The 113,351-nt window shown below is 59.0% G+C and carries 110 protein-coding genes, 6 tRNA genes, 1 other RNA gene and 1 pseudogene (2 of these 118 only partly in view); 76 read left to right on the top strand and 42 right to left on the bottom strand.

Annotation, left to right across the window (positions count from 1 at the left end; genetic code table 11):
- The 6 genes from aspS to GRI43_RS05685 form a co-directional block, all read left to right on the top strand.
- A protein-coding gene (gene aspS / locus GRI43_RS05710) for an aspartate--tRNA ligase (RefSeq protein WP_160730071.1) crosses the window boundary here: on the top strand, positions 1 to 114 show its 3' portion. The gene continues 1,677 nt to the left of window position 1, outside the view; the window shows 114 of its 1,791 coding nt (coding positions 1,678-1,791); the start codon falls outside the window, past its left edge; the stop codon is at positions 112 to 114.
- 144 nt (positions 115 to 258) lie between these two features.
- A complete protein-coding gene (locus GRI43_RS05705) occupies positions 259 to 495 on the top strand; it encodes an acyl carrier protein (protein WP_160601236.1) in 237 nt (78 codons plus the stop codon).
- A 109-nt stretch (positions 496 to 604) separates the two neighbouring features.
- Positions 605 to 1,864: a beta-ketoacyl-ACP synthase II gene (gene fabF / locus GRI43_RS05700; protein ID WP_160730070.1), complete on the top strand. Its 1,260-nt coding sequence runs from the start codon at positions 605 to 607 to the stop codon at positions 1,862 to 1,864.
- 1 nt (position 1,865) lies between these two features.
- Complete coding sequence (gene mltG, locus GRI43_RS05695) at positions 1,866 to 2,840, top strand: endolytic transglycosylase MltG (RefSeq protein WP_160730069.1); 975 nt, start codon at positions 1,866 to 1,868, stop codon at positions 2,838 to 2,840.
- Positions 2,837 to 3,358, top strand: a complete 522-nt coding sequence (locus GRI43_RS05690; protein ID WP_338090012.1) for a 2'-5' RNA ligase family protein — start codon at positions 2,837 to 2,839, stop codon at positions 3,356 to 3,358. Before mltG ends, GRI43_RS05690 begins: the two co-directional genes overlap by 4 nt.
- Before the next feature lie 68 nt (positions 3,359 to 3,426).
- Positions 3,427 to 3,503 (top strand) — tRNA-Met (locus GRI43_RS05685).
- A 16-nt stretch (positions 3,504 to 3,519) separates the two neighbouring features.
- Here the strand turns inward: GRI43_RS05685 and GRI43_RS05680 are convergent.
- From GRI43_RS05680 to GRI43_RS05670, 3 genes are all read right to left on the bottom strand, one after another.
- Positions 3,520 to 3,987: an MBOAT family protein gene (locus GRI43_RS05680; RefSeq protein WP_202391597.1), complete on the bottom strand. Its 468-nt coding sequence runs from the start codon at positions 3,985 to 3,987 to the stop codon at positions 3,520 to 3,522.
- A 177-nt stretch (positions 3,988 to 4,164) separates the two neighbouring features.
- Positions 4,165 to 4,764 (bottom strand): SDR family oxidoreductase, encoded by a 600-nt coding sequence (locus tag GRI43_RS05675; protein WP_160730068.1) that lies wholly within the window; start codon positions 4,762 to 4,764, stop codon positions 4,165 to 4,167.
- A gap of 138 nt (positions 4,765 to 4,902) precedes the next feature.
- The gene (locus GRI43_RS05670) at positions 4,903 to 5,364 is read right to left on the bottom strand and encodes a response regulator (protein ID WP_160730067.1); all 462 of its coding nucleotides are present in this window, start codon (positions 5,362 to 5,364) and stop codon (positions 4,903 to 4,905) included.
- 143 nt (positions 5,365 to 5,507) lie between these two features.
- On the opposite strand from GRI43_RS05670, the gene GRI43_RS05665 reads away from it, so the two are divergent.
- A complete protein-coding gene (locus GRI43_RS05665; RefSeq protein ID WP_160730066.1) occupies positions 5,508 to 6,287 on the top strand; it encodes a tyrosine-protein phosphatase in 780 nt (259 codons plus the stop codon).
- Positions 6,288 to 6,360: 73 nt separating this feature from the next.
- The gene (trxB, locus tag GRI43_RS05660; RefSeq protein ID WP_160730065.1) at positions 6,361 to 7,338 is read left to right on the top strand and encodes a thioredoxin-disulfide reductase; all 978 of its coding nucleotides are present in this window, start codon (positions 6,361 to 6,363) and stop codon (positions 7,336 to 7,338) included.
- A 70-nt stretch (positions 7,339 to 7,408) separates the two neighbouring features.
- On the opposite strand, the gene GRI43_RS05655 is transcribed toward trxB, so the two are convergent.
- From GRI43_RS05655 to GRI43_RS05645, 3 genes are read right to left on the bottom strand one after another with little or no spacing between them, the layout of a single operon-like run.
- Entirely contained in the window at positions 7,409 to 7,858 is a 450-nt protein-coding gene (locus GRI43_RS05655; protein ID WP_202391596.1) for an MAPEG family protein, read from the bottom strand.
- On the bottom strand, positions 7,858 to 8,304 hold the full coding sequence (locus GRI43_RS05650) for an MAPEG family protein (RefSeq protein ID WP_160730064.1): 447 nt from the start codon (positions 8,302 to 8,304) through the stop codon (positions 7,858 to 7,860). Before GRI43_RS05650 ends, GRI43_RS05655 begins: the two co-directional genes overlap by 1 nt.
- A 60-nt stretch (positions 8,305 to 8,364) precedes the next feature.
- The gene (locus GRI43_RS05645; protein ID WP_160730063.1) at positions 8,365 to 9,324 is read right to left on the bottom strand and encodes a threonine ammonia-lyase; all 960 of its coding nucleotides are present in this window, start codon (positions 9,322 to 9,324) and stop codon (positions 8,365 to 8,367) included.
- 219 nt (positions 9,325 to 9,543) lie between these two features.
- On the opposite strand from GRI43_RS05645, the gene GRI43_RS05640 reads away from it, so the two are divergent.
- From GRI43_RS05640 to GRI43_RS05625, 4 genes are all read left to right on the top strand, one after another.
- Positions 9,544 to 10,755 carry a saccharopine dehydrogenase family protein gene (locus GRI43_RS05640; RefSeq protein ID WP_160730062.1) on the top strand — a complete coding sequence of 404 codons (1,212 nt, stop codon included), beginning with the start codon at positions 9,544 to 9,546 and terminating at the stop codon, positions 10,753 to 10,755.
- A gap of 4 nt (positions 10,756 to 10,759) precedes the next feature.
- Positions 10,760 to 11,284 (top strand): O-acetyl-ADP-ribose deacetylase, encoded by a 525-nt coding sequence (locus GRI43_RS05635; protein ID WP_160730061.1) that lies wholly within the window; start codon positions 10,760 to 10,762, stop codon positions 11,282 to 11,284.
- Complete coding sequence (locus GRI43_RS05630; protein WP_160730060.1) at positions 11,284 to 12,462, top strand: carboxynorspermidine decarboxylase; 1,179 nt, start codon at positions 11,284 to 11,286, stop codon at positions 12,460 to 12,462. The genes GRI43_RS05635 and GRI43_RS05630 overlap by 1 nt, the downstream gene beginning before the upstream one ends.
- Positions 12,463 to 12,694: 232 nt before the next feature.
- A complete protein-coding gene (locus GRI43_RS05625) occupies positions 12,695 to 13,900 on the top strand; it encodes a type III PLP-dependent enzyme (protein ID WP_160730059.1) in 1,206 nt (401 codons plus the stop codon).
- Between the two features lie 11 nt (positions 13,901 to 13,911).
- Here the strand turns inward: GRI43_RS05625 and GRI43_RS05620 are convergent, their stop codons facing one another.
- From GRI43_RS05620 to murI, 6 genes are all read right to left on the bottom strand, one after another.
- On the bottom strand, positions 13,912 to 14,781 hold the full coding sequence (locus GRI43_RS05620; RefSeq protein ID WP_160730058.1) for a TauD/TfdA dioxygenase family protein: 870 nt from the start codon (positions 14,779 to 14,781) through the stop codon (positions 13,912 to 13,914).
- Between the two features lie 163 nt (positions 14,782 to 14,944).
- Entirely contained in the window at positions 14,945 to 15,943 is a 999-nt protein-coding gene (locus tag GRI43_RS05615; protein WP_160730057.1) for a hypothetical protein, read from the bottom strand.
- 118 nt (positions 15,944 to 16,061) lie between these two features.
- Positions 16,062 to 16,739: a nitroreductase gene (locus GRI43_RS05610; protein ID WP_160730056.1), complete on the bottom strand. Its 678-nt coding sequence runs from the start codon at positions 16,737 to 16,739 to the stop codon at positions 16,062 to 16,064.
- Positions 16,740 to 16,835: 96 nt separating this feature from the next.
- Positions 16,836 to 19,025 (bottom strand): EAL domain-containing protein, encoded by a 2,190-nt coding sequence (locus tag GRI43_RS05605; protein WP_160730055.1) that lies wholly within the window; start codon positions 19,023 to 19,025, stop codon positions 16,836 to 16,838.
- Between the two features lie 128 nt (positions 19,026 to 19,153).
- A complete protein-coding gene (gene hemA / locus GRI43_RS05600; protein ID WP_160730054.1) occupies positions 19,154 to 20,374 on the bottom strand; it encodes a 5-aminolevulinate synthase in 1,221 nt (406 codons plus the stop codon).
- A 102-nt stretch (positions 20,375 to 20,476) separates the two neighbouring features.
- Positions 20,477 to 21,271 (bottom strand): glutamate racemase, encoded by a 795-nt coding sequence (murI, locus tag GRI43_RS05595; protein WP_160730656.1) that lies wholly within the window; start codon positions 21,269 to 21,271, stop codon positions 20,477 to 20,479.
- Positions 21,272 to 21,383: 112 nt separating this feature from the next.
- Here murI and plsY point away from each other — a divergent pair, with 112 nt between their 5' ends.
- The 5 genes from plsY to GRI43_RS05570 all read left to right on the top strand — a co-directional run bounded on the left by plsY (position 21,384) and on the right by GRI43_RS05570 (position 26,715).
- Positions 21,384 to 21,971 carry a glycerol-3-phosphate 1-O-acyltransferase PlsY gene (gene plsY / locus GRI43_RS05590; protein ID WP_160730053.1) on the top strand — a complete coding sequence of 196 codons (588 nt, stop codon included), beginning with the start codon at positions 21,384 to 21,386 and terminating at the stop codon, positions 21,969 to 21,971.
- A gap of 9 nt (positions 21,972 to 21,980) precedes the next feature.
- Positions 21,981 to 23,084: a DNA-processing protein DprA gene (gene dprA / locus GRI43_RS05585; RefSeq protein WP_160730052.1), complete on the top strand. Its 1,104-nt coding sequence runs from the start codon at positions 21,981 to 21,983 to the stop codon at positions 23,082 to 23,084.
- A 1-nt stretch (position 23,085) separates the two neighbouring features.
- A complete protein-coding gene (locus GRI43_RS05580) occupies positions 23,086 to 23,784 on the top strand; it encodes a hypothetical protein (RefSeq protein ID WP_160730051.1) in 699 nt (232 codons plus the stop codon).
- A gap of 129 nt (positions 23,785 to 23,913) precedes the next feature.
- Positions 23,914 to 26,505 (top strand): type I DNA topoisomerase, encoded by a 2,592-nt coding sequence (topA, locus tag GRI43_RS05575; protein WP_160730050.1) that lies wholly within the window; start codon positions 23,914 to 23,916, stop codon positions 26,503 to 26,505.
- Between the two features lie 27 nt (positions 26,506 to 26,532).
- Complete coding sequence (locus GRI43_RS05570) at positions 26,533 to 26,715, top strand: hypothetical protein (RefSeq protein ID WP_160730049.1); 183 nt, start codon at positions 26,533 to 26,535, stop codon at positions 26,713 to 26,715.
- Positions 26,716 to 26,755: 40 nt separating this feature from the next.
- Here GRI43_RS05570 and GRI43_RS05565 read toward each other — a convergent pair whose 3' ends face one another.
- From GRI43_RS05565 to lepB, 4 genes are read right to left on the bottom strand one after another with little or no spacing between them, the layout of a single operon-like run.
- Positions 26,756 to 28,003 carry an MgtC/SapB family protein gene (locus tag GRI43_RS05565; protein WP_160730048.1) on the bottom strand — a complete coding sequence of 416 codons (1,248 nt, stop codon included), beginning with the start codon at positions 28,001 to 28,003 and terminating at the stop codon, positions 26,756 to 26,758.
- Between the two features lie 32 nt (positions 28,004 to 28,035).
- On the bottom strand, positions 28,036 to 28,953 hold the full coding sequence (era, locus tag GRI43_RS05560; RefSeq protein ID WP_160730047.1) for a GTPase Era: 918 nt from the start codon (positions 28,951 to 28,953) through the stop codon (positions 28,036 to 28,038).
- Positions 28,950 to 29,621, bottom strand: coding sequence for a ribonuclease III (gene rnc, locus GRI43_RS05555; RefSeq protein ID WP_235903614.1), 672 nt, complete (start codon positions 29,619 to 29,621; stop codon positions 28,950 to 28,952). The genes era and rnc overlap by 4 nt, the downstream gene beginning before the upstream one ends.
- Positions 29,618 to 30,466, bottom strand: coding sequence for a signal peptidase I (lepB, locus tag GRI43_RS05550; RefSeq protein WP_160730045.1), 849 nt, complete (start codon positions 30,464 to 30,466; stop codon positions 29,618 to 29,620). Before lepB ends, rnc begins: the two co-directional genes overlap by 4 nt.
- Before the next feature lie 149 nt (positions 30,467 to 30,615).
- On the opposite strand from lepB, the gene pgi reads away from it, so the two are divergent.
- From pgi to GRI43_RS05455, 19 genes are all read left to right on the top strand, one after another.
- Positions 30,616 to 32,142, top strand: a complete 1,527-nt coding sequence (pgi, locus tag GRI43_RS05545) for a glucose-6-phosphate isomerase (protein ID WP_160730044.1) — start codon at positions 30,616 to 30,618, stop codon at positions 32,140 to 32,142.
- Positions 32,143 to 32,219: 77 nt separating this feature from the next.
- Entirely contained in the window at positions 32,220 to 33,533 is a 1,314-nt protein-coding gene (locus GRI43_RS05540) for an MFS transporter (RefSeq protein WP_160730043.1), read from the top strand.
- A 95-nt stretch (positions 33,534 to 33,628) separates the two neighbouring features.
- Positions 33,629 to 34,975: a glutathione-disulfide reductase gene (gene gor / locus GRI43_RS05535; RefSeq protein WP_160730042.1), complete on the top strand. Its 1,347-nt coding sequence runs from the start codon at positions 33,629 to 33,631 to the stop codon at positions 34,973 to 34,975.
- Positions 34,976 to 35,004: 29 nt separating this feature from the next.
- Positions 35,005 to 36,054: an NAD-dependent epimerase/dehydratase family protein gene (locus GRI43_RS05530; protein ID WP_235903613.1), complete on the top strand. Its 1,050-nt coding sequence runs from the start codon at positions 35,005 to 35,007 to the stop codon at positions 36,052 to 36,054.
- A gap of 98 nt (positions 36,055 to 36,152) precedes the next feature.
- The gene (locus tag GRI43_RS05525; RefSeq protein WP_160730041.1) at positions 36,153 to 37,685 is read left to right on the top strand and encodes an acyl-CoA carboxylase subunit beta; all 1,533 of its coding nucleotides are present in this window, start codon (positions 36,153 to 36,155) and stop codon (positions 37,683 to 37,685) included.
- On the top strand, positions 37,682 to 37,954 hold the full coding sequence (locus GRI43_RS05520; protein ID WP_160730040.1) for a hypothetical protein: 273 nt from the start codon (positions 37,682 to 37,684) through the stop codon (positions 37,952 to 37,954). Before GRI43_RS05525 ends, GRI43_RS05520 begins: the two co-directional genes overlap by 4 nt.
- Entirely contained in the window at positions 37,951 to 38,388 is a 438-nt protein-coding gene (gene mce, locus GRI43_RS05515; RefSeq protein ID WP_160730039.1) for a methylmalonyl-CoA epimerase, read from the top strand. Before GRI43_RS05520 ends, mce begins: the two co-directional genes overlap by 4 nt.
- Positions 38,385 to 38,828: a hypothetical protein gene (locus GRI43_RS05510; protein WP_160730038.1), complete on the top strand. Its 444-nt coding sequence runs from the start codon at positions 38,385 to 38,387 to the stop codon at positions 38,826 to 38,828. The genes mce and GRI43_RS05510 overlap by 4 nt, the downstream gene beginning before the upstream one ends.
- Positions 38,829 to 38,909: 81 nt before the next feature.
- A complete protein-coding gene (locus GRI43_RS05505) occupies positions 38,910 to 39,695 on the top strand; it encodes an enoyl-CoA hydratase-related protein (RefSeq protein WP_160730037.1) in 786 nt (261 codons plus the stop codon).
- Positions 39,695 to 40,306: a glutathione S-transferase family protein gene (locus tag GRI43_RS05500; RefSeq protein WP_160730036.1), complete on the top strand. Its 612-nt coding sequence runs from the start codon at positions 39,695 to 39,697 to the stop codon at positions 40,304 to 40,306. Before GRI43_RS05505 ends, GRI43_RS05500 begins: the two co-directional genes overlap by 1 nt.
- Before the next feature lie 10 nt (positions 40,307 to 40,316).
- Positions 40,317 to 42,476, top strand: a complete 2,160-nt coding sequence (gene scpA, locus GRI43_RS05495) for a methylmalonyl-CoA mutase (RefSeq protein ID WP_160730035.1) — start codon at positions 40,317 to 40,319, stop codon at positions 42,474 to 42,476.
- Positions 42,473 to 42,934 carry a DMT family transporter gene (locus GRI43_RS05490; RefSeq protein ID WP_338090011.1) on the top strand — a complete coding sequence of 154 codons (462 nt, stop codon included), beginning with the start codon at positions 42,473 to 42,475 and terminating at the stop codon, positions 42,932 to 42,934. Before scpA ends, GRI43_RS05490 begins: the two co-directional genes overlap by 4 nt.
- Entirely contained in the window at positions 42,931 to 43,074 is a 144-nt protein-coding gene (locus GRI43_RS05485) for a hypothetical protein (RefSeq protein ID WP_160730034.1), read from the top strand. Before GRI43_RS05490 ends, GRI43_RS05485 begins: the two co-directional genes overlap by 4 nt.
- The gene (locus tag GRI43_RS05480; RefSeq protein WP_160730033.1) at positions 43,068 to 43,478 is read left to right on the top strand and encodes a lysozyme inhibitor LprI family protein; all 411 of its coding nucleotides are present in this window, start codon (positions 43,068 to 43,070) and stop codon (positions 43,476 to 43,478) included. The genes GRI43_RS05485 and GRI43_RS05480 overlap by 7 nt, the downstream gene beginning before the upstream one ends.
- A complete protein-coding gene (gene bioB / locus GRI43_RS05475; RefSeq protein ID WP_160730032.1) occupies positions 43,475 to 44,485 on the top strand; it encodes a biotin synthase BioB in 1,011 nt (336 codons plus the stop codon). The genes GRI43_RS05480 and bioB overlap by 4 nt, the downstream gene beginning before the upstream one ends.
- A 211-nt stretch (positions 44,486 to 44,696) precedes the next feature.
- Entirely contained in the window at positions 44,697 to 45,497 is an 801-nt protein-coding gene (locus GRI43_RS05470) for a heme-dependent oxidative N-demethylase family protein (RefSeq protein ID WP_160730031.1), read from the top strand.
- On the top strand, positions 45,494 to 45,844 hold the full coding sequence (locus GRI43_RS05465; RefSeq protein WP_160730030.1) for a lysozyme inhibitor LprI family protein: 351 nt from the start codon (positions 45,494 to 45,496) through the stop codon (positions 45,842 to 45,844). Before GRI43_RS05470 ends, GRI43_RS05465 begins: the two co-directional genes overlap by 4 nt.
- A complete protein-coding gene (locus GRI43_RS05460) occupies positions 45,844 to 47,865 on the top strand; it encodes an acetyl-CoA carboxylase biotin carboxylase subunit (protein ID WP_160730029.1) in 2,022 nt (673 codons plus the stop codon). Before GRI43_RS05465 ends, GRI43_RS05460 begins: the two co-directional genes overlap by 1 nt.
- Positions 47,865 to 48,236, top strand: coding sequence for a tRNA-binding protein (locus GRI43_RS05455; RefSeq protein ID WP_160730028.1), 372 nt, complete (start codon positions 47,865 to 47,867; stop codon positions 48,234 to 48,236). Before GRI43_RS05460 ends, GRI43_RS05455 begins: the two co-directional genes overlap by 1 nt.
- A 9-nt stretch (positions 48,237 to 48,245) precedes the next feature.
- On the opposite strand, the gene GRI43_RS05450 is transcribed toward GRI43_RS05455, so the two are convergent.
- From GRI43_RS05450 to GRI43_RS05440, 3 genes are read right to left on the bottom strand one after another with little or no spacing between them, the layout of a single operon-like run.
- Positions 48,246 to 49,013, bottom strand: a complete 768-nt coding sequence (locus GRI43_RS05450; RefSeq protein ID WP_160730027.1) for a cyclase family protein — start codon at positions 49,011 to 49,013, stop codon at positions 48,246 to 48,248.
- A 32-nt stretch (positions 49,014 to 49,045) separates the two neighbouring features.
- Positions 49,046 to 50,155 (bottom strand): 3-dehydroquinate synthase, encoded by a 1,110-nt coding sequence (gene aroB, locus GRI43_RS05445; protein WP_160730026.1) that lies wholly within the window; start codon positions 50,153 to 50,155, stop codon positions 49,046 to 49,048.
- Positions 50,146 to 50,730 (bottom strand): shikimate kinase, encoded by a 585-nt coding sequence (locus tag GRI43_RS05440; RefSeq protein WP_160730025.1) that lies wholly within the window; start codon positions 50,728 to 50,730, stop codon positions 50,146 to 50,148. Before GRI43_RS05440 ends, aroB begins: the two co-directional genes overlap by 10 nt.
- 237 nt (positions 50,731 to 50,967) lie before the next feature.
- Between GRI43_RS05440 and GRI43_RS05435 the strand changes: the two genes are divergently transcribed.
- The 4 genes from GRI43_RS05435 (at position 50,968) to GRI43_RS05420 (ending at position 56,262) form a co-directional block, all read left to right on the top strand.
- Positions 50,968 to 52,803: a hypothetical protein gene (locus GRI43_RS05435; RefSeq protein WP_202391595.1), complete on the top strand. Its 1,836-nt coding sequence runs from the start codon at positions 50,968 to 50,970 to the stop codon at positions 52,801 to 52,803.
- A gap of 30 nt (positions 52,804 to 52,833) precedes the next feature.
- Positions 52,834 to 53,706, top strand: a complete 873-nt coding sequence (locus GRI43_RS05430; RefSeq protein WP_160730024.1) for a tyrosine recombinase — start codon at positions 52,834 to 52,836, stop codon at positions 53,704 to 53,706.
- Between the two features lie 51 nt (positions 53,707 to 53,757).
- The gene (locus GRI43_RS05425) at positions 53,758 to 54,705 is read left to right on the top strand and encodes an acetyl-CoA carboxylase carboxyltransferase subunit alpha (RefSeq protein ID WP_160730023.1); all 948 of its coding nucleotides are present in this window, start codon (positions 53,758 to 53,760) and stop codon (positions 54,703 to 54,705) included.
- Positions 54,706 to 54,792: 87 nt separating this feature from the next.
- A complete protein-coding gene (locus tag GRI43_RS05420) occupies positions 54,793 to 56,262 on the top strand; it encodes a M48 family metalloprotease (RefSeq protein ID WP_160730022.1) in 1,470 nt (489 codons plus the stop codon).
- 84 nt (positions 56,263 to 56,346) lie between these two features.
- On the opposite strand, the gene GRI43_RS05415 is transcribed toward GRI43_RS05420, so the two are convergent.
- Complete coding sequence (locus GRI43_RS05415; protein WP_160730021.1) at positions 56,347 to 56,523, bottom strand: Flp family type IVb pilin; 177 nt, start codon at positions 56,521 to 56,523, stop codon at positions 56,347 to 56,349.
- A 117-nt stretch (positions 56,524 to 56,640) separates the two neighbouring features.
- A complete protein-coding gene (locus GRI43_RS05410; RefSeq protein WP_235903612.1) occupies positions 56,641 to 56,874 on the bottom strand; it encodes a Flp family type IVb pilin in 234 nt (77 codons plus the stop codon).
- Between the two features lie 34 nt (positions 56,875 to 56,908).
- Here GRI43_RS05410 and GRI43_RS05405 point away from each other — a divergent pair, with 34 nt between their 5' ends.
- Entirely contained in the window at positions 56,909 to 57,316 is a 408-nt protein-coding gene (locus GRI43_RS05405; protein WP_338090010.1) for a (deoxy)nucleoside triphosphate pyrophosphohydrolase, read from the top strand.
- 61 nt (positions 57,317 to 57,377) lie between these two features.
- Positions 57,378 to 57,454: transfer RNA gene (locus GRI43_RS05400), tRNA-Arg, on the top strand.
- A gap of 89 nt (positions 57,455 to 57,543) precedes the next feature.
- On the opposite strand, the gene GRI43_RS05395 is transcribed toward GRI43_RS05400, so the two are convergent.
- A complete protein-coding gene (locus tag GRI43_RS05395) occupies positions 57,544 to 57,948 on the bottom strand; it encodes a metallopeptidase family protein (RefSeq protein ID WP_160730020.1) in 405 nt (134 codons plus the stop codon).
- A gap of 101 nt (positions 57,949 to 58,049) precedes the next feature.
- On the opposite strand from GRI43_RS05395, the gene GRI43_RS05390 reads away from it, so the two are divergent.
- A complete protein-coding gene (locus tag GRI43_RS05390; RefSeq protein ID WP_160730019.1) occupies positions 58,050 to 58,541 on the top strand; it encodes a hemerythrin domain-containing protein in 492 nt (163 codons plus the stop codon).
- A gap of 115 nt (positions 58,542 to 58,656) precedes the next feature.
- Positions 58,657 to 59,268, top strand: a complete 612-nt coding sequence (folE, locus tag GRI43_RS05385; RefSeq protein WP_160730018.1) for a GTP cyclohydrolase I FolE — start codon at positions 58,657 to 58,659, stop codon at positions 59,266 to 59,268.
- A gap of 63 nt (positions 59,269 to 59,331) precedes the next feature.
- Here the strand turns inward: folE and GRI43_RS05380 are convergent, their stop codons facing one another.
- The gene (locus GRI43_RS05380; protein ID WP_160730017.1) at positions 59,332 to 59,811 is read right to left on the bottom strand and encodes a peroxiredoxin; all 480 of its coding nucleotides are present in this window, start codon (positions 59,809 to 59,811) and stop codon (positions 59,332 to 59,334) included.
- A 195-nt stretch (positions 59,812 to 60,006) separates the two neighbouring features.
- Between GRI43_RS05380 and ahcY the strand changes: the two genes are divergently transcribed.
- The 8 genes from ahcY to trxA all read left to right on the top strand — a co-directional run bounded on the left by ahcY (position 60,007) and on the right by trxA (position 72,876).
- The gene (gene ahcY, locus GRI43_RS05375; RefSeq protein WP_160730016.1) at positions 60,007 to 61,416 is read left to right on the top strand and encodes an adenosylhomocysteinase; all 1,410 of its coding nucleotides are present in this window, start codon (positions 60,007 to 60,009) and stop codon (positions 61,414 to 61,416) included.
- Positions 61,417 to 61,554: 138 nt separating this feature from the next.
- The gene (locus GRI43_RS05370) at positions 61,555 to 63,879 is read left to right on the top strand and encodes a sensor histidine kinase (protein ID WP_160730015.1); all 2,325 of its coding nucleotides are present in this window, start codon (positions 61,555 to 61,557) and stop codon (positions 63,877 to 63,879) included.
- Positions 63,876 to 64,319 (top strand): tRNA (adenosine(37)-N6)-threonylcarbamoyltransferase complex ATPase subunit type 1 TsaE, encoded by a 444-nt coding sequence (gene tsaE / locus GRI43_RS05365; protein WP_160730014.1) that lies wholly within the window; start codon positions 63,876 to 63,878, stop codon positions 64,317 to 64,319. Before GRI43_RS05370 ends, tsaE begins: the two co-directional genes overlap by 4 nt.
- Positions 64,316 to 65,305: an aminoglycoside phosphotransferase family protein gene (locus GRI43_RS05360; RefSeq protein ID WP_160730013.1), complete on the top strand. Its 990-nt coding sequence runs from the start codon at positions 64,316 to 64,318 to the stop codon at positions 65,303 to 65,305. The genes tsaE and GRI43_RS05360 overlap by 4 nt, the downstream gene beginning before the upstream one ends.
- Positions 65,302 to 66,021 carry a nucleotidyltransferase family protein gene (locus GRI43_RS05355; RefSeq protein WP_160730012.1) on the top strand — a complete coding sequence of 240 codons (720 nt, stop codon included), beginning with the start codon at positions 65,302 to 65,304 and terminating at the stop codon, positions 66,019 to 66,021. The genes GRI43_RS05360 and GRI43_RS05355 overlap by 4 nt, the downstream gene beginning before the upstream one ends.
- Positions 66,022 to 66,030: 9 nt before the next feature.
- Positions 66,031 to 68,997 (top strand): double-strand break repair protein AddB, encoded by a 2,967-nt coding sequence (gene addB, locus GRI43_RS05350; RefSeq protein ID WP_160730011.1) that lies wholly within the window; start codon positions 66,031 to 66,033, stop codon positions 68,995 to 68,997.
- On the top strand, positions 68,994 to 72,509 hold the full coding sequence (gene addA / locus GRI43_RS05345; protein ID WP_160730010.1) for a double-strand break repair helicase AddA: 3,516 nt from the start codon (positions 68,994 to 68,996) through the stop codon (positions 72,507 to 72,509). Before addB ends, addA begins: the two co-directional genes overlap by 4 nt.
- Before the next feature lie 46 nt (positions 72,510 to 72,555).
- Entirely contained in the window at positions 72,556 to 72,876 is a 321-nt protein-coding gene (gene trxA, locus GRI43_RS05340; protein WP_160730009.1) for a thioredoxin, read from the top strand.
- Positions 72,877 to 72,885: 9 nt separating this feature from the next.
- Here the strand turns inward: trxA and GRI43_RS05335 are convergent, their stop codons facing one another.
- Together GRI43_RS05335 and argJ are read right to left on the bottom strand one after the other, a co-directional pair.
- Positions 72,886 to 73,689 carry an inositol monophosphatase family protein gene (locus tag GRI43_RS05335; protein ID WP_338090028.1) on the bottom strand — a complete coding sequence of 268 codons (804 nt, stop codon included), beginning with the start codon at positions 73,687 to 73,689 and terminating at the stop codon, positions 72,886 to 72,888.
- Positions 73,683 to 74,909 carry a bifunctional glutamate N-acetyltransferase/amino-acid acetyltransferase ArgJ gene (gene argJ / locus GRI43_RS05330; RefSeq protein WP_160730008.1) on the bottom strand — a complete coding sequence of 409 codons (1,227 nt, stop codon included), beginning with the start codon at positions 74,907 to 74,909 and terminating at the stop codon, positions 73,683 to 73,685. Before argJ ends, GRI43_RS05335 begins: the two co-directional genes overlap by 7 nt.
- Positions 74,910 to 75,007: 98 nt before the next feature.
- On the opposite strand from argJ, the gene GRI43_RS05325 reads away from it, so the two are divergent.
- From GRI43_RS05325 to GRI43_RS05315, 3 genes are all read left to right on the top strand, one after another.
- Positions 75,008 to 75,274, top strand: coding sequence for a hypothetical protein (locus GRI43_RS05325; protein ID WP_160730007.1), 267 nt, complete (start codon positions 75,008 to 75,010; stop codon positions 75,272 to 75,274).
- Between the two features lie 93 nt (positions 75,275 to 75,367).
- Positions 75,368 to 78,115: a preprotein translocase subunit SecA gene (secA, locus tag GRI43_RS05320; RefSeq protein WP_160730006.1), complete on the top strand. Its 2,748-nt coding sequence runs from the start codon at positions 75,368 to 75,370 to the stop codon at positions 78,113 to 78,115.
- 7 nt (positions 78,116 to 78,122) lie between these two features.
- Positions 78,123 to 78,731, top strand: a complete 609-nt coding sequence (locus GRI43_RS05315) for a hypothetical protein (RefSeq protein ID WP_160730005.1) — start codon at positions 78,123 to 78,125, stop codon at positions 78,729 to 78,731.
- Between the two features lie 39 nt (positions 78,732 to 78,770).
- On the opposite strand, the gene GRI43_RS05310 is transcribed toward GRI43_RS05315, so the two are convergent.
- Positions 78,771 to 78,845 (bottom strand) — tRNA-Asn (locus GRI43_RS05310).
- A gap of 84 nt (positions 78,846 to 78,929) precedes the next feature.
- Positions 78,930 to 79,718, bottom strand: a complete 789-nt coding sequence (locus tag GRI43_RS05305; protein ID WP_160730004.1) for an NAD kinase — start codon at positions 79,716 to 79,718, stop codon at positions 78,930 to 78,932.
- 116 nt (positions 79,719 to 79,834) lie between these two features.
- On the opposite strand from GRI43_RS05305, the gene GRI43_RS05300 reads away from it, so the two are divergent.
- Entirely contained in the window at positions 79,835 to 81,172 is a 1,338-nt protein-coding gene (locus GRI43_RS05300) for a bifunctional diguanylate cyclase/phosphodiesterase (protein WP_160730003.1), read from the top strand.
- Positions 81,173 to 81,197: 25 nt separating this feature from the next.
- Here GRI43_RS05300 and mfd read toward each other — a convergent pair whose 3' ends face one another.
- Together mfd and GRI43_RS05290 are read right to left on the bottom strand one after the other, a co-directional pair.
- Positions 81,198 to 84,671, bottom strand: a complete 3,474-nt coding sequence (gene mfd, locus GRI43_RS05295) for a transcription-repair coupling factor (protein ID WP_160730002.1) — start codon at positions 84,669 to 84,671, stop codon at positions 81,198 to 81,200.
- Between the two features lie 48 nt (positions 84,672 to 84,719).
- A complete protein-coding gene (locus tag GRI43_RS05290; RefSeq protein ID WP_160730001.1) occupies positions 84,720 to 84,998 on the bottom strand; it encodes an FAD assembly factor SdhE in 279 nt (92 codons plus the stop codon).
- Positions 84,999 to 85,051: 53 nt separating this feature from the next.
- Between GRI43_RS05290 and recG the strand changes: the two genes are divergently transcribed.
- Positions 85,052 to 87,109: an ATP-dependent DNA helicase RecG gene (recG, locus tag GRI43_RS05285; protein ID WP_160730000.1), complete on the top strand. Its 2,058-nt coding sequence runs from the start codon at positions 85,052 to 85,054 to the stop codon at positions 87,107 to 87,109.
- Here recG and GRI43_RS05280 read toward each other — a convergent pair.
- On the bottom strand, positions 87,106 to 87,585 hold the full coding sequence (locus GRI43_RS05280; RefSeq protein WP_160729999.1) for a low molecular weight protein-tyrosine-phosphatase: 480 nt from the start codon (positions 87,583 to 87,585) through the stop codon (positions 87,106 to 87,108). The two genes, recG and GRI43_RS05280, sit on opposite strands and share 4 nt — an antisense overlap.
- Before the next feature lie 67 nt (positions 87,586 to 87,652).
- On the opposite strand from GRI43_RS05280, the gene GRI43_RS05275 reads away from it, so the two are divergent.
- Positions 87,653 to 89,446, top strand: a complete 1,794-nt coding sequence (locus tag GRI43_RS05275; RefSeq protein ID WP_160729998.1) for a DUF885 domain-containing protein — start codon at positions 87,653 to 87,655, stop codon at positions 89,444 to 89,446.
- 14 nt (positions 89,447 to 89,460) lie between these two features.
- On the opposite strand, the gene GRI43_RS05270 is transcribed toward GRI43_RS05275, so the two are convergent.
- Positions 89,461 to 90,795 (bottom strand): ABC1 kinase family protein, encoded by a 1,335-nt coding sequence (locus GRI43_RS05270; protein ID WP_160729997.1) that lies wholly within the window; start codon positions 90,793 to 90,795, stop codon positions 89,461 to 89,463.
- An 81-nt stretch (positions 90,796 to 90,876) separates the two neighbouring features.
- Entirely contained in the window at positions 90,877 to 91,035 is a 159-nt protein-coding gene (locus GRI43_RS05265; RefSeq protein WP_160729996.1) for a YqaE/Pmp3 family membrane protein, read from the bottom strand.
- A gap of 193 nt (positions 91,036 to 91,228) precedes the next feature.
- On the opposite strand from GRI43_RS05265, the gene GRI43_RS05260 reads away from it, so the two are divergent.
- The gene (locus GRI43_RS05260; protein ID WP_160729995.1) at positions 91,229 to 91,693 is read left to right on the top strand and encodes a DUF3429 domain-containing protein; all 465 of its coding nucleotides are present in this window, start codon (positions 91,229 to 91,231) and stop codon (positions 91,691 to 91,693) included.
- Between the two features lie 17 nt (positions 91,694 to 91,710).
- Here GRI43_RS05260 and GRI43_RS05255 read toward each other — a convergent pair.
- Positions 91,711 to 91,787: transfer RNA gene (locus GRI43_RS05255), tRNA-Pro, on the bottom strand.
- 101 nt (positions 91,788 to 91,888) lie between these two features.
- Here GRI43_RS05255 and thyA point away from each other — a divergent pair.
- The 5 genes and pseudogenes from thyA to GRI43_RS05230 all read left to right on the top strand — a co-directional run bounded on the left by thyA (position 91,889) and on the right by GRI43_RS05230 (position 96,916).
- On the top strand, positions 91,889 to 92,845 hold the full coding sequence (gene thyA, locus GRI43_RS05250) for a thymidylate synthase (RefSeq protein ID WP_160729994.1): 957 nt from the start codon (positions 91,889 to 91,891) through the stop codon (positions 92,843 to 92,845).
- A 119-nt stretch (positions 92,846 to 92,964) separates the two neighbouring features.
- Positions 92,965 to 94,269, top strand: a pseudogene (locus tag GRI43_RS05245) (thiamine pyrophosphate-dependent enzyme).
- A gap of 56 nt (positions 94,270 to 94,325) precedes the next feature.
- Positions 94,326 to 95,324 carry an alpha-ketoacid dehydrogenase subunit beta gene (locus GRI43_RS05240; protein WP_160730649.1) on the top strand — a complete coding sequence of 333 codons (999 nt, stop codon included), beginning with the start codon at positions 94,326 to 94,328 and terminating at the stop codon, positions 95,322 to 95,324.
- Positions 95,325 to 95,597, top strand: a complete 273-nt coding sequence (locus tag GRI43_RS05235) for a lipoyl domain-containing protein (RefSeq protein ID WP_160729993.1) — start codon at positions 95,325 to 95,327, stop codon at positions 95,595 to 95,597.
- Positions 95,598 to 95,602: 5 nt separating this feature from the next.
- On the top strand, positions 95,603 to 96,916 hold the full coding sequence (locus GRI43_RS05230; protein ID WP_160729992.1) for a dihydrolipoamide acetyltransferase family protein: 1,314 nt from the start codon (positions 95,603 to 95,605) through the stop codon (positions 96,914 to 96,916).
- A gap of 6 nt (positions 96,917 to 96,922) precedes the next feature.
- Here the strand turns inward: GRI43_RS05230 and GRI43_RS05225 are convergent, their stop codons facing one another.
- Positions 96,923 to 97,381 (bottom strand): hypothetical protein, encoded by a 459-nt coding sequence (locus GRI43_RS05225; protein ID WP_235903611.1) that lies wholly within the window; start codon positions 97,379 to 97,381, stop codon positions 96,923 to 96,925.
- 189 nt (positions 97,382 to 97,570) lie between these two features.
- Here GRI43_RS05225 and GRI43_RS05220 point away from each other — a divergent pair.
- Positions 97,571 to 97,647, top strand: a tRNA-Asp gene (locus tag GRI43_RS05220).
- A 79-nt stretch (positions 97,648 to 97,726) separates the two neighbouring features.
- Here the strand turns inward: GRI43_RS05220 and GRI43_RS05215 are convergent.
- From GRI43_RS05215 to GRI43_RS05200, 5 genes are all read right to left on the bottom strand, one after another.
- Positions 97,727 to 97,942, bottom strand: coding sequence for a DUF2842 domain-containing protein (locus GRI43_RS05215; RefSeq protein ID WP_160729991.1), 216 nt, complete (start codon positions 97,940 to 97,942; stop codon positions 97,727 to 97,729).
- Positions 97,942 to 98,514 (bottom strand): 5-formyltetrahydrofolate cyclo-ligase, encoded by a 573-nt coding sequence (locus tag GRI43_RS05210; protein ID WP_160729990.1) that lies wholly within the window; start codon positions 98,512 to 98,514, stop codon positions 97,942 to 97,944. Before GRI43_RS05210 ends, GRI43_RS05215 begins: the two co-directional genes overlap by 1 nt.
- Positions 98,515 to 98,538: 24 nt before the next feature.
- Positions 98,539 to 98,707: non-coding RNA, 6S RNA (ssrS, locus tag GRI43_RS14110), on the bottom strand.
- A gap of 10 nt (positions 98,708 to 98,717) precedes the next feature.
- The gene (locus tag GRI43_RS05205; protein ID WP_160729989.1) at positions 98,718 to 99,425 is read right to left on the bottom strand and encodes a cell division protein ZapA; all 708 of its coding nucleotides are present in this window, start codon (positions 99,423 to 99,425) and stop codon (positions 98,718 to 98,720) included.
- Positions 99,422 to 99,616 (bottom strand): hypothetical protein, encoded by a 195-nt coding sequence (locus GRI43_RS05200; protein WP_160729988.1) that lies wholly within the window; start codon positions 99,614 to 99,616, stop codon positions 99,422 to 99,424. Before GRI43_RS05200 ends, GRI43_RS05205 begins: the two co-directional genes overlap by 4 nt.
- A 217-nt stretch (positions 99,617 to 99,833) precedes the next feature.
- Between GRI43_RS05200 and tkt the strand changes: the two genes are divergently transcribed.
- From tkt to GRI43_RS05170, 6 genes are all read left to right on the top strand, one after another.
- Positions 99,834 to 101,831 carry a transketolase gene (tkt, locus tag GRI43_RS05195; RefSeq protein ID WP_160729987.1) on the top strand — a complete coding sequence of 666 codons (1,998 nt, stop codon included), beginning with the start codon at positions 99,834 to 99,836 and terminating at the stop codon, positions 101,829 to 101,831.
- A gap of 15 nt (positions 101,832 to 101,846) precedes the next feature.
- Entirely contained in the window at positions 101,847 to 102,854 is a 1,008-nt protein-coding gene (gene gap, locus GRI43_RS05190) for a type I glyceraldehyde-3-phosphate dehydrogenase (RefSeq protein ID WP_160729986.1), read from the top strand.
- A gap of 10 nt (positions 102,855 to 102,864) precedes the next feature.
- Complete coding sequence (locus tag GRI43_RS05185) at positions 102,865 to 104,076, top strand: phosphoglycerate kinase (RefSeq protein ID WP_160729985.1); 1,212 nt, start codon at positions 102,865 to 102,867, stop codon at positions 104,074 to 104,076.
- Between the two features lie 266 nt (positions 104,077 to 104,342).
- Positions 104,343 to 105,236 (top strand): fructose bisphosphate aldolase, encoded by an 894-nt coding sequence (locus tag GRI43_RS05180; protein WP_160729984.1) that lies wholly within the window; start codon positions 104,343 to 104,345, stop codon positions 105,234 to 105,236.
- 43 nt (positions 105,237 to 105,279) lie between these two features.
- Positions 105,280 to 105,927 (top strand): thiamine phosphate synthase, encoded by a 648-nt coding sequence (gene thiE / locus GRI43_RS05175; RefSeq protein WP_160729983.1) that lies wholly within the window; start codon positions 105,280 to 105,282, stop codon positions 105,925 to 105,927.
- Between the two features lie 39 nt (positions 105,928 to 105,966).
- Complete coding sequence (locus GRI43_RS05170; protein WP_160729982.1) at positions 105,967 to 106,671, top strand: M23 family metallopeptidase; 705 nt, start codon at positions 105,967 to 105,969, stop codon at positions 106,669 to 106,671.
- 2 nt (positions 106,672 to 106,673) lie between these two features.
- Here GRI43_RS05170 and GRI43_RS05165 read toward each other — a convergent pair whose 3' ends face one another.
- Complete coding sequence (locus GRI43_RS05165) at positions 106,674 to 107,066, bottom strand: elongation factor P (RefSeq protein ID WP_160729981.1); 393 nt, start codon at positions 107,064 to 107,066, stop codon at positions 106,674 to 106,676.
- Positions 107,067 to 107,203: 137 nt separating this feature from the next.
- On the opposite strand from GRI43_RS05165, the gene efp reads away from it, so the two are divergent.
- From efp to GRI43_RS05150, 3 genes are all read left to right on the top strand, one after another.
- Positions 107,204 to 107,767, top strand: a complete 564-nt coding sequence (gene efp / locus GRI43_RS05160; RefSeq protein ID WP_160729980.1) for an elongation factor P — start codon at positions 107,204 to 107,206, stop codon at positions 107,765 to 107,767.
- A 6-nt stretch (positions 107,768 to 107,773) separates the two neighbouring features.
- A complete protein-coding gene (locus tag GRI43_RS05155; RefSeq protein ID WP_160729979.1) occupies positions 107,774 to 108,601 on the top strand; it encodes an inositol monophosphatase family protein in 828 nt (275 codons plus the stop codon).
- Between the two features lie 59 nt (positions 108,602 to 108,660).
- Positions 108,661 to 108,745: transfer RNA gene (locus tag GRI43_RS05150), tRNA-Leu, on the top strand.
- Positions 108,746 to 108,842: 97 nt separating this feature from the next.
- Here GRI43_RS05150 and GRI43_RS05145 read toward each other — a convergent pair.
- Complete coding sequence (locus tag GRI43_RS05145; protein WP_160729978.1) at positions 108,843 to 109,892, bottom strand: zinc-binding dehydrogenase; 1,050 nt, start codon at positions 109,890 to 109,892, stop codon at positions 108,843 to 108,845.
- 123 nt (positions 109,893 to 110,015) lie between these two features.
- Here GRI43_RS05145 and GRI43_RS05140 point away from each other — a divergent pair, with 123 nt between their 5' ends.
- Both GRI43_RS05140 and GRI43_RS05135 read left to right on the top strand, forming a co-directional pair.
- The gene (locus tag GRI43_RS05140; RefSeq protein WP_160729977.1) at positions 110,016 to 111,815 is read left to right on the top strand and encodes an SLC13 family permease; all 1,800 of its coding nucleotides are present in this window, start codon (positions 110,016 to 110,018) and stop codon (positions 111,813 to 111,815) included.
- A gap of 87 nt (positions 111,816 to 111,902) precedes the next feature.
- Positions 111,903 to 113,237 (top strand): amidohydrolase, encoded by a 1,335-nt coding sequence (locus GRI43_RS05135; protein ID WP_160730647.1) that lies wholly within the window; start codon positions 111,903 to 111,905, stop codon positions 113,235 to 113,237.
- 29 nt (positions 113,238 to 113,266) lie between these two features.
- Here GRI43_RS05135 and GRI43_RS05130 read toward each other — a convergent pair whose 3' ends face one another.
- Positions 113,267 to 113,351, bottom strand: the final stretch of a protein-coding gene (locus GRI43_RS05130; protein WP_160729976.1) for a hypothetical protein. It continues 404 nt past the right edge of the window; only the last 85 of its 489 coding nucleotides appear in the window; its start codon lies off the right edge, out of view; the stop codon is at positions 113,267 to 113,269.

Here is a 113,351-nt window from a genome sequence, read left to right as displayed (position 1 = left end):
AATCAGAAGGCACAGGACCTGATGATGGGCGCGCCGAACAAAGTTTCGAACCAGCAATTGCGCGATGTGCACATTCGCGTCGTAGAACCACCAAAGCCTGCCTCGCAGGGCTGATGGTGTAGGAGTTGGATAAGAAGCGCAGAAAATCTTGCATTTCGAAAAGCTCCGCACCATTTGCACGGCTAAGACTTGCCACAACGCCTGTCGTTCATTAGGGCGACAGGAAAGTTTCTAACCCCCAATTTCGAGAGGGAAAATATGTCCGATACCGCTGATCGCGTTTCCAAGATTGTTGTCGAGCACCTCGGTGTTGAAGCCGACAAGGTCACTCAGGAAGCAAGCTTCATTGACGACCTGGGCGCAGACAGCCTCGACATCGTCGAGCTGGTAATGGCGTTCGAAGAAGAATTCGGTGTTGAAATCCCTGACGACGCGGCTGAGAAAATCACCACCGTCGGCGATGCTACCAAGTACATCGAAGAGCATAAGGGCTAATTGCCTATCCCGCTGCGCTCGCTTGAGGGTTTGTCCGCAAGGGCAGCCGGCGGGAAATTGACAGGCTCGACCCTTTACTGGGCCGGGCCTGTTGTTTTTGGAGAATAGAATGCGCCGTGTCGTTGTAACCGGACTTGGTCTTGTCACCCCGCTGGGCGGTGATGTCGAAACATCCTGGGCAAACCTGATCGCCAGCAAAAGCGGCGCAGGTCAGATCACGAAGTTCGACACCTCTGATCATAAATGCACCATTGCGTGCGAGGTGAAACCAAAGGATCACGAATTCGGGTTCGACCCGGACAAACGCGTTGACCACAAGGTCCAGCGTCAAGTCGATCCGTTCATCGTCTTCGGCATCGATGCCGCAGGTCAGGCACTGGAAGATGCCGGGCTTGATCAGATGGATGATGATCTCAAGCTTCGCGCCGGCTGTTCGATCGGTTCGGGCATTGGCGGCTTGCCAGGGATCGAAAGCGAGTCGATCGTCCTGAAGGAACGCGGACCGAGCAGGGTTAGCCCGCACTTTGTACATGGTCGTCTGATCAACCTGATTTCAGGTCAGGTTTCGATCAAATACGGGCTGATGGGGCCGAACCACGCTGTGGTAACCGCGTGTTCCACAGGGGCGCATTCGATCGGCGATGCTGCCCGTATGATCAAGGACGGCGATGCCGACGTGATGCTGGCTGGCGGCGCTGAAAGCACCGTGAATCCGCTTGGCGTCGCAGGTTTCGCGCAGGCGCGCGCCCTGAACATGAGCATGAACGACCGCCCGACAGAGGCAAGCCGACCTTATGACAAGGGCCGCGACGGCTTTGTCATGGGTGAGGGAGCCGGTGTTGTTGTCCTCGAAGAATACGAGCACGCCAAGGCACGCGGCGCCAAGATCTATGCCGAGGTCGTCGGATATGGCCTTTCGGGTGATGCCTATCACGTCACCGCGCCGCATCCCGAAGGCAAGGGTGCAGAACTTGCGATGAATATGGCTCTGCGCAAGGCGGGCATGACCTCCGGCGACATCGACTACGTCAATGCGCACGGTACTTCCACCATGGCTGATACGATCGAACTCGCTGCGGTAAAACGCGTTTTGGGCGACGATCTGGGCGGCGCATCCATGAGCAGCACCAAATCTGCAATCGGGCATCTTCTCGGCGGGGCCGGGGCGGTAGAGGCGATTTTCTGTATCCTTGCGATGCGCGATCAAATCGTCCCTCCCACGCTGAACCTCGATGACCCTGATGAAGGGACCGAAGGCGTCGATCTTGTTCCTCACAAGGCGAAAAAGCGCGAAGTCAAAGCGGTCCTCAACAACAGCTTCGGCTTTGGCGGGACCAATGCCAGCCTTGTGCTGAAGAAGGTCGACTAAAATGATCCGCCGTGCCGGCTGCTTCCTTGCGATTGCTGGCTTGATCATCGCCGCAATATTAGGCATCGTTTTCGCGGGCGGCTGGTACGGTTCGGCTAAAGTCGAAGAAGATACGCCCTTCGTGATCCCGTCCGGTTCATCGCTCACATCGGTTGCGCGCAAGCTGGAGGATGAGGGCTATATCGGCTCCGCGGACGCTTTCCTGCTGCGGGCAAAGATTTTTGGCGGCAGCGACCCGATCCAGGCCGGTGAATTCGAGCTGGTGCCCGGGATCAGTCCCGCGCAGATGCTGGAAGCATTCCAGTCTGGCGATGTAATCCGGAGGTTCATTACCATTCCCGAAGGGCTTCCTTCGATTATGGTCCACGAGCGGCTGATGGCAGAACCCCTGCTGACCGGAGAAATTCCGGTTCCGGCAGAAGGCTCTGTGCTGCCTGACACCTATGACTTCGAGCGCGGTGAAGACCGGACCAAGGTTCTCGCCCGGATGCAGGTTGCCATGCGCAATTACATTGCAGAGGCTTGGCCGAAGCGGAAATCGGATATCGCAGTCGATACGCCTGAAGAGGCGGTGATTCTCGCTTCCATCGTTGAAAAAGAAACAGGCGTCGCGTCAGAGCGGCGAATGGTCGCCGGCTTGTATTCGAACCGCGTCAAGACCGGCATGTTGCTGCAAGCCGATCCGACGATCATTTATCCGATTACCAAAGGTAAGCCGCTTGGCCGGCGTATCAGGCAATCTGAGATTGCAGCAGTAAATGGCTACAATACCTACACAATGACAGGCTTGCCTGACGGTCCGATTACCAATCCGGGCCGCGAATCCATCGCAGCAGTGCTCGATCCGGCCACCACGAAAGCGCTCTATATGGTCGCTGACGGCAAGGGCGGTCACGAATTCAACGAGACACTGGCGGAGCATCAGGCAGCGGTGGATCGCTGGTTTGCGCTGCGCCGCGAGCGCGGCGAGATGTGAGCGGCGCGATTTCCGACGCTCCATTCATCATCACTGCCGAACTGCCGGATGGCTTGGGAAAATGGGCGACCGATCTGCGTACCCGGCATTTCCCTCCTGAGCGGAACTACCTTTCTGCCCACGTTACACTCTTTCACGCTCTGCCCCCATCGGCGGAAGGTGAAATAAAGCGGGCACTGGCCAGTATTTCAGCCGAAAATGCACCGGTCGAGGCTCGTCTCGACGGGATCATGCCGCTGGGCAAAGGGACCGCTCTGAAGCTCTCCAGCAGCGGTATATTGCACATTTGGGAGGAGTTGGCGGATCGGTTCCACGGGCTCCTGATACCTCAGGATCAGCAAAAGCCGCGCCTGCATGTCACCATCCAGAATAAAGTCGATCCGAGCGAGGCGAAAGCCCTTCAGCAGCAACTCGAACTGCAGGTCGAGCCGCGCGATTTCCGTTTCTCCGGCCTGTCTTTGCACATATATCGCGGGGGGCCGTGGGACTTTGTGAGAACTTACCCGTTTCGCGGTTGACCCGGAGGCAGCACGGCCCTAAATGCGCCGCCTGCGCAGGTGGAACACCCGCGCAATACCCTTCTCGGGGCGGAGTAGCTCAGGTGGTTAGAGCAGCGGAATCATAATCCGCGTGTCGGGGGTTCGAGTCCCTCCTCCGCTACCAAATTTTCGATCTAGCATCAGAAGCCGAGGTTTAGCCTTGCGGCGAACGCCAGCGCCAAGCCGGCAATGATGTAGGCTAAGTTCATTGCGGCCCTTGCCGGCCATGGCCAAGTGTCGAAACTCCATCCAAAATGACTGCTGATCACTACAGCTATGCCTTGGATCGAGAACCATGGCGTGAAGAGAAGCACAATTTCCTTGCGGATTGCCATCATGACCAGGTCATGCAGCACACCGCTCACCGCAAATGTGACAACGAGAGCAAGCCATTGTGGGGCAACACGTTGAAGCGGCGACAGAATATATCTGCCTAAACCATAGCTCCAAATCGGGTTCCAATGGCGCCAGAATCCAGCCAAAGAGCTTGCCCCCAGCGAGCGGCCAAGCATGTTCTGCAGCGATCGCTTATGTCCGAGAGGGACACCGTTTCGTCTGCGCACATATTGCGCCAAAGTCAGATGTCTGGCCAAGCCATCAGTTAACATGATGCTGGAGTAGATTCCAACACAAGCGGATGCGGGCTAGCCGCGCATTTTGACTAAGCAAGAATACCCGCAATTTCAACGGATGTGGAGATTGGTGCCACTTCTGCAGGAATTGAGTTTTCATCAGGCGTCGGAGCGGCGTGAGCTAGACCGAAACGTGAGGTTGGGTTGAAAGCCTCAGCCCATGCTTTCCATCAGGAAGGTCTTGTTGAGCATCGCATCATCGGTGGCAGCTCTCGCCAGAATGGCCGCAACGTCGCCGCGTGCGGCTTTGCCGCTTGGGTCGACATCGTCACCAAGCCGAACATTGCGCTGCCCGTCATCATCGGTCAGCGAAACTGGCCGCACGATCGTGTAGGAAAGACCCGATGCCTTCAGGTATTCATCGGCATCGTGCTTTGCCTGCAGGTAGTTGGCGAGTTCCGAATCCGGATCGGGATTGTCCGCCCCGACACTGCTGAGCATTACAAACCTGTTCGCTCCGGCCTTTGCGGCTTTGTCGATCAGGCTTTTTGCACCGTCCCGGTCGACTTTTTCTGTCATTTCTTCGCTGGTACCGCCGCCGGATCCTGCCGCGAATACGACTACGTCGGCACCTTCGCATACCTCGTCCGAAAGGTCGGTCAAATCCGCTTGGCGAAGCTGCGCATTTTCCGGCAGCTTGCTCGTGTCAGAGCTTTCGCGGTGGAGGGCAATGACGTTGTGGCCTGCGTCCGCCAGTTGGTTCGAAAGGCGAAGGCCGGTGTTTCCGGTCGATCCTGCGATAAGTACATTCATTGGTCTGACTTCCTCGAGATATTACGTCTGTCCGCGTTTGCGGCTGTGCCTTACCAATGGACGGGGTGGCTTTTCGTTTCGAGTTTTCGGCAGATCATTCAGCTCAGCCATGGGAGGATCGAGCCGGCAACGCTGCTTTCACAGAACTCTCCGGGCGGAAGTGAGGTTCTCCTCGCGCAGGCTTGCCTGACGGATCAGCAGGTCTTTCAGATCCAGATGCTTGGGCCGGTCCGCGCGGGTCCTCAAAACGTGGTCGACTTTCCAGGTGAGAAATTTCGCATCGAAGGGTTTGCGGACGTAATCCTGTGCCCCGGAATAAAGCGCCTGCTGCTCGTCTTCGGCGCCGGTGATCGCGGTGAACATGATCACGGGCAGGTCATAAAGCCTGGGCGATGTGCGTATGGTGCGGAGGACTTTCGCACCTGTCAGGCCGGGCATATCCTGATCCAGCAGCAAGAGATCGGGCCGCCTCCATTCGAGCAGTTTGAGTGCAGCCGATCCGTCCACCACCCATCCGCATGCGTGGCCTGCATCCATCAGGATCTCACACGCCATTTCTGCGACCATTTCATCGTCATCAACGATCAGAATATAGGCCATTTGTCAGGTCTCCTTGGGTTGTCCGAGCTTTGGGACCTAAGGCACGGAGGCAAAGACGTTCTGAAGCGGCGCGGGGGTGAAAATACCTAGGGCGGGCCGGGAAATGCTTGTGCAAGACCGGCAAGGCTGGCAACCGATCCGGCATGACCGATCAACGTGTAATTCCGCTCCAGGGTGTCCATAATTTCCGCGATTATGGCGGGTATGCCGTGCAAGGCGGCGGCAGGGTGAAAACCGGCCTACTGTTCCGTTCCGGTGAACACGGTAAAGCAACAGACGAGGATCTGGCTGCAATCGCCGACCTCCAATTGCAGCACGTTATCGACCTTCGCGGTAACAGTGAGCGAAACGCAAACCCATGCCGCCGGGCAGAGGGCTTCGATGCTCAGGTTCATTTCTTCGACGGTGAAACCGCCGGGCTGGCCCCGCATGTCGAAGCCGCAAAGGATTCGATCGATGCTGATGCAGCGCACGCCGCGATGGAACGTCTGTATTCGCAGCTGCCGTTCCGTGACAATCTGATCTGGATATTCAAACGCTACTTCTCGGCGCTGGCATCCGGTGAAGGCGCCAGCGTTGTGCACTGCCTTGCGGGTAAGGATCGCACGGGAATGGCGGTGGATTTGCTCCATCATATTCTGGGTGTCCATCCGGATGATGCGATGGAAGACTATCTGCTGACAAACACAGCCGGGAATTTGGATGCTCGCGTGGCTGCGGGGGCAAAGGCTGTCCGCGCAAAATACGGTAATGTCGATGATGCGACAATCCGTGTGCTGATGGGCGTCGATGCCCGTTATCTTATTGCGGCGCGTAAAGCTGTGGAGGAGCAGCACGGTTCTCTCGACGCATTTCTCGAAGACGTGTTGGAAGTCGACAATGCGCGGCGCGAGGCGTTACGCTTGCATCTGCTGGAAGCGTAACCAGATCGGCTCAACATCGAATTAATGGCGGCGGCCAATTTCAGTACCGGGCGCCGAAGAATGGAAATTTTCAATGGCAACTCATCATACCAAAATGCTCATCATCGGGTCCGGTCCGGCTGGATATTCCGCAGCGATTTACGGGGCGAGGGCAATGCTCGAACCGATCGTGGTGCAGGGGCTCCAGCCAGGCGGCCAGCTGACCATTACTACCGATGTCGAGAACTATCCCGGCTTCAAGGATGTGGTCCAGGGCCCGTGGCTGATGGAACAGATGCAGGCTCAGGCAGAGCACGTCGGAACCCGTATGATGTGGGACACGATTGTCGAGGTTGATCTGGCAAACGGTTCACCTTTCCGCGCGATCGGCGACAGCGGGGATGAATATATCGGCGATACGCTGGTGATTGCCACCGGGGCGCAGGCAAAATGGCTGGGCGTGCCGGGTGAACAGGAACTGGGCGGGAAGGGCGTGTCAGCCTGCGCCACCTGCGACGGATTTTTCTATCGCGGCAAGAAAGTCGTCGTGATCGGCGGAGGCAACACTGCGGTCGAGGAAGCTCTTTACCTCACCAACCATTCTGACGACGTGACGCTTATCCATCGGCGCGACGAATTGCGGTCTGAGAAAATTTTGCAGGAGCGGCTTTTTGCGTCCGACAAGATTACGCCGCTTTGGAACAAGACCGTTGAACGGTTTGTGGCTGGTGAAAACGGCGCTCTCGATCATCTGGTGCTGGTCGATACCGTGACCGGCGACAGGAGCACGCTGAAGGCTGACGGTGCATTTGTCGCGATTGGCCATGCGCCAGCAACTGAGCTGTTCAAGGACAAGCTGCCGATGGACGATAGCGGCTATCTGATGGTTGCGGCGGGAACTCCGAAGACGGAAATTCCCGGCGTTTTTGCTTGCGGTGACGTGATGGATCACACTTACAGGCAGGCGGTGACTGCGGCCGGTACCGGCTGCATGGCCGCGCTGGATGCGGAGCGTTTTCTAGCCACGCTGGATTTCGCGGAAACACTGCCCGAGCCGGAAGCGGCAGAGTAAATTCAGAGCATTGAATTTTTGGATGGAGGGACGCACGGCAGCGCCCCTCCATCGGTTTTCTGTGCGCGGGTCAGATGTGGATGTCGAACACCACGATCGCCGCATGGAATATCAGCACCATCAGCACCACGCTGGATAGTGCGAAGAGAACGAACCGCACCAGAACCCGGTTCGCGGTCACTTGCACCAGTGAGTGGATGATCCGCAGGCCAGCATAAATCCACGCCAGCAGCGCGTTCATCCCGTCACCGTGTCCGAGCAAAGCGAGGATGATCGCAACCGCATAGAACAGCGTCGGCGCCTCGTGCAGGTGGTTGTAATTGTCTGCCTTCCAGTTGACGCTGTCGGGCAATTTCTCGCGGAGGCTTGCACCGGTGGAACCGACCAGCGTTGAGGCATCGCCGATCTCGTCCGATTTCGACATTGCCGGAATGCGCGTGGCATACATCCACACCCACATGATCATCGTCCAGATCAGAAGGGCAACGACGGGTTTGAAAATCATCGCTTCGACAATCATCACAGCACTCCGGGATTGGCGAACAGGGTGACCATCACCGCGCGCAAGGCCAGGATGACCATTACGATGCTGGAAACGACGAAGATGAGAAAGCGGACCGGCACCTTGTTCACAGTTGCCTGATAGACCGAGTGAATAATCCGCAGGGCGACATAAATCCACGCGAGCGTCACATCCACTGCGCCGGCACCCATGATCGCAAGGATGATCACCGCCGGATAGAAAATGGTCGGCTGTTCCATGAGATGCGCGTAATTGTGCGCCTTCCACTGAACATTGTCGGGGATGACCCCTTCAAGGTCCTGCCCCCGGCCGCCTGGTTTTGCCTCGCCGAGGCCATTGCCAGCTTTCTTGATCGCTGGCAGCCGCGTGCCCGCCATCCAGAACAACATTACGAGCGACCACAAGACGAGCACCGCTGCCGGTGCGAGTATCTGAGCCTGCATTCAATCCTCCCTGATTTGGCCGCGGAACCTGCTTCGGGGGCGGTCCGTTGTCAATTGCAACTACTCTTTGCGGTGGATAGTCGCGGCAAAGTCAGCCGGATCGCAATTGCCGCCGGTGATCATGATAACGGTGCTTTCATCGACCGGGACCTTGCCTGCCAACGCTGCCGCCAGCGCCGCTGCACCGCCCGGTTCGGCCACCAGTTGCAGGTTGGAGAACGCAAACCTTTGCGCGGCGCGAACCTCCTCGTCAGTAACGGTTACCCCGGCGCAGGCACGGCCCGTCAGAACGTCAAGATTGATCGGCGCGGTGGCCACAGGCTGCAAGGCGTCGCAAATGGTTGCCGGCGCGTCATCCCCTGCGCGCACGATCTGTCCCTGCGCCATGGCTTGCCCAACCATGTCCCAGCCAGCAGGCTCCACCGGATAAATCTCTGAATCGGGGCAGGCGAGCGAGAGACCCGCAGCCAGACCTCCGCCGCCGCAGCACGCGATGATGCGTGACGGTTGATGGCCCAGCTGCTGCGCGATCTCGATACCGGCACTGCCTTGCCCCTCGATCACCCATGGATCGGCAAAGGCATGGACTAGTATCGCACCTGTCCTGGCGCGCACCGTTTCGGCAACCTCGTCACGGTCTTCTCCCGGGCGTTCATACAGCACGATTTCGGCCCCGAGCGCACGGGTTGCATCCAGTTTCACCTGCGGCGCATTTCGCGGCATCACAATCGTTGCCTTGACGCCCAGCTTGCGCGCTGCCCATGCGACACCTTGGGCATGGTTACCGCTGGAAACGGCAATAACGCCGCGGGCGCGTTCTTCCTCGGACAGATCGCTCAGCCGGTGCCAGCCGCCACGTATCTTGAATGCGCCGATCGGCTGCAGGTTTTCTGCCTTCACCCATGCCGACACGGGCCCGATGTTTACGGGCAGCAGCGGGGTAGGAGGAAGGATTTCGGCAATCTTGTGTGCAGCCCGCTGAACGCCTTCGGCAGTGGGGTGTCGGACGGCGTCTTTCATGGGGCAAATCCTACAGCTTGGAACACATGGAACACGGTTCTGATCGAAATCCTCGGCCTGCCCAACCGGTGGACGATCGGGTTTGCGTTGACGCGGGCGAGCATGATCATTTGCGGCCTATGCCGCAACTGCGCGGTGTAGGAAATTCCCGGATCGTTTTGCCTGCCACGCGCATTGCCCTAAAGAGCGCGCAAGATTCGAATTCGGAGAAACCAAATCATGTCGACAGTCCTCGTAATCGGTGCAGGCGGCGTCAGCTCGGTCTGCGTCCACAAGATGGCAATGAATGCCGATATCTTCAACAGCATCCACCTCGCCAGCCGAACCAAGAGCAAATGTGATGCCATCGCCGCATCGGTGAAGGAACGTACTGGCCAGGCGGTCAGCACTTATGAAATCGATGCCGAAGAAGTCCCGGCAATGATTAACCTGATCAAGAAGGTGCAGCCCAGTCTGGTGGTCAATTTGGCCCTGCCTTATCAGGATCTGCCGATCATGGACGCGTGTCTGGCTGCGGGCGTCGATTACCTCGACACCGCTAACTATGAGCCCAAGGACGAGGCGAAGTTCGAATACAAATGGCAATGGGCCTATCACGACCGGTTCAAGGAAGCGGGCCTGATGGCGCTCCTCGGCTCCGGTTTCGATCCCGGCGTGACCAGCGTCTTCACCATGTGGCTGAAGAAGCACAAGCTGAAGACCATCCGCCAGCTCGATATCCTCGATTGCAATGGCGGCGATCACGGGCAGGCCTTTGCGACCAATTTCAATCCCGAGATCAACATCCGCGAAGTGACCGCGCCCGCCCGCCACTGGGAAAACGGCGAGTGGGTGGAAACGCCCGCCATGCAGGTGAAGACCGAGTTCGACTTCGACCAGGTGGGCACGCGCAATGCCTACCTGATGTATCACGAGGAGCTGGAAAGCCTCTCCAAATTCATCCCCGAACTGGAGCGCGCGCGCTTCTGGATGACCTTTGGCGATGAGTACATCAAGCACCTGACTGTGCTGCAAAATGTCGGCATGACCGGGATCGAGCCGATCAAATATCAGGGCCGCGAAATCGTGCCGCTGCAATTCCTCGCCGCCGTATTGCCCAAGCCCGAAACGCTCGGCGAGACGACCACCGGCAACACAAATATCGGCTGCATCGCCACCGGAGAGGCGCTGGACGGGTCAGGCGAGAAAACGTTCTACATCAACAATATCTGCAGCCACGAGGCGGCCTACGAGGAAACCGGCAATCAGGGCGTAAGCTACACCACCGGCGTCCCCGCAATGATCGGCAGCGCGCTGATGGTGCAGGGCAAATGGGCCGGGGAGGGAGTATTCAACATGGAAGAATTCGATCCCGATCCTTTCATGGACCTGCTCAATGAGCACGGCTTGCCGTGGAATGTCGTGGAGATGGACGGGCCGGTCGGGTTTTAGGCGCATGATAATAGGGTCAACCGCGATCGAGGCTGTCGAGGGTAACATCGTCAAGATGGAGTTCGACGCGATTGTGAACGCGGCAAACTCGTCTCTGCTGGGAGGCGGCGGCGTGGATGGCGCGATTCACCGGGCCGCCGGCAAAGAGCTCGTCCACGAATGCAGACTTCTTGGGGGGTGCAAGACTGGGCAGGCCAAAGTGACGAAAGGCTATGATCTGCCGGCGAATTGGATAATTCACACGGTTGGTCCGGTTTGGCGAGGGGGCGAAAACGGTGAAGCGGGACAACTCGCTAGCTGTTATAGCGAGTCCCTTAGCCGCGCGGTCGAAATCGGCGCGCGAACAATTGGCATCCCGGCCATCTCAACCGGCATATTCAATTATCCGCTGGAGAGCGCGGCGCAGACTGCGGTTGCGACCCTCTCGGCATTTGTCGAACAGCATCCCGAAGCCTTTGACCGGATCGCGCTGGTTTGCTTCGACGAGCAGGCCACCGAAGCTTTTACAAAAGCGATGAAAGCTTTCTAATGGAAACTAAAGCTGGCGATCCGGGCGCGTTCGGCCAATTCGACTTGTCGCGCGTCGACAGTCCTGCCTTCGTGGTGGACGCGGCCAAGCTGCGTTCCAATTTGCAGATCCTTGCAGAAGTGCGTGACGCCGCGGACATAAAGGTGCTCGCGGCGCTCAAGGCGTTCTCGATGTGGTCGGTTGCACCGATTATCGGCGAATATCTCGACGGGGTATGTTCTTCGGGATTATGGGAAACGCGGCTCGCTTCCGAATTCTACGATGGTGAGATTGCGACTTATTGCGCGGCTTACAAACCGGACGAGCTGGAGGAAATCTGCCGGCTATCCGATCATGTGATTTTCAATTCGCCGGGCCAGATGCGGCGCGCATCCTTGATCATGGATCAGGGCAGGGCGGCTGGCGGCGATTTCGACATCGGTCTGCGGATCAATCCGCAGGTCCCCACCGGCGAAGTACCGCGTTACGATCCTTCCAGCCCGGGTAGCCGCCTCGGCTTCCCGCTCGACCAGCTTACCGATGAGCATATGGAAGGTGTAGACGGAATCCACTTCCACAATCTGTGCGAACAGGATTTCGAACCGCTCGCGCAGACGTGGGACAAGGTGTTTGACGCGATCGAGCCATATTTCGGTCAGCTCAAATGGATCAATATGGGCGGCGGTCACCACATCACCCGCGCCGATTACCAGCGCGACGAACTGATCGAATTCCTGAAGGATGCGAAGGAAGATACCGGCGCTGAAATCTATCTCGAACCGGGGGAGGCTGTCGCATTGGATGCAGGTATTCTCGTCGGTACGATTCTCGACAGCGGACAAAACGATGTGCCGCTGGCGATCACCGATATTTCCGCCACCTGCCACATGCCCGACGTGATCGAGGCGCCGTACCGCCCGGCCATGTTGCATGAAAAGGTTGCCGATGGTCAGCCGCCGGTACGGTTGGGCGGTCCGTCCTGTCTCGCAGGCGACGTGATCGGTGATTACTGCCTGCCTGTCCCAAACGAACCGGGGCAGCGGATCGCGTTCCTGGACCAGGCGCATTATTCCATGGTGAAAACCAACACTTTCAACGGCGTACAACTGCCAAGCATTTACTTGTGGGACAGTGAGACAGATGTTCTCGAGCTGGTGAAATCGTTCGGCTACGAAGATTTCCGCGGCCGGCTCAGCTAGGTCCCGCTTTCCTTCGGCCAGGCTGGCCTACCGGGCATCGGTTTTGGAACAGATCTGCCGCGCATCTATTGGTTGGGAAAGAAGGCTGAAATTCTGCGCAGGGAAGCCTGAGACTGCGCGATTTTTCTTGCGGTTTCGCGCACACGGATTATAGGCGCGCTCCACTGCCCCAAGGGACGAGATTACCGCAAGGCAGCCTTGACGTTTAACTACCTTCAGGGGGTCCCTTGAGTTGCACATTTATCCTGACGCCACTGCTGTAGTCCGCGACCTCGCTCCGGACGAACCGGTTATCCTCAATCGCCCGCAAGCCGCCGCGCGCGCTGCCCGCTTCTTTGTCGAGAAGTTTCCGGGCAAGTCGCTTTATGCGGTGAAGGCGAACCCGTCGCCGCAATTGCTGCGCATCCTGTACGATAACGGCATCACCCACTTCGATGTTGCATCGATTGCCGAAGTGCGGCTGGCGCGTTCTGCCGTTCCCGAAGCAACCCTGTGTTTCATGCACCCGGTCAAGACAACGCGGGCAATCCGCGAAGCCTATCATCAGCACGGGGTGAAGACTTTCAGCCTCGATACGGTTGAGGAACTGGAAAAAATCGTCGCCGCATGCAGCGATGAGCAAGGCAACCCTGCCAAGGATTTGCGCTTGCTGGTGCGCCTGCGCGTGTCGAGCGAATATTCCGAGTTGTCACTTGCGTCGAAGTTCGGCGTCGATCTGGCTGACGCAGGCGAATTGTTGCAGGTCACGCGCCAGCATTGCGACTGGCTGGGCATCTGTTTCCACGTAGGCAGTCAGGCGATGACGCCATTTGCCTATGTACAGGCCCTTGAACGCGTGCGTGCCGCGATTGCTGATGCCAGCGTCGTGATCGATATGATCGATGTCGGCGGCGGTTTCCCGAGCGTTTATCCGGGCATGGAACCGCCCCCGCTGGAGGATTACTTCTCCGTCATTCACCGGCATTTTTACGAGCTGCCGATCGCGTACAATGCTGAATTGTGGTGCGAACCGGGCCGGGCGCTGTGCGCGGAATATTCATCGCTTATTGTGCGCGTCGAAAAGCGCCGCGGCGAGGAACTGTACATCAATGATGGCGCTTACGGCGCGCTGTACGATGCTGCCCATGTTGAATGGCGGTTTCCGGTTGTGGCGCTGGAAGACGATCTGCGCGACCCGCTGGAGGAATTCAGTTTCTTCGGGCCGACCTGCGACGATGCGGATTTCATGCAGGGCCCGTTCCTGCTGCCCGGCGACATCAAGGCCGACGACTATATCGAGATTGGTATGCTGGGTGCATACGGCGCAGCCATGAAGACCGGTTTCAACGGTTTCGGTGATGCGCAGCAGGTTGATGTCGCTGACGAACCAATGGCGAGCCTGTACCGCGGCGACCGCGCGGACCCGCGCGAAAGCGACAATGTCGTCAGCTTGCGCTGATTACATACGGCTCAGGCTGACTTCCGATAAAATGGCTTGTCACCGGCAATCGTGACACGTTCCATCACGCGGCGGGCAGGGTAATAATCGCTCGCCGCGAAGTGCTGACACAGCCGGTTGTCCCAGAAAGCGACCGAACCCTTCTGCCAACGGAAGCGGCACTGGATCTCGGGATTGCTCGCAGCTGCAAACAGGTGGTCGAGCAACCAGCGGCTTTCCTTCGCGCTCAGTCCTTCGATGTGGCTGGTGAAGGCGGTGTTCACGTAAATAGTCTGCTTCCCCGTTTCCGGATGAGTGCGGATGACCGGGTGGGACATGGGCGGGTATTTCTCGTGCAGATCTTCCGGTGCCTTGCCGAGGCGCCCGGCAAACACGCGGGCGATGTCGTGCACGGCGGTAAGCCCTTCGCAGAATTCCCTCATTTTGGGGCTCAGGTTCTCGTATGCCAGGTGCATATTGGCAAACAGGGTATCGCCGCCAACCTCAGGTACTTCGACAGCGCGCAAGATCGACCCGAGCGAAGGTTTGTCGCGCCAGGTCACGTCAGAATGCCAGGAATTTTCCTGCCCCCTGCTTTTCGGGCCATGCGCAATGCGCAGGATTTCCGGGTTCTCCTGATCCTTCGGCGTGGCCGGATGAATTTCCAGATCGCCGAAATGGCGGGCCAGCGCGATATGCTGTTCTTCCGTTAGCGTCTGGTCTCTGAAAAAGATCACCCCATGCGCAAGAAGGGCTTGGCGCAAGGCGGGGATACTCTCCCCGATGTTCGCCGCAGAAAGATCGATGTCGAATATTTCTGCGCCAATCGCCGGTGTCATTGGCCTGATTGTCAGCGTATCCAGCAGCCCGTCTGCAGCGGTGCGTTCCAGTTTCGTTGCCATAAGTCTCTCCTGCCCTGCGGAGAAACATGCTTCAAAGTCTGCGAATTGGCAAGAAACGGGGGCCGCAACGCCGTAAGACGCGGTCTGGTGGTCACGGCCCCGATTGTCTTTCGGTCATCGTTCCTGATGGCTTCAGGACGGATTGGTGCACGGTTTCAGCGTGTCAGGGGTTTGACCCGACTGTGTTGGCCGCAAAGATGATCCTGCTTCCATCATCCCTGCGGATGTCCGCACCCCACGCAAAAGCCATTTCGGCCCCCTGCGGTCCGAAGAACCAACCGCCAAATGAACCGGTCGCGACATTGTTTCCATCTGCCAGAAGTCCGTCGAAGCTTTGGTTGGTACCATCGATGCTGGTCGATCCGCTGAACGTGGCGAGTTCTGATACAGTCGCGGTACCGGACTCTGTGCCTTTCACTGTCAGGGTGAAGTCGATCGCACCGTCCGTCGGATTGGCTGCAAAGCTCAATTCTGTCGACCGCAGGTTGAAGGCTCTCAGATTTCCGCCCACTTCCTCCAGAAATGCGGTGCCGGTGGTGAAATATTGCGAATATGAAACTGTCCCGGCTGGTAGTGAGTCCTCAAGTTCGGTGGGAACACCGAATACGCAGCGGTAATCTTCCTGCGAACCATCGGCAGCTGCCGTGATAACGCGGCTGACTCGCGCATAATCTGTCGGTTGGACGGTGATGCCGGGGTTGAACACGATAAAAGTATCGGGCTGGCCCCCGTTCGCGTTGGCCTTCTCATACCGGAATCCCTGCGCATCTTCGCTGGCCAGGTCGGCCGGCGCGAATGTCAGATTTAAATTTGACGCAGTGATCGAATAAGTGTCGGCGGATTCGTCAAAAATGTAGGTGAGGCCATTGCCGAAAGCGGTTGCTGCCGGGGCACTGGTCGATGCACCGGAACGGACGATCAGCGTGCAAGCAGTGTTGAAGCTTCGATCGCCGGTCAGTTCGGCGAACTTGGTGTAGCTGATGGTTGGGGTGGGCGTGCCGCCGCTACTACCTCCGCCGCCGCCGCTGCTTCCACCGCCCGTGCTCCCTCCGCCAGTGCCGCCGCCGGTGCTGCCGCCAGATCCGCTTGAGGAGTCGCCGCCACCGCACGAAGCCAACGCCAACGCCAATGCCGCTGCGCTCAAGAACCTGATCCGACCCATTTTATCTCTCCCTGAAGACGATCAGGGGAGGCTAGGGCATGGCAGAGATATGTCCTTGCATCACAGCGGCATACTGCACTGTGGCTGTATGAATTTGGTCGCAGGGCCGGTTGCGGCCTTAGTCCTCGAAACCCACGAACCGCGCTGCTTCGTCGACGGTCTTGCGATTGCTGATCACAGCGTTTGCAGGGAAATCTTCGTCCGGCCAGCCCATGGCGACGGCTTTCATGATTACCTGATCATCGGGGATACCGGCGTGCTCGCGAACGACCGGGCTTTGCATGATCCCTTGCGAATTGATGACGCAGCCAAGACCTCTGCTCCATGCAGCATTAACCAGAGCGGTGGTGACCGCGCCGCAATCGAAGGCGGTGTCGTCGCTGCCCGATAGTTCGCGGTCATAGGCGACGATCACACAAACCGGTGCATCGAACTGACGGAAACCGCGCAGCACCCAATCCTGGCGTTTTTCCTTGTCGTCGCGTTCGATGCCCATGGCCCCGAACAATTGCTTGGCAACGTCGACCTGCCGTTCGCGGTGCACGCCGGCGAACGGTTCGCCGCGGCGGAATTCCCGGCTGTCGGGTTCACCAGCCAGAATACGTTCAGTGTTGCCCTTGCGAATCCGGTCGAGCGGTTCGCCGGTTATGACGTGAAAATGCCATGGTTGGGTGTTCATCGATGTGGGTGAGCGCATCGCGAGTTTGAGCACTTCCTCGATCAGTTCGCGCGGCACTGGCTTGTCTTGATAACCGCGGATACTGCGGCGGCCCATTACGACGTCATCATATTCCATGTGCAGATTTACCCTCTCGAATTGCTGTTTTCACAGCGAATGCCAGAGCGGGCAGTTAAATGGAACCGCGCATATTCCTCATTTCGAGGGATGCGTTCAGGCGGCGCCGCCTGCGGCGCTGACTTCCATGTATTTGGGCGAGGACTGATCGCGCTTGCCTTCGGTCGGGCCGGCCGTGCCGGGCTTCTTCGGCAGGCCTGCAGCGGCGATCGTGTACGGCGAGACACGGTGGCGTGTGCACAGATTGCCTGAACCGTCATTGGTCAGCTGTGTTTCAAACTCGACACCGAACTCGTCGTCCTTGACGCGGGTTACCTTGCAAACCGCCAACTGGCCTTCGCCCAGATCGAGCACGAGATCAGTGCCAACCTCGACGCCGACGATGCCCTCTATACCGGCACCGTTGCGCGACAGATCGCGCATGACGGCGTTGTAGTAATAGTCTTCATGGATGACGCCAATCCGGCGGAACACAGAACGGCGGTCAGGTCGGTAAGTGTCCGGCCCGTCCGGCTTGATTGTGAATTCGCCGCTCTCGAAGTTTTCCAGCACGGCTGTCTGGTGCAGCGGGCGCGAATAAATGAAGCCCTGAACCAGCTTCGCGCCCTTTTCCTTGACCACTTCCAGCTGGTCAAAAGCCTCCACGCCCTCGACTGTGGTTTCCATGTTGAGGGCGTTGGAAAGTCCGACAATCGCGGCGATGATCTTCGCGCTGTTCTTGTCTTTCTGGGTACAGCTGTCGACGAAGCTTTTGTCGACCTTGATCTTGTCAAAAGGTGCGGCGCGCAGATAACTGAGCGAAGAGTAACCGGTGCCAAAATCATCGAGAGCGAGACGCACGCCAAGCGATTTCAGGTTTTTGAACATCCGCTCGGTTTCGTCATTGTCACCGACGAAAATGCTTTCGGTCAGTTCCAGTTCAACGCGGTCGGGATCGATGCCGGTATGTGCCAGCGCATTGGCGACAACCGTCGGGAAGCCCTGATTGGCGAACTGTACGGCTGATACGTTTACCGCCACCCGTACCGACTTGGGCCATTCCAGCGCAGCCTCGCAAGCGGTGCGAAGAGCCCATTCGCCCAGATTGTTGATGAGGTCGCTGTCTTCGGCCACCGGGATGAACGTGCCCGGGCTGACAAAGCCTCGCTCGGGATGCTCCCAGCGCATCAGCGCCTCGAGGCACACGACATTGCCGGTCTTGATCGAAACGACCGGTTGGTATTGCAGATATAGCTGATCGCCTTCCAGCGCCTCGCGCAGGTCATCGAGGACAGTCTGGCGTTCCTGTTCCTCGTCCTTGAGGTCGGAGGCATAGAAGCGGAACTGGCCGCGCCCGCCATTCTTTGCGGCGTAAAGGGCAAGGTCGGCGCTGCGGATCAATGCTTCGCGTTCGTCGCCGTCAAACGGTGCCACCGCAATGCCGACCGACGCGCCGATGATGGCGCGCTTTCCGTCGTCCAGGGGATAGGGCTGGGACAGGATCTGGATGATTTTCTCTGCCAGGGTGCCCAGTTTTCCGCGGTCGTCCTCATCGGGCAGCATGACCTGGAATTCGTCCCCGCCAAGCCGCGCAATCTTGCCGCGGTCGCCCACGATGGTCCGCAGACGCTCTGCCACTTCAATAAGCAGTGCGTCGCCTGCCTGGTGGCCGAGCGTGTCATTGACGCGCTTGAACTTGTCCAGATCCAACATCATCAGCGCGCATGGGCGCCCGGATGCCTTGAATGCGGACAGCGTTCCTTCGATCTGGCGGTCCATCAAATGGCGGTTTGCAAGGCCGGTCAGCGAATCGAAATCCGCCATTTTTGAATCGACCAGCTTGCGTTCGTATTCGACCGTCACGTCGCTGGCGCTGCCGCGATAGCCGACGAATTCGCCTTGAGCGTCGCGAACCGGATGGCCGGAGATTGACCACCATGTCTGCCGCTCCTGCTGCGCCGCTCCGTTCATGACGAAACGGACAACCTGATCGCGGATCTTGTTGCGAGCCTTGATCTGGAACTTCAGCGAACGGCCTGAGCCGCTGGCCTGGTTCTCCGAATCAATTTCGAAAATGGCGTCGAGCGGATTGCCGATCAGTTTTTCGGGTTCCTGGCCAAGCCGTTCGCTGGCGCGCTGCGACAGGTAGATCAGATTGCCTGAGCTGTCGGTCGCCCAGATCCAGCCGATGCCGGCCTGGTCGAATTCATCCAGCACGCGCAGGCGCAATTCGGAGCCGACGCCACTGAAAGGCTCGCCTCGCGATTCGGCTTGTTTGCCTGAAAAGCCTTGAAGAAAATTCTTCATCGCCACGGCAAGACCAAACCAATCATGGAAAACACGTAAAACATGCGCCCGGCTTACGGTCTGGTGGTTAATATCGATTTAAATGATGCCCGCATCCAGCATGTGCCACAGGGCTTTGCTGGCCGGTATTAAGCGGCCTTGCGCAATTCGAGTTCGAGGCGGTCCCATATTTCGACCAGCGCGTTGGTCAACTCGTCCATCATTTCCTCGGTATGGGCAGGGCCGGGGGTGAACCGCAGCCGCTCCGTACCCCTAGGGACAGTGGGGAAATTGATCGGCTGCACGTAGGCGCCGTATTCTGCGAGCAGGATATCGCTGATCTTTTTCGCGCGCACCGGATCGCCAACCATGAGCGGCACGATGTGGGTTTCGCTGAGCATTACTGGCAGGCCTGCGTCCGAGAATTTGCCTTTCAGAAGTGCGGCATTGCGCTGCTGTGCGTCACGTTCCTCGCTCGAATTCTTCAGGTGTTTGACCGCGGCCAGCACACCGGCCACCAGTGCCGGGCTGAGCGAAGTGGTGAAGATGAAGCCGGGCGCATAGGAACGGATGCAGTCGACGATTTTCTGGTCGGCTGCGATATATCCGCCCATCACGCCGAACGCCTTGCCCAGCGTGCCTTCGATAATATCGATCCGGTCAGCTGCTTCGTCTCGTTCTGAAATTCCGCCGCCATGTTCGCCGTACATGCCCACGGCGTGTACTTCGTCGATGTAGGTGAGCGCGTTGTATTGTTCTGCCAGATCGCAGATCGCGTGGATCGGGGCGACATCGCCGTCCATCGAATACACGCTTTCAAACGCGATCAGCTTGGGCGCATCGGGATCTTCAGCAGCCAGCAATTCTTCGAGATGGGCGAGGTCATTGTGCCGGAAAACCCGCTTCGGGCAGCCCGAATTGCGGATGCCGGCGATCATGCTGGCGTGATTGAGCTCGTCGGAAAAAATTACGCACCCCGGCAATAGCTTCGCCATGGTGGAAAGCGTCGCGTCGTTCGACACGTAACCGCTGGTGAACAGCAGCGCGGTTTCCTTGCCGTGAAGCTCTGCCAGTTCGCGTTCAAGCTCGACGTGATAGTGTGTGTTGCCGCCGATATTGCGGGTTCCGCCTGAACCGGCACCGACATCATGCAGGGCTTCTTCCATCGCGCCGATAACCTTGGGGTGCTGACCCATTGCGAGGTAATCGTTGGAACACCAGACGGTGATCGGTTTCGGTCCGTTATGCCCGTGGAAACAGCGCGCATTGGGGTATGCGCCCTTGTTGCGCAGAATATCGATGAACACGCGGTAGCGCCCTTCGGAGTGCAAGCGGTCAATCGCCTGGTCGAAGATCTGGTCGTAATTCATCGCAATCCTGCGTCTTTCGCCGCGCCATGCGGCCGGTTAGTCGGGGGGATTTAGTCCGGCGATGCGCGGAATGCCACCCCGATCTTTGCGAATCGTTCGCGATTAAAACCTTTCGGCCCGTGTCAGTCCGTGGCTTTCAAGAACTGCACCAAGTGTTGCAAAGTTTTCCAGCGGCCCGGTGGTGACCGCCAGTCCGCCCGAATCCGCCTGAAATTCCTGCCCTTCGCATAACGAGGCGATGCGCCTGGCAATTCCGCGAGACCCATCGATCAATGCGACATCCGGGCCCAGCGCCTGCGACAATTCTGTGTGGAGCAATGGAAAGTGCGTGCACGCCAGAACGACTGTGTCGATTTCCGCCCGGCCTTGCTGTTCGCGCAGACCGGCAACCGCTTTTGCTATTTCGTCTGGATCAACTGGTTCGCCCCGCAGTTTGGCCTCAGCCGCGGTCACCAGCCCCGGTGCCGCCTGCCGGATCAGGCGTTTGCCGTGGGCAAATTCCGCTTCCAGCTTGTCGACATAGGCCTGCCTGATGGTGGCCTCTGTGCCGAGCAATCCGATGGTGCCTGTCCTGGTCAACGCGGCAGCCGGCTTGATCGCTGGAACCGTGCCGACAATTGGTATTTCCAGCACGTCGCGGACCATGCCCAGCGCAATGGTGGAGGCGGTGTTGCACGCAATGCAGACCAGCCGCGGGCGGTATCTCTCGCTCATCCGGCCCAGCAATCCGGCGACCCGCGCTGCGATTTCAGCCTCGCTCTTGGTGCCATAAGGCAGGCCCGCCTGATCGGCTGCGAATATAACCGGCGCATCGGGCAGGATTTCGCGCAGCGCGGCAAGCACGGTGAGGCCGCCGACACCCGAATCGAAAATCAGGATCGGCGCGTCAGGTTGGATAATTTTGTTCACGCGCCTCTACTTTCCCCGTTTTCGTTCTTTCTCCTTATTTTTCCGGTGACCGAAAGCAAGCATTCGTCTTATGATGTCCCTCAATTGGAGGGTCGAAGATATGGAATTGAGCTCACTTTACGCTGCGCTGCTGGGATATGCGCTGGGTTCCATTCCGTTCGGACTGATTCTGACAAAGATGGCCGGGATGGGTGATGTCCGCTCCATCGGTAGCGGCAATATCGGCGCTACCAATGTCCTGCGCACCGGCAACAAGTGGCTGGCGGCCGCGACGCTGCTGCTCGATCTGGCCAAGGGTTTCCTGCCCGTATGGCTAGCCTGGCAATGGTTCTGGCAGGATGTGGGCTGGGCCGCACTGTTTGCCGTCATCGGGCATTGTTTCCCGGTCTGGCTGAAATTCAAGGGCGGCAAGGGCGTGGCAACGAATGCCGGCGTCGCGTTCGCGCTCGGCCTGCCGCTGGGTCTGACATACGCAGCCGTGTGGATCGCAGTGCTGGCCGTCTTCCGGATCAGCTCGCTTGCAGGAATGAGCGCGGTCATCGCCTCTGCAATTGCTGCGCTGTATTTCGGACCCACAGTTGCGCCGCTGGTGCTGGCGCTGATTGCCGCAATCATCGTCTGGCTCCACCGCGAGAATATCAAGCGCCTGTTTGCCGGAACGGAGCCGAAGGTCGGCAGCAAAGGCTGATTGCCGCTCATGCCGATCGATCAAGCAGAGGCCTTTGCGCGCATTCGCCTGCTGCGTTCGCCCAATATCGGGCCGGTTACCTATCGGCACCTTCTGGCGCGTTTCGGCGCCGCTACCGCAGCTATCGATGCCTTGCCTGACATCGGCAAAAAGGGCGGGCGTGCCTACCGGCCGGCACAAAGAGAGCGGATCGAAACCGAGATAGCAGCGACGCGCAAGGCGGGCGCAAAATATCTGTTCCACGATTCGCCCGATTATCCGGAGCTTCTGCGCGAACTGGATAGCGCGCCGCCGATTGTGACATGGCGCGGTAAGATGAAAATTGCCGCCAGACCCTGCGTTGCGATGGTGGGCGCGCGCAACGCATCTGCCGCTGCGATAAAACTTTCGCGCGAATTCGCCCATGGCCTCGCCGATGCCGGGATGACCGTTGTCTCCGGATTGGCCCGGGGGATCGACGGAGCGGCGCATCAGGGCGCGATGCCGGCGACCATCGGCGTGATCGCGAGCGGTATCGATATCGCATATCCCCCGCAGCACGGCGAATTGCAGGAACAGATCGCGAATGAGGGATTACTGATCGCCGAACAGCCACCCGGTACCGAACCGCGCGGCAGCCACTTTCCCAGCCGCAACCGCATCATCGCTGGCTTGGCATCCGGCACGCTGGTGGTGGAGGCGGCGCCCAAGTCCGGCTCGCTGATCACCGCAAGACTGGCGGGCGAGGCCGGCCGTGAAGTCATGGCCATCCCCGGCAGCCCGCTTGATGCACGCTCGCAAGGGTGCAACCAGTTGATCCGTGACGGTGCCGTGCTGGTCCAGTCGGTTGATGATGTGATCGAACTTCTATCGGGTTTCGAAGGGCAACCCCGATCCCGTTTTCGCGAAAATGCCACGCTGGATTTCGATTTTGGCGACGAGCTTTCCGATGCCGAGCCGGCGAATATTTCAGCCATGCTTTCGACTGCCCCGATCGGTGTCGATGAATTGATCCGCCAGTCGGGCGAAAGCGCGGGGGCCGTGCATATCTCGCTCATGGAACTTGAAATTTCCGGCCAATTGCAGAGACATGCGGGCGGCCGCGTCAGTCTGAACGCTGCAAACAGGGGGTAAAATGAAAAACGACGCTGATATCGGCGGATTCCTTTCCGAGACATTTGCCATCGCACGCGACAATCTGGTTCCGATCGCGATTTTCGTGGCCGTGATGGCATTCTTTGGCACAGGCAGTGACTGGCTGACCCTTCAGCCGGAGATACTGACGGAAAGCGATCCGATAATAATTGTGTTGGCCGGGTTTGCAGTCGGTATTGGCGCAATCGTGATTTCTGTTCTCGCGCAATATTTCCTTACATCATCAATGCTGGGGTCGCGCGGCGAACTGCAGCAACCGGGCACTCGCATCTGGGCCTATGTCGGGCTGTCCGTACTTTTCCTGCTCGGTCTGATGGTGGGTTTCCTCCTTCTGATCGTTCCCGGTATTATCCTGCTTACGCGCTGGATTGCTGCACCTGGCTACCTGATCGGCGGCGGGCGCGGAGTCGTGGAATCTTTCGGCGCAAGCTGGGAAGCCACCTCAGAGAAGGGCTGGCACATATTTGGCGGCATCCTGATCCTGGGTCTGGTAGGAAGCGTTTTGATCTTCGGTGCCGCAGGAGCGGTGCTGTTTGCGGCAGATAGCTTCAGCTTTGCGACGTCGCTAATTTCGAACGTCCTGTCCAACGCATTCTCGGCCATATTCGTGGCCTATGGTGTGGCTGTTTACCACCTGACGGCTGACAACACGCAGCACACGACCGAAGTGTTTGAATGAAGTTTCTGGGGCGCAGCAATCCGGCGCTGCGCCCACAGATACCTTGACGCGAAAGACCGCTTGACGAATAGCGCCGCGCGGCACCACCCTCGCGCGTATACGCACACGTAAGGACTTTCGTACTTTTCCATGCAGCTTGTCATCGTTGAATCGCCCGCAAAGGCGAAGACTATCGAAAATTATCTGGGCAAGGACTTCAAGGTCCTCGCGTCATACGGTCACGTCCGCGATCTTCCACCCAAGGATGGCAGCGTCCGGCCGGATGAAGATTTTGCCATGGATTGGGAATTGTACCGCGACAAGCAGAAGCGGTTCAAGGAAATCGCCGATGCCGCGAAGTCTGCGGATCGCCTGATCCTCGCGACCGACCCTGACCGCGAAGGCGAGGCGATCAGCTGGCACGTCCAGGAATTGCTCAAGAAGCGCAAGGCGCTGCCAAAGGAAGTCGACCGCGTCACCTTTAACGCGATCACCAAGGCTGCCGTCACCGAAGCGATGGGCAAGCCGCGCGAACTGGATATGGACCTGATCGACGCGTATCTCGCACGTCGCGCGCTTGATTATCTGTTCGGTTTCACGCTCAGCCCGGTTCTGTGGCGCAAGCTGCCGGGGGCCAAGAGCGCGGGCCGCGTGCAATCGGTTGCGCTGCGTCTGATCGTCGACCGGGAACGCGAGATCGAAGCGTTCAGGGCCGACGAATACTGGTCTGTCGTAGCCAAGATGGAGCAGGACGGAACCCCGTTTGATGCGCGTCTGGTGCGGTATGACGGAAAGAAGCTGGAAAAGCTTTCGCTGGGCCATGAAGGCATCGCGCTCGAGGCGAAAACCAAGATCGAAAACGCGCCGTTCACGATCGAGGACATCGAAACCAAGCCGCTGAAGCGCAATCCTTCGCCGCCATTCACGACATCTACCCTGCAACAGGAAGCTGCGCGCAAGCTCGGCTTTTCTGCCAGCCACACCATGCGCTGTGCCCAATCGCTGTATGAAGCGGGCGCTATCACCTACATGCGTACCGACGGCGTGCAGATGGATGGCAGCGCAATTTCTGCCTGCCGCAAGGCGGTCGCCGACCGGTATGACGGCCATTACCTGCCTGAAAAGCCGCGTCACTATTCTACCAAGGCGAAAAACGCCCAGGAAGCGCACGAAGCCATCCGGCCCACCAGTTTCACCGTTGATCGCGCCGGTTCGGGCGATGATGCCAAATTGTACAGCCTGATCTTTAAACGGGCCATGGCCAGCCAGATGGCGGCCGCCAGCCTCGAACGGACCACGGTAACCATGCGTGACCCTGCCGGACTGCACGAATTGCGGGCGACCGGTCAGGTTGTGAAATTCCCGGGGTTCCTGGCTGTGTATGAAGAGGGCCGCGACGACAGCAAGGACGATGACGACAATTTGCTGCCGGTAATGCACAAGGGTGACAGCCCGGCAAAGAAGTCCGTCGAGGCCAATCAGCACTTCACTCAGCCGCCGCCGCGCTTCTCCGAAGCATCGCTGGTCAAACGGCTGGAAGAACTGGGCATTGGCCGCCCGTCAACCTACGCCTCCACAATCCAGACACTGCGCGACCGTGACTATGTGCGGATGGAGAAAAACCGTTTCTTTGCAGAGGAAAGCGGGCGTTTGCTCACATCATTCCTCGAACGGTTCTTTGATCGTTACGTGGCGTATGACTTTACCGCCGGGATGGAAGACGAGCTCGATATCGTTTCCGACGGCAAGGAAGAATACAAGGAACTGCTGAAGAAGTTTTGGAAGGACTTCAAACCCAAGGCCGACGAGGTCATGGACAAGATGCCATCCGAAGTTACCGAAGCGCTCGACGAATACCTCTCCGACTATCTGTTCCCCGAACGGGAAGATGGCAAGGACCCGCGCTACTGCCCGCTATGCGACAAGGAAGGCCGCGAAAATGGCCGGCTGGCGCTTCGCGGCGGTCGCTACGGCGCGTTCGTTGCCTGTGCCAACTATCCCGAATGCAAGTTCACGCGCCGCTTTGCCCAGCCGGGCGCTGACGGCGACGAGGGCGATCAGGATGCGGTACTGGGCCAGCATCCTGAAACCGGGCTCAACATCGAACGCAAGACCGGCCGGTTCGGACCCTATGTGCAGATGGGCGAGGGCAAGGAAGCCAAACGTGCATCGATCCCCAAGGATCTCGATGATTTCGATCTCGAATGGGCGATCAAGCTGCTTGATCTGCCGCGCATTGTGGGTGAGCACCCTGAGACAAGCAAGGAAATCGAGGCCGCGATCGGACGTTACGGCCCGTACCTTCGCCACGATGGCAAGTACGCGAAATTGCAGAGCACGCGTGATGTCTTCGACACCGGGATGAACGCGGCGGTTACGCTTCTGGCCGAAGCTGCCAACCGCAAAGGCGGGGCGCGGCAAAAGGCGGAGCCGATCAAGACTTTCAAGGAACATCCGACCAGCGGCGGCGAAATGAAAGTACTGCCCGGTCGCTATGGTCCGTATGTGACTGATGGCACCACTAACGCCACCATTCCCAAGGACATGAAGCCCGAGGACGTGACCGAGCAGCAGGCGATCGAATTGATCGATGCGCGCGCGGCCAAGGGTCCGCTAAAGAAGAAGGGCAAGAAGGCACCGGCCAAGAAGAAGGCTGCTCCCAAGAAAGCTGCCGCGAAAAAAGCTCCGGCGAAGAAAAAGGCGCCAGCGAAGAAAAAACCAGCCGCTAAGAAAGCCGATTGATGGGCATGAGCCGGTGGAACTTGTCTGATGGGTAAGGAAGCATTCGTTCGCCACAAACAGCCGTGGAATGCCGAAGAAGCGGGCAAGCTGCGGCTTCTCGCGAGCAAGGGGCAAGGGCTGAAACAGATTGCCAAGGCCCTGAGCCGGAGCGAGGAATCGACCAAGGACTTCGCGAAAAAGAACAAGATCGCGATTGCGAAGAAACGCTGATCCGGCTGGTCAATTCGCCAACCAGTGTGGCCGGCGAACCCTAGAGCGCGAACCAGCCAGCGATCAGGCTTAGGCCTAGGGCTGCCATGCTTGCTGCAAGTGCGATGGCTGCGGGCCGTCCGCTTCTGCGGCCATAGGCGATAGTCACGCCCAGTTTAACGGTCATATTCGCCAGAATGGTTCCGGCAATCGCAAGCGCCGCGAGCGCGGGCGAGATTGATCCGGGCTCAAGACCCCCGGCAGTGATGATCGCTGCGTCCACATCCATGCTTCCCATCAGCAGCAGCAGAACAGCGATCCCTTCTTCGCCGAACCTGCTTTCTGCCCAGCGGGCGGCAACCGCCGCCACTGCAACGAATGCGACAAAGCTGAAAGCAGGAAGCAGAGCGATGGGATTGCCTGGCGGGGAAGGCCCGCTGGAATGCGGTGCGCGGCGATACAGGAAACCACTGGTGACCGCGCCAGTAACGAGCGCGGGCAATACAAGCAGCACAAAGGGTTCAAGCAGCGGACGGGCAAGAATGGCGACGAGGAGCAGAACCCGCAGATACATCACCGCTGAGGCAAGCGCGATCCCCGCATTCTCCGCACCTCCGCCATCGCCGGCCCCGATTTTCTGCGCAAACGAATATGTGACTGCGGTTGAACTGTAGGCCCCGCCGATCAATGCGGTCGCGATCGTTCCTCGCCGTGTGCCAAAGATGCGGTTCGCGGCGTACCCGGCAAACGAGAACCCGGTAACCAGAATGACCACGAACCATAAGTTTCGCGGGTTCCATGCATCATATGGGCCATATGGGCCTTCGGGCAGGAAGGGGAAAATGGCCAGGGCAATCACAGCGTAGCGTGCCAGTGCCTTGATATCTGCTTCGTCCAGGCGGCCGATCAACCTGTGCGTCTCCTTGCGCAGTGCGAGCATAAGTGTGAGCAGCGCCGCACCGGCAAGCGCCATGCCAAATTGCCCGATCCCAGCCAGGAAGCCCAACGCCAGCGTCAGAACAGCGGCAATCGCGGATGTGGCATCGGGCTTGCCGTTCTCGCCCGAAGATCGGAAATATCCGATCACGACGATCGCTGCAGCGCCAGCCATCAACGAGGCGGAGGCGAGGGCGTAATCGCGTGCAACCAGATATCCGGAAATGCCAGCGAGCAGGCCCAGCATGCTGAAGGTTCTGACGCCGGCAACTCGAGATCCGTCAGCTGCGGTGCGCAGGGACCAACCGCGTTCTATTCCGATAAGCGCACCGGAAATCGTCGCGACAAATACGGGCAGAAGTTCGTCAAGCAAGCCCGCTGGCTCCTGCGATTACCCGATACACACTACTTCCCCCAGTCTAGGCCCATTTCCTCGAAAACTTCCTTGTCATCGGCCCAGCGCTCATCGACTTTGACGTGCAGGAACAGGTGGACTTTCTGCCCCAGGACCTCTGCCAGTTCCTTGCGTGCTTCTTCACCGATGGATTTGATGCGCTGTCCGCCTTTGCCGAGCACGATAGGGCGCTGGCTTTCGCGGCCAACGACGATCTGCTGGCGAATTTCCACGCTGCCATCATCGCGCTGGGTGTAGCTTTCCGGACGAACTGCACTGTCATACGGCAATTCTTCGTGCAGCTGGCGGTACAATTGTTCGCGGGTGATCTCGGCTGCAAGCAGGCGCTCGCTGGCATCGGAAACCTGATCTTCGGGGTAATGCCAGGGCCCCTCGGGCATGAGCGACGCCAGATATTCCTTCAGCTCTCCGACCCCGTCGCCGGTCAGGGCGGAAACGAAGAACACCTCCTCGAAAGCGACCTTGTCGTTCAGATCCTGAGCCAGCGCCAGAAGCGGCTCTTTCTTGGCCTTGTCGACCTTGTTGAGGACGAGGATCTTGCGCTCGGGCCTGTTGGAAAGCGCCTCCACCAGCGGTTCCAGCTCATGGCGGCGCTGTTTGATCGGGTCGACAAGCAGGACAATCGCGTCCGCTTCTTCCGCACCTTCCCAGGCCGCGCTGACCATCGCGCGGTCCAGCCTGCGCCGGGGCGCAAAGATGCCTGGGGTGTCGACCAAGATGATCTGCGTTTCGTCGGCGAGCGCAACGCCCATCATACGCGCACGGGTCGTCTGAGCCTTCGCGCTGGTAATCGCGACTTTTTGTCCAACGAGATTGTTGACCAGTGTGCTCTTGCCTGCGTTCGGTGCGCCTATAATGGCGACAACGCCGCATTTCGGGCTTGCTGCCGGTGTGTTTGTGTCGGTCACCCGAATTTCTCCATAAAGTTCTTTGCTGCGGCTGTTTCCGCTTCTTGCTTGCTCGAGGCGGTCGCCTCTGCATCGCCAACATTGTGTACTGTAACGCGCACCGTAAAGCTGGCCTTGTGGTCGGGCCCGGAACGGTCGATCATGCGATATTCGGGCGGCCGGCGCTTGTTTCCAGCGGCCCATTCCTGAAGTGCGCTTTTCGGATGCTTCGACTTTCCTGCGGTGCCGCCCAGTTGTTCTGCCCACATCTGCTGGATCAGCTTTTGCGTGGCATCGAACCCGGCATCGAGGAATGATGCGCCAAGCAGCGCCTCCATCACATCGCCCAGCACGTTGCTGCTCATCGCCGCGCCATCGTCGCGCGCTTGTTTGCCCAGACGGATATGATCGGATACGCCAATTTTCAGCGCGACATCGGCGCAGGCGCCCTTGCTGACCAGAACATTCAATCGCTGCGCCAGTGCACCTTCCGCGCCGTCCATTTCATGGAACAGCCAATCGGCGATGGTCAGGCCAAGAACCCTGTCACCAAGGAATTCCAGCCGCTGATAATCGATCTTCTCATCGGTGCTGCCGTGCGTCAGTGCCTCGGCCCAGCGCGCATCGTCTTTAACCGAGAATCCCGATTTCTTCAGCCACTTCAGGGTGCTGCCTTCTAGCTGCGTCAAATGTCGTCTCCCAGCCGCTCGGCCCGCAATGCACTGAACCAGGTCCACGGCAAAAGCCATTCGGCGGAACCGTCTGTCGACCACATGATGGTGCTGGCCCGTGCAACCAGCAGCTCTTGCGGGACGATACCTACACCGCGCTGCGCCTCTGCCGGGAAGCGGCTGTCCTGCGAATTGTCGCGGTTGTCACCCATTACGAACATTTGCCCCTCCGGCACGATGACGGGTTCGAAATTGTCCACGAACATCGGGCCGAAATCCAGAACGTTGAAGCTCTTGCCCGATGGCAGAGTCTCGCGGAACTGGCGGTAGCTGCAAGCCAGCCGGCCATCGTCCAGCGTGACCTGTTCGGCCAGCACATGGCAGCTGGTGTTTGGCGAAAGCGCCAGCACGAAATCTTCGATCTGAACCTTGGGGATTGGCTGGTCATTCAGCACCACCTGGCCGTTGACCATGCCGATCGTGTCGCCGGGCAGGCCGATCACACGCTTGATATAGTCGGTGCCGTCGACCGGGTGCTTAAAAATTACAACATCGCCGCGCTCAGGCTCACCGGCAAAAATGCGTCCGGGGATGAGCGGCGCGCCTAACGGCAGCGAGGCGCTGGTGTAGCCATAGGGCCATTTGGCGGCGACCAGATAATCGCCATTGCGCAAGGTAGGCAGCATGCTTTCGCTGGGGATGTTGAACGGTGAGAAGATAAAGCTGCGGAATATCATCACCACGAGCACCAGCTTCAACAGAAATACGAAGAAATTATCTTCCTTCTTCACCGGTTCTGCCGCTGCTGGTTCGGCATTCTTTTCGAGTTCCGTCACGTTTGTTTCGGCGGTGCTATCGGTCATTCTTTGCGTATTCTTTCCAGACGTGTCGGGGAACCGGAGCGCGCGCATGTCCCGCATCGGCAGGAAATTCGTATCCGGAGCGCAGCAACGGGTTCCAAATCATTGGCTTGGTCCCTACTCGGAAGAGCAAGATACAGGAAGGATTTTTCATGGCCGATAATGTTGCAGCGATCTGGGATAAGCTGAAATCCCATGATGACGCATCGCTGACCGAATTGTTTGCCGATACTGACCGTGTTTCGAAACTGTCGGATCGCATCGAATGGGGCGAAGGCGAACTCACTTCGGGTATCCTTTTCGATTGGTCGAAAACCCATCTGGATGACGGTCTGATTGCGGGGTTCGAAGAACTCGCGGATGCAGCCGATTTCGCTGGCAAACGTGCCGCACTGTTCGGCGGGGAAAAGATCAACAGCACCGAAGGCCGCGCTGCCCAGCACACGGCACAGCGCGGTGTCGGCACCGAGGCGGCGGTTGAAGAAGCTATGGCGCTGCACGCGCGCATGCGGATGCTGGTAGAGGCGATCCATGACGGCGCGCTGGGCGAGGTCAAGCATCTCATTCACATCGGGATTGGCGGTTCCGCACTGGGGCCTGCACTGGCGGTGGATGCGCTGACCCGCGATCTCGCGCTGGTCGATGTCCACGTGGTTTCGAACATTGACGGGGTGGCATTGGAACAGGCCTTTGCAGCCTGCGATCCCAAGACAACCATGCTGGCGGTCGCATCCAAGACATTCACCACGATCGAAACCATGACGAATGCGCAGAGCGCGCTCAAATGGCTGGCGGATGGCGGAATATCCGATCCTTCGGGACGGGTCGTCGCACTCACGGCAAGCCCGGAAAAAGCGGTCGAGTGGGGCGTGGATGAAACCCGCATCCTGCCTTTCAGCGAGACCGTTGGCGGACGGTACTCACTTTGGTCCAGCATCGGTTTCCCGGTCGCTATGGCTGTCGGCTGGGACGAATTCGAACAGTTCCTCGCCGGGGCCCAGGCGGTCGATTTGCATTTCGAGAAAGCCAACGGCCGGGCGAACCTGCCGCTGCGCGCGGCTTTTGCCGATCAGTTTTATTCGCGCATCAAGGGCTGCCAGACCCGGGCGGTGTTCGCATATGACGAGCGTCTTGGCCTGTTCCCCGACTACCTGCAGCAGCTGGAAATGGAGAGTAACGGCAAGAGCGTCACCGCACAGGGCAAGCCTGTCGATGGACCAACAGCGCCAATCACCTGGGGCGGAGTGGGGACCGATGCGCAGCATGCAGTTTTCCAATTGCTGCATCAGGGCACCAGGCTTGTCCCGGTCGACTTTATCGCCAGCATTGCACCCGGCGATGACCTCGATCCCGCGCACCACCGGATCTTGCTCACCAATTGTTTCGCGCAGGGTGCGGCCCTGATGGCAGGCAAGGCCAACAAGGACGGCGCCCGCAATTTCGAAGGTAACCGGCCAAGTGCAACCATGCTGTGCGATGATCTGGATGCGGCAACACTGGGCGCGCTGATCGCTTTCCACGAACACCGGACCTTTGCCAATGCGGTCCTGATGGGAATCAATCCGTTCGACCAGTTCGGAGTGGAACTGGGCAAGGAGATGGCCAAAAGCATCGAGGCAGGCGGTCAGGAGTTCGACTCCAGTACAGAGCAGCTTCTGACGGCTGCCGGGCTTTCCTGACCCTAATTTGCGACCGGGGGCAGGCGTTGCTGCGCTAGATCTGGTCCCGATTCCGACTTTCGTGCATTGGGGTGGCAATGGCACACGATGGCAGCACATTGGAGCAAGCCTTTCAGGCTATCGCGATCGATGATGAAGGTCGCGCCTGCAAGGACATACCCGGCAGTGCCTGCAACGATCAGCCGCGCAATTTCTTCACCCATGTTGGCTCGCTTTCACTGAGCAAGCTGGCTGACGGCCTGATTGATCCAAAGCTGGTCCTCAGCTGGCTGATGACGTCGCTTGGCGCCCCGGCCTACTTGATCGGGCTATTGGTGCCGGTTCGCGAATCCGGCGCTTTATTGCCGCAGCTGTTTACTGCCGGCACCATCCGGGAAATGCCGCTGCGAAAATATGCCTGGGCAGCGGGCGCCGGGGTACAGGGACTGGCGGCGCTGGGTCTGTTCGCCAGCGCCATGCTGCTGAAGGGCGAACTGGCCGGTTGGGCAATGCTTGGCTGTCTGGCGGTCCTTGCTCTTGCGCGCAGTGTTTGTTCGGTATCGTACAAGGATGTGCTCGGCAAAACGGTCGCCAAGTCCCGCAGGGGCACCGCGACGGGGCTGGCATCGTCGGTGTCTGCAGCATTCGTGATTGTGTTCGCGGTCATGCTGATCACAGACTGGTTGCCGCGCATGAAACTCGTGCTTGGCGCACTGGCTTTGGCTGGCATCCTCTGGATCATCAGCGCTTTCCTGTTTCTGATGCTGGAGGAGAAGAAGGGGGCGACGGAAGGCGGGGGGAGCCAATCCGCACTCTTCAGACAGCACTACCGCGTAATGAAGAACGACCGGCAGCTACGCACTTTCATCCTCGCAAGAGCTTGCCTGACGGCGACCGCACTGGCACCGCCATTTATGATCTCTGCTGCTTCGGCGGGCGGGCAAAGCGCATTTGAAGGCCTCGGATTTCTTGTCCTTGCTTCTTCCGGTGCTGCGCTTGTCAGTTCGACTGTGTGGGGCCGGCTGGCGGACCGGTCGAGCCGTAAGGTGCTGTTCTATGCGGGGGGTGCAGGCGCTGCTGCGCTCGCGGCGACTTCCATCTCAGCAGGCCTTGGTTTTCTGGAATTCGTCTGGGTTTTGCCAGCGCTGCTGCTGGTTCTGATGGTCGCATATCAAGGGGTGCGGCTTGGCCGCTCGACCCACCTTGTCGACATGGCGGATGAAGACACAAGGGCAATTTATACCGCCGTTTCCAACACCATAATCGGCATTGTGCTGATCGCTGGCAGCCTGTTTGGCGTGATCGCTTCGCTGGTTGGGGAAATGCCGGTTCTTGCTGCGATGGCGGCGCTCTGCGCGATTGGAGCATTTTTCGCCTGGAGACTGGAAGAGGTCCAGGCGGGCAAAATGTAACCAACCCGGAGTGCAAGACGGAAAGACAAACAACCAATGAGCCGTTGCAATGTACCGGACGATAGTCTTGGGAAGCGGCAAGGAGATTAGCCTACATGTCCGATTATGATTTCGACCTTTTCACCATCGGTGCCGGTTCCGGCGGTGTTCGCGCATCGCGCGTGGCGGCAGCGCACGGCGCAAAAGTGGCCGTGGCCGAGGAATACCGCGTAGGCGGAACCTGTGTCATTCGCGGCTGCGTGCCCAAGAAGATGCTCGTTTATGGCGCGCATTTCGCGGAGGATCTGGAGGATTGCCAAGCGTTCGGATGGACCATCGAGAAGGCTGAATTCGACTGGGTGAAACTGCGTGACAACGTTCAGAAAGACGTTTCGCGCATCGAAGGGCTGTATACCGAAACGCTTGAAAATCACGATGTCACGATTTTCAACGAACATGCGAAAATTACCGGTCCCAACGAAATTACGCTGGAAGACGGCACGGTGAAGACCGCCCGCTATATTCTGGTCGCAACCGGCGCCCGCCCGCGCATTCCGGGCTGTGGCGGCGCTGAACTTGGCATCACGTCCAACGAGGCGTTCCATCTCGACAAGCTACCGAAGAAAATCCTGATCGCCGGAGGCGGCTACATCGCCAACGAATTTGCCGGCATCTTCAATGAATTCGGTGTGCATGTGACAATCATCAATCGCGGCGACCAATTGCTGCGATCGTACGATGAATCGGTGCGTGACAGGCTGCTTCAGATATCGGTGATGAAAGGCATCGAGTTCCGTTTCAATGCGGAATTCCAAAGCATTTCTGAAACCGAGAATGGGTGCCTGAAGGTGGAAATGTCGAATTTCGATCCGCTCGAAGTCGACTGCGTTCTGTATGCAACCGGCAGGGTTCCGCAAACGGAGAATCTGGGGCTGGAAGACGTCGGTGTCGAGCTGGACGAAAATGGTGCGATCAAGGTGGATGAACATTCCAGATCGTCCGTCGACAGCATTTATGCGGTTGGCGATGTGACCGACCGGATCCAGCTAACCCCTGTGGCAATTCGCGAGGGGCAGGCATTTTCGGACACGGTGTTCGGCGACAAGCCCACCACCGTCGATTACAGCTGCGTGCCCAGTGCTGTGTTCAGCCACCCTCCGATTGCAGCGGTCGGGATGACTGAAAGCGAAGCGAAGAACAAACTCGGTTCGGTGAAGGTCTATCAGTCCGATTTCCGTGCGATGAAGAACGTGGTCGCTGGGCGGAACGAGCGCAGCCTCTATAAAATGATCTGCGACGGGGACAGCGGCAAGATCGTGGGCATCCACATGATCGGCCCCGAAGCACCGGAGATCATGCAGGCAGCGGCAATCGCGGTGAAGGCAGGGCTGACCAAGGATGATTTCGACGCGACCGTGGCGATCCATCCGACCATGGCGGAGGAGCTCGTCCTGCTGAAGTAAGTTGCGGGCCAAAACCACAGCCGCTAGCCATGCGCGATAAGCATAAATGGGAGTTGCAAATGGCGGGTACGGTTCTGGTGACTGGCGGCACAGGGTATATCGGCGGCGAGGTGATCGATCAGTTGCTGGCCAAGGGGTATACGGTCCACACCACCGTTCGCAGCAAAGCCAAGAGCGAGGAACGACTGCACCAGCGTTGGAAAGATGCCACCGGGCGCCTGAAGGTGTTTGAGGCAGACCTGATGTCAGATGACGGATGGGCTGCCGCAAATGCTGGCTGTGATGCCGTCGCGCATGTCGCCTCGCCATTCCCGATGGGCGTGCCCAAAGACAAGAACGATCTGGTGATCCCTGCCATGGAAGGGACGCTGCGGGCGCTGAAATTCGCGCAGCAGGCCGGGATCAATCGCTTTGTGCAGACCAGTTCTGCGGCAGCGATCGCCTATGGTCAGAAAAACAAGGACCACTTCGACTACACCGATTGGACCAACCTGACCGAAGGTGTGCCGCCTTATATCGAATCCAAGACTGTGGCCGAACGGTCAGCACGCGACTGGGTCGCCGCCAATGCGCCTGACATGATTTTCTGTTCGATCAATCCCGTTGCAGTGTTCGGCCCGGTTTATGATGATGACCTCTCCACCAGCGTGGAAATGGTCAAGAAGATCATGGACGGATCGATCCCGATGGCACCGAACATGGGCATCTGCGTAACCGATGTGCGCGATGTGGCCGAAGCGCATGTGCGCGCAATAGAGGCACCCGCGGACAAGGTCCGGGGGGAGCGTTTCCCGACTTCGCAAAAATTCATGTGGATCGAGGAGATGGCAGAAACCGTGCGGCAGCGAGCGCCCGAATTTTCAGCGAAGGTGCCGACCCGGCGGATGCCCGATTTTCTGGTGAAACTGCTCGCGCTGTTCATGCCGGAAATGAAACAGATCAAGGGCGAACTCGGCAATGTCCGGGACGTGTCGGGCAAGCACACCGAGGACGTGCTCGGTTACCGTTTCATCACGGCGGAACAGACAATCGAAGACACCGTCCGCAGTCTCGTCGCGCACGGGATCGTGAAGGTTTGAAGCGACTAATGGCGGGGCACCGCTTGACCGGATCGATCAGCCATGGCTAGGCGAGTTATCTAACTATGTGCGTTCAGCAGCATTAATCAGGGAACTTCATGTCAGCCAATATCGCCGAAATGGAAAAGCGCCGCGCAGCAGCCCGTATGGGCGGCGGGCAAAAGCGGATTGACGCACAGCATGCCAAGGGCAAGCTGACCGCACGCGAACGTCTCGATATTCTGCTCGACGAAGGCAGCTTCGAAGAAGTCGATATGTATGTCGAGCATGACTGCGTCGATTTCGGCATGGCCGAAACCAAGATCCCCGGCGACGGGGTGGTTACCGGCAGCGGCACGATCAATGGCCGTCTGGTCTACGTTTATAGCCAGGATTTCACCGTGTTCGGCGGCTCGCTGTCAAAACGCCATGCGGAGAAAATCTGCAAGGTGATGGAAACCGCCATGAGAAACGGCGCACCGGTGATCGGATTGAACGACAGCGGCGGCGCGCGTATCCAGGAAGGCGTGGCATCGCTGGGCGGATATGCCGATGTGTTCCAGCGCAACGTGCTGGCCAGCGGTGTTGTGCCGCAGATCAGCCTGATCATGGGGCCATGCGCGGGCGGGGCGGTTTATTCCCCCGCCATGACCGACTTCATCTTTATGGTGAAGGACAGCTCCTATATGTTTGTGACCGGCCCTGATGTGGTCAAAACCGTGACCAACGAAGTGGTGACACAGGAAGAACTGGGCGGCGCGGTTACGCACACCACCAAAACCTCCGTCGCTGATCTCGCTTTCGAAAACGATATCGAGACGCTGCTCGCAACGCGCGATTTCTTCGACTATTTGCCGTTGTCGAACCGCGAGGCTGTGCCCGAAAGGCCAACCGCCGACCCGTTCGACCGCGAGGAAATGAGCCTCGACACGCTCATTCCCGACAATGCCAACCAGCCATACGATATGCACGAAGTGATCCGTAAGGTGCTGGACGAAGGCGATTTCTTCGAGGTCCAGCCCGCCCATGCAGGCAACATATTGTGCGGTTTTGGCCGGGTGGAAGGACGCACGGTCGGCGTGGTCGCGAACCAGCCCATGGTGCTGGCGGGCGTGCTCGACATCAACGCATCGAAGAAGGCCGCGCGCTTCGTGCGGTTCTGCGATGCGTTTGAAATCCCGATCCTGACTTTCGTGGACGTGCCCGGATTCCTCCCCGGCACCGCGCAGGAGCATAATGGCATCATCAAACACGGCGCCAAACTGCTGTTCGCCTATGCCGAGGCGACCGTGCCCAAGATCACTGTGATCACCCGCAAGGCATATGGCGGGGCGTATGACGTGATGGCGTCGAAGCACCTGCGCGGCGACCTCAACTACGCTTGGCCGACCGCAGAAATCGCGGTGATGGGCGCGAAGGGCGCGGTGGAGATCATCTTCCGCCAGGACCGCGACGATCCGGGCAAGATCGCCGAGAAAACGAAGGAATACGAAGACCGCTTCGCGAACCCCTTCGTGGCGGCATCACGCGGTTATATCGACGAAGTGATCCACCCGCATTCAACGCGGAGGCGGATTGCGCTGGGCTTGCGGAAATTGCGCAACAAGCAGCTCGAGAACCCGTGGAAGAAGCATGACAATATACCGTTGTGAGTGATCCGATGGATGCGCGAGGACTCATTTTTCTGATAGGATTTGTCGCTGCGACATCGTTTGCTGCTTGGCTGTGTTTCAATCGCCTTTCTGCAGCCAAGGCCACCGGCAAATTCCGCTATGTATTTCACGGCATCGGGGAGGAAAATTGGCCGGTCCTTTTCAAAGTTTGTAAGGCTTTTATCTCGGTTCAAGGGTATGTTTTTTGCCTAATGGCGGGGATCGGAGCGATTTGGTTTGTGATTGCGATTGTAGGGAAAATGAAATGAAACTCGGTCGTCTCAACCACATCGGCGTCGCCACGCCCTCGATCGAGGAATCGGTGCGCTATTACCGCGATGTCATGGGCGCGACCTCGTTCCATAAGCCCTTCGATCTGGAGGCGCAGGGGGTGAAGGTCTGCTTCGTCGACACGCCGGGTGAAAACGGGACCAATGGCACTCAGATCGAGCTGATCGAGCCGCTTGGCGAGGGCAGCCCCATTGCCAAGTTCCTCGAAAAGAACCCCGCCGGGGGTCAGCATCACCTGTGCTACGAGGTCGAGGATATCGAGGACGCGCGCAGCTGGTTCGAGGGGCTGGGGAAGCGCATCCTCGGCCCCACGCGGCTGGGCGCGCATGGCACGCCGATCTTCTTCCTCCACCCCAAGGACATGATGGGGCAGCTGACCGAAATCATGGAAACGGCCAAGAACGGGCATTGACCGGAAAGCAGGCAGCCGGAGGCTACATGCACGCATCAGATAATACGGGAACGCGTGTCGGCTATCTCGGTCTGTTCGCCTGTATTCTCACAGTAATCGTGTTCGTCGTTGCGGATCAGGCGCTCAATTTTGATCCCTGCAACAATGTTTTTAAGCAAGCTGGTGTCGAATGCCTCGAATCCGGGTGGGGCGGCGTTTTGGTTGGCTTGTTCTTCGCCTTCATCGGTGCCTCCATTGCGGTTGGCGCGGTTCTGAGGGGGCGCAAAGTGCTGGGCAACCGCTTGGAGGCATTTCTCCTCGGCTGGATTGGCCTTTGCATGACGGCGATTGGTACCGCTGCGATGTATGCAGGATTTAGCATGATAGGGTCAGATTTGAGCGGTAAGTCACAGGGGCGCGTAGAAGTGCAGGCGAGTTCTGCTGATCGCGGCAATTCCTGACCCGCCGCGTTCTATCGGCCTTGCTATCCGCCCATCCGGCGCGCTAACCCGGTTTCAAATCAGGACTTCTGGGAGAGATATATGAGCTACGAAACCATCACCTTCGAGAAAGATGGGCCGCTGACCACGATCACGCTGAACCGGCCCGATCGGCTGAACGCGATGCCGCCGCAAATGGCGGATGAAATCGGCGCTGCATTCTACGATCTCGGCGATGCGCGCGCGGTGCTGATAACCGGCGCGGGCAAGGGTTTCTGCTCTGGCGCGGATCTGTCCGCTCGCGGGGACCGGACCGAACGCGAGAACAAGGGCGGCAGTCATCTCGCCCTGCAAAACCATTACAACCCGGCAATCAGTCTGGTCATGCGTGCGCCGGTGCCGGTGATTTGCGCGGTTAACGGGCCTGCGGCCGGTGTCGGCTGTTCGCTCGCATTGGCGGCAGATTTTACTCTGGCCGGCAAGAGTGCCTATTTCCTGCAGGCCTTCGTCAATATCGGCCTGGTTCCTGATGGCGGATCGACCTGGCTGCTGGCCCGCGCAATCGGCCGTGCCCGCGCCACCCGCATGATGATGCTGGGTGAAAAGATCGGTGCGGAGCAGGCAGAGGATTGGGGCCTGATTTACAAGGCGGTCGAAGACGACGCGCTGATGGCCGAGGCAAAGGCACTGGCGGAAAAGCTCGCCAATGGCCCGACGCTTTCACTCGCCACGATGAAGCGCAATATCGCCACCGCGATGGACGGCACCCTGCCGGAAATCCTGGTGGCAGAGGCAGAGGGGCAGCGCATTGCAGGTGCCAGCGCAGACGCGATGGAGGGCGGCATGGCTTTCCTCCAGAAACGCAAACCTGAATTCAAGGGCAAGTAATGCTGTTCTACGACAGCCCGAACCCCGCGCCGAACCCGCGCCGCGTGCGTATATTCGCGGCGGAGAAAGGGATTGAGCTTCCCAGCCGGGAAATCTCGATCCCCAATCGGGAACAGAAATCGGAAGAGTTTCTTGCGATCAATCCGCGCGGCCAGACACCTGCCTTGCAACTTGATGGCGGTACGGTGATCACGGAAAGCATCTCGATCTGCCGTTATCTCGAGGCGTTGCATCCCGATCCGGCTCTGTTCGGCACCGATCCGGTGGAAATCGCGCAGATCGATATGTGGGTTCGCCGCGCGGAAATGATCCTGATGGCACCGGTCGGTGCGGTGTGGGTGCATACCCATCCGTTCACCGCCGCCATTCCGGGTCGCAACCAGGAATATGGCGAGGCATCGCGTCCGCGTGTGGAAGAGGCTTACCGGTTTTTCGACCAGTCGCTGCAGGGCCGCGAATTTCTGGCCAGCGACAGCTATACCATCGCCGATATCGTGCTGCTTACAACTATGGACTTCTCCGCCTTCGCGGGTTGCCCTGCGCCGGAAGATTGTGCAGCGCTGCACGCGTGGCACGCCGGTGTCAGCAGCAGGCCAAGCGCGGCCGCCTAAAGGATCCAATATGACTGACGCCTCCGATACAGGCCCCACCGTTTCCGACTGGAAAGAACTGGCCGACAAGGAGTCCAAGGGACGCGATCTCTCGACAGAGATGCCCGAAGGGTTCGCGGTTAAGCCGCTTTACACAGAGGCGGACAGCCGGGATCCCGGCCTTCCCGGTTTTGCCCCGTTCACCCGCGGCGTGAAAGCGACGATGTATGCGGGCCGCCCGTGGACGATCCGCCAGTATGCGGGGTTCTCGACCGCTGAGGAATCGAACGCTTTTTACCGCCGCAATCTGGCTGCAGGGCAAAAGGGCCTGTCCGTTGCTTTCGACCTCGCAACCCATCGCGGCTACGATTCCGATCATCCGCGCGTTGTCGGCGATGTGGGCAAGGCGGGCGTGGCGATCGACACGGTTGAGGATATGCAGATCCTGTTCGACCAGATCCCGCTGGATACCATGTCGGTTTCAATGACCATGAACGGCGCGGTCATACCGGTCCTGGCGTTTTACATCGTTGCGGGTGAAGAACAGGGCGTTCCGGCCGAGCAGCTGAGCGGCACGATCCAGAACGACATTCTGAAGGAGTTCATGGTCCGCAACACCTATATCTATCCGCCTGCGCCCAGCATGCGGATCGTGTCGGACATCATCGCCTATACCAGCGAGAAAATGCCGCGCTTCAACAGCATATCGATTTCTGGCTATCACATGCATGAAGCAGGCGCGACCGCGGTTCAGGAATTGGCCTTCACCATTGCCGATGGCAAGGAATACGCCAGATCCGCAATGGCAACCGGGCTGGACATCGATGCGTTTGCCGGACGGCTAAGCTTCTTTTTCGGCATCGGCATGAATTTCTTCATGGAAATAGCCAAGCTGCGCGCCGCGCGGACGCTGTGGTACAAGGTGATGGACGATCTGGGCGCAAAGTCGGAACGCTCCAAAATGCTGCGCACGCATTGCCAGACTTCGGGCGTGTCGCTGCAGGAGCAGGACCCGTATAACAACGTGATCCGCACCACGGTGGAGGCGATGGCCGCGACCTTGGGCGGAACCCAGTCGCTCCACACCAATGCGCTGGACGAGGCGATCGCCCTGCCTACCGATTTCAGTGCCCGGATTGCGCGAAACACTCAGCTGGTTTTGCAGGAAGAAACCGGCATCACCAATGTCGTCGATCCGCTTGGCGGAAGCTATTATATCGAGGCGCTGACCGCGAAACTGGTCGAGGAAGCGGAAACGCTGATGTCCGAAGTCGATGCAGCGGGCGGCATGACCAAATATGTCGCCAGCGGCGCGCCCAAGGCAGCTATTGAACGCGCAGCGGCGGAAAAACAGACCAGCGTCGACCGGGGCGAAACCGTGATCGTCGGGGTCAACAAATACCGCCGCGACAAGGAAGACGAGATCGAGACGCTCGATATCGACAACCACAAGGTTCGTCAGGGGCAGATCGCCCGCCTGAAAAAGAACCGCGAGAACCGCGACGAAGCCGCGTGTCAGGCTGCACTGGCGGCACTTGCCGAAGGCGCGAATGCTGGCGGAAACCTGCTGGCACTGGCGGTGGAGGCTGCACGCCAGCGGGCATCGCTGGGCGAGATTTCCTCTGCAATGGAAGAGGTTTTCGGGCGCTACGATACGGTGCCGACTCCGGTGAAGGGCGTCTACAAGAGCGCTTACGAATTCGACAAACGCTGGCAGCAGGTGCTGGACGGCGTCGATGCGGTCGAGCGGCGTCTTGGCCGCAAGCCGAAGATCATGGTCGCCAAAATGGGCCAGGACGGGCACGATCGCGGCGCCAATGTCATTGCCAGCGCATTTGGCGATATGGGCTTCGATGTGGTGTCAGGTCCGCTGTTCCAAACGCCGCAGGAAACACTGGAGATGGCGCTTGAAACCGGCGTGGATGCCATCGGTGCCAGCTCGCTTGCGGCCGGGCACAAGACCTTGATCCCCGAACTGATCGGATTGCTGAGGGATGCCGGTCGCAGCGACATCAAGGTCGTCGCGGGCGGTGTCATTCCGCCGCAGGATTACGAATTCCTGCGTGAGGCAGGCGTGCAGGGTATCTATGGCCCGGGCAGCAACGTGGTTGAATGCGGTGCGGACATGCTGCGCTTGCTGGGCCACAATATGCCGCCTGCGGGTGAGGATATGGACGAGGCTGCAGAGTGAGCGCTTCGTCTTCGACTGCGTTTGCACCCATCGCGGCAATGATGTTTGCAGCGGGCCTTGGGATCCCGGTGTTCGCGGCGCTCAATTCGGGGCTGGGGCAGCAGCTCGGCGGGCCAGTCGCGGCAACCGCAGTGACTTTTGCCATCGGCTTTGTGGTGGCAGCGGCGATGTTGGCGTTTACCGGCTTTCCCGAGCCTGCGGCGTTTACATTCGAGAAGCCGTGGCTCTGGATCGGCGCAGTGGTGATGCTGTTTTACGCCACGTCGGTGGCATATTCCGCGCCGCGTATCGGGCTTGGCAATGCGATCTTCTTCGTTTTGCTGGGACAAATCGTTGCCGCTGCAATCATCGACCATTTCGGTCTACTGGGGTCAATCCAGAGCGCGATCACACCGAAGCGCGCCCTTGGCCTCGTGGTAATGGCTGTTGGAATCTACCTCGCGCGGAAGCCTGTATGACTTGTCTTTCCGGCGAATTTTCTGGTGCTGGCATCTACGGCCCGGGCACCAATTTGGTCGAATGCGGCGCGGACATGCTACGGCTGCTGGGTCACAAAATGCCGCCTGCGGGTGACGGTCTGGAGACGGCGGAATGCTAATTTCGAGCATCTTACTAAGCTTATCGACTCCGGAGCATCCAGACACGTTGAATTGTGCTGAAATTGTAGACGATGATCTCGCTACGATGTGCGCGAGAGATCGTCTGACTGAGTCTTCTGCAGCCTTAAAATCCGAATATGTGAAAATGCTGGAGCTGATGAATCGAATTGATGAAGATGGCCAACCAGTAGGTTTCGTATCTGATATAACTGCAACTGAAGAATTCGGGCGTGCCCATGGCAATTGGCTGAATTATCGCGATTTTCATTGCTATTTCGAAGGCAGGCTTTCGAAAGGCGCGTTGAGAATTCCGTCGACTATCCTTCTTTGCAGAGCACGCATGAATTGGGAAAAAACAGACCAATTTAGAGATTATCAAATTATGGCGAGAGACCATAAATGACCCAAATCCGCACCGACTGGACCCGCGAAGAAATTGCCGCGCTGTTCGACCTTCCCTTTACTGAGCTGCTGTTTCAAGCGGCAAGCGTTCACCGCGAGAACCATCCGCCCGAACAGATCCAGCTATGCACCCTGCTGTCGATCAAGACAGGCGGGTGTCCGGAGGATTGCGGCTATTGTTCGCAGTCGGTGAAGGCTGATAGCGGGGTTGAGGCGACCAAGCTGATGGAGGTGCAATCGGTCCTCCAGCGCGCGGCGCAGGCGAAGGACGCTGGCAGCCAGCGTTTCTGCATGGGCGCGGCATGGCGCAACCCGAAAGACCGCGACATGCCTGCGATCGTCGAGATCGTAAAGGGCGTGCGGGCCATGGGGCTTGAAACCTGCATGACGCTGGGGATGCTGACACCCGGACAAGCGAACATGCTCAAAGAAGCGGGCCTCGATTATTACAACCACAACGTCGATACGGGGCCGGAATATTACGAGCGGGTGATTTCCAGCCGCAAGTATGAGGACCGGCTCGACACGCTTCAGAACGTGCGCGGTGCGGGCATCAACGTGTGTAGCGGCGGGATCGTGGGCATGGGCGAAACGCGGGATGACCGCGTCGGCTTCGTCCACACGCTCGCCACGCTTGAACGCCATCCCGAAAGCGTGCCGGTCAATGCGCTGGTGCCAGTGAAAGGCACGGTGCTGGGTGATATGCTGGCAGATACGCCGCTCGCGAAAATCGACGATATCGAATTCGTTCGCACTGTGGCGGTCGCGCGCATCTGTATGCCGATGAGCATGGTGCGCCTCAGCGCTGGCCGCGAAAGCATGAGCGAGGCCGCTCAGGCGCTGTGTTTCATGGCGGGCGCCAATTCGATCTTCACCGGCGACAAATTGCTGACCGCACCCAATGCCGGCGACGACAGCGACAGCGCGCTGTTTGCAAAGCTGGGCCTGACCGCCCTGACGCAGGAAGAGCCCATGCGGGCGTGCAAGGTGAGCGAGCCGGCTGAGTGATTGCAAGAGCCTTCGCAGCGATACTGGCCGCAGCCGCAGCAATTACCGCGATGGCATTTGCAGCGCTGTGGCATTCGGCGGTGCCAAGGCCCGGCTGTGACTGGGCGCAAGACTTTTGCAGCGATTACGGCGCTTTCTATCTCGGTCTTGCGATAATCTCGGCAATCGTTGCCGCACTGGCTTTAGCCATATTTATTCGGACAAGGCGGAAATGACACTTGGCTTTTCCGCCGATGAACTGCTGCCCCGCGCCCGCGGTGGCGGCGTGCTGAAAATGGGGCTGGCCAAGCTGGACGAGCGCGACTGGCTGCAGCCGCGCCCCGATCTTGCCGCCCGAGCCGAAGGGTTTGCGGCATATCCGGAAGGCATTCAGTTATCCGCAGAGGGCGCGGCGGCGGGGGCTGAACTTGCGGCGATGCTCGGTCTTTCAGGCGGACTTGCCGAGGCGGCGCGCGCGCATCACGAGGATATGTGCCTGCTAACTCTGCGGCCCGGGGACGAGCAATACCGCCTCGTCGGTGCGGCAGTGGCGTGGCCGTCTGACTGGACGCCCGCTGACAAGATGGGCCTGCCGCTGCGTGCGCTTCATGCTCCGATCCAGGGATATGAAGAACAACTTGCGAGCGGCGTCGATCACTTCATGGCCAAGCTGAAGCCCGGCGCGATCTATGGCCGATGCAACTGGTTCATTGCAGCGACGGGCGAAAAACGCTGGGTGGCCGAACCGCCCGAGCAAGCTTTTTCCCATGTCACTCAGCAAAATGCTGGCGAAACCCTGTTCGTTCGCTCCGAACGTCAGACGCTGCGGCGCCTGCCGGAAACCGGCGCAATCCTGTTCACCATCGGGATTTATACATCGCCTCTCGGTCAGTTCTCTAGGCAGAACCAGGCGCGGCTTGGCGATGCAATGCGCTCGCTTTTGGAGGGCGAGGGGGACCGGCGCGGCGCAGGGGCTTACGCAGCCGCTTTAATCGGCTATGCGCAGAGGCAGGAGATTGAACGCACACCATGATTTTGTCCCTTCTTCTGGCGGCTTCCGCGCCCGCAGTTATCGACTGCGAAGATGCCATGACGCAGGCGGAGATGAACCGCTGTGCAGAGGCGGAATATCGCGCGGCGGATCACGATCTGAACGCTGCATGGCGTCTCGCACGTGCCCGTTCCGGTAGCGACGAATCCGGCGACGAATTGCTTCAGGCGCAGCGCGCATGGATTGCTTTTCGCGATGCCCATTGTGCATTTGAAGCCGGTATTTATCGTGGCGGTTCGATCGTTCCGCTCATCCATTCGAATTGCATGACTTCACTCACCCGTGCGCGCACTGAACAGCTGCGCGCCTATGTTGAAATGGCCAATTGATGTTCAAGAAAATCCTTATCGCCAATCGCGGTGAAATTGCCTGCCGTGTGATCAAGACTGCTCGCCGAATGGGTATTCAGACGGTTGCAGTCTATTCTGACGCCGATGCGCGTGCACCGTTCGTGCGGATGGCCGACGAAGCGGTTCATATCGGACCGGCACAGGCTTCCGAAAGCTATCTGGTCGCGGACAAGATTATTGCGGCTTGCAAACAGACCGGGGCAGAGGCCGTGCATCCCGGTTATGGCTTCCTTTCCGAGCGTGCGAGTTTCGTTGAACAACTCGCGAAAGAAGGCATCGAGTTTATTGGCCCGCCAGTCGGCGCGATTGCCGCGATGGGCGACAAGATCGAATCCAAGAAACTGGCGCGGGAAGCGGGCGTGAACGTTGTGCCCGGTTTCGTCGGTGAAATCCGCGATACGGACCACGCGGTCGAGATCAGCGATGAAATCGGTTATCCGGTGATGATGAAGGCCAGCGCGGGCGGCGGGGGCAAGGGTATGCGGCTTGCCTATGATGAAAAGGATGTCCGCGAAGGGTTCGAGGCGACCAAGCGCGAAGGACTCAATTCCTTCGGCGACGACCGCGTTTTCATCGAGAAATTCATCGAAAACCCGCGGCATATCGAAATTCAGATCCTCGGCGACAGGCACGGCAACGTGATCTATCTCAACGAGCGCGAATGTTCGATCCAGCGCCGCCACCAGAAAGTGGTCGAAGAAGCGCCTTCGCCGTTTGTCACGCCCAAAATGCGCAAGGCTATGGGCGAGCAGTGCGTCGCTCTTTCGAAAGCGGTGGATTACCACTCGGCCGGTACCGTGGAACTGATTGTCAGCGGCGCGGACAAGACGGGGGAGAGTTTCTATTTCCTCGAAATGAATACCCGCCTGCAGGTCGAACATCCGGTGACCGAGGCGATTACCGGTGTCGATCTGGTGGAACAGATGATCCGTGTTGCCGCCGGCGAAAAGCTGGAGATCACGCAGGATGATGTGAAGATCGACGGTTGGGCCATCGAAAACCGTGTTTATGCAGAGGACCCCTATCGCGGTTTCCTGCCGTCAACCGGGCGTCTCGTGCATTACCAGCCACCGGTCGAACCGTGGGCCGATGACGGCGCGGAAAATGGCCGGCGCGGGGTTGACGGTATCCGCGTCGACGATGGGGTGTTCGAAGGCGGCGAAGTTTCAATGTTTTACGATCCGATGATCGCGAAACTGGTCACCTGGGGCGAAACCCGTGACGAGGCTGCTGATTTGCAGGTTCAGGCACTTGATGCGTTCCGGATAGAAGGGCTCGGTCATAACGTCGATTTCCTCAGCGCGATCATGCAGCACGAACGCTTCCGCAGCGGCGAACTCACCACCGGTTTTATCGCGGAGGAATATCCTGAAGGTTTCGAAGGTGCAGCCGCGTCCGATAAACTCAAACGGGGGTTGGCGGCGATCGGCGGCGTAATCGCGACTATCGATGCCGACCGTGCTCGGCGGATTGACCAGCAACTCGACGGGCCGCTTTATGCGCCTGGCGACTGGACAGTTCGGATCGGCGACAGCGACTATGAAGTGGTGCTGGAAGAAGAAGAGATCACCGTTGATGGAATCCCTGTCGAACTGGAGATGGAATACACCCCCGGTGACCGGATGGTGGACGTTGATCTGGGCGCAGAGACCATCACCATCCAGCTCAAGTCAACGCGGACCGGCTATGATGTGACAACACGCGGGGCGACACATTCCTTGCGAATTCTGCCGACCCGGATTGCCGATCTGGCCGAGCATATGATCGAGAAAATTCCGCCTGATCTTTCGAAGATGCTGATCTGCCCGATGCCCGGTCTGCTGGTAAAGCTGCATGTGGAAGAAGGCGAGGAAGTCCAGCCGGGACAGCCGCTCGCCACGGTCGAAGCGATGAAAATGGAAAACATTCTGCGCGCAGAGAAAGCGGGCACCATCGCCAAGATCAACGCGGAACAAGGTGAAAGTCTGGCAGTCGACGCGGTCATTCTCGAGCTAGACTGATGCATCTGCTGCACGATCCGCAGGCTCCGGCTGCCGACCCGATTGCGTTCGACGATTTTCTGAAGGTCGACATTCGTGTCGGTACGATCGTGGTGGCGGAGGAGTTTCCCGAAGCGCGCAATCCTGCGTACAAATTGCAGATCGATTTCGGGGATATCATCGGCGTCAAGAAAAGCTGCGCGCAAATCGTCGCGAATTATCCGATTGATGAACTGCCGGGGCGGCAAGTTGCGGCGGTGGTCAATTTCCCGCCGCGTCAGATCGGCCCGGCGATGTCGGAAGTTCTCACGCTCGGTTTCGCAGATGGGGAGGGCGAGGTGGTCCTGTTCGCGCCGGATGTGAAGGTCGCCAATGGATCGCGCCTGTTCTGACTTTTCGCGTCAGTCGATGATTGCCACCGCCCTGATCCATCCGGCACTTGCCTTGTCGATCTTCACCGGAAAGCAGCTGACGGTGAAACCTTTGTCGGGCAGTGCCTCGAGGTTCGTCAGTTTCTCGATCTGGTAATACGGACGTATCCGGCCTGCCTTGTGACCTTCCCAGATGATTTTCGGATCGCGGGTTTCAGCCCAGCGTTTCGCCGTGTGGCTGAACGGTGCGTCCCAGCTCCACGCATCGGTTCCGACCACTTCGACCCCACGTTCAGTGAGGTAGAGTGTCGCTTCTTCGCCGAGGCCAACACCCTGATCGGTGAAGTTGTCTGTCCCGTAAATCGCACCCGACTGGACCAACACGATATCCAGCGGTTCGAGCGTGTGACCGATGCGTGCAAGCTCCGCCTCGACCTCTGCAGCGGTGACCACGTGGCCATGCGGCAGTTTGCTGAAATCGAGCTTCACGCCGGGCCGCAGGAACCGGTCCAGCGGTGCCTCGTCGATACTGGGGGCTTTGCGCGCGCCGTTGTCGGTGGTGGAGTGATAGTGCCACGGGGCATCCATATGGGTGCCGTTGTGGGTCGACAGCTGCAGCATTTCGACCGCCCATCCTTCCCCGTCGGGCAAGTCATCCTTCTCCAGTCCGGGGAAGAACATCGCGATCTGCTGCCAACTGGTTTCGTGCGTCACGTATTCGATGCGCGGGCGCATAACATCAGGATCGGAGATCACATCGTTTGTGATCGGGATCGAAAGATCGATAAAACGTTTCATGCTGCGCAGCATTCACCGGCGCAGCGCCGAGGTCAATGCGCCTGTAGCTGCTCGTCCAGAAATGCGGAGGCATCATCCAGACTGACATCATGATCAAGAAATGCTGCGCCTATGCTGCGCAGCAAAATGAATGGCAGGGTGCCTGCATCCATCTTCTTGTCATGCCGCATATGGTCAGCGAGGCGGGCACCATCGCAGTCCAAACCGAGCGCGGAAATCTCCGTCGGCAGGCCCGCAGAACCAATCGCCGCTGCGATCCTTTCGGCATCACCTAGTGACAGGAGGTCGCGCCTGGCAGAATAGCGGGCGGCGAGCACCATTCCCAGGGCAACGCCTTCGCCGTGCAGCAGTGCGGAAGAGTATCCTGTTTCCGCTTCCAAAGCATGGCCGAACGTATGACCCAGATTGAGCAGCGCCCTGCGTCCGGTCAGCTCGCGTTCGTCCTCAGCCACGATCCGCGCTTTGGTTTCGACGCTTCGCGAAACGGCAGTCTCAAGCGCTTGTTCGTCAAGCGCGACGACTTCTCCGCCATGGTTTTCGCACCAATCGAAAAATGCAGCGTCGCCCAGAATTCCGTATTTGATTACTTCTGCATAACCGGCACCAATCTCGCGCGGCGGCAAAGTTGTGAGCGAGTCCGTGTCGGCAAGGACCAGCGATGGCTGATGGAATGCCCCGATCAGGTTTTTGCCCGCAGCGGTGTTGATTGCGGTCTTCCCGCCAACCGACGAATCCACTTGTGCAAGCAATGTGGTCGGTACCTGGATAAAACCGCAGCCACGTTTGAGGATCGAGCAGGCAAAGCCGGTAAGATCGCCCGTCACTCCGCCGCCAAGGGCAATTACCTTGTCACCGCGCTCCACACCCTGGGCCAGCAGCCAATCGGTCAAACGTTCAAGTTCACGCCAGCTTTTTGACCCTTCTCCCGGCGCGACATCGTACCATGCGATTTCATGACCGGCATTGGACAGTGACTGGTCCAGACGATCACCATGATGCGCGCGTGCATTCTCATCCGCCACAACCGGGACGATGGTCTTGCGCAGAAAATCTCCGCAGATTTCGGCCGCATTTTCCAGCAACCCGCGTCCGACATGGACCTGATACGGCCGGCCGGCCAACTCCACGGGGATTACAGCCATCGGTCGATTGCCTTTAGAATTGCGATTGCGGTTTCATAATGCGGGCCGTCTTCACTGCCCACCCGTATCTGGGCCTGCGAATAGAACGGTTCACGTTCCTTGTGCAGACGCGTCAATATTTCCTTGGGGTCGCCGGCACGCAGCAACGGCCGCGTATCGCGCCTGCCTGTCCGCTCCACCAGAATATCGATCTCACAATCAATCCAGACGGCGATCGCCTTGTCCAGAATAAGACTGCGGGTTTCGTCGTTGATAAATGCGCCGCCGCCAGTTGCGATCACACCGTCATGCTCCTCGATCAGTCTTGCGAGCACACGGCGTTCACCGTCGCGGAAATAGTCCTCGCCAAACTGCGCGAAAATCTCTGCCACTGAAAGCTGGGCGGCATCCTCGATTTCCTCATCGGCATCGACGAAATCGGATCCGATCAAGCTGGCAAGTTTGCGTCCGACGGTCGATTTTCCCGTACCCATCAAGCCGACAAGCACGATTGGCCGATCGATCCGCGAGGCAATCGCGGCGATCTCTGCATCCGAAATGCCCGGATGATCGGTGTTTTCACTCTCAACACGCATTGCCGCTTCGCCTATAGATGCGCTAGGCGGGGCGCAACCAAGGTTGTGACAGGCAGCCTATAGAGATGCTTTGTCAGGCATGAGGACAGGATCCGTAAACAGAATGGGGTCGGGTAAGCGAATGGTGATTGCAGGGTGCATTTTGGTTGTCCTGATTCTGGCGGCCGCCTGGTTCCATGGCGGAGAACAGCCGCTTCGGCCGATTTCGGAGCGGATTGAAATGCCGGAGGCTGTGCAATGAAGCGTCTGCTGCTGGCTGGCAGTGCAGCTCTCGCGCTGTGTTCGACCCTCGTCATGGCAGAAGAGGGGCCGACTTCGCTGCTTCCGCCAGGTTTTGACGATCCGGCACCTGCGCCAAGTCCGACGCCGACACCGACGGCCACCCGCGCTCCATCGGCACCAACCGCGCCGAGTGGTGGCAGCTCGCCCGTGGTCCAGCCAATACCCAGCGCGCCATCCGCGCCGGTAGCTGCGGGTCCGCTGCCCTCGAACCTTCCCTCGCTGGAGGAGCTGGAAAATCTCGATGGAGATGAGTTGGACGAACTGCTCGGCCTGAAGCCGAAGTTCGATATTCCGCCCGCTGCGCGCCGATCCACAGAACGAGTCGGCATTCTGGACATGGACGAGGGCGGTCTGCCTGAAAAATCGCTCGCCCGGCAGCCCGCATCACTCGTCCGCGCCTCGCTGGCGGGCATTCGCGGACCGTTGGTTTCGCGGTGGGGCCATATCCTTATGCGAAGGGCGCTTGCCAGCCGTCTGGCGGCACCTGACGGCATGGACCCGGTCGAATTTGCCGCACTGCGCGCCGAAACGCTCAACCGCATGGGTGAATTCGGCGTTTCGCGGCGGCTCGCGCAGGATGTCGATACCGGGAACTGGGACAACGATCTAACCGACGCGGCACTGCGCGCATATGTCGCCACCACAGACATAGTCGGGGCCTGCCCGATCGTGCAGATCAAGGGCGGCGAAAGAGAAGACCCGCAGTGGCAAATGTTGCAGTCGATCTGCTACGCTTTCGCGGGACAGGAAGCGCGATCACAGGCCAATCTGAACAGGGCGTTCCGTACTGAAATCGCCCCGCAAATAGACGTCTTGCTGGCCCAGCGATATGCGGGCGCGGCCGGGCGCGGGCGGCGTGCTGTGAATCTGGAATGGGACGGGGTGTCGGAACTGACCCCCTGGAGATACGCGCTGGCAACTGCCGTTGGTGCCGAAATTCCCGATAATCTGCGCGACAATCCAGACCCGTATTACAGAATCGTTTCAGCGATCAACCCCGCCTTGCCGCTGGCGCAGCGAGTTGACGGGGCTGGCCTTGCCGCACAACGCGGCATCCTCTCATCCGCAGCATTGGTCGATCTGTACAGCGAAGCGTTCGCGGATACCGCCGCATCTGGCGAAGCAATTTCTGCCACTGCATCGCAATTGCGCGAAGCCTATGTTGCAGGCGATGGTACGCAGCGGGTCGCAGCGATCCGCTCGATATGGGAAACCGGACCATCCGATTACGCCGGACGGGTGCTGACGGCTTATGCCGCAGCCCGCATTACCCCTGATCAAGCATACTCTGATGACGCAGCCGGTCTGATCGCCTCCATGCTGACCGCTGGTCTTGATGCAGATGCACTCGCTTGGGCAGAAATCGCAACCGAAGGCAGCGAGGCGTGGGCGCTGCTCGCACTTGCCCAGCCGGTTGGCGCCGCTTCCTTCAGCGAAGGGGAGGTCGACGGTTTCGTCGACGACGATGAAAGCGCTGGTCAGCGAAAATCGGCTTTCCTGGTCGCTGGCCTGGCAGGGCTTGGCCGGATCGACGGCCAGACCCGCGCCGGGTTTGAGGAACGACTGGAAATCGACCTGAGCAGGGCGACCAAATGGAGCACCCTCATTCAGCGAGCAGCACAGGTTAAGAACCAGACGCTTGTCACATATCTCGCAGCTGTCGGGATGCAGGGGCAGGGGTGGGACAAGATGACTGCCCGCCACTTGTACCACATCGTCTCCGCGCTGAATCAGGTCGGCCTGACGGCCGAAGCCCGGATGATCGCTGCGGAAGCTGTTGCACGCGGGTGATGGTTACGTCGCAGCGGGGCGAGAGTTCTTGTGTCGGCTGACATAGAAAGCTTTCTCGCAATGCTCGCAGCAGAACGCGGCGCGGCCGCAAATACAATTGCCGCCTACCGGCGTGATCTGGAAGGCGCAGAGGAGGTCGCCGGTTCGCTCGCCGCGGCGGACAAGCGGAAACTCGCGTCTCTGGCAAATGCGTGGGCTGAATTTTCCCCATCGACGATTGCGCGCAAATCATCGGCGCTGCGGCAGTTTTTCGGCTTTCTGGTGGATGAAGGGCTGCGCAGCGATGACCCGTCATCGGCGCTGCCGCGTCCGGCCGCACGCAGGCCGTTGCCCAAGATACTTTCGCACGGCCAGGTTGCAGAGCTGTTCGGCCGCGCCGAGATGGAGGCTGGGACGGGAAAGCCAGCCTGCGTGCGCCTCCTCGCATTGCTTGAACTGCTGTACGGCTCCGGGCTGAGAGCAACCGAGCTTGTTTCGCTGCCTCTTTCCGCGGTTCCGCGCGATGCGCCCTTTCTGACGGTCACGGGTAAGGGCGGGGCCAGCCGCATGGTCCCGGTTAGCAGGCGCGCAAAAGAGGCTTTGTCGCGCTGGCTCGATGTGCGGCCCGATGCGCCTGCATTCCTGTTCCCATCACGGGGCAAGCACATTACCCGAATCCGGCTGTATCAAATGCTAAAGGAGCTGGCGGTTAGGGCTGGGCTCGCGCCAGAAAAGATTAGCCCGCACGTGTTGCGGCATGCCTTCGCCACCCACTTGCTTGAAGGCGGTGCCGATCTCCGTGTGCTGCAAACCTTGCTGGGCCATGCCGATATCGCCACGACGCAGATATACACGCATGTCGACAGCGCGCGGCTCGTCGCACTTGTGAATGAACGCCATCCCCTTGCGCAAAACCGTGGCTGAGGTGATCGCTCTGCTCTTGCCGATTGAGACAGTTGGGACTAGCGCAGCGCAATGATTTCTTACCTCGAATTTGAAAAGCCGGTCGCACAGCTGGAAGCTCGCATTTCGGAGCTTCGCTCTGCAGCCGAGGGCGACGACGTCGATATCTCGAACGAATTGCAGCGTCTGGAACTCAAGAGCGCCGACTTGCTGGCAAGCACCTATGGCTCGCTGACGCCGTGGCAGAAAACGCAAGTGGCGCGGCATCCTTCGCGGCCTCATTTCCGGGATTTCGTGGAGCTCGCGTTCGATGAATTTATCCCGCTCGGCGGTGATCGTAATTATGGCGATGATGAGGCCATAATGGGCGGCTTTGCCAAGCTGGACGGACGCCGCATCGTTCTGATCGGCCATGAAAAAGGCAACGATACCGAAAGCCGCCTACGCCACAATTTCGGCATGGGTAAGCCAGAGGGTTACCGCAAGGCGATCCGCCTGATGGAACTCGCCGGCCGGTTCGGCCTGCCGGTGGTGACGCTGGTTGACACGTCCGGGGCATTCCCCGGTGTCGAAGCTGAAGAGCGCGGCCAGGCCGAGGCGATTGCCCGTTCGACAGAGGCATGCCTTTCATTGCCGGTCCCAATGGTCGCGACGATCGTTGGCGAAGGCGGTTCAGGCGGTGCAGTCGCGCTGGCGAGTGCGGAGCGTGTACTAATGCTGGAGCATGCGGTTTATTCGGTGATTTCGCCTGAAGGTTGCGCGTCGATCCTGTGGCGCACGGCTGAGAAAGCGCCCGACGCTGCAGAAGCGATGCGAATTACTGCCCAGCAACTCAAAAAGCTTGGTGTCATTGACCGGATCGTGGCTGAACCGGTTGGCGGTGCTCACCGCGATCCGCAGGCTGTTGCTGCCAACCTCGCAGTTGCCATCGGGGAAGAACTGGACGCGCTGGACAAGCTCTCGCCGGAGGAAATCATCCGCCAGCGTGAAGAGCGGTATTTGCAGATTGGATCACTTTAAAAAGGGAACCAGCTCGCCTCCAATCGGTTGTTTCCTATAATCGATTTAGAACGCCGAAGAGCGCGTTGAATTTTGGAGGAGCCCCCTATGACCCGTTTGAAAACACTTGCCATGACCTCGGTTGCATCGGCCAGCCTGGCGCTTGGCGGCTGTATGGGGGGCGAGATTCCCGATGCCTCTGCACCGATCACGCAACAGGAAGCCTCACAGGGCGCTGAATTTCATCCGCAATTGCTCGCCGAATTTGGCGGTACATATAACGGCCCTCAGGCCGCTTACATCGAATCTGTTGGCAAAAATATTGCCGTCCAGTCGGGCCTAGGCGATGCACGCAGCTCGTTCACTGTGTCGACCCTTAACAGCCCGGTGAACAACGCTTTCGCGGTGCCGGGCGGCTATATCTATACCACGCGCCAGCTGGTTGCCCTGATGAATAACGAGGCTGAACTGGCCGGCGTTCTCGGGCATGAAGTTGGTCACGTCGCCGCGCGGCACTCGCAGCGCCGCCAGGCCAAGGCGCAGCAGAACACCCTGCTCGGTGCAGCAGGCGCGATCCTTTCGGGAATTTTGCTCGGTGACAGCCAGATCGGCAACACACTTTCCAAGGGATTCCTGCAGGGTTCGCAATTGCTGACTCTGAAATTCTCGCGCAGCCAGGAATTGCAGGCTGACGAACTGGGCATCGAATACCTGAACAAGGCCGGATATGATCCGAAAGCGATGGGTACGGTTCTGCAGAGCCTGGCCGCTCAAAACGCGCTCGACGCGCAGTTGCAGGGCCGTAATAATGCCTCGGTTCCCGAATGGGCATCGACCCACCCGGACCCGGCCAGCCGGGTACAGACCGCTTTGACAAAGGCTGGCGGAATGACCGGCACGGTCAACCGCGATACCTTCCTGACGCGGATCGACGGCTTGTTGTACGGTGATGATCCCAAGCAGGGTGTGATTGAAGGACGCCAGTTTCTCCACCCGGAACTGCGTCTGTCTTTCACTGCGCCCCAGGGTTTCTACATGGTCAACGGCACCCGCGCGGTTTCAATTAACGGCCAGAGCGGTCAGGCTCAGATGAGCACGGCTGCATATGACGGCAATCTGGAGCGTTATGTCCGCAGCGTATTCACGGCGATTGGCGGCGAGCAACAACAGCTGGTTCCTGCAAGCGTGGAGCGTACGACTGTAAACGGCCTGCCGGCTTCTTTTGGCACAGCACGGGTAAATGGCAGTAGCGGCCAGGTTGACGTGGTAGTGTTCGCTTATGAATTTTCGAATGATCAGGCGTTTCACTTCGCCGCGATCAGCCCAGCGGGCCGCGCCAGCACCTTTACGCCGATGTTCAATTCGATGCGGCGTATCAGCCAGAGCGAAGCGAACGCGGTTGTTCCGCGCAAGCTTGACGTTGTTACGGTGGGTCGCGGCGATACAATCCAGTCACTGGCAAACCGGATGGCATACGATAGCGGCAAGGTAGAACGTTTCCGCGTTCTCAACGGTCTGGGCAGCGGCGACACTTTGCAGGCCGGCCAGAAGGTGAAGCTGGTAGTAAGAGGGCGCTGATCACTAGCGCCTGATTATTGCAGGCAAAAGAAAAGGCGGCGGGTTCAACCCGCCGCCTTTCTTTTTGGTTATGCAAACCGTCTATTAGACAGTGTTGCCTTCACCCATCTTGTCCGAAACGGTCGTGAACGTGGTGTTCAGCTCGTTACCCAGACCCTGCATTGCAGTGATAGCAGCAACTGCGATCAGAGCAGCGATCAGGCCGTATTCGATGGCGGTGGCGCCTTCTTCGTTGCGAAGAAGCTTGTTGATGAACTTCATGTGTAGTCTCCTGGTTCAGTCTTCGGTACCCGACCCATTCTGGTTGACCCAGATCGAGTAATGGGTGTGTTAGGAGCAACTGATTGACAAATTCCTAAGCGCCCAAGCTTAGTTGCCTCAGTTGCCCATATTGTCGCCCACCTTGCTTGAGATCGTCGCCCACAATCCGGTGTTTTCGTTTGCAACAGCATCGAAAGCACCGATAGAGGCGATGACAACCAAGGAAGCGATCAACCCGTATTCGATCGCGGTGCCACCGGTTTTGTCTTTTGCTACCCTGTCTAGGAGTTGCATCAGTCCCATTGTCACACCTGTTCTCGTCGCGAAGTTGATGAGTGCTTTCTGGTTCAAAGTTCTTAAGAAAAGGTTGAAGAGGGGCTTCTGAGTGGAAAATATCCCGACATGGACTCTCGTGGTCGCCGGTGCGCTGCATGACAGGGAAGGCCGCTTCCTCATGCATAAAAGGCCCGAGAAGAAGCACCACGGCGGGTTGTGGGAATTCCCTGGCGGAAAGGTCGAAACAGGCGAATGCCCTGCGGATGCGCTGGTAAGAGAGCTGGCTGAGGAACTGGGAGTGACGATCAAGCCTGAAGACTGTGTTGCGAACTGTTTCGCGGATTCTACGCAGACAGACGCCGATTTTCCGATTGTAATCCTTCTTTACACTATCGCCGAATGGGGCGGGGTGCCCGCCGCGCTGGAAGGCGGCGCGATCGACTGGTTCATGCCAGACGAGATCGCGAAATTGCAGAAACCACCGCTCGATATCGAGCTTGCTGGCCAACTCTTTTGAAAAAGCGTGTGATAAGGGATTGCCAAGCTGCACAGGCCCCCTTATGTGCCGCCCTCCAAGCGCGCCCGTAGCTCAGCTGGATAGAGTACCTGACTACGAATCAGGGGGTCGGAGGTTCGAATCCTTCCGGGCGCGCCAATAAAAAGCCATCCTTCACGGGATGGCTTTTTTGTTTGAGCCAGATGGCGGTGGATGATGGCGATTCCGCCTCCCGCCCATGGCGCGGATCAGTCGCTGACCGAATCCTCCAAGGCGTGCATATCGTCATCCGAAAACCCGAAATGATGTCCGGCCTCGTGGATCACCACGTGCCGAATCAGATCACGCAGACCGACACGGGTTTCTTCCCATTCACGCAGGAGTGGCTGGCGAAACAGCGATATGACCGCAGGAAGCGTACCGCTTTCCCAGATTGAAACCTCGCTGATCGGACGGCCTTCATATAGGCCAGTCAGGTTCCACCGGCACTCTATCCCGACTGCTGCCAGCTGATCGGCCGATGCAAATTCGTCTATTCGCAAGGCAATGCCTTCCAATTGCTCCCCTAGCGGTGCGGGGATGGAGGCAAGCGCCCCGCGTGCCTCAAGCTCGAAAACTTCGGCGGTGGGATAGCGGGCGTCTTCATACTTCATGGGAGGAATATGGTGCTTTTGCGTGCCGCTTCCAAGGCGGAGCGGAACCACGTGCATTCCGGCTCGTTTGGATGGCGTAGCCCATTCAAAAGGAAGTCAAAATGTCCCAAGCCGAAGCCATCTTCGAACGTCTCAAAGCCGACCATGACGATCACCGCAAACTGCTCGACAAAATCGAGGATACGTCAGGTGACAGCGAAACGCGCCGCGACCTGTTCGAAAAATTCACCAAGGAAGTGAAAAGCCATGCGGCGGCAGAGGAGCAGGCGGTCTATTCCACCATGTTGCGCAAGCCCGAAACCACGGATGAAACACGCCACTCGGTCGCTGAACACCACGAGCTGAACGAAGCGCTGAACGATCTTGCTGCCACCGACATGTCATCTGCGGCCTGGTTGCAGAAGTTCAAGCAGTTGAAGCATGATTATCTGCATCACATCGATGAAGAGGAAGAGGACCACTTCCCTGATTTCGCGGAAAAGCTGAGCGATAGCGACGAGCAGGAAATGGCCAAGATTTTCGAACGCCGCAAAAAGGCCGAGAAGGCACAGGCCGAAGTCACGCCGGAAAAGAAATCCGAAGCAAAGGAATAAGGGGCAGGGCGGAACGAATCCGCCGTTGCACCATTTGCAATGTCAGCGCGCTTGGGTGAAAGACGCCCAAGCGCGTTTTCATTTGCGTGCAAGTCATGATCAAGGTGGTGGATAGATGAGCAGCCTCGTAGGGCCCGATGAAGACACAGGACGCGGGAAGCCTCCCGTTCCGGAAAATGTCCAGGACGCGATCCGCACTCTGATCGAATGGGCCGGAGACGATCCAAGCCGCGAAGGGCTGATCGATACCCCAAAGCGCGTCGCCCGCGCGTGGAAAGAATACTGTCAGGGATATGGCGAGGATCCTGCGGTCCATCTAAGCCGGGTGTTCGAGGAAGTCGGCGGCTATGACGAAATAGTCCTGCTGAAAGATATTCCGTTTCAGTCGCATTGCGAACACCACATGGCCCCGATCATCGGCAAGGCCGCGATTGCATATCTGCCGCGCGATCATGTCGTCGGGATTTCGAAGCTCGCCCGCGTTCTGCATGGGTATGCCCGGCGTCTGCAAATTCAGGAACGTCTGACGGCCGAAGTCGCGGAATGTATCTGGAACCACCTCCAACCCCACGGGGTCGCGGTGGTTATTGAGGCCAGCCATGCCTGCATGACCGCACGCGGTGTAAGGACACCGGGCGTGGGAATGGTCACGAGCCGGCTGATGGGTACGTTCCTGAACGACCAGAGCAGCCGCAAGGAAGTACTGAGCCTGATGGGTTATGGCTGAGCCATGAAAAAGGGGGCGGACCAAATAGCGGTTCGCCCCCTTTTTAGCTGATTGGATATCCGGTCAGATGTGCTCGAGCAGGTATTCCGCGCTCGAAACTGAAAAATCACCGGGCGCTTCGATATTCAGCTGCTCGACAACACCGTCATTGACGATCATCGAGTAACGCTGACTGCGCTGCCCCATTCCAAAGCCCTGGAAATCCGCGTCGAGGCCAATCGCCTTGGCGAAGTCGGCGTTTCCGTCTGCCAGCATCGCAATGTCACTAGCGTCGTTGTCTTTGCTCCAGGCATTCAGCACGAATGCATCATTCACCGAAGTGCAGGCAATCTCATCAATGCCTTTCGATTGAAGGTCCGATTTCTTTTCTACGAAACCGGGCAGATGCTTGGCAGAACAGGTCGGGGTGTAGGCACCGGGGACTGCAAACAGGGCAACTCGCTTGCCAGCGAAATAGTCGCTCGACTGAACAGCCTCGGGCCCCGCATCGGTCGCCTTGACCAGCTTTACGTCAGGCAGTTTATCGCCAACAGAAATTGTCATCGTGTAATTTCCTTTCATAGAAAGTTGCCGTGGCGCTCGATATAGGGCGTCGGTGCCGGTGGGCAATGACAACATGATATAAAGATATCTTTATATTTGCATCGTGGCACCTCGACCGCTACACGAACTGCAACATTCCAGCGCCCGGATAGCCATGGCTGCGGGCGCAATTTTTTGACACTCAGGAGACGCCGCGTGGCCGCTGACAAAGACTATATCATCAAGGACATTTCGCTGGCTGGATACGGCCGTGCCGAGATCAAGATTGCTGAAACCGAAATGCCGGGCCTGATGGCTCTGCGCGAAGAATACGGCACCAGCAAGCCGCTGAAGGGCGCACGCATCACCGGCTCGCTGCATATGACGATCCAGACAGCTGTCCTGATCGAAACCCTGGTTGAGCTCGGTGCGGAAGTACGCTGGGCAACCTGCAACATCTATTCGACGCAGGATCATGCGGCAGCGGCCATCGCCGATCAGGATATCCCTGTCTTCGCCATCAAGGGTGAAACGCTGGCTGAATACTGGGATTATGTCGGCAAGATCTTCGACTGGTGGACCCACGCAGACGGCGACCGGACGGCAAATATCATCCTCGACGATGGCGGTGATGCGACCGCATTCGCGCTCTGGGGTGCACGCCTCGAAGCCGGCGAGGAAATGCCTGAGCCGCAGAACGCTGAAGAAATCGAAATGCAGCGTGCGCTGAAAGACTACATCAAGCGCAATCCCGGCTATCTCACCAAGACGGTCGCCAACCTGCACGGTGTTTCCGAAGAAACCACCACCGGCGTTCACCGCCTTTACCACCTTGCCAAGCAGGGCAAGCTGCCGTTCCCGGCTATCAACGTGAACGATTCCGTCACCAAGTCGAAATTCGACAATCTGTATGGCTGCCGCGAAAGCCTGGTCGACGCGATCCGCCGTGCGACCGACGTGATGCTGTCGGGCAAGGTTGCCTGCGTTGCCGGTTACGGCGATGTCGGCAAGGGTTCGGCGCAGTCACTGCGCGACGGCGGCGCCCGTGTAATGGTCACCGAAATCGATCCGATCTGCGCGCTTCAGGCGGCGATGGAAGGTTACGAGGTCGTGACCATGGAAGAGGCAACGAAGCGCTGCGATATCTTCGTGACCACGACCGGTAACGAAGACGTCATCACCGCCGATCACATGAAGGCGATGAAACCGATGAGCATCGTCTGCAACATCGGTCACTTCGACAGTGAAATCCAGATTTCCGCGCTCGACAATTACGAGTGGACCGAACTCAAGCCGGGCACCGATCTGGTCAAATTCCCCGATGGTAAGGAACTGATCATTCTTGCCAAGGGGCGTCTGGTGAACCTTGCCTGCGCAACCGGCCACCCAAGCTTCGTGATGAGCTGTTCCTTCACCAATCAGGTGCTGGCGCAAATCGAACTCTACACCAAGGGTGATGATTACGAGAACGACGTTTACGTCTTGCCCAAGCATCTGGATGAGAAGGTCGCGGCGCTCCACCTCGACAAGCTGGGCGTCCAGCTTACGAAGCTGAGCCAGCAGCAGGCTGATTATATCGGCGTGCCGGTCGATGGCCCGTTCAAGCCGGAGCACTATCGCTACTAGGCTTTGACGAACATTTTGGCGTCATACGCCGCAGACAAGCGCCATTTCCGTTTTGCGGAGGTGGCGTTTGTCGTATTTGTGCCCAACAATCGGAAACCGGCATTGCATCAAGCCTCTGCCGCGCATAGCTGACCAGTCATGGAATTTTCGCCCACAGCAATGATTGGAATCGGGCTTTTGCTCGCGGTTTGGACCGCGGCAGCGGCCTGGATGATGATCGCTGCCAGTACCAAGGCCCGCAAGGCAGAAGGCAGCAAAAAGGCCGCCCGCCGGATGGCGCGCATGATTGACGAAGCTCCGGCCATTCCGCTGATGATCCGGACCGATGGGCGGATCGAAGGTTCAGACCGCCTCGCCGGCTGGCTCGGCTTGGATAAACTGCCTGAATATCTCAGCGAGTTGGACGGCGGTGCCGGCAAGGGCCTGTCAAAAGGCCAGCTTACCGAATTGACCGAACTGGTGCGCAAAGCGCAGAAAACTGCTGCGCCGTTTCGTATGGCACTGACCCCGCCTGGATCGCAGCGCAGCCTGGCCCTGCGCGGTGTCCTGGCGGATCCACAAGTGTCCCCCGGCGGTGCCGCGCTGGTGTGGGTATTCGATTTCAGCGAGAGCGAGAGCGAGCTGTCACGTCTGCGCGAAGAAGCCGCCCGCGCACGCGGCGATTTCGGTGCGCTGGTCGGACTGATCGAAGCGGCCCCGATGCCGATGTGGTTTCGCGGGCGCGACACACAGCTTAAACTGGTCAACAAGGCCTATGTCGATGCTGTCGGTGCAGCGAATGCGGATGCAGCGGTTGAGAAACAGGCTGAACTCATTGAGGCAGTAGATGGCCTGACAGCGGCTCAGATTGCCGGGCAGGCGGCAGACAAGAACCTGCCGATTGAGCGCGTTGTTTCGACTACCATCGATGGCCAGCGGCGCGCGATGCGGGTCAGCGACCTACCGCTCGGCAGTGAGGGTGTTGCCGGGTACGCTGTCGATATCGAGGAGATGGAAGAACTGGGCCGTCAGTTCCGCGCGTTTCGCGATGCACAGCGGTCGATCCTTGATCAATTGTCGATCGGGGTGGGACAGTTCGATGGAGAGCGTAAGCTGGTATTTGCGAACCAGCCTTTCCGGCGCATCTTCGGTCTGAATTCCGGCGCGGTAGCGCAAAACCTTGAGTTTGAACGCCTGCTGTCGAACGCGCGTGAGAATGGGAAGACACCCGAAGTCCGGGATTTCCCCGAATGGCGCGCCGAACATACAGCCTGGTTTGCATCCGACGAAACGCAGGAAGAAGCCTGGCCGTTGTCGGACGGAACCCATTTGCGTGTGGTTGCGCAGCCGATGCCCGATGGCGGGCTGGTGATGATCGCGGAAGACCGCACCGAACAGCTGGCCCTGTCCGCAACCCGCGACACGCTGCTGCGAACACGTACAGCCACATTCGACAGTCTGTTCGAAGCGCTGGCGGTGTTTGCGCCCGACGGGCATCTACAGCTGTGGAACCGCAGTTTTGCCGGCACGTGGGGGCTGGACCCCGAATTGCTGGATGCGCATCCGGCGGCACCCGAATTGCTGGAAGCGATCGCACCCAACCTCGAACAGCCGAAACAGGCAAAGTCGATCGGTGAGGTTATTCGCGCAGCCACGCTTGACCGAAAGGAACAGGCGGGCCGGATATTGCTATATGATGGCCGCACACTGGAATTTGCCGGTATTCCGCTGCCTGATGGCAACGGGCTGCTGACAGTCCTCGACGTGACCGCGAACGAGCAGGCGGAAGCCGCCCTGCGAGAGCGGAACAAGGCGTTGGAAGCAGCGGACGAAGTCAAAACGCGGTTCTTGTCCAACATGTCGTATGAATTCCGCACACCGCTGACCTCGATTGGCGGGTTCGCCGAATTGCTCGAGGCGGGTATCGCGGGCGATCTGTCGGATCAGGGCCGCGAATATGTGCAGGCGATTCTGGAATCGGTTTCGCGTCTCACCGAGCAGGTCGAAAACGTGCTCGATCTGTCACAGAGTGAAGCGGGGCTGTTGCCGCTTGCGAAAGAGCGGATCGATATGATGCCGTTCGTAACCGATGTCGTTCGCGCGCGCGAAACGTCGATCAATGCTGGCGAACTCACCCTCGACCTTCGTGGCAGCAAGGCAAGCGGCAAGATCGAGGCCGATCCGCGGCAACTGGGCCGGGCAATTGGCCAGTTGCTCGACAATGCGATTGCAGCAACGCCCAAAAACGGGAAAATACTGGTCGATGTTTCAAAGCCGAAAGGCGTGGCCCAGATTGTCATCTCCGACAGCGGGGCGGGCATGACCAAGCAGGAACTTGCCCGTGCGCTGGACGGTCAGGGCGATGAAAAGCGTCAGGGGCTGGGCATTCCGCTGTCCCGCCAACTGATCGAGGCGCATGGCGGGACGCTGGAAATCCAGTCACAAAAGAACGCCGGAACATCCGCGATCATTCGGCTCCCATGAAAGTGAACCTGCCCGATCTGGCTGCGATGGAGGCATTCGGCAGCCGAATTGCGGATGTGCTGGAACCCGGTGACGTGGTCGCGCTGAATGGCGGTCTCGGTGCAGGCAAGACAACACTCGCGCGAGCGATCATCAGGGCGCTTGGCCACGAGGGCGAAGTGCCGTCACCGACCTTTACAATAATCGAGACTTACGATCCCCCTGCGGTTTCGCTGCCCGTGGTGCATGCAGATTTCTACCGCCTCGAAGATCCACGGGAAGCCGAGGAAATCGGTCTCGACGATTACCGCGATGGCACGGCGCTGATCGCGGAGTGGCCCGAAAATGCTGGCGGATTCTCGCATGAGGCAGGCTGCCTCTCCATCACGCTGGAAACTGCGGATGAGGGGCGGATTGCGATTGTCCAACGCGGCCAGAATTGGCTATCCCGATTGTCATGAACGATTTGCCCGACGGACTTGATTCTTTCCTAAAATCATCAGGCTGGGCGGGGGCCGAGGTAAGCCCGATCCCAGGCGATGCGTCTTTCCGGCGCTATTTCAGGATCAGGGACGCGGACCGCCGGGCGATGCTGATGCATGCCCCGCCGCCGGAGGAAGACCCGAAGCCTTTTCTTCACGTCGCCAAATGGCTGGGCCAGCATGGCCAGCGGGCGCCGGAGATTTATGCCGAAGATGCCGGTTCGGGCTGGGTCCTGACCGAAGACTTCGGCAATGACCGGATGCGCGACTGGCTCGATGAAAATCCGCAGGGTGAACAGGCAGCCTATGCCGCCGCGATCGATGCGCTTGCGCGGCTCCATCAGAGCCCGGCCGGGCCGTTCGATCCATACGATATGGCCGTATATCAGCGTGAAACCGATTTGCTGACCGAATGGTTCTGCCCTGCGATGGGGCTGGATGCGGATCACGAAGGTTACCGCGCGGCCTGGAAAGAAGTGCTGGCGCCCGTCGTGGAGAGGCAGGCACCCGGCGTTACTGTACTGCGCGATTATCACGCCGAAAACATCATGTTGCTGAATCCGGCCAAGGACGGGTCGGGCGAGCAGGGGCTGATCGATTTTCAGGACGCTTTGGTGGGCCACCCGGCATACGATCTGGTGTCACTGCTGCAGGATGCGCGGCGCGATGTGTCGCTGGAACTGGAAAGGCAAATGCTCGACCGGTATATTGCCACTGCTGCACCGGGCGCCGATTTTGAGGCCGACTTCGCGCGCCTTGGTGCCCAGCGCAACGCAAAGATCGTGGGCATTTTCACACGGCTCAACAAACGTGATCGCAAACCGCATTATCTGGATTTCATACCGCGTGTCTGGGACGCGCTGGAACGTGACCTGATGCATCCCGCGCTTGCACCGCTGGCGGACTGGTTTGATGCCAATATTCCCGGCCATATACGCGACGCCAAGGGAGGGCGCCCGGAATGACGACGAAGCTCGCATCCGACACCGCCATGGTCATGGCTGCCGGGCTGGGAAAAAGGATGCGGCCGTTGACTGCATCACAGCCAAAGCCGCTGGTTCGCGTCGCCGGAAAACCGCTGATCGATTATGCGTTGGACAGCCTTGCATCTGCTGGTGTCGAGAACGCTGTCGTGAATGTCCATTATCTTGCCGATGCACTGGAGGCACATCTTCAGGACCGCACATCGCCCAAGGTCGCGATCTCTGACGAGCGCGAGCAATTGCTGGAAACCGGCGGCGGGATGATCAAGGCGCAGCCGAAACTGGCTGACCCGTTTTTCTGCCTGAATGCCGACAATATTTGGCTCGACGGGCCACGCGATGCATTTCACGACCTTTCCCGGCGATGGAATCCGGAAATCATGGACGCGCTGTTGCTTCTCGTGCCGCATGCCCGAGCGCTCAATTTCAGCGGCAAGGGTGATTTTCACATGGACGCGGTCGGGAAAGTCAGTCGCCGGCGTTCCGGGCGTATCGCGCCATTCATCTACACCGGCATCCAACTGGTATCGCACCGCCTGTTGAGGGAGGCGCCAGAGGGTCATTTTTCGACCAATCTGCTGTGGAACCGGGCGATCGAAGAGGGGCGCCTTTACGGGACGTCCTTTACCGGTAACTGGTTCGAAGTCGGCACGCCGGAGGCAATCAGGCCGACCGAGGAAGCGCTGCAACGTGGATAGGCCAGCCGCATGAGCGGCCAGACGCCGCAGATGTATTCCATCGCTGCGCATCGCGGTTTTGCCGATGCACTCGTTGCCGGTCTCGTCCCGCGCTATTCCGAGGAACAATTCGGGCTTGCCAGGCTGACCCTGCTGCTGCCGAGTTCGCGCGCCATGCGCACTGTGAGCGAGGCTTTCATCAGGCACTACGGCGCACAAGGCGGGCAGGGAATGCTGATGCCGCGCATGGCGGTGGTCGGCGACCTTGATCTCGACGAAGCGCTGGGCAGCCTGCTTGATCCGCTCGGCGCGCTGGGCATCCCTGCTGCGGTCGAGCCAACACGCCGCTGGCTCACGCTGGCGGACATTATACCTGCAGCGATGGCACGTCTGGGAATGACAGTTCCGAATGCGGCCACGGTCTTGCGTCTGGCTAGGCAACAGGCAGAAACGATGGACAGGCTGCTAGCGGAAGAGATTTCGCCAGAGCAGCTGTGGGAACCGGAAACGCTTGCCGCGATGGAGGGTAATGCCCGTCACTGGGAAGACAACACCAAGCTATTTTATGCTGTCCAGAAAGCTTGGCAGGCTGAGCTGGAGAACATGGGCCGGATTGATGCCGCATCCCGGCGCAACCGTTTGTTCGATCACGCAGCGAAAACGTGGAAGGACACGCCCCCACAAACCCCGGTGGTGGCGGCCGGTGTAACCAGTGCGGCACCCGCGCTTGCAAGGCTTCTCAAGGTCGTGTCGCAATTGCCGGGCGGTGCGGTGATCCTGCCTGATTTCGATCTCGCCCTGGATGACGAGGTATGGGACGAACTGGGCGCTGCGGGCGGTCCTCCTGAGCCAGGCAGACCGGTGTTCGAACGCGGTGATGCGGTGACCCATCCGCAATATCACCTGAAATTGCTCCTCAATCGGATGGGGATAGCGCGCGGTGAAGTACAGCAGTGGCACCGTAAGGGTTTGGCTGCCGCGCCGCCAGAACGGACCCATGCAATTTCCAGCCTGTTCCTGCCGCCTGAAGCCAGCAAGAGCTGGGTCGATCTTCCGCCCGACAAACGCCGCCTGTCCGGTGTGCGTATCATGGAAACCGCCAGCCCCGAGTCCGAAGCACAGGCCGTCGCGCTGCTTGTCAGGCAGGCGCTTGAAGAGCCTGAGAGACGGGTCTCGGTCATCACGCCTGATCGGGGGCTCGCCCGCCGTATCGTCCAGCATTTACGCCGCTGGTACATAGAGGCTGACGATTCCGCCGGGCGGCCGCTTTCCCAGACTGCTGCTGGCCGTTTGTATCTGCTGCTCTCGGAGGTGATGGCCGAACGGGCCGCTCCGGTGCAGCTTCTGGCACTGCTTCAGCATCCATTGGTGAAGTTCGACGATGGGCGCGGGGACTGGCTGAAAGCTGCCCGGCAGTTCGAGCGCGCTTTGCGGGGACCGCGGCCGGCACCGGGTCTGGACCCGCTCAAGCCGATTGCGGAAGAGGCGCATGTTTCTGAATGGTTCACGCAGGTGTGTGACATCTTGCAGCCATTGCTGGATGCGAACGGGCCTCAGCCGCTGGAAGACTTCATCACCCTGCTATCCGAGGCCGGCGAGCTGCTCTGCGGTGATGCGTTATGGAGCCGAGAAGACGGCCGCGCCTTGTCTGCGTTCATTGAAGATCTGCGGCTTCACTGCGCTGATACCAAAACCGGTCTTGAAGCTGACGAGTTATACGTCGCACTCCGTGATGCGATGGAAGCGGTGGCGGTTCGGCCCCCATATGGCGGACATCCCAGGGTTTCGATCTACGGTCTGCTTGAATCGCGGATGAGCCGCGCGGATCTGGTCATCTGCGCGGGCCTCAATGAAGGCAGCTGGCCTGCGACACCGTCAAGCGACCCGTTGCTGGCACCGCCGGTCTTGCGGGCATTGGGAGTGCCTGGCGCAGACTTCCGGATCGGTCTTTCCGCGCATGACCTTGCAGGTGCGCTGGGCGCACCGGAGGTTGTGCTGAGCAGGGCTGAAAGGGACATAGACGGACCAGCGATACCTTCCCGGTTCCTGCTCAGGGTCAAGGCGCTGCTGGGCGACGATCTTATTGATCGCCATATCGAACAGCAGGTGCCGAAACTGGCCGCTGAAATCGACAATGCCGAACGGGCGGGGCCGTATGAAGTGCCTCAGCCTTGCCCGGCGCCTGAGCAGCGGAAGCAACGGATCAGTGTAACCGCGCTCGATCGGCTGCGGTCCGATCCGTACCAGTTCTATGCAGGTTCGATTCTGCGCCTCAAGGAACTCGACACGCTTGATGCCAGGCCATCGCCCGCGTGGCAGGGAACAGCGGCGCACGAAATTCTGGAGAACTGGCACAAGACCGGACGGCCCATGGTGGAGGTTGCGGAGGAGGGCCTGCGCCAGATGAATTCGCACCCGCTGATGCGCGCCCTGTGGCAGCCGCGCCTGATGCGAGGGCTTGAGTGGGTCGAGGACACAATTGCGAAATTCGAAGGGCGAAAGCCGAGATTGTTCGAAGAATGGGCCGAGATGATAGAGCGCGGCGTGACTATATTCGGCAAGGTCGACCGGATCGACGAGCTGGAAGACGGCGGGCTGGCAATCGTCGATTACAAAACCGGGAAAGCGCCTAGCAACAAAGAGGTGGCAGCCGGTTACGCGCTGCAGCTCGGCACGATCGGCTTAATGGCGCAAAAGGGCGCATTCCCGGCACTGTCAGGTACGCCAGAGAAATTCGAATATTGGTCGCTGGCGAAAAGTGACAATAGCGAAACTGGCTTCGGTTCTGTTTCGACCCCGGTCAAGAAAGGGCAGAACCGAAGCAACATAATGCCTGAAGACTTCTTGCCGCAGGCGCAGGCATTTCTCGATGATGCGCTGGACACCTGGATATTGGGCAATGCGCCGTTCACGGCGCGCCAGAACCCCGATGCGAAAGTCTATGCCACCTATGACCAATTGATGCGGCTGGAAGAATGGATGGGGCGCGAGGAATGAGCAGCGCACCGAAAACAGGCCGGGTGTTCCCGCTGCAGGAAAATCAGGCGCTGGCGGTTGATCCGCAGGAGAGCGTTTGGCTGTCCGCATCGGCGGGCACAGGCAAGACCCAGGTTCTCTCAGCCCGCGTTTTGCGTTTGCTGCTGCGCCAAAGTGTCGATCCGTCGCAGATTCTGTGTCTGACATTTACCAAGGCTGGCGCAGCGGAAATGGCGACCCGTGTGAACGAAGTGCTTGCCAACTGGGTGCGCATGAAACCGGAAGTTCTGGCCAAGGATTTGCGGGCCATCGGTGCCCCGATCGACGAGGCAACGCAAAGCCGCGCTCGCAGCCTTTTTGCCAGCGTGCTCGATTGCCCCGGCGGCGGGCTTCGGATCGATACAATCCACGCGTTCGCGCAGTGGCTGCTGGCTGCTTTTCCAGAAGAAGCAGGACTGGCTCCGGGCACCAGGGCGATGGAAGATCGCGACCGTGAGCTGCTCGCCCATGATGTGCTGGCCGACATGCTGGTCGAATGGGAAAGTGCAGGCGAAACCGACCTGCTGGATTCTCTCGCCATGCTCAGCATCCAGATGGCCGCGGACAAGACGCAGGCATGGTTGATGCGGTGTGCCAATGCGCGCGAATTGTGGTTCGGACCGGACGCTTGGCCGGATGACCTCATGCCGCGCGTCAAGAGTCTGTTGGGTCTGGGCGTTGATGCAAAGCCAGAAGATTTGGCTGAACTGTGCATGGATGAGAATTTCGACGTCGACGCGCTGAAGCAATGCGCTGCTGCGGCAGTGTCGTGGGGCAGGCCGACCGGTCTCAAGATTGCTGACGCGATCGCAGATTGGTTGGCAGCGAGCCCGAAAGTTCGGCTCGAGAAGATCGATGAGCTGAACGATGGGATTTTCACCAAATCCAAGGCTCCGCGGTGGCTTGCTTCCATCGTGAAACACGAACCTGATTACCAGGCCGTGACAGATCGCGCTCTGGATTCGATTTCGAAGATCACCGAGATGCGAATGCGGTTCGAGTTCGCTGACCGCCTGGCACCCGCATTGCGCGTCGGGCGGCGGTTCGCGCTGCGCTGGGAAGAGGCGAAAAGCCGGGAAGGCTTCATCGATTTCGATGATCAGATCCGCCGCGCCGCGATGCTCCTTTCGCGGTCGGATATGGCCGACTGGATACGCTACAAGCTGGACCGCCGTTTCGACCACCTCCTGATCGATGAAGCGCAGGATACCAACGAGGCGCAGTGGTCAATTATTCGCGCGCTAACCGGGGATTTCTTCGCCGGAGAAGGGCAGCATGATGACAAGCTGCGAACCATATTTGTTGTCGGTGATTACAAGCAGGCGATCTTCGGATTTCAGGGGACCAGCCCTGAAAACTTCGAGATCGCGCGCGAGCATTTTGATAAGGAAATGTCGGCGGCAGCGGACAATGCAGCTCAAATCCGCGGTGGTAACGATGTCCGCGAATTGCTCAAACTGGGGCTGGGCAGGTCATATCGCACGGCGCAGCCGGTGCTCGATTTCGTCGATGCGGTGATTGAAAAGATCGGGATCAAGGCATTCGGCCTGACCCGAGATCCCGGAAAACACAAAGGTGACGAGCGGCCGGGCGAAGTCGTTTTATGGAAACCGATCAGCGCCGCCCCGGCGGACGACGATGCAGCCACAAGCAACGACAATGATGGCACCGAACTGCGCGTGACCGGGTCTGAACGCCGCATGGCGGACGCGATTGCCAATCAGGTCAGGGACTGGCTCGATCACGGATATCCGCTGGTCAAGGGCGGCACGCCGAGGAATGCCGGACCGGGCGATATCATGGTGCTGGTCCGCAAGCGCAAGGAACTGGCCGGACTGATCGTGGCGCGGCTTTATGCCAGAGGCATTCCCGTTGCGGGGGTCGACCGCCTGCGGCTGGGTGAACCGCTTGCGGTCAAGGATCTGATGGCAGCCCTGCGGTTTGCTGCGCAGCCGCTGGACGATCTGGAATTGGCGAACCTGCTGGTGTCTCCCCTGATCGGGTGGTCGCAGGAAGATTTGCTTCAGCACGCCTGGCGCGATCAGAATGTGCGCCTGTGGGATCATATCAGGAAAAGCGATGCGCCGCTGGCGGTAGAAACCGCGGACCGGCTGCGCGATTTGCTTCGGCTGGCCGATTTCGAGCCGCCACAGGCGCTGCTCCACTGGATGCTGCTGGGACCATGGCAAGGCAGAAAGAAACTTATCGCGCGTCTTGGGAAAGAGGCGAATGATCCGATCGATGAATTGCTCAATGCGGCTTTGGGATACAGTTCGGTTCACACCGCCAGTTTGCAGGGTTTTATCCAGTGGTTCGATGCCAGTGAAAGCGATCTGAAACGCGAAGCCGGGGCGAGTGAGGGGCTGGTCCGTGTCATGACTGTGCACGGTTCAAAGGGGCTTCAGGCACCGATCGTGATTTTGGCCGATGCGACCGGGAACCCCGACAATTCGGACGTCGGCGGCGTGACCCTGACAGAGAAAAGGGCGGGCGGCGGCGAGATTGAAGTGCCGGTACTTTCGCTCAGAACGGACGAGATGATCGATCCTGTGCGTGAGGCCAAGGAAGCTTCCATGGCGATTGGCCGGGAAGAACACTGGCGTCTGCTTTACGTGGCGATGACCCGTGCGGAAGAAGCGCTGTTTGTCGGCGGCGCGCTGGGCAAGACGGAGAAAATCCCTGCGCCCGACAGCTGGTATGCGCGGCTCGAATCGCTGATGCCAGAGGAAAGCGAGGAGGGTACTGCGTTCGGCAGTTACCGCGTCTGGGGCAGACGCCCCGAGCCGGTATCCGGTGGTCAGACACCTGACGCTCATTCGGCTCGTTCCGTTTCCCTGCCGGATTGGGTCACCACGCCGATCGGGCCCGAACCGCGCCCGCCTCGGCCATTGGCACCTTCGGCTGTGGGCGAGGAGCAAGCAGCCGACCCGCCGCTTCCCCCAGATGCGGTTCGCGAGGCAGCCCGGCGCGGCGTCTTGATCCACAAATTGCTGGAAAGGCTGCCCGATGTCGCCGTTGAGGAAAGGAACGATCGCGCCGAGAAATGGCTGGCCGTGCATGCAGCCGACCTTTCCGGACCTGCGCGGGATGAGATCGCTCTCGCCGCGATCCGGGTGATTGGCGACGCGTCGTTCGCAGCGTTGTTTTCCGACCAGGCCTTGGCAGAGGTTCCTCTGGCGGCAACCGTCGATGGGCAGGTAGTCGCTGGGATCGCCGACCGTCTTCTGGTGACCGCCAGCGAGGTCACGGTTGTCGATTTCAAGACTGCGCGCCGCCCGCCCGAAACGCTTTCACAAGTGCCCGAGGCGACAATCCGCCAGATGTCAGCTTACGGCGCAGCATTGCAGGCGATCTATCCAGACAAGGCGGTCAGGGCCGCATTGCTCTATACTCAGACCCCTAAACTCATCGAGATTCCGGCCGAGATGATGGCGGCAGGCAAGTCGCGTTTGTCCACAAGGCAGGAAAGCTTTCCGCCAATGGACGTTGAGTAAATATGCTTCGTGCCTAGATAGGGCACAACAGAACAGGAGATTTACCATGGCGACAATCAACGTCACCGATGAAAGTTTCAAAACCGACGTACTCGAATCCGACAAGCCCGTGCTGGTCGATTTCTGGGCCGAATGGTGCGGACCATGCAAAATGATCGGCCCCTCGCTTGAAGAAATCAGCGAAGAGCTCTCCGACAAGGTCACCATCGCCAAGATGGATATCATGGAAAACACCGGCATTCCGGGTGAAATCGGTGTCCAGTCGATCCCGCTCATGGTCCTTTTCAAGGACGGCAAAGCTGTCGCGCAGAAATTGGGCGCAGCGCCGAAAAGCCAGCTAAAGGGCTGGATTGAAAGCGAGCTCTAAAGTTCTCTTTTAGCTGATCAAGGCAACCCGTTCGGCCAGCTCGTCCCACAAGGATGGGCTGGCCGCGCCGATCAGGCCCGGACGATCCCATTCGTCCACGCGGTATTCGCTGCCATCGTTGCGAGCCGCCTTGCCGCCCGCTTCGTTGAGCCAAAGTACGCCTGCGGCATGATCCCACGGCAGCGTGCGGTTGAATATGCTGACGTCGTTAGTGCCTAGCGCTAGCCGCGGATATTGTTCCGCTGCACAGCGCGGAATGTCGACCAGCGAATAATGCGGCGCGATATGCTGCTGCACCTTTTCACGCAAACCGTCTTCCATGAACAGGGTCGAGATACCCGCGATCGGCGGTGTCTGTCCGGTAGTGCGGGCGGTTATGCGTTCACCGTCAATGAACGCACCTTCGCCCCGGTGCGCATGGCAGAACCGGCCTTCGAGCGGATCGTAGATCCATCCAGCCTGTGTCAGACCACCCTCGCATAGTGCGATTAGGATGCCGAATGGCGGCTTGCCGCTGGCAAAGTTTCCCGTCCCGTCGATGGGGTCAATAATCCAGCACTGCTGCGACAGGCCGTCGAGAACAGACGGGTCTGCTTCGCTAGCCTCTTCGCCGACAATCGCGAGGCCGGGCAGGATCGCTCCCAATCCTTCTGCCAGCATGACCTCTGCCTCACGGTCAGCGACTGTGACCAGCTCGTTCTTGCCCTTGTCGGCAATCTCGCTCTGCGTCAGGTTCTGGTAACGGGGCAGAATTGCTGTCTCCGAAACACGGACCAGCAGTTCGCGCATGGCTTCGTTCAGTGATTTCACGATCTGTAATCCGCGTTGATGTCGATATATCCGTGGGTCAGATCGCAGGTCCAGACTGTCGCGCTGCCGCCGCCAATTCCGATGTCGATTTCTATAGTTATGTCCTGCCCCTGCAAATGTCTTGCGACAGGCTCTTCGTCATAGTCAGGAACGGGTTGGCCGTTTTTCGCGGCCCAGATCCCGCCGAACCCGATCGAGAGCCTGTCCCGGTCGGCAGGTTCGCCGGCCTTGCCAACCGCCATGACCACGCGGCCCCAGTTTGCGTCCTGCCCGGCGATGGCCGTCTTCAGCAGAGGAGAATTCGCCACCGACAAACCGATCTTCCGCGCGCTTTCGTCGCTGTCAGCGCCGCTCACCGATATTTCGATGAATTTGCTTGCGCCTTCGCCGTCACGAACGACCGATTGCGCCAGCTGCAGGCAGACATCGTGAAGCGCCGCGGCGAACGCGTCCGCTCCGTCATCGTCATAGGATCTGATCGGCGCATTGCCCGCAGCGCCGGTTGCGAACGCCAGCACGGTATCGCTGGTCGACGTGTCGCTATCGACGGTGATGCACGAAAATGTCCGCCGGTTCGCTTCTGACAGGATTTCCTGCAGGAATGCCGGGTCGATTGCTGCGTCGGTGAAGATGTAGCCGAGCATGGTTGCCATGTCTGGCGCGATCATCCCGCTGCCCTTGATGATCGCGGAAATCTCGACGCGTGTGCCGCCAACCATCGCCGATGCCGTGGCACCTTTGGCGAAAGTATCGGTCGTCGCAATCGTGTTCGCGGCGTCTTCCCAGCTGCACGGCTCCGCATTCAGCGCAGCGTCCACGCCATCGCGGGCCTTGTCCTTCGGCAGAGGCACGCCAATGACCCCGGTTGAACTGACGAACACTTCGGCAGGTACACAATCGAGATGAGCGGCCACCTGTTCCGCGATCTGCTCGACAGCTTCGCGGCCGCGGTATCCGGTGAAGGCGTTTGCGTTGCCCGCATTGACGATCAGCGCCCGGGCCTTGCCGTGCTTGACCTGCTCTCGCCCCATTTCGACTTCGTTCGACGGGCACGCGCTCTGTGTAAATACCCCGGCAACCGCAGTGCCTTCAGCAAATTCGGCAAAGGTCAGGTCGGCGCGGTCCCATTCCTTGTACCTCGCACGCGCGATGCGCAGGGTTACTCCGCCGATTTCCGGCATTTTTGGGAAGGGAGTGGCCAAGGGAGAGCGTGCAAGTTCCATGGCATTGTCGCTTAGTTACTCGTTGTGGTCCCCGCAATCCGCATCTTGGCAATTTCTCGCAGTGGACTATCCGGCGCGGCGTACCTATAAAGAATGCCATGCGCCGTTTGCTCGCTTTTCTTGCGCTTCTTTCCGGACTTGCCGCCGTTGGTACGCCGGTGGGCGCTGCCGTTTCGAACGGTGTTTGCGAACAGGTCGCCAGCGCGGAAGTCAGCGAGCCTGGCAAACAGGTGCAGTGCGCCTGCGATACCAAGCGTCGCGGCCCGGCAGGTGTTGCGGGATCCGAACGCGGGGCCAAGACGCGCAAAGCGGTCAAAATCTTCATCCCGACCGTTCAGTTCGGTGCTGACCGCGCGCACGAATAGCGCCCAGCTTTAACCGGCTAACCAATTCTGCTGCCTCACTGCGCGCTGCGCCGGGGCGGCCCTCTCCATATTCTGTCTCTCGAAAGACTTCGCATGATCAATTCACTCCTGAAATCCGTATTCGGATCGTCCAACGATCGTTACGTCAAATCGCTTGGTAAAATCGTCAATCAGATCAATGATCTGGAGCCTCAAATTCAGGCTCTGAGCGACGAGGAACTGCAGGCGCAGACAGTAAAATTCCGCGCTATGCTGGAAGAGGGCAAGACCCTCGACGATATTCTGCCGGAAGCTTTTGCGACGGTTCGCGAGGCATCCGTCAGGGTGCTGGGTATGCGCCATTTCGATGTGCAGATGATTGGCGGCATCGTGCTCCATCGCGGCGAAATCTCCGAAATGCGCACGGGTGAAGGCAAGACGCTGGTGGCGACGCTGGCGGTTTATCTCAATGCGGTCGAGGGCAAGGGTGTCCACGTGGTCACCGTCAATGATTACCTCGCCAGCCGCGATGCGGAATGGATGGGCCAGCTCTATCGGTGGATGGGCCTGACCGTCGGCGTGATCGTGCCTAATCTGGGCGAGTATGAGCGCCGCGAGGCTTATGGTTCCGACATTACGTACGGCACCAACAATGAATTCGGTTTTGATTATCTGCGGGACAACATGAAGCAGAGCCGTGACCAGATGGTCCAGCGGACCTTCAATTTTGCAATTGTCGATGAAGTCGACTCGATCCTGATCGACGAAGCGCGGACCCCGCTGATCATCTCCGGCCCGACCGAAGACAAGACCGATCTCTACGTCTCGATCGACGCGATCGTGAAGGAGATCCCTGAAGACTGGTACGAGAAGGACGAGAAGAGCAAAAATATCGGCCTGACAGAAGACGGCACCGAAGAGATCGAGAAGCTCTTGATCGAGCGGGGCCTGTTGGAAACCGACAATCTGTACGACGTCGAAAACACGCAGATCGTGCATCACATGGATCAGGCGCTGAAAGCCGTCCATATGTTCAAGCGCGATACCGACTACATCGTTAAGGACGACAAGGTCGTCATCATCGACGAATTTACCGGCCGCATGATGGACGGGCGTCGGTGGTCCAATGGCCTGCACCAGGCTGTCGAGGCGAAGGAAGGCGTCAAGATCGAGCCTGAAAACCAGACGATGGCCTCGATCACTTTCCAGAACTATTTCCGGATGTATCCAAAACTAGCCGGCATGACCGGTACGGCTGCCACGGAGGCGTCCGAATTCTGGGACATCTACAAGATGAACGTGGTCGAGATCCCGACCAACAAGCCGGTCCAGCGGATCGACGAAGAGGACGAGTTCTACAAGAACACGCAAGACAAGTTCGCAGCCATTGCCAAGGCGATCCGCGAGAAGAACGAGATTGGCCAACCGGTTCTGGTGGGTACGGTTTCCATCGAGAAATCGGAATTGCTGGCAGAGTTTCTCAAGAAAGAGGGCGTCGCTCACGAAGTTCTGAACGCCCGCTTCCACGAACGTGAAGCGCATATCGTTGCACAGGCAGGCCGCCTGGGCGCTGTCACCATCGCGACCAACATGGCGGGCCGCGGCACCGATATTCAGCTGGGCGGCAACGTCGAATTCCGTATCGAGGCCGAGCTGGCCGGTATGCCGGAAGGGCCGGAACGTGATGCCGCGATCCAGAAGATCGAGGAAGAAGTCGGCGCCGAACGGCAGAAGGTCAAGGAAGCTGGCGGCCTGTTCGTGCTGGCAACCGAACGGCACGAAAGCCGCCGTATCGACAACCAGCTGCGCGGGCGTTCCGGGCGTCAGGGAGATCCGGGCCTGAGCCGGTTCTACCTGTGCCTGGAAGACGATCTGCTGCGCATCTTCGGGCCAGACACGCTGTTTTCGCGGATGATGAACTCCAACCTCGAAGACGGCGAAGCGATCGGTTCAAAATGGCTGTCGAAAGCCATTGAAACCGCTCAGAAAAAGGTCGAAGCGCGCAACTACGACATCCGCAAGCAGGTTGTTGAATACGACGATGTCATGAACGACCAGCGCAAGGTTATTTATGAACAGCGCGCGGAAATCATGGACAGCGAAACGGTTGGCGATGTGGTGGTCGATATGCGCCATGACACGGTCAACAGCATCGTCATGCAATCCTGCCCTCCGGGATCCTATCCGGAACAGTGGAACATGGATCTGCTGAAAGAACGCGTCGCAGAAGTGCTGGATCTGCAGCCGCCATTCGATGAATGGCTGGAAGAAGATACGGTGGAACCGGAAATCATCGAAGAACGCCTTCTGGCCATGGTCGATGAACGGATGGAAGCGAAGATCGCCAATGCCGATCCGGATATCTGGACCCGCGTCGAGAAGAGCATCCTGCTGGAACGGCTCGACCATTTCTGGAAAGAACATCTGGCGACGCTCGACGCTTTGCGTCAGGTCGTGTTCCTGCGTGCACATGCGCAAAAGCAGCCGATCAACGAATACAAACAGGAAGCTTTCGGCCTGTTCGAACAGATGCTCGACAGCTTGCGTGAAGACATCACCAGCATCCTGCTGAAAAGCGAACTGCGCATTCAGCAGCCTGTTCAGGAGGAATTGCCTGATCTGCCGGACTTCCTGACCGGACATATCGATCCGCTGACGGGCCTCGACAATTCGAACGATGGTGACGGATCGGCTTCGCAGGCATCCCTGTTCGGTTCGCTGGCGGGCAGCCCCCGTGCGGCAGCGGGGCCGGGCGGGTCGAACCGAGAAAATCCCTATGCCGATCAGGTAATCAGCCGCAACGCACCGTGCCCATGTGGTTCGGGTAACAAGTACAAGCACTGCCACGGCGCAGTCGCGTAATAACGGCATGAATGTGCGGGAAGGTCTGGTGCGCGCAGCGGGCTGGCCTTTCCGCAAGATTCGCCGCGAAATACGGCTTCACTGGCTTGCGAGGGTGCGTGCGCGCGGCTGTGTGCCCGCTGCTGAACCTGCGGCCCCGGTACCGCCCTGTTTGATCATTTCACCGGGCGGTGTCGGCACCACTTTTCTGATCGATCATTGCGCCCGCTTTACCAGCTCGAATCATCGCAATGATCGAGACGGCTTGAAGCATCTGCCCCGATTTCCCGGCACCGAGGAATTTACCCGATCGAGGATCATATTTGTGACGGGCAAACCGGAAGACGTGTTTGCAAGCTTGCGGCGGCGGGGATGGCTGCGCGATCAGGCGGCGAAGCTGGGATTGCCGCGCGCTCTCTGGCTGACAGGTCGCGCACGCAAGGCGGCTTTTATCGCGGGTGTCGAAGCGCAGGCTGAATCATTCCGTGCGGCGGCAGAAAGTGGCCAGGTCCTGATGATCGACTATGAACAAATCTGGGACCGGAAAGCGGAAATTGCGCGGTGGTTCGGCATCGGCGATCCGGCATTTCTGGCTGACTTTCCCGAAAGGCGAGGGCGTACCGGCCAGAGCGTTTGAACGCACCGGCCAAGCCGTCTGAATATCCTTGGGAAAGGATGGCTCCCCGAGTTGGATTCGAACCAACGACCAAGTGATTAACAGTCACCTACTCTACCGCTGAGCTATCGGGGAACAGCCCTTGTTGCCGCGATGTCTCGCGGGCAGGGGTGGGCCTATATTGGGGCCTGATTTGTTTGGCAACCCCAGTTTGTGCATTCACACCATGAATTGTTCAGCCACGATCCGCTCGTCGAGGGCGTGACCAGGATCGAACAGTAAAGTCAGCTCCGAATCGTAGGCAATCTCGACGCTTACCTCCGCGATGTCGCGCACTTCCTTCTGGTCGGCAACGGCAGCGACAGGGCGCTTTGCAGGCTCGAACACCTTGAACCGGATTGTGGCACGGTCGGGCAGGATTGCACCGCGCCATCTGCGCGGGCGGAATGCACTGATCGGGGTTAGCGCTAGCAGCTGCGAATCGAGCGGCAGGATCGGCCCGTTTGCCGACAGGTTGTATGCCGTCGACCCAGCGGGTGTGGCGACAAGAACCCCGTCACCGACAAGTTCCTTGATCCGGACCTTGTCATCCACGCTAACCTCCAGCTTTGCAGTCTGGCGGGTTTCACGCAGCAACGACACTTCATTGATCGCGCATTCGACATGTTTCTCGCCGTCTTGCGTGACAGCTTCCATCCTCAAGGGAGAGATACCGATAGAACGCGAGCGATTGACCTTGTCGAGCAGCTTCACACCGGCACGGTATCGATTCATCAGGAAGCCGACAGTGCCTCGGTTGATTCCGTAACAGGGAATGATCTGGCCCGAATCCAGCATCCCGTGAAGGGTGTGCAGCATGAAACCGTCACCGCCAAGCGCGACAACTGCGTCCGCTTCCTCGATCGGGACCCAGTCATGCATATGCTTCAGTTCTTCGGCAGTTTCGGCTGCCTTGGCCGTGTCGGAAATGGCGAGTGCCAGGTTCCGAAAACCGTGATTGCTGCTCAATTACCCCTCCGCGCGCACATGATGGTGCGGCGTGCAGTCCTATGGGGTGCTGTGCCATTTGGCAACGCATTGGAAATCCTGGCATCCTATTGTCACAGGTGCCGCTAAGGAGGGGCATGGCCAGTGTTGCAAAAAGAGATGTCGATCCGTTGCGTGATGATTTGACCGGTCTTGCCAGCGTGGAAACAGCGCACCGGACCCTGGCGGCGTGGCAGCAAAGCGCCATCGCCGACGGACGAACTGCACCGGTTCATGCGATGCTGATCGGGCTCGCACGGTTCAACGCCGTCAATCTCGCTTATGGCGAAGACGCTGGCGACGGCGCGTTGGTCACGACTGCGCAGCGCATTCTTCATTTCGCGGAAGATGAATTCGAAGAAGGCGACTGGCTCGCAGCCCGGCTAGGAGGCGGCAATTTCCTTCTTGCGGCGCATGAGGCTTGCAGCCGCGAGAGGTGGCAATGGCTGGCGGAAGCGCTTGCAGACGCTGTAGCGCATCCGATTTCGGGCCTTGGTGATGCGGGCAACCTCCGTTTGTGGGCCCGTATTGCGCTGATGCGACCGGCACCGGGCGAGGGGCCGACAATGATATTCGACCGTCTGGCTGAAACGCTGGAAGAGGCGCGTACCCACAAGGGGCGGCGCATCCTTTGGTCCGACCGGGGCCTGACCGTGCCCGGCCGCAGAAGCGCCGAAGTCGACGCCGATCTGCTCGGGGCGATTGATGCCGACCAGATTGAAATCGTCTATCAGCCGCAGGTCTCGCTGGACGATGGAACGATCATCGGGGCTGAGGCTCTTGCACGGTGGCAGCACCCGCAGCTTGGCCGGATCGGCGCGAGCCAGCTATTCGCGATCGCGGAACGGACCGATCATGTGGCGCAGCTATCGCGGCATATCGCGGAAAGGGCATTATCGGATGCCGCAAGCTGGAATGCCGACCTGCGTCTCTCCCTCAACATCACACCGGCAGATCTGGCGTCGCGCAGCTTCGCACGCGAGTTTCTCAAACTGATCGCCGAAAGCGGCCATGCGCCAGACCGGCTGACGATCGAGATCACCGAACATTCGCTGGTGTCCGATCTGGAGCGAAGCGCGGAAGCCCTGAGGGAACTGAGCGCGGCAGGGGTGCAAGTTGCACTGGATGATTTTGGGGCGGGGTTCTGCAATTTCCGCTATCTCAAAATTCTGCCGCTGGATGCGATCAAGCTCGACCGTGCGATGATCGACGGGATTACCACCGACGAACGCGATCTTGCGGTCCTCAGGGGCATCGTCGCCATGGCCAAGGCGCTTGGACTGAAAGTGATCGCTGAAGGCGTCGAAAACGAAGATCAGCGTGCAATCGCAGCGAGTGAGGGCTGCGAATATTATCAGGGCTACCTGTGTTCGAAGCCGTTGGAGCACGCAGAGTTTCTCGCGTTGCTCCCCGAACATTCCGGCCTTTTCCGCTAAATCTCTTACCTCCTGAAATACAGGTTTATTTCCGCGCCTTGCGGGCAACATTGCTGAGTCCCTTGGTCAACTGGAACAGGCCGTTCAGGCGGGAACGCGGATCGCTCCATGCGCGGTTGATGACCAGTTTCATGTCGGGCCGCAGTTTCGCAGTGCCTTTCAATCTGTCGACATAGGCAATCAGTCCCGGACCATCGGGGAAGTCGTCATTGTGGAAGCTAACTAGAGTGCCGCGCGCGCCAACGTCGATTTTGGCGATGTTTGCCTCGATCGCCTGATGCTTGATCTCGATCAGGCGAACGAGGTTTGCGGTCGCATCGGGCAGCGGTCCGAAACGGTCGATCATTTCGGCGGCCATTGCTTCGATTTCCGGCTTGTCCTTTGCGTCGTTCAGGCGGCGATAAAGCGCCATGCGAACGGCAAGGTCCGGGACGTAGTCTTCCGGAATCATGATCGGTGCATCGACGGTGATTTGCGGGCTGACGGTTTCCGGCTTGGCTTCCAGGCCAAGCTCGCCCGCCTTGGCCGCCAGAATCGCGTCTTCCAGCATCGATTGGTAAAGTTCGAACCCGACCTCGCGGATGTGGCCGGATTGCTCGTCTCCCAAAAGATTGCCGGCTCCACGAATGTCGAGATCGTGGCTGGCAAGCTGGAAACCAGCGCCAAGACTGTCGAGATCGCCGAGCACCTTCAGGCGCTTTTCAGCCACCTCGGAAAGCTGCTGGTTCTTGGGGTAGGTGAGATAGGCATAGGCGCGAAGTTTCGAACGACCCACCCGGCCGCGAAGCTGGTATAGCTGAGCAAGGCCGAAGCGATCCGCGCGGTGGATGATGATCGTGTTCGCGCTCGGAATATCGAGTCCGCTCTCGACAATCGTAGTGGACAGGAGAACCTCGTACTTCCCCTCGTAAAATGCGCTCATGCGCTCTTCAACTTCGGTGGGGGACATTTGCCCGTGCGCGGTGATGACTTTCACCTCGGGCACGTGTTCGTGCAGCCAGTCCTGCACGTCGGCCATGTCGGCGATGCGCGGAACGACGATGAAACTTTGTCCGCCGCGGTGGTGTTCGCGCAGCAAAGCCTCGCGCATGACCATCTCATCCCATTCCATGACGTAAGTGCGCACGGCCAGCCGATCGACCGGCGGGGTCTGGATGGTAGATAGTTCGCGAAGCCCGCTCATTGCCATCTGCAAGGTTCGCGGAATGGGCGTTGCGGTGAGCGTCAGCATATGGACGTTGGCGCGCAACTGCTTCAGCTTTTCCTTGTGGGTTACGCCAAAGCGCTGTTCTTCGTCCACGATAACGAGGCCCAGATCCTTGAACTGAGTGCTTTTCGACAACAGAGCGTGCGTGCCGATCACGATGTCCATCGTTCCAGCTTCCAGCGCGTCGCGCGTCTCTTTCATTTCCTTCGCCGGGACCAGACGCGATAGGCGCCCGATCTTGAGCGGGAAGCCATCAAATCGCTCGCTGAAATTGGTGAAGTGCTGCCGGGCCAACAAGGTCGTCGGGGCCACCACAGCAACTTGCTGTCCGTTCATGGCGGCCACGAATGCCGCGCGCAATGCGACCTCGGTTTTGCCAAACCCGACATCGCCGCAAACGAGACGGTCCATGGGCCGTCCGCTCTCCAGATCGCGCAGAACGTCGGCAATGGCGCGGTCCTGATCATCTGTTTCCGCCCACGGGAAACGATCAACGAACTGGTTGTAGCTTGCGTCGTCGGCCTCGAACACGGGCGCCTTCTTCAGCGCGCGTTCCGCTGCAACTTTCATTAGTTCGCCTGCGATTTCGCGAATACGCTCTTTCAAGCGCGAGCGGCGTTTTTGCCAGGCTTCTCCGCCCAGCCGGTCCAGCGCTACAGCGTCTTCGGACGAACCATAACGAGTTAAAACATCGATGTTTTCGACCGGGATGTAGAGCTTGTCGCCGCCGTGATATTCCAGCATCACGCAGTCGTGCTGGCTCTTCCCGACGGTGATCGGTTCCAGCCCGAGATATTTGCCGATGCCGTGTTCGGTGTGAACCACCAGATCGCCGCGGCCCAGCGCTTGCAATTCCGCCAGGAATGCGTCGGCATCTTTCTTGCGTTTCTTTCGCCTGACCAACCGGTCGCCCAGGATGTCCTGCTCGGTCAGCAGTTCCAGTTCGTCGTTTGCGAAACCGCTATCCAGTGGCAAGACCATTGCCGCCGTCTGTCCCTTGGCAGCGAGGCCGAGCGCTTCCTGCCAATTGTCCGCCAGTGCGGTTTTTGCGCCGGCTTCCTCCAGAATAGACGCAATCCGCGACCTGCTGCCTTCGGAATACGCGGCGAGCAGCGGTTTCTTGCCGGACTTTGCGACAGACTGAAGATGCTTTGCAGCGGCATCATAGACGTTGTCGCCGCGTGCGCGTTCGGGCGTGAAGTCGCGCGCAGAATTGAAACCGAAATCGATCGCCTTGCCGCTCTCTGGCTCGGCAAAGATCACCGCGCGGTGGATCGGCCAGCTTTGCAGGCGGCCCTCGAATTCTTCGCGCGTAACGTACAGCGCGTCTTGGGCCAGAGGGCGATAACTGCCAGCTGCCTGTCCGGCGGCTTTCTCGCGCGCCTGATGATAGTCGGCGATATCTTTCAGTCGTTCGTCGCCGGCCTGTATCGCGCCGCTATCGATGATGATCTGGTCCGCATCTGTCAGATGGTCGAACAGGGTCGACAGCTTTTCCTCAAACAGGGGGAGCCAGTGTTCCATCCCGGCCAGCCGGCGTCCGTCGCTGACTGCCTGATACAGCGGATCGCCGGTTGCAGCCGCGCCGAATTGTTCGCGGTAACGGCTGCGGAAACGCTTGATGCTGTCTTCATCGAGCAGTGCCTCGCTCGCCGGTAGCAGCAAATGCGATTCGAGAATTCCAGTGCTGGTCTGTGTCGAGGGATCAAACAGCCTCAGGCTTTCGAGTTCGTCGCCGAAAAAGTCGAGCCGCAGCCCCTGTTCCAATCCCGAAGGGAATATGTCGACGATCGATCCGCGAACGGCGTACTCGCCTGCGTCGACCACCGTGTCAGCACGTGAATAGCCCTGACGCTGAAGCAAGCCGGCCAGGCTCTCGCGGCCAATTTCAACGCCGGGTTTGAATTCGCGCACCGATTCGCGAATGCGGAATGGCGACAGAACCCGCTGCAGTACCGCATTGGCGGTGGTGACCAGCAATTGCGATCCGTTCTTGCCAGCCTGAAGCCTGTGCAATGCCGCCAGCCGCTTTGCACTGACCGACAGCGCCGGGCTGGAACGGTCGTATGGCAGGCAATCCCATGCCGGGAATTCGATAACCTCCAGCTCAGGCGCGAAATAGTGCGCAGAATCGGTGATGGCCCGCATCGCGGCATCATCGGCTGCGATGAAGATGGCGCGGCCTTCCGAGGCGCGGGCCAGATCGGCCAGAACCAATGGCTGCGCACCGCGCGCCAGTGAAGACAGGGTCAGTGGCTGCTTGGCCGCCAGTATACGGGAAAGATCGGGCATCAGGTGTTCAAGCTTTTTCGGCGGGATGGGTTCCGCCCGGTTGCTGCATCAGCGAGGAATATCGACGTAGTCGAGCCGTTGCATAAGATCCATGTGAGGGCCGGAAAATTCCTCGGGCACCAGCTGTGTTTTTAGCGCCCACGCCATCACGTCGACATCGTCTTCATCCAGCAAGGTTTCGAACCAGACCAGATCCTGGTCCCCCCAACCCGCATGATATCGATCAAAAAAGCCGCCGATCATGTAGTCGGCTTCTCTTGTACCGCGGTGCCATGAACGGAATTTGGCGCGCGCGAAACGAGCGGAAAGGTCGGGGGTATCGGACATGCGAAAGCGGGTAGGCCACTCGCCAATTGCGTGCAAGCAGCTATAGGAAGGCTATGCGTCCAGAGGTCTTGAATCCATTGTTTGTAGAAGTCGGCGCGCTTGATGGAGTCGGGCCGAAACTGCGCAAGCCGCTCGACAAGCTTGGTCTGACGCGGGTTCGCGACATTGCCTACCACCTGCCAGATCGTTTCGTGACCCGGCGCGCAGTGGAAAGTCTGGATGAAGCTGGCATTGGCGAGCAGGTTGTCATCGCTCTGACACCAACAGAGCATCGCAGTTCATCGGGCAGGGGGCCTTACCGCGTACTGGCGCAGGATTCTGCCGGAAACATATGCGCACTCACCTATTTCGGGCGGGCATCCTACACTGCGAAGAAATTGTTACCGGTGGGCGAGAAACGCTGGGTCGCCGGCAGAATCGACCAATTTGGCCAGATGCTCCAGATAGTCCATCCAGACCATGTGGTAGAAGACAGCGGCGAAACGCTTACACGGCTGTGTGAGCCGGTTTACGCGCTTTCCGAAGGGCTCACGCAGCCCAAGGTCGCCGGGCTGGTGGAGCAGGCGTTATCGAAGCTGCCCGACCTGCCGGAATGGATCGAGCCGGGCCAGTTCGAGGCGGAGAAATGGCCTGCCTGGAAGGATGCGTTGAAACTGGCCCACAAGGGCGAACATGAAGCCGCCCGCGATCGCCTGGCCTATGATGAGCTGTTGGCGAACTCGCTGGCGCTGATGCTGGTGCGGGCCGACAATCGCCTGCGCAAGGGGCAACCATTGCGAGGCGATGGCAGTCTACGCGGCAAGCTGCAGCTGCCTTATGAATTGACGGGCGCACAGGAGCGCTCTGTTGCTGAAATCGAAGGCGATCTGGCGCAAGAGGCGCCGATGCTGCGACTTTTGCAGGGCGATGTCGGGGCGGGTAAAACCGTCGTCGCTCTGGAAGCGATGCTGATCACCAACGAGGCGGGCAAGCAGGCAGCGCTGCTGGCGCCAACCGAAATCCTTGCGCGCCAACATTTTGAGACCCTTCGCAGCATGGTGCGGCCAACGGGGATCGAAATCGCACTGCTGACGGGGCGAGACAAAGGCAAGGCGCGCGAATCCATCCTGATGGGTTTGCTGGATGGCAGCATCGACATTGTTATCGGCACCCACGCTATTTTTCAGGATACGGTGGCCTACCGCGATTTGGGATTGGTGGTGATTGACGAGCAGCACCGCTTCGGCGTCGCACAGCGCCTGATGCTGACCGCAAAGGGCAAGCGCACGCCGCATACGCTTGCCATGACGGCCACCCCGATCCCGCGCACGCTAACGCTTGCTCAGTACGGCGAAATGGACGTTTCCCGGCTCGACGAGATGCCGCCAGGCCGGCAACCTATCGACACACGAGTGGTGGCGCAGGAACGCCTTGCCGATGTGGTCGAAGGTGTCTCGCGGCACATCGCAAGCGGTCAGCAAGCCTATTGGGTCTGTCCGATGGTTCGCGAGAACGAGAACGAGGATATCGCAGCTGCCGAGGCGCGGTTTGCATCGCTGAAAGAGCGTTTCGGGGACGAAGTCGTTCTGGTTCACGGGCAGCTGAAGCCAGAGCTGAAAGACGCTGCGATGGAGCGTTTTGCGAGTGGGAAAGCGAAGCTGCTGATCGCGACCACCGTGATCGAGGTCGGGGTGGATGTGCCCGCTGCGACCCTGATGGTTATCGAGCAGGCCGAGCGGTTCGGGCTGGCGCAACTCCACCAGCTGCGCGGACGGGTTGGCCGCGGTTCGGAGAAATCGGTCTGCCTGCTGTTAAGAGGGAGCGCATTGTCTGAAACCGGGCGCGAACGGCTTGCCCTGATGCGCGAGACACAAGACGGTTTCCGGCTAGCCGAGGAAGACTTGCGGCTGCGCGGCGGCGGCGAGCTGCTCGGGACACGGCAATCGGGTGACACGCCCTTCCGGGTTGCGTCGTTGGAACAGATCACCCGCCTGCTGCCCAAAGCCCATGATGATGCGCGCATTTTGATGGACCGTGATGGCGGTCTGACAGGGACGCGCGGCGAGGCGGCGCGGATTCTCCTCTATCTGTTCGAGCGTGACTGGGGCGTGCAATTGCTTCGCGGCGGCTAGCTGCGCTGCTGGCCCGTCAATTTCGCCACCAGGCTCTGCGCTGCACGGCTCACGTCTTCCCAGGTGTCGGCGAAATGTTCTTCCCCGCCATAATATGGATCGGCGACCGCCGCCCCTTCGCGGCCCGGAACCATATCCATCAGGAGCCCGACATGCGCGGAATGATCAGACGGTGCGACCGACCGGATATTGTCCAGATTGGAATGATCGAGCGCGAAAATATGAGTGAAGCGCACGAAATCGGCTTGTTCGATCTGGCGGCCCTGGAAATGCGAAATCTCGATACCGTGGCGGCGCGCAGTGTCGATGCTTCGCGGATCGGGCGGCGTGCCAACATGATAGGCTGCCGTACCCGCTGAGTCTGCTTCTGCGTCCAGTCCGGCATCCGCGGCTGCTTTGCGAAAGGCTGCTTCCGCGAGCGGGGAGCGGCAAATATTGCCGAGGCACACGAATAATATGGATGGCTTGCCGGTCATTGTGTGGTCCTACTGGACCATCATTGCTGCTCGCAATAGGGTGCGCGCGATTCAGGAGATCCCGGTAATGAAAAAATTCGTAGCAGCTCTGGCACTTTCAACGGCCATGATCGCGGCACCCGCGTCCGCACAGGTGAAAGTGGAATTCGGTGCTGAATCCAATTCCCCGGCGGTCAAGGCATTCGAGGAATTGCGCGAAGAGATCTGGGAGTGGACCCTCGACAACAGCCCATTCCTTTCAACAAGCATCGGCGACCGGCGCGGAGACGGCAAGCTGGGCGATTTGTCGCTCGAGGCGTATGAGCGCCAAATCGCCGAAAGCGAGACATTTCTCGCGCGGCTCAACGCGGTTCCGCGCAGCGAACTGCCAGCAGATATGCTGGTCGACGTTGCCATCCTGAAACGTAGCCTGTCAGACAACATCGCTTCTGCGCAATTCGACCACAGCCGCTATGTCCTGTTCACGAACCGTGGCGGTTGGTTTTCAGGCTTCGCGTCGATCCCGTATCGCTCACCCTTCTTCACCAAGGGCGACTATGAATCTTACGTGTCGCGGCTGGAAGGTTTTGCAGAAATCAACCAGGCCGGGATCGCCCGAACCCGCGAAGCTGTCTCGCGCGGCCTGACTCAGGCGTGCGAACCGATGGAAGGTTTCGCTGAACGCATCGAAAAACAGATCTACGATGATGCGGAAAAATCACCATTCTGGCGTCCGTTCGCTGAACGTCCGGGGTCTGTTTCCGAAGATGAGTGGCGCGCGCTGACCGACCGGGCTCGCATTGCTCTCGATGAGTCTGTCTTTCCCGCTTATCAGGAATTCGCGGATTTTTACCGCGCCGAATATGCACCCAAATGCCGTGACGGGATACCGGGACTGCTGGCAACACCGCGCGGCGCCGAATACTACGAACAGCGCGTTCGCAGCTATACCACGACGGACATGACATCGGACGAGATTCACAATCTCGGCCTGTCGGAAGTCGCTCGGATCCGTTCCGAAATGGTCGAAGTTGCCAAGGGCGCAGGGTTTGAAAGCCGCGAGGCGTTTATCGAACACCTGCGCACCGATCCGCAATATTATGCAAAGACGCCCGAAGAGCTGATGATGGCGGCCGGTGCGCTGGCTAAGCACATCGACGGTTTCATGCCAAAACTGTTCGGCACTCTGCCGCGCCAGCCGTACACTGTTTTGCCAATCCCCGCGGCCACGGCACCGGGGAATACCACGGCGTATTACGAACCCGGCTCACTGGCGACGGGCCAGCCGGGTATTTACCGTGTGAACACCACAGAGCTGGATCAACGTCCGCTTTGGGAATTGCCCGCGCTGGGCGTGCACGAGGCTGTGCCAGGGCATCACCACCAGATCGCCCTGCAGCAGGAACTCGACATCCATCCGCTGCGTGCGAACGGCACGTTCTTCACCGCTTTTGTCGAGGGCTGGGGCCTTTATTCGGAACGGCTCGGGATTGAAATGGAACTGTACGACACCCCGGCCAAGGAGATGGGGCGGCTCAGTTACGAGATGTGGCGCGCGACCCGGCTGGTGGTGGATACGGGCCTCCACGCGAAGGGTTGGAGCAAGCAGCGTGCGGTCGACTATATGCTCGACAATACGGCACTGACCGCTGCCAATGTCGATGCGGAGGTGAACCGGTATATCACCAATCCGGGGCAAGCGCTGGCATACAAGATCGGTGAGCTGAAGATCCGCGAGCTGCGCGAACGTGCCAGCAGCGAACTCGGCGCCGAATTCGATCTAAGGGCGTTTCACGATGCTGTGCTTGAAAACGGATCGGTCCCGCTGGACGTTCTGGAGCAGCATATCGACCGCTGGATTGAAAGCGTGAAGCAAGGCTGACTGGCCATTTGCCCTCAGGGCTGATTGCTCAACTGCCGGGTTATGATTCCCCGAACGTCGACAACAGCCTTGAGCCGGGCGCCTAACAGCGCGGTGCCGCTTACCTTCCGCTGGACGAACAGCGTTTCGGCGGGGGGCATATGCCAGGCCTCGCGGTCGGCTGCGATGCGCATACCTTCATCGCGCAGCACGCCGACAAATGCGCGGTCCCCAAAATCGAACGGACCTTCACGTGTGAATTCGTCCAAAATCACCTGAGTCATGAATTCGATGCCATCTCGGTGCTTCATCACCGCCACGGGATTGACAAAACCGGCATCTACAGACGCCTGAATGACTTCGTCCATTTCCCCGTTCAGACCAGCCTCGATCAAATTGCGATAAGACATGCTGATGGCGGACGGGACTGGGCGCGTGGCACCGAAATCGAGGAGCACGATCTTCTTCGTATCGGGCTGATAACGGTAATTGGCAAAATTGGGGTCGGTTTGCATGAAGCCGAATTCGAACAGCTCACGCGAAACGAGTTCTATGACGCGAGCTGTGACATCATCGCGCAGTTCCTGACTTTCTGTCTCGATGCTTTCGATCGGAACGCCGGGTTCGAAGCTCATCGCGATAACCCGGTCGCGCGTAAGCTCTTCGTCTAGCAGGGGCACAACAAAGCCGTCTTCGTCTGCCAGCAATGCGGCATAACGCTGCATCTGTTCGCCTTCGCGCTGGTAGTCAGCTTCTTCGTGCAACTGGGCCTTTGCCGCCTCGAGCAAGGGTGCAAGATCGAGCTGCGGCGGCAACATCGTGGACATTTTCAATAGAGTTGCGACATTGTCGACGTCGGCATCGATGCTTTCCCGAATTCCCGGATATTGCACCTTGATTGCCAGGACGCGCCCGTCATGGGTTGTCGCCTTGTGAACCTGACCGATTGATGCGGCCGCAATCGGACGGGCCTCGAAATGGGCGAACTGGCTGCGCCAATCCTCGCCCCACTGTGATTTCAGCATCTGGTTCAATTGCCGGGGCGGCATGAAATTTGCTCGATCGCGTAATCCGGCGAGTATGTTGGAAAGCTCAGGCGGCAAAATGTCGCCGGCATCCATGGAAATCATTTGCCCCAGCTTCATCGCTGCACCGCGAAGATGCGATAGCCTGTCTGCCAAGCGCAGCGCATTGCCCGGCGTGAGGAGCATATCCTCCAGCTTTGGCAACTCGCCTGTTGAAAGCCGCCGAACGCCTTCGGCCATCATTCCGCCAGCAATGCCTCCGGCCAGCCGTCCAAAACCGGAGAGCCGGGAAATGCGCGAGCTGGGAACGGCGCGATGTTTGGGTGTCTTGCGATCTTCGGACATGGTCTGGATATGAGAAACCGGCGCGCGCTCAACAAGGAGCGGCGCCGGTCTCAAAACCCTACTGAACGAGGGTACTGCGAATTAACGCAGGAAATTCACATAGATGGCATGGATCACGCCAGGTACGAAAAAGATGATCGTGAGGATCAGGTTGATCCAGAAATCATTGCTCAGTCCGTGCTTGAGCGCAACGCCAAGTGGGGGAAGAAGGATGCTGAGAATGAGGATGATGATCTGCATTGTGTTTTCCTTGTAAGATCGTTTTTGCTTTGAATAAGCTTGCCTGTTCAACGGACTGGTTGGCGGTCGGTTCCGCGCGGGTCTGCACTTTTGGTCGCTGGCTGGAACACAAGGGGCCGTTCATGCCTTTCACCGGAGCAGGGTGCCGCCACCGCCGGGAGGTACCAAACCGGCAGAGCAAACAGGGACGCGCATGAACAACGAACACCCACCACTTCCGACGTCCGCAAAGCTGCTTGGCTATGCCGGGCTGTTGCCTCAAGTTTTGGCGCTCGCGCTGTTCGTGCTGGCCGACGAACTCGGTTGGATCGCGCTTGCGGGCGGGTTTGCCTATGCGGCGCTGATCTTCAGTTTCCTTGGCGGTGTTTGGTGGGGGCAGGGTATCGCGCTCGGCAATCTCAATCCTGCCATGCTGATCGTGGCGGTTATTCCCAGCCTGATCGGCCTTGCGCTGTTTATCCCGTGGACGCTGGGCTGGGCATGGCCCGAACCGTCGATGCTGTGGCTCGGACTTTTCCTGATGCTCTCGCCGCTGGTCGACCGCTGGTTGGCGCTGGGCGGTGCAGACTGGATGAAGCTGCGCTGGCACCTTTCCATCGGTTTGGGCGCACTGACCCTGGTGTTGGGAAGCGCGGGCCTTGCTGCCAGACCTGCTTGAACAAATTTGATTGGAAATGGTCGGGAAGAGAGGATTCGAACCTCCGGCCCCCGCCTCCCGAAGACGGTGCTCTACCAGGCTGAGCTACTTCCCGACTCGATTGCGCTGCCGATAACCGCCAGCGCGGTAGAGGCGGCGCTATACGAGCGGTTGCCCGGGGTGGCAAGCGGGCAAATGCGCGGCTAGGGATGCGGTATGGCCAGCGTTCCTTCCTCCACCGATTCCCGCAATCGCACCCATCCTGAATATCAGTATCTCGATCTGATGCGCGAGATCTGGACGCACGGCAGCGAACGGCGCGACCGGACCGGTGTGGGAACACGGTCCGTATTCGGTGCGATGCTGCGGTTCGATTTGACCGGCGGAAAGATGCCGCTGCTAACAACGAAGCGCGTCTATTGGAAAACCGCGACGCGCGAGATGCTGTGGTTCCTGACAGGCGATACGAATATCCGCGAATTGTGCCGGCAGAATGTCCAGATATGGACTGACTGGCCGCTCGACACCTATCGCTGCGAAACCGGTGAAGATATAAGCCGCGAGGAATTTTCGGCGCGCATCGTGGCGGAAGATGATTTTGCCGCGCGCTGGGGAGAATTGGGCCCGGTCTATGGTAAGCAATGGGTCGATTGGCCAACCTACCAATATCAGCCCGATGGATCCTATCGCAAAGGTCCCGGCATCAACCAGGTTGCTGAAGTCATCGAGTCCTTGCGCAACAACCCCGGCAGCCGGCGCCATATCATCGAAGGGTGGAACGTGGCGCAGCTGGATCAGATGGCGCTCCCGCCGTGTCACAAGACCTACCAGTTCCACGTCGCTGATGGGCGCCTGAATTGCGCGTTGTACCAGCGCAGCTGCGATGTGGCGCTGGGCCTTCCGTTCAACCTTTGGTCGGCGGCCCTGCTTCAGCGGATGATCGCGCAGCAGACCGATCTTGAACCGGGTGAATTTGTCTGGATGGGCGGCGACACGCATCTCTACCTCAACCATGGTGAACTGGTGGAGGAGCAATTGTCACGGGAACCCGACGGGCACCCAACGCTTGTTCTGACAAGGCGGCCGGATACGATCTTCGATTATACAATCGAAGATTTCGAGGTTCCGGATTACGCGCCGCAAGGGGCGTTGAAGGCTCCTATCGCTGTCTGACGACGGCTTTGAGCGGGCCGCTTGACCCGAACTGTGCTTTGAAATAAAATAACGCAGTTCTAAAATATTGCGTCGCGGTCTACCTTCGTTGGCGCAGGGCACTGTTGGGAGAGCACCACATGGCCGATCGGCCCGAAGAAGCTGCTGGCAAGGGCGTAAACAAGCCCTCGCTTTCGCTTCACGTACCCGAACCGACGTATCGCCCTGGCGACCCGGTCGATTTCGCACATATCGTAGTGCCCGAAGCCGGCGCACAGGCCCGGCCGGACGAGGCATGCGAGGCGATTGAAACCAGCGACCTTTGTTACGACCTGATCCGCGTATTGGGCGACGATAACAAGGCGCATGGCCCGTGGGACCCGAAACTCGACCCCGATACATTGCGCACAATGCTGCACAATTTCGCGATGACGCGCGCGTTTGATGAACGCATGTTCCGCGGGCAGCGGCAGGGTAAAACCAGCTTCTACATGAAGTGCACCGGTGAAGAGGCCACCTCCATTTCGGCGGCAATGGCTCTGGCCAGCGATGACATGATTTTTCCGTCATATCGCCAGTAGGGCATCCTGATCGCGCGCGGTTATCCGATGATCGAAATGATCAACCAGATCTATTCGAACAAAGGTGACAAGCTGAAGGGGCGCCAGCTCCCCATAATGTATTCCAGCCGGGAACACAGTTTCTTCTCGATTTCCGGCAATTTGGCCACGCAAACCCCTCAGGCGGTTGGCTGGGCCATGGCGAGCGCGATCAAGCGCGACAGCCGGATTGCCGCCACATGGGTGGGTGAGGGCAGCACTGCGGAAGGCGATTTTCACAGCGCCTGTACCTTCGCCACCGTCTATAATGCACCGGTTATCCTCAACGTTATCAACAATCAGTGGGCAATCTCCAGCTTCAGCGGTTTTGCCGGGGCGGAGCGCACAACCTTTGCCGCGCGTGCGCTTGGCTATGGTCTCGCAGGCTTGCGTGTCGACGGGAATGATCCGCTGGCCGTGTATGCGGCAGAGCGGTGGGCCGCGAACCGTGCCCGGGCCAATGCCGGACCGACCCTGATCGAACACTTCACGTACCGCGCCGAGGGCCATTCGACCTCCGACGATCCAAGCGGCTATCGCAGCGCTCAGGAGCGCGAGGAATGGCCACTGGGTGACCCGGTGATGCGCCTGAAAAACCACCTGATCGAAATCGGCGAGTGGGATGAAGACAGACAGGAAGCGCTCGACAAGGAATGTGTCGACCACGTGAAAGCTGTCACCAAGGAAGCCGAAAAGAACGGCATTCTCGGGCATGGTCTGCATCATCCGTTCAAGACAATGTTCGAGGACGTATTTGAAGAACTGCCCTGGCATCTGAAAGAGCAAAGCGAACAGGCGATCCACGAACGCGAGACAAAGTTCCCTGAAGGGAGGCCGAACTCGTGAGTGCAGATACGAAAGAAAAGACTGTGAACGGTAGCGGGACCGAGCGCCACCTGAACATGATCGAGGCGATCAACGAAGCGCTCGACATCAAGCTTCGCGAAGATCCCGATGTGATCGTGATGGGTGAAGACGTCGGTTATTTTGGCGGCGTTTTTCGCGCCACTGCGGGACTTCAGGAAAAACACGGCAAGACGCGCGTATTTGATACGCCGATCTCTGAATGCGGCATTATCGGTGTCGCGGTGGGCATGGGCGCATACGGCCTGCGCCCGGTGCCTGAAATCCAGTTTGCGGATTACATCTATCCCGGGCTGGACCAGTTGATTTCAGAGGCAGCACGGCTGCGGTACCGTTCCGCTGGTGATTACATATCGCCTATGACGGTGCGTTCGCCCTTCGGCGGCGGTATTTTCGGCGGGCAGACCCACAGTCAGAGCCCCGAGGCGATCTTCACCCATGTTTCCGGCCTGAAAACGGTCATTCCCTCGACACCCTACGATGCGAAGGGGCTGCTGATTTCATGCATCGAGGACAATGATCCGGTCATCTTCTTCGAACCGAAGCGTATCTATAACGGTCCGTTTAGCGGCTATTACGACAAACCGGTGGAGCCGTGGAAAAGGTTCGATGAAAGCATCGTGCCCGAAGGTCACTATAAGATCCCGCTGGGCAAGGCCCGCCATGTAACCCAAGGCGAGGAACTGACCGTCCTCACCTACGGAACTATGGTCCATGTCGCCGAAGCGGTCTGCCGTGAAAAAGGCGTGGAAGCCGACATTCTCGATCTGCGCACCCTGGTGCCGCTCGATATCGAGGCGATCGAGGAATCGGTGAAGAAAACAGGCAAATGCCTGATCGTTCACGAGGCGACCCGCACATCGGGCTTTGGCGCGGAACTCTCCGCGTTGGTAACAGAGCGGTGCTTCTATCACCTGGAAGCGCCGGTCGAGCGGGTGACAGGTTTTGACACCCCGTATCCGCATAGCCTGGAATGGGCCTATTTCCCTGGTCCGGTCCGCATTGGCGAGGCAATCGACAAGATGATGGCGGGCTGAATGAAGGCCGTTACTCTCGATTTGCCGGCGATCATGGACCAGTTTGGTCCCGTTGCAGTCCAGCGTTGGCTGGCTGGGGCGGGTGACGAATTCGAGGATGGCACGCCGCTCGTTTCTTTAGAAACAGAAATTGCGCACATTGAGCTGAACAGCCCGTGGCCGGGCAAGTTGACTGAAATACTTTGCGGCGATGGTGCGCCGGTCGCGGTTGGAACTGCGCTGGCAACAATCGAAGTGACCGACTGGGTCTACGACAACATGGTAAGCGAGTAATCGAGATGACAAAATTCACCTTCAACATGCCCGATATCGGCGAAGGTATCGCTGAAGCAGAAATCGTGGATTGGCACGTCGGCGTTGGTGACCGGGTCGAGGAAGACCAGGAAATCGTGGACATGATGACCGACAAGGCCACGGTTCCGATGGAAAGCCCCGTTTCCGGCACAGTCATCGAGGTCGCTGGTGAGGCGGGCGACATGGTTTCGATAGGCTCGATGCTGGTCGTTATCGAAGTCGACGGTGAAATTCCCGATGATGCGGCTGAGGACAGCGCAGATGACGGGCCTGCTGAACCTGCCGAGAAGCAACCCGAAGCGGCGAAAAGCACGAAGCCGGAAGCGGTGGCGAAAGCAGAACCGGCTCCGCAGCCGGCCCCAAAACCAGTCTCTGCACCCGCACCCAAGGCTGAGGAAGTGCCCGCTGCGCAAGCAACGTCTGGCCACAAGGTTCTTGCATCCCCTGCGGTCCGCAAGCGTGCAAAGGATCTTGGTATCGACCTTGGCGAGGTGAAGCCGGCGGAAGACGGCCGGATCCGTCACGCCGACCTCGATGCATTTCTGTCCTACAATGCCGGCACCGGCTTCAGCCCGGCAGGCGGGCAGCGCGAGGACAAGGAAATCAAGGTCATCGGCCTGCGCAAACGCATCGCGCAAAACATGGCCGCATCCAAGCGCAACATTCCGCACTTCTCCTATGTCGAGGAAGTGGACGTTACCGAACTTGAGGAAATGCGCGCGGATCTAAACGCCAATCGCGGCGACAAGCCGAAGCTGACGATGATGCCGCTGATCATCACGGCGATCTGCAAGCTGATCCCAACCTTTCCGATGATCAATGCGCGCTATGACGACGAGGCAGGAATTGTCACCCGCCATGGCAGCGTGCATTTGGGAATCGCAGCCCAGACCGATGCTGGCCTGATGGTGCCAGTCATTCATAACGCTCAGTCGAAGAATTTGTGGCAACTCGCCCGCGAAATCGGCCGTCTGGCAGAGGCTGCACGTGATGGCTCGGCAAAATCAGACGAGCTTTCCGGATCGACGCTGACGCTCACTTCGCTCGGGCCGCTAGGCGGGGTGGCCACCACGCCCGTTATCAACCGGCCTGAAGTCGCGATCATCGGTCCCAACCGGATTATCGAACGTCCGATGTATGTCAGCGATGGTGCTGGCGGCGAACGGATCGAGAAACGCAAGTTGATGAATATCTCGATCAGCTGCGACCACCGCGTCGTGGATGGTTACGATGCGGCGAGCTTTATCCAGGAATTCAAGAAGCTGGTTGAAACACCCGTCCTGCTCCTGACGGAGTAAGCACGCTCAACGCACGATTGCGCTATAGGTGATCCGGCCGTTCTTCTGCCCGGCATCACCTGGCGCAATCTGCCAGCGAAGATGGGTCACATCCTCGACTGTGGCCATGCGTTCGCCGAATTCGTCGCGGATGCGCAGGTTGCCGATCAGGCCCCAATTGCGGCCGCCATCAACCGATACGCTCTGCGTGCGCAGACTGCTGCGTTTGAAAGACAGGCTCGGCGGGATCGGACTTGAAACAGTGAATGCGTCGCCTGCCCGCGCGGAGTTCCATTCGACCAGCAGGATAACCGTGTCTCCCTTGCGGAACTGGCGTGCAGGCGCGATTTCCCGCTGTCCGTTATCGGCAACACGCTCAACATATACAGCGCGCGACAGCTTCACGCCGGAGTTTGCATGGGCTGAAGCCAAAGGGGCGAGAATCGCGGCCACACCGCACAGGCCGATCCTGAAAAAATTCGTCATTCCGATCTGTCCTTAGCCTTCGTCTAGAGGCGAAAAGGCATGACAGGAGCGGGCAAAAATATGGTTAACGGAGGTAAATTAGGGGGCACCGGCAGATTTGTTGAAAACTGTTCGAAAAATGGCCTTTTTGTGCGTTGACAGCATTACGATGCTGGCCTAGTTGCGCGGCTCCCAAGCGCAGTCTTGCACGCGGGTGTAGCTCAGTTGGTTAGAGCGCCGGCCTGTCACGCCGGAGGTCGCGGGTTCGAGTCCCGTCACTCGCGCCACCACTTTTGTGGGGCGCTGGTTTCTCCGAGAAATTTAGTCAGTCTATCTGAGGCGCGGCTTCGCTCTAAATGCGCGTGCCTAGCCCCATTTCCCTGTTTCCATCCAGATAAGGAAACGGCGTAGCGGCAGCAGCCAGATCACCCCCAGAACGATGTAGATCAGTGTTTGGGCCAGGGTTGGCCAATCACCAATCAGATCGGGCAAATAACGCGCGAGGACGACGCCGTAGATCGTCAGGGCGATCAGCAAGCCGAGAATTCCCAGAGGGATGCGAGCAGTCGGTTCCTTGCGCATCAGAACGGCCCGTAAAGGCGGGTAGGGGTAACGATGGCGTCCAGCATCATATCGTGCGGCTCCGTAGGTATCTGGTCGAGCAATTGGCAATCCCAAGCCATGCCAATTGCTTTCGTTTCGGGGTTGTCTGCAAGCCAGCGGTCATAATGCCCGCCGCCTTGGCCAAGCCGCGCACCCTGATCGTTGAAAGCAAGCAGCGGCACAAACAGGATATCAGGCGTAAGGGCTATGCTGCTGGCGGCAGGCTGCATGATCCCGAACGGGCCGTGCTCCAGATCCTGCTCTCCAAACGGATCGTCATGGGCGGCAAAGTCCATCGGCGAATCTTTGGATTCGAACCGGGGCAGGGCCACAGGATGGCCGGCTTCGGAGAAATGTCTCGCATAGCCGGAGGCAGGCGCTTCATGCTCGGCAGCATGATAAAGCCCGATCGTCCAGTCCGGCTTGATCAATTCGCGCAAGGGACCGGGCGGATGCCGAAAAATGAGACCGCGCATGTTTTCGGGAACGGCGGAGGCATGCTCGCGCCGCAAAGCGCGCATCTCTCTGCGAAGTGTCGATTTGCTGGCCATGGGTTCCCTAGGCTCGTGTGGAGTGGCGGAACCACCATGGGTCGTTTACCGGGAAATCCGCCGACGCCTAAAACGTCAGGTGGGCGCCGTGTGCCTCAAGGCCCCGTGCGAAACGTTACCTTGGACAGGGACAGCTCCCTTGGATTGCTTATAGCCTCAGGGATGTTCTGCGGCTCGTACCGGGCAGTCCCGCCACACACCATTTAGGTGTTGCTGTCGTGCTTCTCAAGCTTGTCTGCACATTCTTCCAGCAAGTTGGCGAATCTTTCCAGTGCGGGCGCAAGGTCTGGGTCGTTTGCCAGATCAGCGCTCTCTGACGGTTGGCTCGCTGAATTGAGAGCCTCGTCGAGCTTCGCGTTGGTTTCACGCATCTTGTCATTGGCAATTTCAAGAAGCTCGTTCTTGCTCTCGATCTTGCTCAGCAAATTGTCGCGTTCGCGAGTAATCTCCGCAAGTTGAGCCGCGATTACTTCCTTCTCGCCTACCGCACTTTCGGCTTCCTCGCGCCGCTGGGCCAGTTCGGTCCGCATGTCATCGACTTCTGCATTGTGGCGCTGCTGTGCAGACTGCAATCCGTCCAGTTCGGATTCCAAATCGCTCACCTTCAACTGCAATTCGTCGCGCTGCCCCACGGCGACGCTGGCGCTGCGGACAGTCTCGTTCAACTCGCTCAGCTGACGATCGTGTTCCTGCTGCCTGTCCGCTGCGCTCTTGCGCGCCTCGTGCAGCTCATCGGCAACAAACAAGGCACCGAAGAGAAGGTTCTGCGACTCACTCACAGGCAGGTCGGCGCCCAGCTGGCTCAGTTTTTCGTGGATCATCGCGCCCAGACTGGCCACGTGACCTTCCTCACCGGGGGCGCAGGCCACGCTGTATTCGCGCCGGCCAATGGTGACTTTCACCTGGTTCACTTCTCGAGCTCCTCGATCAGATTGTCGAGTTGCAACAGAGTGTTCGATGCCGTTTCGCGCAGCGCCTCATGTTTCACCACGAGCGCCGACACAGCTGACGGTGATGCCGGCGCGCTGTCCGCGGCCTTCGCAATGCGTGCAAGTGCTGTCTCAATACGTTGGACAGCAGATTCGATACGGTCTCCGCTCATGCGCGCTTTTTATCCGAATTGGCGTTGTCAGGCAAAGGCTTGGCGTGGCCTGTTGATAATTTATGGCCGGACCGGATGTGTCATGGTGCGGTCAATCCTGCTGGGGATCGGCTTAACGGCAATCCTTGACCTGCAAGAGCGCGTCCGCGAAGGCTTCGCGCGCGCCGAATCGCTATCTGCGCGTGTACAAAAATTCTATCCGGCAGGAGCTTCCCGAATGAGCCTCGATCCGTCCCGCATGGCACCCATGGCCAATGCCATCCGTGCCCTTTCGATGGACGCTGTCCAGGCAGCGAATTCCGGGCATCCCGGAATGCCGATGGGGATGGCAGATGTCGCGACCATCCTGTGGTCCAAATATCTGAAATTCGATCCTTCCGCGCCGCATTGGGCCGACCGCGACCGTTTCGTCCTGTCTGCCGGTCATGGTTCGATGCTGATCTATTCGCTCCTTCACCTGTCCGGATACGCGGCACCGACGATGGACGACATCCGCAACTTCCGCCAGCTGGGCAGTCCGTGTGCCGGACACCCGGAAAACTTCCTGCTGGACGGTGTCGAATGCACCACCGGTCCGCTGGGCCAGGGCGTCGCCATGGCTGTCGGCATGGCGATTGCAGAACGCCAGTTGAATGCACATTTCGGCGATGATCTGGTCAACCATCGCACCTGGGCAATCGCCGGTGACGGGTGCCTGATGGAAGGCATCAACCACGAGGCAATCGGACTTGCCGGGCATTTGAAGCTGGGTCAGCTGATCGTGCTGTGGGATGACAACAACATCACTATCGATGGCGCGGCTGACCTTTCGACCAGCGAAGACGTGAAGGCCCGCCACCAATCCGCAGGCTGGCACGTCGTAAGCTGCGACGGGCACGATGCCTCCGACATCAGCCGCGCAATCGAAGAAGCGATGGCGGATGATCGCCCTTCGCTCGTCGCCTGCAAGACAATCATCGGCAAGGGCGCGCCTAACAAGCAGGGCACATCAGCAACCCACGGTGCGCCGCTCGGTCCCGACGAAATCGCCGCCGCACGCGAAATGCTTGGCTGGGAATACGAACCGTTCGTTGTGCCGGACGATATCACTGCCGATTGGAAGTCGACCGGCGATCGCGGCGCGAAGGAACGCGCAGCGTGGCAGTCCCGCTTCGATGCTTCGGACAAGAAGGGCGAATTCGAAAGCCGTATGGACAACATTGCGAAGCTCGCAAGTCCGGCAATCGAGGCGCACATCGCAGGTCTGGTTGCCGAGCCGCAAAAGGTCGCGACCCGCAAGGCGTCGGAAATGGCACTTGGTCCGCTCACGCAGCAAATCCCGCACCTGGTCGGTGGTTCTGCTGATCTCACCGGGTCGAACAACACCAAGACCCCGAGCACCGAGCCATTCAGTGCAAACAATTATGCGGGCCGTTACCTATATTACGGCATCCGGGAATTCGGCATGGCTGCGGCCATGAACGGTATGATGCTTCACGGCGGCGTGGTCCCCTATGGCGGGACCTTCCTGATCTTCAGTGATTACTGCCGCAACGCCATCCGCCTGAGCGCGCTTCAGCAGACCGGTGTCGTTTATGTGATGACGCATGACAGCATCGGGCTGGGCGAAGACGGGCCGACCCACCAGCCGGTGGAACAGGTTATGAGCCTGCGCCTTGTGCCAAACCTCAATGTCTATCGCCCCTGCGACACGATCGAGACAGCGGAATGTTGGGCGCTGGCGCTTGAAACACCTTCGACGCCGTCAATCCTCGCGCTTTCGCGTCAGGGTCTGCCGCAATTGCGAGGTGAGGGCGACAAGAACTGGACATCGGCGAAGAACCGCAGCGCGAACGGCGGGTATCGCCTGCGCGCCGCGAATGCAGACCGCAAGGTTGTGCTGGTCGCGACCGGTTCGGAAGTCCAGTTGGCGGTGCAGGTCGCCGATCAGCTTGAGCAGCAGGGAATTGGCGCCGATGTCGTATCCATGCCGTGCACCGAACTGTTCGACGCGCAGGACGCAGCCTATCGCTCGGATATTCTGCCGGCCGATACGCTGAAGGTATCGATTGAGGCGGGCACCAGTTTTGGCTGGGAACGCTATACCGGTACGGACGGAATCAATATCGGCATTGACCGCTTCGGCGCGTCGGCCCCGGCGAGCGATTTGTTCGAGAAATTCGGTTTCACAGCGGACGCTATCGTTCCGCAGATCACTAATAAACTCAACGGTTAAGCAGGAGTTATTTCCATGGCGACGAAGGTTGCAATCAACGGTTTTGGGCGCATCGGCCGCCTTGTGGCTCGCGCAATTCTGGAGCGTGACGATCACGATCTCGATCTGGTCGCGATCAACGATCTGGCTGACGCAAAGGCGAATGCGCTGCTGTTCCAGTACGATTCCACGCACGGCCGTTTCCCGGGCGAAGTATCTGCCAGCGATGACAGCATCACTGTAAACGGCAAGAAAATCGCCGTCACTTCCGAACGCGATCCGGGCAATCTTCCTCATGGTGAGATGGGCGTCGACATCGTTCTCGAATGCACCGGCTTCTTCCAGTCGCACGAGGCAGCCGAACCGCATTTGAAGGCAGGAGCCAAGCGTGTCCTGATTTCCGCCCCGGCGAAGAATGTTACCGCGACCATCGTATACGGCGTCAACCACGACATCCTGACCTCGGACGATGTCATCGTTTCCAACGCCAGCTGCACCACCAACTGCCTGTCGCCGGTTGCCAAGGTCCTTAATGACCTGGTCGGTATCGAACGCGGTTTCATGACTACGATCCACAGCTATACCAATGACCAGCGTATGCTCGACCAGATGCACAGCGATATGCGCCGTGCCCGCGGCGGTGCGCAGAACATGATCCCGACCACCACCGGTGCTGCTCGCGCTGTCGGTCTGGTGCTGCCGGAACTGGCTGGCAAGCTGGATGGTTCGTCGGTTCGTGTTCCAACGCCCAATGTAAGCCTCGTCGATCTGGTATTCACACCGGGCCGCGACACAACTGCGGAAGAATTGAACGCCGCGCTCAAGGCAGCTTCCGAAGGTCCGATGAAGGGTGTGCTCGATTACACAGACCAGCCTTTGGTTAGCAGCGATTTCAACCACTATCCCGCAAGCTCGACCATCGACAGCCTCGAAACTTCCGTCATGGAAGGAAAGCTGTGCCGTGTTGTTTCATGGTATGATAATGAATGGGGCTTCTCCAACCGCATGATCGACACCGCCGGTGTCATGGCTGGCTTGCTCTAAGGAGCACATGATGAGCAACTTTCGCACTCTCGATGATCTCGGCACCGTTCTCGGCGATGTCACTGGCAAGGTGGCGCTGGTTCGGGTCGATCTGAACCTGCCGATGGACGGCGGTTCGGTAACCGACACGACCCGCGTTCAGGCATCTGCTCCGACAATTCTCGAGCTCGCAGATGCGGGTGCGAAAGTTCTGCTGCTGGCCCATTTTGGCCGGCCCAAGGGTGAACGTAACTCGACCATGTCGGTCAGCATGACGCTCGACGCGGTCGAGGATGTGCTGGGCCGCGAGGTCATGTTCATCCCCGAAGTGCAGGGACCGGTGGTCGAACAGTCCATCGGCATCCTGCGTAACGGGGATATCGGTTTGCTGGAAAACACCCGTTTCTGGCCCGGTGAAGAGGCTAACGACGAAGAATTCGCCCGCGGCATCGCCGCCAATGGTGATTTCTACGTCAACGATGCGTTCTCTGCGGCGCACCGCGCTCATGCGAGCACTGAAGGAATCGCGAAATTGCTTCCTTCCTTTGCTGGGCGGGCGATGGAAAAAGAGCTTACCGCTCTGGAAGCGGCGCTCGACAAGCCCGAACCTCCGGTTGCTGCGGTCGTTGGCGGCGCGAAGGTATCCTCCAAGCTGGCAGTCCTCGAAAACCTCGTGGGGAAGGTCCAGCACCTGATTATCGGCGGCGGCATGGCCAATACGTTCCTGGCTGCGCGCGGCGTGGATGTTGGTAAATCGCTGTGCGAACACGACCTCACCGACACAGCAAATGCGATCATGGACAAGGCCGACCATGCCGGCTGCACTGTACATCTTCCCTATGATGTCGTTGTAGCGAAGGAATTCGCTGCCAATCCCCCAAGTGTGCGAACCTGCAATGTGCACGAAGTCGCGGCCGACGAGATGATTCTCGACGTGGGGCCGCAGGCTGTCGAGGCGCTGGGGGACGTGCTGAAAACCTGCAAGACGCTGGTCTGGAACGGACCGATGGGCGCATTCGAGACAGAGCCTTTCGACGAAGCAACTGTTGCGCTGGCCAAGACCGCTGCGGCATTATCGAAGGCGGATTCGCTGATTTCGGTGGCGGGTGGGGGCGATACTGTCGCTGCGCTCAATCATGCGGGGGTGGCCGGCGATTTCAGCTATATCTCCACTGCAGGCGGTGCTTTCCTCGAATGGATGGAGGGCAGGGAACTGCCCGGAGTCGCAGCGCTGAAATCCTGAGGTCAGCAGTATCGGCGGCGTGGGTGCGATAATCCGGCACCCTGCGGTCCGCAAAATCTCTGTTTGCCATTGGCTGGTCGCGGTTCGGCTACTTGCGCGTATGCTTTGCTGCATGCGGCCCGGCACGTGCCATTTTCTCCCTTTGGGACAAACCAGCGTTTGAAACGTGAATTGCGCGCCGCATGAACTTGCGAAGCGCATGGGGCATGGGTAAAGGCGCGCCGAACCCTCCATGCATTCGTATGCAAGCAAGCAGGATGAATACGATGAACACCGCTGAAATGACCGCCAAGATCGCTGAAGGAAAAGGCTTTATCGCAGCTCTGGATCAGAGCGGCGGTTCGACCCCAAAGGCACTGCGCGGTTATGGTGTTGAAGACAGCGAGTGGTCCGGCGACGATGAAATGTTTGCCAAAATCCATGAAATGCGCTGCCGTATTGTCACTTCGCCCAGCTTCACCGGTGATAAAGTCATTGGGGCAATCCTGTTTGAGCGGACCATGAACGGTGCGACTGCCGACGGCACGCCGATCCCGACCCAGCTGACCAATCGCGGGATTGTTCCGTTTCTGAAGGTTGATGCGGGAATGCACGACACGGAAAACGGCGTTCAGTTGATGAAGGACATGCCGCGTCTCGATGAAATGTGCGCTCGTGCAAAAGAGCTCGGTGTGTTTGGCACCAAAATGCGCTCGGTCATTCATGAGGCGAACGCCGAAGGCATCGCTGCAAACGTCCGTCAGCAGATGGATTTCGGCCTTCGGATTCTTGAAAATGGATTGATGCCAATCCTCGAGCCGGAAGCATCGCTGGGTAGTGATACACGCGCAGAAGCCGAAGAAATCTTGCTTGAAAATGCGCTTGAGCAGCTTGACCGCCTCGGGGATGATCAGAAGGTCATGTTCAAGCTGACGATTCCTTCGAAGGCCAACATTTACAAGCCGCTGGTTGATCACCCCAAGGTGCTGCGGGTTGTCGCATTGTCGGGCGGCTATTCGCGCGAAGACGCTGTGCGCGAACTGGCAAAGAACACCGGAATGATCGCAAGCTTCAGCCGCGCATTGCTCGAAGAGTTGCGGGCGCAGATGGACGATCAGGAATTCGACCGGACTCTGTCGAACGCCATTGATGAAATCTACAACGCTTCGATTGCGGGTTGAGCTCGGGCTTGGCGCATCGCGCGTCAGGCTCTAAGCGGCGATCATGTCTAACGCAGAACACATCGCAACGCAGCTATATCTGATCTCACCGCTCGACGTGTCGGGAGGTTTTCCCGCACGGCTGGAACGCGCTCTTAGCGTGCTGGGTGAAAATAATCCGGTCACGGCCTTCCAGTTCCGGGTCAAAGGGCTGGATCAGCACGAGGCAGCCGAACTGGCGGCCCCGCTGCAGGAGATATGCGCGGCGCATGAAGTCGCATTCATCGTCAACGACGATGTCGCCCTGGCGAAACGGCTGGGCGCTGATGGTGTTCATCTGGGACAGGGTGATGGTTCACCCAAAGATGCGCGTGAGGAACTGGGCCGCGATGCCCAGATCGGAGTGACCTGTCACGGCAGCAGGCACCTTGCGATGGAAGCCGGCGAGCAGGGCGCGGATTACGTAGCTTTCGGTGCCTTCTTCCCCAGCACGACGAAAGAGACCGAACATTCCGCAGAGATCGAACTGCTCGAATTCTGGAGCGAGCTGTTCGAAATACCCAGCGTCGCAATTGGCGGTATCACGCCAGAAAACTGCGCGCCGCTGATCAAAGCCGGGGCTGATTTTCTCGCGGTATCGGGTGCAGTGTGGAACGGGGACGAGGCCAGCGTGATCGAAGCGTTTGCCAAACAGCTTGGTCAAACAGCCTGAGTGCAATGCGCTGAAACCCTGTTATAAGGGCTTATGGCCATGAATATACTCGATAGAATTGTCACGATCGTTGCCACCGCGACGATAACGTCAGCCGTATGGATCGTCGGCGGCGGCAGTCTGATCGAAATGTCGGATAGCGACAGTCAGAAAGATGTGACCCGCCCGGCGGAAGCTGCACCGAGCCCGGTGCCAACAATTGCGACGGATGGAAGCCCGGAGACTTTCACCGTCCCGCCAAGCGAGACCGCGCCGTCAGCTGCCGTGCTTGACCGCGACACCGCGAGTTCGCCGGAGCGATCCGAAACGCGCGGCCTCATGATCCCGGTGCTCAATATCAGGGCGAGCGATCTATCCGACACGTTCAGCACCCGAGAAGGTGCCGGGGCGCAGTTGCATGAAGCGCTGGATATAATGGCACCTGCCGGAACCACCGTTGTTTCTGCAGCGCCCGGTACGATCGAGAAGCTTTACGCCTCCGCTGCCGGGGGCAAGACCATCTATGTGCGATCAGAGGACCGGTTGACGATCCATTATTACGCCCATCTTCAGGATTATGCGCAGGGCCTGCGGGAAGGACAACGCGTGCGCCGCGGGCAACGGCTTGGCAGTGTCGGCAGCACGGGCAATGCAGAATCTGATTCGCCGCACCTTCACTTTGCCATTCTGCGCACGACCAAGGATGCAGAATGGTGGGAACCTGCGAACGCAGTGAATCCCTATCCCATCCTCACGGATAAATAGACCTATCGCGTTGCTGCGCTGCGAATGCAGCGGATCCGGCCTGGTTTGCCATCATCGTCAATCCAGCGAAGCGAGGCATTGCCCGTCCGCTCAAATTTCATGCCCTTCATCGGGCCGCGGGTGAAGGTCACCCGCTTGCCGGTGAGAAGATAGGTCCCAGACCCGTTTTCGGTGCGGTAGATAGAGGCATTCTCGATCGTGAAACGCTTGTCTTCCAGTTCAAGCCAGGCGGGCCCGCCAGCATCGCCGGGAAGCGAGCAGACATAGCTGCCGTGAGGAAGTGTACCCAGCCTGCCTTGCATTTCGCCGCCCGAGGCGGGCGCAGCCAATAGGCCGAACGCTGTAAAGAGGGCTAGCGCGGGGCCAGACGGAGTGAAAATCTTTGAACCGATCATGATGCGCCTTCAAATAGCCATCGAACGCCATTAGCGCCAGCCACCTTGCCCGCCGCTTACTGCTCCGCTAAAGGCGCGCAGTAATTCGCGTGCAGCAAGCTTGCTGCACCATACCCCGATAAAAGGCTCTTTCTCCCATGAAGATCAGCGGCGTGGACATTCGTCCCGGCAATATTATCGAATACGAAGGCGGCATCTGGAAAGTCGCCAAGATTCAGCACACGCAGCCTGGCAAGGGTGGCGCGTATATGCAGGTCGAAATGAAGAACCTGCAGGACGGGCGCAAAACCAACGTTCGCTTCCGCAGCGCCGACACAGTCGAGAAAGTGCGTCTGGACACCAAGGAGTTCCAGTACCTTTACGAAGACGGCGATCTTCTGGTGTTCATGGACGGCGATACGTACGAGCAGATCAATCTCGAAGCTGACCTTTTGGGAGAAGCCAAGGATTTCCTGCAGGACGGTATGCAGGTGACGCTTGAGCTGTGGGAAGAAAAACCGATCAGCGTTGCATTGCCTGACCAGATCGAAGCCGAAATCGTCGAAGCTGACGCGGTGGTGAAGGGGCAAACCGCCTCTTCCAGCTATAAGCCGGCAGTGCTCGACAACGGCGTTCGCGTGATGGTTCCCCCGCACATCGAAAGCGGCACCCGTATCATCGTCGATACGTATGAGCGCACCTATGTAGGCAAGGCTGGCTGACGAACCATGGCAGCAGTATCAGGTCTGATCCGCGTAATGGAACGCGCGGCACGCAAGGCGGGCCACCGCCTGCGCCGTGACTTCGGCGAAGTCGAACATCTTCAGGTGAGCCGCAAGGGCCCTGCCGATTTCGTGTCCAAGGCGGACATGCGGTCCGAGCGGACCCTTTACGACGAACTTCTCGCGGCACGCCCGGATTGGGGCTTTGTTCTGGAAGAAGCCGGCGTGATCGAGGGATCACCCGACATGCCGCGCTGGATCGTCGATCCGCTCGACGGCACGAGCAATTTTCTTCACGGCATCCCGCATTTCGCGATTTCCATCGCTGCGCAGGAACCGAAGCCGGGCGGTCAGGGCTGGGGTGATGTGATCGCTTCGGTGATTTACAACCCGGTGACCGACGACACCTATTGGGCGGAAAAGTCCCGGGGTGCATGGCTGCAAGACGCGCGGCTGCGGGTTTCAGCCCGCGGTTCCTTGTCGGATTCGCTGATCGCCACCGGGGTGCCATTCCAAGGCCATGGCGATTTTGCCGAATGGACCAAAATCTTTGGTGCAATCGGTCCGCAGGTTGCAGGTATTCGCCGCTACGGCGCAGCATCGCTGGATTTGGCATGGCTTGCTGCCGGGCGATATGATGGTTTTTGGGAAAGCGGCCTGAACGACTGGGACACAGCTGCCGGCTGCCTTCTGGTTCGTGAAGCTGGCGGGTTCGTCAGCGATTATCGCGGCCGTTCGGAGCCGATCCATTCGAAGCAGGTCCTTGCTGCGAATGATACGCTTCATTCCAAACTGCATAAACTGTTGGCAGGCGCGATCAAAGCGAAGGCCTAAAAAGGACGCTTGAAGAGGCCGCGCTCGCTCGCTAAGCGCCTCTTCCTGCAACACGGGATGCCCCTGTGGTGGAATTGGTAGACGCGCTCGACTCAAAATCGAGTTCCTAACGGAGTGCCCGTTCGAGTCGGGCCAGGGGCACCACCGCTTCATCTTATTTGAAAGAGCTCAGTTGCTCGACCGGCCCCGGCCATTCCCAACCCGCTCATCACATTGCACGTACACGTCAGTTTGGTGCGCCTCAGCCTACCGTCATATTGATCTTCAGTACGCCTTCGTCGCGGCTGTCGAACAGGCTGTAAGCTTCCGGCCCCTGCGACAGGTTGAAATCGTGGCTGAACAGGTCGGGCGCGGTGATCCGGCCTTGTTGTACCAGCGGGACGAGATGAGGCCACATGTTCTGAACATCGCAAATCCCGCCTCGAACGGTGATGTTCTTGAACATGATCAGGGGCATGGGCAGCGCGTCATCCGGCTCCGGTATACCGATAAACGAGGCATTTCCGCGCCGCGCGGTTAACGGCAGCACGCTGGCGATTGCCCCGCTGGCACCTGATGCCTCGAAAACCGATTCGACCCCTTTCCCGCTGGTCATGTCCCGTACGCGGGGCACGAGATCCGCACCGGGGGCAAGGGTGATTGCACCAAGTTTCTCCGCCATCGCACGCCTTGATTCCACCGGGTCGATTGCGAAAACTTTGGCAGCCCCCAAGGCAAAAGCCAATTCGACACCCATCAAACCAATCGGGCCTAGGCCGACAACGGCAACGGTTCCGCCCGGCTTCGGTTCGGCTCTGGTCAGGCCGAAATAGGCGGTCGCCATTCCATCGGTCAGCAGCAACGCCTGTTCGTCGGTCAGCCCATCCATGGACATCAGCGTCGCATCTGCGTTTGGCACACAGACGTATTCTGCCTGGCCGCCTTGAAGCGTCGGGCCGATACCAAAAGCCGTGGACACCGCGCAGTTGCCCGGGCCACCGGTTAGACATGCCGGGCATGATCCGCATCCGGTCCCGCCTGCAGCCAGAACTTTGTCGCCGGTTTTGAAGGCGTGCACATTCGGTCCTGCTTCCACGACTTCGCCAATGAATTCGTGACCGGTGCAGAACGTTTCACTGTCGGCCCCGTATTCCTTATTTCCGATATGCGCTCCATGATACATGTGCAGGTCCGAGCCGCAGATCGAGCAATTGCTGACTTTCAGAATTGCGCTGTTCGGTGTCCGCAATTCCGGATCAGCATAGTTTTCGAAGCGGATGTCGCGAGGGCCGTGGAAGACGAGGGCTTTCATAAACTGTATCCTGGAAAGGCTGCCCTCACTGGCTACCATGTGGCGGCGTCATGTCCAGCATGACGCCAGATGTAGAAAACTGCTTGTGTTTCTGCGCGTCCTTTGGGATTCAGCCAATTAACGATGACCGCTTTACCATCATTCCACGCGCTTGCGGCCATGATCGTGACCGTTGCCATGTTCGTTGGATTCGTGCGCGGGCGGATGTCGATCGAGATCGTCTCGCTTCTGACCATCGCAGTGATTGCAGTTGGTCTGTATTTCTTCCCTCTGCCGGGTAACGACCCGACCGATGGCCTGGTCCTCGCCTTCGCAGGATTTGGCCATTACGCGCTGATAACGATCTGCGCGCTGATGGTGATGGGCCGGGGCCTCGTGGTGACCGGTGCGCTCGACCCTGCGGCACGCCTGCTGGAGGTCGTTTTCAAGCGCAATCTGCAGCTTGGCTTGCTGGTTTCGCTGCTCATCGCCTTCGTTCTCTCGATGGGAATCAACAACACGCCCGTCTTGGTCTTGCTGATCCCGATTTTCGCTGCCCTCGCGGCGCGCGGTGCTCTGCCTTCTTCCAAGACCCTGATGCCTCTGAATGCGGCATCCCTGCTGGGCGGGCTGGCGACGACAATCGGCACATCGACCAACATCCTTGTCGTTTCAATCGCGGTGGACCTCGGCATGCCGCGCATGGGCGTGTTCCACTTTACCCCGATCGTCCTCCTCGCCTCCGCTATTGCGCTGCCCTACATTTGGCTCGTCATGCCGCGGCTGCTGAAGGACAACCGGGTTGAGGAACAGCATGCGGAACGCCGGTTCCAGACCCGGTTGCGGATCGGATCAGATAGCACGTTCATCGGCCAGGAATTATCGGCAATTCTTCCGAAACTGCCAGACGGGATTGAGTTTCATGATGTGCCGCCAGGTCCGATTGAACAACAGCAACGACTGAAGATATCGGGCACCCACCAGGCGTTGGAAGACGCAATGAGGGTGTTCAAGGGAGAGGTTGCACCGGTCTGGGTGCTCGACCGTATCCGCCGCAAATCGACCGAGGTGAGCAAGGATATTGTCGTCGTCGAAATGACGGTGACGGCGGATTCGCGCCTCGTAACTCGCACCTTGCCCACTTCGGGAATTGCCGACCTCTATGGTGTAGCCGTGCTTGGCATTCATCGCCCCGAACGTCTACTGGGCGCAAAAGACCAGTTCAGCGAAGGCGGCGACCTGCGAATTTCTGAAGGCGACGTTCTGCTTGTGATGGGCCTGAACCACGACCTGCAGGAATTTGCCCGAGCCGACAGCTTGCTGATGCTGGAAGGCGCGCGGGAGCTCCCCCGCCGGTCCAAGGCCTGGCTTTCCGCTGGCATCATGTTCGGTGCGGTTGGCACAGCATCGATCGGCCTGTTCCCGATTGCGATTTCCGCTCTGGCCGGGGCAATTTTGATGTTCCTGACCGGCTGCGTAAAATTTGACCGTGTTGGCCGCGCGCTGTCGGGGCAAGTAATTGTCCTCGTGGCGGCCAGTATCGCCGTGGGCCGCATAATTCTGGAAAGTGGCGCTGCCGCCTGGCTGGGTGAGGTGATGTCTTCCGGCCTGCAATATCTGCCCGCTGCGGGCGTTCTTGCGGCGATCATGCTGTTCGTAACCTTGCTGACCAATTTTGCATCGAATGCGACCGCTGCAACGGTTGGTACGCCGATTGCATTTGCAATCGCGCAGCAATTGGGCCTCCCGGCAGAACCTCTCATCCTTGCCGTTCTGTTCGGCTGCAACCTTTGCTACGCGACCCCGATTGCATATCAGACAAACATGCTGATCATGTCCGAGGGGAGCTATGAATTCGTCGATTACATCCGAACTGGTTTGCCGCTGGTTCTGCTGATGGTGTTCACTCTCTCGATTCTGCTGGTGATGAGCTACGGTATGTGAGGAGAAACCATGCTTAGCTTTGCGGGACTGCGAAGCTATGGCATGCGTTGTGTGATGGCTGAGAGAAAAATGAAAAGGGAATTCGGGATGCGGATTAAACTGGCTCTTATCTGCGGTGTCGCAGCATTGGCAGGCGCGGGATCACCGGCAGCGGCGAACGACGTGCGCGATGCGGTGACGCAGGACATGCCCGAACTGATGGACCTTTACCGAGATCTCCACGCCAATCCCGAACTGAGTTTTCAGGAGGTGGAAACTGCCGCAAAGCTGGCGAAGCGCGCTCGCGATCTCGGGTTCGAAGTCACCGAAGGCGTTGGCAAGACCGGCGTTGTCGCCGTCATGCGCAATGGTGACGGGCCTGTCGTTATGCTCCGCGCCGACATGGACGGGTTGCCGCTGGTTGAGAAGACCGGATTGCCGTTCGCCTCGAAGCGGACTGCCGTTCCTGCATCTGGCGTAGAAACCGGCGTCATGCATGCTTGCGGCCATGATACGCATATGACCGCCTGGATCGGCACTGCGCAGGTGCTCGCTGAAAGCAAGGATCAATGGCAGGGGACACTGGTCATGATCCTGCAGCCAGCAGAAGAAATCGGCGAGGGCGCGCTCGCGATGCTCGAGGACGGCCTTTACGAACGTTTCCCCAAGCCTGATTATGTGCTCGGATTTCATGACGCGGCGCAATTCCCAGCGGGGATGATCGGATATTCGCCCGGATATGCGCTCGCCAATGTCGACAGTGTAGACATCACAGTGCCCGGCATCGGCGGACATGGCGCTTACCCGCACACGACGAAGGATCCGGTTGTGCTGGCCAGCGCAATCGTAATGAAGTTGCAGACATTGGTCAGCCGCGAAAGCAGCCCGCTTGATCCAGCAGTGGTGACCGTCGGCAGTTTCCGTGCCGGTTACAAACACAACATCATTTCGGACGAGGCCAAGCTTCAACTGACCGTACGGTCCTATTCCGATGAGTCGCGGCAATTGCTGCTGGATGGCATCACGCGGATCGTTAAGGGCGAAGCTATTGCGGCGGGAATGCCCGACGAAAAGATGCCAACGGTGACCGTGCAGGTGCCGTACACGCCATCTACATACAATACGCCCGAATTTACCGAGGAAGTAATGGCGGGCCTGAAATCAAGGTTCGGCGATGACCGCGTTATGCAGGTGCCTTCGGTGATGGGCGGCGAGGATTTTGGCCAGTTCTACCGGGCCGATCCTGAAAACGTCGAATCGCTCATCTTCTGGGTCGGCGGCGTCCCGGCTGATGATTTCGCCAAGGCTCAGGCAGGCGAAATGGAATTACCATCCTTGCACAGCCCGTTCTGGGCGCCAGATGCGGAGAAAGTGATTGCAACGGCATCCGAAGCAATGATCGCGGCAACGCTGGATATCATGGCACCGCAAACCGGCGGCTAGGGCAGGGCTGGCGCGCATATCAGGTGCGTTTAGTAGTCTGCACCTGCGCCGCCGCCTGATCGGGCGAGGGATGCGACCGCAGCCGCTTCCGCTGCCCGTTTGCGGTCTGCGGCG

It is taken from the genome of Pontixanthobacter luteolus (assembly GCF_009828095.1).
In the GTDB taxonomy this organism is placed as follows: Bacteria; Pseudomonadota; Alphaproteobacteria; order Sphingomonadales; family Sphingomonadaceae; genus Pontixanthobacter; species Pontixanthobacter luteolus.
Note: the sequence above shows the minus strand (reverse complement) of the source record. Positions and strands in the feature narration are given on the sequence as shown.

Coding starts and splice junctions, on each gene's coding strand:
- GRI43_RS05470 (WP_160730031.1), top strand. CDS start 44,697: ATGACACTTGGCTTTTCCGCCGATGAACTGCTGCCCCGCGCCCGCGGT.
- GRI43_RS05635 (WP_160730061.1), top strand. CDS start 10,760: ATGATAATAGGGTCAACCGCGATCGAGGCTGTCGAGGGTAACATCGTC.
- secA (WP_160730006.1), top strand. CDS start 75,368: ATGATCAATTCACTCCTGAAATCCGTATTCGGATCGTCCAACGATCGT.
- GRI43_RS05480 (WP_160730033.1), top strand. CDS start 43,068: ATGCTAATTTCGAGCATCTTACTAAGCTTATCGACTCCGGAGCATCCA.
- GRI43_RS05155 (WP_160729979.1), top strand. CDS start 107,774: ATGGCAGCAGTATCAGGTCTGATCCGCGTAATGGAACGCGCGGCACGC.
- GRI43_RS05230 (WP_160729992.1), top strand. CDS start 95,603: ATGACAAAATTCACCTTCAACATGCCCGATATCGGCGAAGGTATCGCT.
- GRI43_RS05170 (WP_160729982.1), top strand. CDS start 105,967: ATGAATATACTCGATAGAATTGTCACGATCGTTGCCACCGCGACGATA.
- GRI43_RS05460 (WP_160730029.1), top strand. CDS start 45,844: ATGTTCAAGAAAATCCTTATCGCCAATCGCGGTGAAATTGCCTGCCGT.
- tkt (WP_160729987.1), top strand. CDS start 99,834: ATGAGCCTCGATCCGTCCCGCATGGCACCCATGGCCAATGCCATCCGT.
- GRI43_RS05450 (WP_160730027.1), bottom strand. CDS start 49,013: ATGAAACGTTTTATCGATCTTTCGATCCCGATCACAAACGATGTGATC.
- GRI43_RS05440 (WP_160730025.1), bottom strand. CDS start 50,730: ATGCGTGTTGAGAGTGAAAACACCGATCATCCGGGCATTTCGGATGCA.
- GRI43_RS05630 (WP_160730060.1), top strand. CDS start 11,284: ATGGAAACTAAAGCTGGCGATCCGGGCGCGTTCGGCCAATTCGACTTG.
- GRI43_RS05505 (WP_160730037.1), top strand. CDS start 38,910: ATGAGCTACGAAACCATCACCTTCGAGAAAGATGGGCCGCTGACCACG.
- GRI43_RS05680 (WP_202391597.1), bottom strand. CDS start 3,987: ATGTTAACTGATGGCTTGGCCAGACATCTGACTTTGGCGCAATATGTG.
- GRI43_RS05145 (WP_160729978.1), bottom strand. CDS start 109,892: ATGAAAGCCCTCGTCTTCCACGGCCCTCGCGACATCCGCTTCGAAAAC.
- GRI43_RS05420 (WP_160730022.1), top strand. CDS start 54,793: ATGACCCGTTTGAAAACACTTGCCATGACCTCGGTTGCATCGGCCAGC.
- mfd (WP_160730002.1), bottom strand. CDS start 84,671: ATGCCCGATCTTTCCCGTATACTGGCGGCCAAGCAGCCACTGACCCTG.
- GRI43_RS05265 (WP_160729996.1), bottom strand. CDS start 91,035: ATGCAGATCATCATCCTCATTCTCAGCATCCTTCTTCCCCCACTTGGC.
- GRI43_RS05215 (WP_160729991.1), bottom strand. CDS start 97,942: ATGCGCAAGGAACCGACTGCTCGCATCCCTCTGGGAATTCTCGGCTTG.
- mltG (WP_160730069.1), top strand. CDS start 1,866: ATGATCCGCCGTGCCGGCTGCTTCCTTGCGATTGCTGGCTTGATCATC.
- GRI43_RS05540 (WP_160730043.1), top strand. CDS start 32,220: ATGGCACACGATGGCAGCACATTGGAGCAAGCCTTTCAGGCTATCGCG.
- GRI43_RS05225 (WP_235903611.1), bottom strand. CDS start 97,381: ATGACGAATTTTTTCAGGATCGGCCTGTGCGGTGTGGCCGCGATTCTC.
- folE (WP_160730018.1), top strand. CDS start 58,657: ATGAGCAGCCTCGTAGGGCCCGATGAAGACACAGGACGCGGGAAGCCT.
- GRI43_RS05500 (WP_160730036.1), top strand. CDS start 39,695: ATGCTGTTCTACGACAGCCCGAACCCCGCGCCGAACCCGCGCCGCGTG.
- GRI43_RS05390 (WP_160730019.1), top strand. CDS start 58,050: ATGTCCCAAGCCGAAGCCATCTTCGAACGTCTCAAAGCCGACCATGAC.
- GRI43_RS05530 (WP_235903613.1), top strand. CDS start 35,005: ATGCGCGATAAGCATAAATGGGAGTTGCAAATGGCGGGTACGGTTCTG.
- pgi (WP_160730044.1), top strand. CDS start 30,616: ATGGCCGATAATGTTGCAGCGATCTGGGATAAGCTGAAATCCCATGAT.
- GRI43_RS05200 (WP_160729988.1), bottom strand. CDS start 99,616: ATGAGCGGAGACCGTATCGAATCTGCTGTCCAACGTATTGAGACAGCA.
- GRI43_RS05415 (WP_160730021.1), bottom strand. CDS start 56,523: ATGAAGTTCATCAACAAGCTTCTTCGCAACGAAGAAGGCGCCACCGCC.
- GRI43_RS05580 (WP_160730051.1), top strand. CDS start 23,086: ATGAAAAACGACGCTGATATCGGCGGATTCCTTTCCGAGACATTTGCC.
- GRI43_RS05300 (WP_160730003.1), top strand. CDS start 79,835: ATGGCCAGTGTTGCAAAAAGAGATGTCGATCCGTTGCGTGATGATTTG.
- tsaE (WP_160730014.1), top strand. CDS start 63,876: ATGAAAGTGAACCTGCCCGATCTGGCTGCGATGGAGGCATTCGGCAGC.
- scpA (WP_160730035.1), top strand. CDS start 40,317: ATGACTGACGCCTCCGATACAGGCCCCACCGTTTCCGACTGGAAAGAA.
- mce (WP_160730039.1), top strand. CDS start 37,951: ATGAAACTCGGTCGTCTCAACCACATCGGCGTCGCCACGCCCTCGATC.
- GRI43_RS05290 (WP_160730001.1), bottom strand. CDS start 84,998: ATGTCCGATACCCCCGACCTTTCCGCTCGTTTCGCGCGCGCCAAATTC.
- GRI43_RS05570 (WP_160730049.1), top strand. CDS start 26,533: ATGGGTAAGGAAGCATTCGTTCGCCACAAACAGCCGTGGAATGCCGAA.
- GRI43_RS05380 (WP_160730017.1), bottom strand. CDS start 59,811: ATGACAATTTCTGTTGGCGATAAACTGCCTGACGTAAAGCTGGTCAAG.
- trxB (WP_160730065.1), top strand. CDS start 6,361: ATGGCAACTCATCATACCAAAATGCTCATCATCGGGTCCGGTCCGGCT.
- GRI43_RS05235 (WP_160729993.1), top strand. CDS start 95,325: ATGAAGGCCGTTACTCTCGATTTGCCGGCGATCATGGACCAGTTTGGT.
- GRI43_RS05140 (WP_160729977.1), top strand. CDS start 110,016: ATGACCGCTTTACCATCATTCCACGCGCTTGCGGCCATGATCGTGACC.
- GRI43_RS05180 (WP_160729984.1), top strand. CDS start 104,343: ATGAACACCGCTGAAATGACCGCCAAGATCGCTGAAGGAAAAGGCTTT.
- aroB (WP_160730026.1), bottom strand. CDS start 50,155: ATGGCTGTAATCCCCGTGGAGTTGGCCGGCCGGCCGTATCAGGTCCAT.
- fabF (WP_160730070.1), top strand. CDS start 605: ATGCGCCGTGTCGTTGTAACCGGACTTGGTCTTGTCACCCCGCTGGGC.
- bioB (WP_160730032.1), top strand. CDS start 43,475: ATGACCCAAATCCGCACCGACTGGACCCGCGAAGAAATTGCCGCGCTG.
- GRI43_RS05455 (WP_160730028.1), top strand. CDS start 47,865: ATGCATCTGCTGCACGATCCGCAGGCTCCGGCTGCCGACCCGATTGCG.
- lepB (WP_160730045.1), bottom strand. CDS start 30,466: ATGACCGATAGCACCGCCGAAACAAACGTGACGGAACTCGAAAAGAAT.
- GRI43_RS05240 (WP_160730649.1), top strand. CDS start 94,326: ATGATCGAGGCGATCAACGAAGCGCTCGACATCAAGCTTCGCGAAGAT.
- thyA (WP_160729994.1), top strand. CDS start 91,889: ATGGCCAGCGTTCCTTCCTCCACCGATTCCCGCAATCGCACCCATCCT.
- GRI43_RS05435 (WP_202391595.1), top strand. CDS start 50,968: ATGAAGCGTCTGCTGCTGGCTGGCAGTGCAGCTCTCGCGCTGTGTTCG.
- topA (WP_160730050.1), top strand. CDS start 23,914: ATGCAGCTTGTCATCGTTGAATCGCCCGCAAAGGCGAAGACTATCGAA.
- GRI43_RS05270 (WP_160729997.1), bottom strand. CDS start 90,795: ATGTCCGAAGATCGCAAGACACCCAAACATCGCGCCGTTCCCAGCTCG.
- gor (WP_160730042.1), top strand. CDS start 33,629: ATGTCCGATTATGATTTCGACCTTTTCACCATCGGTGCCGGTTCCGGC.
- GRI43_RS05485 (WP_160730034.1), top strand. CDS start 42,931: ATGACTTGTCTTTCCGGCGAATTTTCTGGTGCTGGCATCTACGGCCCG.
- hemA (WP_160730054.1), bottom strand. CDS start 20,374: ATGAATTACGACCAGATCTTCGACCAGGCGATTGACCGCTTGCACTCC.
- addA (WP_160730010.1), top strand. CDS start 68,994: ATGAGCAGCGCACCGAAAACAGGCCGGGTGTTCCCGCTGCAGGAAAAT.
- thiE (WP_160729983.1), top strand. CDS start 105,280: ATGTCTAACGCAGAACACATCGCAACGCAGCTATATCTGATCTCACCG.
- GRI43_RS05525 (WP_160730041.1), top strand. CDS start 36,153: ATGTCAGCCAATATCGCCGAAATGGAAAAGCGCCGCGCAGCAGCCCGT.
- addB (WP_160730011.1), top strand. CDS start 66,031: ATGAGCGGCCAGACGCCGCAGATGTATTCCATCGCTGCGCATCGCGGT.
- trxA (WP_160730009.1), top strand. CDS start 72,556: ATGGCGACAATCAACGTCACCGATGAAAGTTTCAAAACCGACGTACTC.
- GRI43_RS05185 (WP_160729985.1), top strand. CDS start 102,865: ATGAGCAACTTTCGCACTCTCGATGATCTCGGCACCGTTCTCGGCGAT.
- GRI43_RS05655 (WP_202391596.1), bottom strand. CDS start 7,858: ATGATTGTCGAAGCGATGATTTTCAAACCCGTCGTTGCCCTTCTGATC.
- argJ (WP_160730008.1), bottom strand. CDS start 74,909: ATGGAACTTGCACGCTCTCCCTTGGCCACTCCCTTCCCAAAAATGCCG.
- GRI43_RS05210 (WP_160729990.1), bottom strand. CDS start 98,514: ATGGCCAGCAAATCGACACTTCGCAGAGAGATGCGCGCTTTGCGGCGC.
- GRI43_RS05465 (WP_160730030.1), top strand. CDS start 45,494: ATGATTTTGTCCCTTCTTCTGGCGGCTTCCGCGCCCGCAGTTATCGAC.
- GRI43_RS05665 (WP_160730066.1), top strand. CDS start 5,508: ATGACCGATCAACGTGTAATTCCGCTCCAGGGTGTCCATAATTTCCGC.
- GRI43_RS05670 (WP_160730067.1), bottom strand. CDS start 5,364: ATGGCCTATATTCTGATCGTTGATGACGATGAAATGGTCGCAGAAATG.
- GRI43_RS05610 (WP_160730056.1), bottom strand. CDS start 16,739: ATGGAATATGATGACGTCGTAATGGGCCGCCGCAGTATCCGCGGTTAT.
- GRI43_RS05135 (WP_160730647.1), top strand. CDS start 111,903: ATGCGGATTAAACTGGCTCTTATCTGCGGTGTCGCAGCATTGGCAGGC.
- GRI43_RS05615 (WP_160730057.1), bottom strand. CDS start 15,943: ATGGGTCGGATCAGGTTCTTGAGCGCAGCGGCATTGGCGTTGGCGTTG.
- GRI43_RS05370 (WP_160730015.1), top strand. CDS start 61,555: ATGGAATTTTCGCCCACAGCAATGATTGGAATCGGGCTTTTGCTCGCG.
- GRI43_RS05325 (WP_160730007.1), top strand. CDS start 75,008: ATGCGCCGTTTGCTCGCTTTTCTTGCGCTTCTTTCCGGACTTGCCGCC.
- GRI43_RS05395 (WP_160730020.1), bottom strand. CDS start 57,948: ATGAAGTATGAAGACGCCCGCTATCCCACCGCCGAAGTTTTCGAGCTT.
- gap (WP_160729986.1), top strand. CDS start 101,847: ATGGCGACGAAGGTTGCAATCAACGGTTTTGGGCGCATCGGCCGCCTT.
- GRI43_RS05425 (WP_160730023.1), top strand. CDS start 53,758: ATGATTTCTTACCTCGAATTTGAAAAGCCGGTCGCACAGCTGGAAGCT.
- GRI43_RS05705 (WP_160601236.1), top strand. CDS start 259: ATGTCCGATACCGCTGATCGCGTTTCCAAGATTGTTGTCGAGCACCTC.
- GRI43_RS05260 (WP_160729995.1), top strand. CDS start 91,229: ATGAACAACGAACACCCACCACTTCCGACGTCCGCAAAGCTGCTTGGC.
- GRI43_RS05650 (WP_160730064.1), bottom strand. CDS start 8,304: ATGCAGGCTCAGATACTCGCACCGGCAGCGGTGCTCGTCTTGTGGTCG.
- GRI43_RS05355 (WP_160730012.1), top strand. CDS start 65,302: ATGACGACGAAGCTCGCATCCGACACCGCCATGGTCATGGCTGCCGGG.
- GRI43_RS05640 (WP_160730062.1), top strand. CDS start 9,544: ATGTCGACAGTCCTCGTAATCGGTGCAGGCGGCGTCAGCTCGGTCTGC.
- efp (WP_160729980.1), top strand. CDS start 107,204: ATGAAGATCAGCGGCGTGGACATTCGTCCCGGCAATATTATCGAATAC.
- GRI43_RS05315 (WP_160730005.1), top strand. CDS start 78,123: ATGAATGTGCGGGAAGGTCTGGTGCGCGCAGCGGGCTGGCCTTTCCGC.
- GRI43_RS05605 (WP_160730055.1), bottom strand. CDS start 19,025: ATGAAGAATTTTCTTCAAGGCTTTTCAGGCAAACAAGCCGAATCGCGA.
- GRI43_RS05280 (WP_160729999.1), bottom strand. CDS start 87,585: ATGACCGGCAAGCCATCCATATTATTCGTGTGCCTCGGCAATATTTGC.
- GRI43_RS05360 (WP_160730013.1), top strand. CDS start 64,316: ATGAACGATTTGCCCGACGGACTTGATTCTTTCCTAAAATCATCAGGC.
- GRI43_RS05675 (WP_160730068.1), bottom strand. CDS start 4,764: ATGAATGTACTTATCGCAGGATCGACCGGAAACACCGGCCTTCGCCTT.
- GRI43_RS05275 (WP_160729998.1), top strand. CDS start 87,653: ATGAAAAAATTCGTAGCAGCTCTGGCACTTTCAACGGCCATGATCGCG.
- recG (WP_160730000.1), top strand. CDS start 85,052: ATGCGTCCAGAGGTCTTGAATCCATTGTTTGTAGAAGTCGGCGCGCTT.
- GRI43_RS05645 (WP_160730063.1), bottom strand. CDS start 9,324: ATGAAAGACGCCGTCCGACACCCCACTGCCGAAGGCGTTCAGCGGGCT.
- dprA (WP_160730052.1), top strand. CDS start 21,981: ATGCCGATCGATCAAGCAGAGGCCTTTGCGCGCATTCGCCTGCTGCGT.
- GRI43_RS05165 (WP_160729981.1), bottom strand. CDS start 107,066: ATGATCGGTTCAAAGATTTTCACTCCGTCTGGCCCCGCGCTAGCCCTC.
- plsY (WP_160730053.1), top strand. CDS start 21,384: ATGGAATTGAGCTCACTTTACGCTGCGCTGCTGGGATATGCGCTGGGT.
- GRI43_RS05620 (WP_160730058.1), bottom strand. CDS start 14,781: ATGGCAACGAAACTGGAACGCACCGCTGCAGACGGGCTGCTGGATACG.